At 44.8% G+C, this 88,107-nt stretch carries 68 protein-coding genes and 1 pseudogene; 24 read left to right on the forward strand and 45 right to left on the reverse strand.

The genetic code is table 11. The annotated features are described in order from the left end of the window. Window positions 1–84: 84 nt before the first annotated feature. The 7 genes from QUA90_RS14375 to QUA90_RS14405 form a co-directional block, all read right to left on the reverse strand. The gene (locus QUA90_RS14375; protein ID WP_333446160.1) at window positions 85–315 is read right to left on the reverse strand and encodes a hypothetical protein; all 231 of its coding nucleotides are present in this window, start codon (window positions 313–315) and stop codon (window positions 85–87) included. 85 nt (window positions 316–400) lie between these two features. Then, window positions 401–1,237: a CRISPR-associated endoribonuclease Cas6 gene (gene cas6, locus QUA90_RS14380; protein ID WP_333446161.1), complete on the reverse strand. Its 837-nt coding sequence runs from the start codon at window positions 1,235–1,237 to the stop codon at window positions 401–403. 43 nt (window positions 1,238–1,280) lie between these two features. After that, on the reverse strand, window positions 1,281–4,028 hold the full coding sequence (cas3, locus tag QUA90_RS14385) for a CRISPR-associated helicase Cas3' (protein ID WP_333446164.1): 2,748 nt from the start codon (window positions 4,026–4,028) through the stop codon (window positions 1,281–1,283). 4 nt (window positions 4,029–4,032) lie between these two features. Then, window positions 4,033–4,845, reverse strand: a complete 813-nt coding sequence (locus QUA90_RS14390) for a hypothetical protein (RefSeq protein WP_333388887.1) — start codon at window positions 4,843–4,845, stop codon at window positions 4,033–4,035. 3 nt (window positions 4,846–4,848) lie between these two features. Then, the gene (locus tag QUA90_RS14395) at window positions 4,849–5,835 is read right to left on the reverse strand and encodes a hypothetical protein (RefSeq protein ID WP_333388886.1); all 987 of its coding nucleotides are present in this window, start codon (window positions 5,833–5,835) and stop codon (window positions 4,849–4,851) included. A 2-nt stretch (window positions 5,836–5,837) separates the two neighbouring features. Beyond that, window positions 5,838–8,384 (reverse strand): hypothetical protein, encoded by a 2,547-nt coding sequence (locus QUA90_RS14400; RefSeq protein WP_333388885.1) that lies wholly within the window; start codon window positions 8,382–8,384, stop codon window positions 5,838–5,840. Between the two features lie 63 nt (window positions 8,385–8,447). Beyond that, window positions 8,448–8,657, reverse strand: a complete 210-nt coding sequence (locus tag QUA90_RS14405) for a hypothetical protein (protein WP_333228775.1) — start codon at window positions 8,655–8,657, stop codon at window positions 8,448–8,450. 88 nt (window positions 8,658–8,745) lie between these two features. Between QUA90_RS14405 and QUA90_RS14410 the strand changes: the two genes are divergently transcribed. Next, a complete protein-coding gene (locus QUA90_RS14410; RefSeq protein ID WP_333388884.1) occupies window positions 8,746–9,612 on the forward strand; it encodes a WYL domain-containing protein in 867 nt (288 codons plus the stop codon). A gap of 175 nt (window positions 9,613–9,787) precedes the next feature. On the opposite strand, the gene QUA90_RS14415 is transcribed toward QUA90_RS14410, so the two are convergent. After that, window positions 9,788–10,003, reverse strand: a complete 216-nt coding sequence (locus QUA90_RS14415) for a hypothetical protein (protein ID WP_190731630.1) — start codon at window positions 10,001–10,003, stop codon at window positions 9,788–9,790. Window positions 10,004–10,267: 264 nt separating this feature from the next. Between QUA90_RS14415 and grxC the strand changes: the two genes are divergently transcribed. Then, on the forward strand, window positions 10,268–10,582 hold the full coding sequence (grxC, locus tag QUA90_RS14420) for a glutaredoxin 3 (RefSeq protein WP_333075604.1): 315 nt from the start codon (window positions 10,268–10,270) through the stop codon (window positions 10,580–10,582). Window positions 10,583–10,626: 44 nt separating this feature from the next. Here grxC and menD read toward each other — a convergent pair whose 3' ends face one another. Further along, window positions 10,627–12,540, reverse strand: a complete 1,914-nt coding sequence (menD, locus tag QUA90_RS14425) for a 2-succinyl-5-enolpyruvyl-6-hydroxy-3-cyclohexene-1-carboxylic-acid synthase (RefSeq protein WP_333446166.1) — start codon at window positions 12,538–12,540, stop codon at window positions 10,627–10,629. Between the two features lie 37 nt (window positions 12,541–12,577). Then, a complete protein-coding gene (locus QUA90_RS14430; protein ID WP_333446168.1) occupies window positions 12,578–14,011 on the reverse strand; it encodes an isochorismate synthase in 1,434 nt (477 codons plus the stop codon). A 383-nt stretch (window positions 14,012–14,394) separates the two neighbouring features. Between QUA90_RS14430 and menA the strand changes: the two genes are divergently transcribed. The 4 genes from menA to QUA90_RS14450 all read left to right on the forward strand — a co-directional run bounded on the left by menA (window position 14,395) and on the right by QUA90_RS14450 (window position 18,805). Further along, a complete protein-coding gene (gene menA, locus QUA90_RS14435) occupies window positions 14,395–15,291 on the forward strand; it encodes a 2-carboxy-1,4-naphthoquinone phytyltransferase (protein WP_333446170.1) in 897 nt (298 codons plus the stop codon). A gap of 142 nt (window positions 15,292–15,433) precedes the next feature. After that, window positions 15,434–16,234: a 2-succinyl-6-hydroxy-2,4-cyclohexadiene-1-carboxylate synthase gene (menH, locus tag QUA90_RS14440; RefSeq protein WP_333446172.1), complete on the forward strand. Its 801-nt coding sequence runs from the start codon at window positions 15,434–15,436 to the stop codon at window positions 16,232–16,234. A gap of 11 nt (window positions 16,235–16,245) precedes the next feature. After that, the gene (locus tag QUA90_RS14445; RefSeq protein ID WP_333446175.1) at window positions 16,246–17,283 is read left to right on the forward strand and encodes an o-succinylbenzoate synthase; all 1,038 of its coding nucleotides are present in this window, start codon (window positions 16,246–16,248) and stop codon (window positions 17,281–17,283) included. Between the two features lie 103 nt (window positions 17,284–17,386). After that, window positions 17,387–18,805, forward strand: coding sequence for a 2-succinylbenzoate--CoA ligase (locus QUA90_RS14450; protein WP_333446177.1), 1,419 nt, complete (start codon window positions 17,387–17,389; stop codon window positions 18,803–18,805). A gap of 97 nt (window positions 18,806–18,902) precedes the next feature. Here the strand turns inward: QUA90_RS14450 and QUA90_RS14455 are convergent, their stop codons facing one another. From QUA90_RS14455 to QUA90_RS14470, 4 genes are all read right to left on the reverse strand, one after another. Beyond that, window positions 18,903–19,874, reverse strand: coding sequence for a putative 2-dehydropantoate 2-reductase (locus QUA90_RS14455; protein WP_333324692.1), 972 nt, complete (start codon window positions 19,872–19,874; stop codon window positions 18,903–18,905). 77 nt (window positions 19,875–19,951) lie between these two features. After that, window positions 19,952–20,377 (reverse strand): thioesterase family protein, encoded by a 426-nt coding sequence (locus tag QUA90_RS14460; protein ID WP_333446179.1) that lies wholly within the window; start codon window positions 20,375–20,377, stop codon window positions 19,952–19,954. A 153-nt stretch (window positions 20,378–20,530) separates the two neighbouring features. Continuing rightward, window positions 20,531–20,977, reverse strand: a complete 447-nt coding sequence (locus tag QUA90_RS14465; RefSeq protein WP_333388880.1) for a tellurite resistance TerB family protein — start codon at window positions 20,975–20,977, stop codon at window positions 20,531–20,533. Between the two features lie 385 nt (window positions 20,978–21,362). Then, window positions 21,363–22,667 carry an ATP-binding protein gene (locus QUA90_RS14470; RefSeq protein WP_333446181.1) on the reverse strand — a complete coding sequence of 435 codons (1,305 nt, stop codon included), beginning with the start codon at window positions 22,665–22,667 and terminating at the stop codon, window positions 21,363–21,365. A 126-nt stretch (window positions 22,668–22,793) separates the two neighbouring features. Here QUA90_RS14470 and QUA90_RS14475 point away from each other — a divergent pair, with 126 nt between their 5' ends. After that, on the forward strand, window positions 22,794–23,117 hold the full coding sequence (locus QUA90_RS14475; RefSeq protein ID WP_333080715.1) for a TMEM14 family protein: 324 nt from the start codon (window positions 22,794–22,796) through the stop codon (window positions 23,115–23,117). Window positions 23,118–23,305: 188 nt separating this feature from the next. Here QUA90_RS14475 and QUA90_RS14480 read toward each other — a convergent pair whose 3' ends face one another. Next, window positions 23,306–24,331 (reverse strand): hypothetical protein, encoded by a 1,026-nt coding sequence (locus QUA90_RS14480; protein WP_333388878.1) that lies wholly within the window; start codon window positions 24,329–24,331, stop codon window positions 23,306–23,308. Window positions 24,332–24,408: 77 nt separating this feature from the next. On the opposite strand from QUA90_RS14480, the gene QUA90_RS14485 reads away from it, so the two are divergent. Then, window positions 24,409–25,821, forward strand: a complete 1,413-nt coding sequence (locus QUA90_RS14485) for a hypothetical protein (RefSeq protein ID WP_333388877.1) — start codon at window positions 24,409–24,411, stop codon at window positions 25,819–25,821. A 241-nt stretch (window positions 25,822–26,062) separates the two neighbouring features. On the opposite strand, the gene QUA90_RS14490 is transcribed toward QUA90_RS14485, so the two are convergent. Together QUA90_RS14490 and QUA90_RS14495 are read right to left on the reverse strand one after the other, a co-directional pair. Beyond that, entirely contained in the window at window positions 26,063–28,606 is a 2,544-nt protein-coding gene (locus QUA90_RS14490) for a protein kinase domain-containing protein (protein ID WP_333446183.1), read from the reverse strand. After that, window positions 28,600–29,007, reverse strand: coding sequence for a hypothetical protein (locus QUA90_RS14495; RefSeq protein ID WP_333388875.1), 408 nt, complete (start codon window positions 29,005–29,007; stop codon window positions 28,600–28,602). The genes QUA90_RS14490 and QUA90_RS14495 overlap by 7 nt, the downstream gene beginning before the upstream one ends. A 422-nt stretch (window positions 29,008–29,429) precedes the next feature. Between QUA90_RS14495 and QUA90_RS14500 the strand changes: the two genes are divergently transcribed. Then, window positions 29,430–30,662 carry a glycosyltransferase family 2 protein gene (locus tag QUA90_RS14500; RefSeq protein WP_333446185.1) on the forward strand — a complete coding sequence of 411 codons (1,233 nt, stop codon included), beginning with the start codon at window positions 29,430–29,432 and terminating at the stop codon, window positions 30,660–30,662. A 158-nt stretch (window positions 30,663–30,820) separates the two neighbouring features. Here QUA90_RS14500 and QUA90_RS14505 read toward each other — a convergent pair whose 3' ends face one another. After that, the gene (locus QUA90_RS14505; protein ID WP_333388873.1) at window positions 30,821–33,097 is read right to left on the reverse strand and encodes an FdhF/YdeP family oxidoreductase; all 2,277 of its coding nucleotides are present in this window, start codon (window positions 33,095–33,097) and stop codon (window positions 30,821–30,823) included. Window positions 33,098–33,308: 211 nt separating this feature from the next. Further along, the gene (locus QUA90_RS14510; RefSeq protein ID WP_333446187.1) at window positions 33,309–38,495 is read right to left on the reverse strand and encodes an nSTAND1 domain-containing NTPase; all 5,187 of its coding nucleotides are present in this window, start codon (window positions 38,493–38,495) and stop codon (window positions 33,309–33,311) included. Window positions 38,496–38,526: 31 nt separating this feature from the next. Between QUA90_RS14510 and QUA90_RS14515 the strand changes: the two genes are divergently transcribed. Beyond that, a complete protein-coding gene (locus tag QUA90_RS14515) occupies window positions 38,527–38,805 on the forward strand; it encodes a hypothetical protein (RefSeq protein WP_333324674.1) in 279 nt (92 codons plus the stop codon). Between the two features lie 261 nt (window positions 38,806–39,066). On the opposite strand, the gene QUA90_RS14520 is transcribed toward QUA90_RS14515, so the two are convergent. The 9 genes from QUA90_RS14520 to QUA90_RS14560 all read right to left on the reverse strand — a co-directional run bounded on the left by QUA90_RS14520 (window position 39,067) and on the right by QUA90_RS14560 (window position 53,897). Beyond that, window positions 39,067–39,426: a hypothetical protein gene (locus tag QUA90_RS14520; RefSeq protein ID WP_333324672.1), complete on the reverse strand. Its 360-nt coding sequence runs from the start codon at window positions 39,424–39,426 to the stop codon at window positions 39,067–39,069. 637 nt (window positions 39,427–40,063) lie between these two features. Further along, window positions 40,064–40,756: a response regulator transcription factor gene (locus tag QUA90_RS14525; protein WP_333080704.1), complete on the reverse strand. Its 693-nt coding sequence runs from the start codon at window positions 40,754–40,756 to the stop codon at window positions 40,064–40,066. A 159-nt stretch (window positions 40,757–40,915) separates the two neighbouring features. Continuing rightward, complete coding sequence (map, locus tag QUA90_RS14530; RefSeq protein ID WP_333080703.1) at window positions 40,916–41,743, reverse strand: type I methionyl aminopeptidase; 828 nt, start codon at window positions 41,741–41,743, stop codon at window positions 40,916–40,918. Between the two features lie 138 nt (window positions 41,744–41,881). After that, window positions 41,882–43,951, reverse strand: a complete 2,070-nt coding sequence (locus QUA90_RS14535) for a response regulator (protein ID WP_333388871.1) — start codon at window positions 43,949–43,951, stop codon at window positions 41,882–41,884. 7 nt (window positions 43,952–43,958) lie between these two features. Then, window positions 43,959–44,684, reverse strand: coding sequence for a chemotaxis protein CheB (locus QUA90_RS14540; RefSeq protein WP_333324666.1), 726 nt, complete (start codon window positions 44,682–44,684; stop codon window positions 43,959–43,961). Beyond that, window positions 44,638–45,465, reverse strand: coding sequence for a protein-glutamate O-methyltransferase CheR (locus tag QUA90_RS14545; protein ID WP_333324664.1), 828 nt, complete (start codon window positions 45,463–45,465; stop codon window positions 44,638–44,640). The genes QUA90_RS14540 and QUA90_RS14545 overlap by 47 nt, the downstream gene beginning before the upstream one ends. Before the next feature lie 9 nt (window positions 45,466–45,474). Next, entirely contained in the window at window positions 45,475–45,621 is a 147-nt protein-coding gene (locus QUA90_RS14550; RefSeq protein ID WP_333446189.1) for a hypothetical protein, read from the reverse strand. A 31-nt stretch (window positions 45,622–45,652) separates the two neighbouring features. Then, the gene (locus QUA90_RS14555) at window positions 45,653–51,469 is read right to left on the reverse strand and encodes a HAMP domain-containing protein (RefSeq protein WP_333446191.1); all 5,817 of its coding nucleotides are present in this window, start codon (window positions 51,467–51,469) and stop codon (window positions 45,653–45,655) included. Between the two features lie 292 nt (window positions 51,470–51,761). Beyond that, window positions 51,762–53,897: an FAD-dependent oxidoreductase gene (locus tag QUA90_RS14560; protein WP_445300111.1), complete on the reverse strand. Its 2,136-nt coding sequence runs from the start codon at window positions 53,895–53,897 to the stop codon at window positions 51,762–51,764. A gap of 134 nt (window positions 53,898–54,031) precedes the next feature. Between QUA90_RS14560 and QUA90_RS14565 the strand changes: the two genes are divergently transcribed. The 3 genes from QUA90_RS14565 (at window position 54,032) to QUA90_RS14575 (ending at window position 56,257) form a co-directional block, all read left to right on the forward strand. Further along, window positions 54,032–54,544, forward strand: a complete 513-nt coding sequence (locus QUA90_RS14565; RefSeq protein ID WP_333324655.1) for a hypothetical protein — start codon at window positions 54,032–54,034, stop codon at window positions 54,542–54,544. Window positions 54,545–54,636: 92 nt separating this feature from the next. After that, window positions 54,637–55,401, forward strand: coding sequence for an aldolase/citrate lyase family protein (locus tag QUA90_RS14570; protein ID WP_333446193.1), 765 nt, complete (start codon window positions 54,637–54,639; stop codon window positions 55,399–55,401). A gap of 187 nt (window positions 55,402–55,588) precedes the next feature. Beyond that, entirely contained in the window at window positions 55,589–56,257 is a 669-nt protein-coding gene (locus QUA90_RS14575) for a 2OG-Fe dioxygenase family protein (RefSeq protein ID WP_333446195.1), read from the forward strand. Between the two features lie 123 nt (window positions 56,258–56,380). On the opposite strand, the gene QUA90_RS14580 is transcribed toward QUA90_RS14575, so the two are convergent. The 4 genes and pseudogenes from QUA90_RS14580 to QUA90_RS14595 form a co-directional block, all read right to left on the reverse strand. Continuing rightward, the gene (locus QUA90_RS14580; RefSeq protein WP_333446197.1) at window positions 56,381–56,737 is read right to left on the reverse strand and encodes a hypothetical protein; all 357 of its coding nucleotides are present in this window, start codon (window positions 56,735–56,737) and stop codon (window positions 56,381–56,383) included. A 495-nt stretch (window positions 56,738–57,232) separates the two neighbouring features. Next, a complete protein-coding gene (locus tag QUA90_RS14585; RefSeq protein ID WP_190657739.1) occupies window positions 57,233–57,646 on the reverse strand; it encodes a nuclear transport factor 2 family protein in 414 nt (137 codons plus the stop codon). A gap of 76 nt (window positions 57,647–57,722) precedes the next feature. Further along, window positions 57,723–58,564, reverse strand: a pseudogene (locus tag QUA90_RS14590) (Uma2 family endonuclease). Between the two features lie 74 nt (window positions 58,565–58,638). Continuing rightward, window positions 58,639–59,634: an AEC family transporter gene (locus tag QUA90_RS14595; protein WP_333324649.1), complete on the reverse strand. Its 996-nt coding sequence runs from the start codon at window positions 59,632–59,634 to the stop codon at window positions 58,639–58,641. A gap of 67 nt (window positions 59,635–59,701) precedes the next feature. On the opposite strand from QUA90_RS14595, the gene QUA90_RS14600 reads away from it, so the two are divergent. Next, window positions 59,702–59,857, forward strand: coding sequence for a hypothetical protein (locus tag QUA90_RS14600; RefSeq protein WP_333388868.1), 156 nt, complete (start codon window positions 59,702–59,704; stop codon window positions 59,855–59,857). A gap of 151 nt (window positions 59,858–60,008) precedes the next feature. Here the strand turns inward: QUA90_RS14600 and QUA90_RS14605 are convergent, their stop codons facing one another. From QUA90_RS14605 to patD, 6 genes are all read right to left on the reverse strand, one after another. Continuing rightward, complete coding sequence (locus tag QUA90_RS14605) at window positions 60,009–60,215, reverse strand: glycogen debranching protein (protein ID WP_333038077.1); 207 nt, start codon at window positions 60,213–60,215, stop codon at window positions 60,009–60,011. 219 nt (window positions 60,216–60,434) lie between these two features. After that, window positions 60,435–60,920, reverse strand: coding sequence for a GNAT family N-acetyltransferase (locus QUA90_RS14610; RefSeq protein ID WP_333324645.1), 486 nt, complete (start codon window positions 60,918–60,920; stop codon window positions 60,435–60,437). 175 nt (window positions 60,921–61,095) lie between these two features. Continuing rightward, window positions 61,096–62,169 carry an RNA polymerase sigma factor, RpoD/SigA family gene (locus tag QUA90_RS14615; RefSeq protein ID WP_333324643.1) on the reverse strand — a complete coding sequence of 358 codons (1,074 nt, stop codon included), beginning with the start codon at window positions 62,167–62,169 and terminating at the stop codon, window positions 61,096–61,098. A 126-nt stretch (window positions 62,170–62,295) separates the two neighbouring features. Beyond that, the gene (locus QUA90_RS14620; RefSeq protein ID WP_333324641.1) at window positions 62,296–63,969 is read right to left on the reverse strand and encodes an ABC transporter ATP-binding protein; all 1,674 of its coding nucleotides are present in this window, start codon (window positions 63,967–63,969) and stop codon (window positions 62,296–62,298) included. Between the two features lie 262 nt (window positions 63,970–64,231). Beyond that, a complete protein-coding gene (locus QUA90_RS14625) occupies window positions 64,232–64,816 on the reverse strand; it encodes a zf-TFIIB domain-containing protein (RefSeq protein WP_333052547.1) in 585 nt (194 codons plus the stop codon). Window positions 64,817–64,873: 57 nt separating this feature from the next. Next, window positions 64,874–65,260, reverse strand: coding sequence for a heterocyst frequency control protein PatD (patD, locus tag QUA90_RS14630; RefSeq protein WP_333324639.1), 387 nt, complete (start codon window positions 65,258–65,260; stop codon window positions 64,874–64,876). 462 nt (window positions 65,261–65,722) lie between these two features. Between patD and QUA90_RS14635 the strand changes: the two genes are divergently transcribed. Beyond that, window positions 65,723–67,996 (forward strand): bifunctional (p)ppGpp synthetase/guanosine-3',5'-bis(diphosphate) 3'-pyrophosphohydrolase, encoded by a 2,274-nt coding sequence (locus tag QUA90_RS14635; protein ID WP_333324637.1) that lies wholly within the window; start codon window positions 65,723–65,725, stop codon window positions 67,994–67,996. 230 nt (window positions 67,997–68,226) lie between these two features. On the opposite strand, the gene QUA90_RS14640 is transcribed toward QUA90_RS14635, so the two are convergent. Beyond that, the gene (locus QUA90_RS14640; protein WP_333446199.1) at window positions 68,227–69,132 is read right to left on the reverse strand and encodes a glycine betaine ABC transporter substrate-binding protein; all 906 of its coding nucleotides are present in this window, start codon (window positions 69,130–69,132) and stop codon (window positions 68,227–68,229) included. 163 nt (window positions 69,133–69,295) lie between these two features. Between QUA90_RS14640 and QUA90_RS14645 the strand changes: the two genes are divergently transcribed. Both QUA90_RS14645 and QUA90_RS14650 read left to right on the forward strand, forming a co-directional pair. Then, a complete protein-coding gene (locus tag QUA90_RS14645; protein ID WP_333446201.1) occupies window positions 69,296–70,663 on the forward strand; it encodes an aldehyde dehydrogenase in 1,368 nt (455 codons plus the stop codon). 382 nt (window positions 70,664–71,045) lie between these two features. Beyond that, window positions 71,046–71,396: a 4a-hydroxytetrahydrobiopterin dehydratase gene (locus QUA90_RS14650; protein WP_333446203.1), complete on the forward strand. Its 351-nt coding sequence runs from the start codon at window positions 71,046–71,048 to the stop codon at window positions 71,394–71,396. Window positions 71,397–71,422: 26 nt separating this feature from the next. Here QUA90_RS14650 and QUA90_RS14655 read toward each other — a convergent pair whose 3' ends face one another. Beyond that, on the reverse strand, window positions 71,423–72,157 hold the full coding sequence (locus QUA90_RS14655; RefSeq protein WP_333446205.1) for a response regulator transcription factor: 735 nt from the start codon (window positions 72,155–72,157) through the stop codon (window positions 71,423–71,425). 595 nt (window positions 72,158–72,752) lie between these two features. Here QUA90_RS14655 and QUA90_RS14660 point away from each other — a divergent pair. Continuing rightward, the gene (locus QUA90_RS14660) at window positions 72,753–73,007 is read left to right on the forward strand and encodes a DUF6761 family protein (protein WP_242719887.1); all 255 of its coding nucleotides are present in this window, start codon (window positions 72,753–72,755) and stop codon (window positions 73,005–73,007) included. Window positions 73,008–73,300: 293 nt separating this feature from the next. On the opposite strand, the gene grxD is transcribed toward QUA90_RS14660, so the two are convergent. The 3 genes from grxD to QUA90_RS14675 all read right to left on the reverse strand — a co-directional run bounded on the left by grxD (window position 73,301) and on the right by QUA90_RS14675 (window position 74,768). Further along, window positions 73,301–73,624, reverse strand: coding sequence for a Grx4 family monothiol glutaredoxin (gene grxD, locus QUA90_RS14665; protein ID WP_333042762.1), 324 nt, complete (start codon window positions 73,622–73,624; stop codon window positions 73,301–73,303). Between the two features lie 217 nt (window positions 73,625–73,841). After that, complete coding sequence (locus QUA90_RS14670) at window positions 73,842–74,102, reverse strand: BolA family transcriptional regulator (RefSeq protein WP_333068825.1); 261 nt, start codon at window positions 74,100–74,102, stop codon at window positions 73,842–73,844. A gap of 42 nt (window positions 74,103–74,144) precedes the next feature. Beyond that, window positions 74,145–74,768, reverse strand: coding sequence for a hypothetical protein (locus QUA90_RS14675; protein WP_333446208.1), 624 nt, complete (start codon window positions 74,766–74,768; stop codon window positions 74,145–74,147). Between the two features lie 377 nt (window positions 74,769–75,145). On the opposite strand from QUA90_RS14675, the gene QUA90_RS14680 reads away from it, so the two are divergent. From QUA90_RS14680 to QUA90_RS14690, 3 genes are all read left to right on the forward strand, one after another. Then, complete coding sequence (locus QUA90_RS14680) at window positions 75,146–77,473, forward strand: S8 family serine peptidase (RefSeq protein WP_333446210.1); 2,328 nt, start codon at window positions 75,146–75,148, stop codon at window positions 77,471–77,473. A gap of 506 nt (window positions 77,474–77,979) precedes the next feature. Beyond that, window positions 77,980–78,825: a glycoside hydrolase family protein gene (locus QUA90_RS14685; protein ID WP_333446212.1), complete on the forward strand. Its 846-nt coding sequence runs from the start codon at window positions 77,980–77,982 to the stop codon at window positions 78,823–78,825. 139 nt (window positions 78,826–78,964) lie between these two features. Then, complete coding sequence (locus tag QUA90_RS14690) at window positions 78,965–79,867, forward strand: peptidoglycan-binding protein (protein WP_333446214.1); 903 nt, start codon at window positions 78,965–78,967, stop codon at window positions 79,865–79,867. Window positions 79,868–79,941: 74 nt separating this feature from the next. Here QUA90_RS14690 and QUA90_RS14695 read toward each other — a convergent pair whose 3' ends face one another. Next, complete coding sequence (locus QUA90_RS14695; RefSeq protein ID WP_333446216.1) at window positions 79,942–80,421, reverse strand: hypothetical protein; 480 nt, start codon at window positions 80,419–80,421, stop codon at window positions 79,942–79,944. A 456-nt stretch (window positions 80,422–80,877) separates the two neighbouring features. Here QUA90_RS14695 and QUA90_RS14700 point away from each other — a divergent pair, with 456 nt between their 5' ends. The 3 genes from QUA90_RS14700 (at window position 80,878) to QUA90_RS14710 (ending at window position 87,652) form a co-directional block, all read left to right on the forward strand. Then, complete coding sequence (locus QUA90_RS14700; RefSeq protein ID WP_333446218.1) at window positions 80,878–84,558, forward strand: nSTAND1 domain-containing NTPase; 3,681 nt, start codon at window positions 80,878–80,880, stop codon at window positions 84,556–84,558. 7 nt (window positions 84,559–84,565) lie between these two features. Continuing rightward, the gene (locus QUA90_RS14705) at window positions 84,566–85,549 is read left to right on the forward strand and encodes a WD40 domain-containing protein (protein ID WP_333446220.1); all 984 of its coding nucleotides are present in this window, start codon (window positions 84,566–84,568) and stop codon (window positions 85,547–85,549) included. Window positions 85,550–85,612: 63 nt separating this feature from the next. Next, a complete protein-coding gene (locus QUA90_RS14710) occupies window positions 85,613–87,652 on the forward strand; it encodes a caspase family protein (RefSeq protein WP_333446222.1) in 2,040 nt (679 codons plus the stop codon). Window positions 87,653–87,694: 42 nt separating this feature from the next. Here the strand turns inward: QUA90_RS14710 and QUA90_RS14715 are convergent. Next, window positions 87,695–88,107 (reverse strand): WD40 repeat domain-containing protein (locus QUA90_RS14715; RefSeq protein ID WP_445300112.1); only part of this gene is annotated, 413 nt, incomplete at its 5' end.

Consider the following 88,107-nt stretch of genomic DNA (forward strand, 5'->3'; position numbering starts at 1 on the left):
TAATTCCGGCACTGTCTTCTCCATGTGCCTCACCTTATCAGATTTTTTGGGTTTTTGCTACCCCCGTGAACTTCTACCATAATTTTAAGGGTTGAAACATTTAATTTCCCCGTGGGGCGAAAGAATTTGATGAATTAGCGATCCGCCAGTGTTCTGCCAGCGATCCGCCAGTCCGCCAGGGGTTGAAACCCCTGTCTCATAGCTAAAGTCGGTTGAAACCGACTGAAGAAGTAATTGAATCATTGATGATATTTTGAGCTTATAGGTAACAGTAAGCGCCAAGGTTGAAACCGACTGAAGCAGTAATTTAATCATTCATTCTTGCAGTCCTCTTCAGAGGACTTTAGCTTTGAGGCAGGGGTTTAAACCCCTGGCGGACTATGGGTTTTACCCTCACTTATCAAGAACTCTTATTAACAACAATCCGCCGAGTCATTCCCATCCCCATCGGAGTTTTCCTCCCCACCCCGCAGTAAACAGCAAAATCAGCCAAAGCATTAATTTGCTTAATCACTAAAGGCTCGACATCTCCCAAAATCCGATAACTAACCTCCCCAACCATGCCGACAAAATCGCTTTGATAGTTAGTCAATATTTCACTTTTGATGTTGACAAATGTCGAAAAAAGTGCATCGAATGACTGATCGGGAATTGCGATCGGGCTGTACTTATTCCACCGACTGAGGAGACTGTTAAAAACGCAGTCTCTAGTAGGAATCACGGAATCAAATTTTCCCTGTCGAAAGGTAGTAGGAGTGGCAAAACTGAAGGCAATTAAGCGATTAGTTTCCGAAGCGCGATCGTACAATTGAGAGTAATCGCAAGCATTAGCCCAAGGCTGATCTACTTGCGGCGTTCCGAGAATCTTAGTAATCATCAAATCGGCGGGCCCCAGATGCCACGGCTTCGAGGGATTGAGATTCAGCCAAAGATTAGTTAATTGGCCGAATAAAGTGTCATCAAGCAGAGTAATCCGCCACCAACAGAGGGTATGTTCTGGAATAGATTGTGAGTGTTCCCATTGCAGGGAATGGTGTTTTTTGAAAGGGCATTTTTTAGTTTGTAAAGGGCTGAGAGTGAAGGATTTTTGGGCGGCGGCTTCGTGGAGGCGATCGCCGAGTTTTTTGTCAACGGAGCTCACGAGGGTGAGAAAGAGGGCGTGCAGGTGTCTTCCGGTGAGGTATCCGGGGGGAATTGGGGCCAGGGGGAGGATGTTGAGGACTAGGCTGTGCGGCATATTTGGTTAATGGTTGGTGGTGTTGATTAGGGTGCGATCGCTTTTAAGTCGTCTCCTCTAATGCCTTGGTGTATGTAATAATTACTGATTTTTTCTGACCCGTGTTGCCATACTGATATAATAATTTTTCATCAAACCCCTTTGTTTTCAGCTTGATGAAAACTCCCGGCAGTTCTACAAAACCTAGTTCTGGGTTATAGGAATATTCGGGATTGGCATCTGGCATAAATGCACCATCATTGGTTTGATTTATTTTGATGACAATTTCTTTTTGATAGGCAAAGCCCCAGCGTAAACCGCGCATTTCCCAGGATGTATTTTCTTGGTCATAGTAGCGTTCGCAAACATGAGTATTGGCATACTGATTGATATTGTCTTTTTTGATGGTTAAACGGTCAATTGGCACTGTCACTTGAGGCATATTTTCAATTTTGTCGCCATGAGTTCCATCGTCATAAACTAATGTTGCGGATGGTGTCCAACTCCGAGTAACAACTAGCCCTTTTTCGTGAGCGGGTTGACAAGTTAAGTCAGCACTGTAAACATAGTCATGGAGCATCGAGAAGAGTTCGACTACTCGGTAGTCATCAACTTGTTGCGATCGCGTGATATGTTCGGCAATTTTATGGCTGTCAAAGCTTTCTAATTGCTGAAGAGTTTCTTGATAGTCTTGCCATTCAGCTTCCTCCAAAGTTTGAGCATAAAAAGGGATACGACTGCCCTCAATTTTACCGAGAACAATTACCTTAGCATCAGGAAAATTCCCTTTCCGATTACAGCGCCCTGCTCTTTGAATTAAGTTTTCAGGTGGGCAAATTTCGGAAATAAGAACCTCACTATTCAAGTCACATCCAACTTCAATTGCGCTGGTGGTAATGAGAATATAAGGTTGAGCCTTATCATCTCGTTGTTTGAGTTGGGTATAGACCTCTTGCCTGACTCGATGGTCTAGACGACCGTGGTAAAGGTATAGTTGTTTATATTCTGTATTTTCAGTCAGTTTCAACTTATCTGAAAGTTGCCCATAAATAGCAACGGCATCTCTAACAGTTTGAACCACGGTAATAATTTTGCAATTCGATTTAGATTGCCATTCTTTAGTTACCGTTTCACAAATCCGTTTTTGAAAAGGTTCAGGATTTTCAGAGTTGCGCTCGATGTCGTTAATCCATTCAAAACTTCTTCGATTGAGATAAGGCTGTTGTAAATGTTGTTTCTGGAAATTAATCAACTGTTCAGCTTTGACCGAATCATCGGCAGTACCGATATAATCGATCGTTTCTAAATAATCAAAGCGATAGATGTATTCCTGTGGCATTGTAGCAGTCATTAAAACGAGCGATCGTCCAGCTTCATAAAGTGACTTTACTAAACTTTGAAAATTGGTAAATGCTATCTCATCGTAACTGTGAGCCTCATCAAAACAGATGATAGTTTTTTCATCGCCTGTTTTGTCCCGGTGAATCCTCAAGGGAAATACAAAAGACTTTTGCTTGTCCCCAAAGGCAAAATAGCGGTAGAGAAATTTGTCCAATGTGGTTAAAATGACATCTGCCTTGTACAGATGCCGTCTGGGATTGTAAGTTCTCGGTTTAGGTTCCTCTTTTCCATTGCGATAAACCCAGCGTTGCATTTGAGAACCCGTATCGATGACTAAAGAGATTTCACGGTCGGGATTCAGCTCAGAAAAACGTTTTAAATACTTTTCTATTCGCTGTTTTTGGTCTTCTATTAAACTCCTAGCAGGTAGTGGCAAAATTAAACGACTATTTTTTGATAATGCCGGAAATAAAATCGCTTCAAACTTTCCAGAACCCGTAGGAGATTTGAGCAAAAAAGCTGGGTTGTCTGTCTGTTCAATTACCTCAAAAATCATTTTTTGCATAGGGTTAGGTGCAAATCCAGCTAACTGCTGATACCAAAACTCACAATCTCGATTTTGAAACTGCTTGTTTGACAAGTAAGGTTTGAGCGTAACTTTTCGAGGTTCTGCTTTTTCTGGCTGACCTTGCTGCTTTTGCCACCATTGTTTAGCAATTGCGTCTAACTTTTTCCCTAAGTCAACATCTCGATTTTCTGTGCGACATTTTTTCAAATCAGCCTTGTCATCCTCAGAAAGACAAAACAACCAATAGTCAAAAGTTAATTCAATTTGGTCTGGCGAAAAAATCCAAGGGTCAACTCGATAAACATTTTGCTCGGAATCATCCTTAGCAATGGTATAATCCATGAAAGTGCGCGACTCGGCTTGCTCGTCATCTCCAATTACCCGACAAGCTAACTCAGCTTCAATTTGATCGCACATTTCTAAAATGTAAAGTTCTCGTGCATAAGCTAAGGGATCTTTAGCAAGAATGCTCTGGTGCTCTGGATATTTATTTAACACATAAGCATCACGGCTAATATCTTTTACTGAAAAATCGTGATGTCCTTGAGCAAGTTTTTCCACCCAGAGATTATCCTTGCATTCGGCTAGAAATCGATGCCCTCTAAATGAGTAGATGTATTTTTTAAACTTTTGTTCGGAGTCAGTCTCAACTTGGAGAGCGAATTTCTGGGGTTTACCAATATCGTGAAGGTTGGCTGCTTTTATTACTCGCTTGAATGAGGATTCGTAAGGGTCAGGAAAATCACTAGGTTGCCATTTTTTTACCAGTTTTCCTACATTGCTAACATGATTGCCCAGAGGCTGAAAACGGATTTCATTGGGAATAGCCGGATTGGGATTGGGTTCACTAGGAAAAAAGACACGACCAAAATTATAGGGAGGCTGACGTTCTGACTTAGCCATAAACTTAATCTCTTAGCAGGTTGATAAGGGAAACGGGGATATAAATTTCTCCGTCGGTGTAGCAATCAAGAGTAGGTGGAGAGTTAAAAGCTTGCGGGTAGTAAGCGGCAACAAAAGGAATAAATCCATCTACAAGAGTGCGATTTTGGTCTAAAAATCCATCTGTTTCTGAATCAATTTCAGAACCAGCAGACCAGTTGTAACGGTACAAGTTGTAAATATCGCAACCTCCAACAAACTGAGAACTCTGTAACATTGCTTCCATCGGGACAATTGTTGATGGATAAGCTGTAACTGTTTCGCGCTTTAACTCAATGGGTGTAAAAACTTCTGTGACAACTGCAAAGCCTTCTTTACCCAGTTTGCAGCCGTAGGTTTCTACGTCTTGGAAATGTTCTAAACCTTGTAAAGATTCGCTGACGACATAACCCGTTAGTTCTTCAACAATTAAATATTCCCAAGTGTGGAGTTGAAAGTTAGCTTTGTCTTTTTCCACATACAATCGGGAAAATACATCGTGATTAAATTCTCGCATTCCTTTGCGGTAGGTTTTATGCACACCTCGCCAACTGTTTAAGCTAGGATAAGCTCCTAGCGCTACATAATGACGGGGTAAAGCATAAAACGGCGGGTCATCTTTGTTGATTCGAGTTTCAGGAATTTCTAACCCGACACTGAGCATTCCTAACCTTCGCAAGAAACCTGATAGAGTTGTCGGCGGGACAAAAGGATAGGTGGCAATATTGAGAATTGACCCTGGCAGAATGCGAAATGTCATTGCTGCCGTAGGTGTGATGGTGAGTTTTATGCAGTACATAGATCACGCCTGTAAAACAGTTTCAACGAAGTTCGCGGCGTATTCTTGTAATTTCTCTAATGCTGCATTTCCAATCCAGCGATCGAAGTAAGTTGCTTGGATGCGATCGGTGTTATCTTCTGGAGTTCTGGCTAGTTGAATAAATTTATAGATTGCCTCTCCGGGATGAGTTTCTGAAGGGGAGATAATTGGACGTTTGCCTCTGGGAGAAAGATAGCGATCTAAGACTAATAATGGCATAGAAACATCAAAATTAATTTCTTCACCATTAGCCCGAATAATTTTCTCCCCATTTTCAGCGATCGCAATTCCCTTGGGATTTCCTGAACCAATGCGTGGTAAGGAATCCAGAAAAGCATAGGCAACAGAGGAAAAATCTTTATCAGTAACACTCAACGCATGGTTAGACACTGGATAGAGGATACCGGGCTGATTGTACTGACGCTTAAATGGTATCGGCGTTTCATCTTTTTGATTTACTAGACGTGCCGGGTGCATTGCCCGTTGCTTCTCTACTGGGTAAATATCTTGAACAGCAACACCGCCACCGTGAGTAACGCGACCAATTAAAGTGCTTTTTCCTGGGTCAAGAGCACCATAGGGAGCGCAAATAGGACAGTCAGGTTTAGCACAAGTTTTGGGAATGCCACACTGTTGTTTATCTCCTAGCAGTTCCCCACTTTTCACAGGTGCCCAAAGCAAGCAACGTCGCTCAACACCTCGCCGTTTCGTTGGAGAGATATAACATTTTTCGATGGATTTCCCATCCTTAGTAGTGAGCTTAACTATTTCCACCAAGTTGACATTGACTTGTACTTCATGCCCAAAATAAAGCTCCTGCGAACCTTCAAGAATGGCATAAATATCAAAGTGCATACGAGGGTTCTTTTCATCTGTTCTGGGTAATCCACTGGTTACTTTGGATTCCTTAGCCGTCTCAGAACCATTTTCAGTTTGATCATTAGTTGTTTGAAATTTTTTAGCAGCCATGATTAGTTTTTATCCGTGGTAGATTTTACTTTGCGAACCAATTCAGGAAAACGAGTGTAGAGAGAAAGTTTTAAGTTATAAGTTAACTCATTCCACTCTCGGTCTTGACTGTAGCCATTTTCAGCAAAGTAGGTATAAGCTCTCATCACATCATCAGCGTAGAGCGTTAGCCACATTTGCTGTTTTTCTGCATCTTTTTCTTCTCTGTTGGTAATTTTTAATTCTTCCAACAAATTCTTTGTTTGTTCATAAACAAAGTAGTTTTCAGGGTTGCAATAAAGTCTTGCTTGGACATTTGTTTTTTTCTCATCCCCAAGGGTGGCGTAGTAGCAAAAAGCAACGGCATCATCCACTTTTTCAATGATTTTACTTACTTCTCTTTCTGCATCTTCTGTTTTCATTGCCTTTTTAGCTGTACTTTCTAAAGATTGAGCAAAGGCATAGGTTAATCCAGTCAAAGCAGTGACATCCTTGTATAATTTGGCTCGTTTAGCCATTTGGTTTGATGACCCCATATTTACTCCTTGTAATTTCAAGTCTTCTTGAATGATTTGCCAGTAGAGTTGGCGGACTTTCTCAAGTTGCAAAGAGTTGACTTTAGCAGCAGCCTTCGTCACATCGTATTCAGCAAGAAAGGGTAAATCTCCCTCTATATAGCGAACAGCATCGCCTAGAGTCATATTAATTTCCTTGCCAGTAATTACAATTGATTGGTTGTAGCCGTCGATCAATCCCTTTATGAAAACTAGATATCTGCTGGCTAAGTGTTTTGGCTGACTTCCCTGAATAATTAGCGAGAATTTAAAATCAGCTAAAACCTCAAGGGCAAAAATTGAAGCTACTTTTGCTAGTGCATATTGAACTTGACCGAGTTTCTGGGATGCTAAATCACCCCCACCAGTTCGATCTGAGGCTAGGACTAAATATCGACCTGCACTTAAATGTAACTCTTTATTGGTTAACATTCTAATGTAGTCTTTAACTCTGAGTTTGGCAGGTTCACTTTGATTGAGCGGTTCAAGTTTCAAAATGATGCTTTCATCAGTAATTTTTAAGGGTGAAGCAAATGCTAAAGCTGAACAGGAAGCACAAATATAAGGTCGATCTTCGCTTGATGACGATTGACGACGCTGGGAAGGTCGCTCAAACATAAATCTGGCTACTTTCCATTTAGCATTTTCAAGAGTAACGCCGCAGGAATAGCAAAAATCTTTCCCGTCATCTCCAGCCAATCGGACTTCTTTGATACTTGGCTGTTCGCTCAGCAATGGTTCAGGGAATGGAGCGCTTGGCGGATTTTCCAAAAGGCGATACATCTCTAGAATACACTGAGTAAAAATATCTCCACGAGTTGCATTGATCTGGTCTGTAGCAGTTTTAGTGAAACTTTTAGAAATGTTAACAATGTTTTTGAACCGAGCGGGGTTTTGTTGGCGATCGCACTGAATAAACTTAAATGGTTCACCATCTGACTCTGCGAGCAATCGCATTTTTTGCTGGACCGACTCTTGAGTAAAAATAATTTGAGGAACTAGCTTGTCTTGCTGTTTGTCTAACTTATTCCTCTGTGCTTTCGTTAACCCTGAGTCCGCCAATTCACTTTTAATTTGATTTAGCTCTTGCCCTATAGACTGTTGCTCCTGCAGGACTTTACCAAAGGACTTTTGAAAAGCTTCGTTGTACTTTTTCGCTTCTTTTAACTGCATCTCCTCCTTTTCTAGCAACTTTTTTTCTGAAGATTTGCGGTCTTTATCAGTTGTCTCAGGATTATCTATTTCTGTTTTGAGAGCCTTCATTTGCTTCTGACGCTCTGTTTGACGCTTTTCTACCTCCCTAACAACTGCCAAATACCAAGCGGCTAAAACATTAGATTGCTCTTGTGTCAAAATCGGAATTTCCAAGGTACTGAAACCGCGTCCGGCTAGAGTGACACTATTGAGCATGACAATGAATGTTTGTACTAATCCTGGTAAATTGCGCTTGGTATCGCCATAAGTTGAGAAAGCAATATTTTCGATAAACTCTCGCCAATATTGACTAAAGTCGGCTGCTGCTTTTCGATGGGGAATAAAAACCTGTACGTGATAGTCACTTTCATGGAGTACCGCTATTTGATATTGTTTCTGCAAATACTCTAAAAATCTATCTATGGCGCTTTCAATAGATAATCTTGCCTGTAACTCTCCTGGTAACGGCGATTTGTACAAAATTTGAGTTTTGCCAATATCTTGATTTTGATAGATAACGCGATCGCCTGTGAAAGTTAGTTTTGGTAGCTGAGTTTTTTCTTGACTGCGCCTGAGTCTGAGTTCTCTAACTAGACTAGAGTCGCTGAAAGAATGTGCGATCGCTACCGCCTCTGACTGATTTGCTAATTTAGTAATTACTTCTGACCTTTGACGGTCAGAAATAACTTTAGCAGCTAAGGCACTTAAAAGAATGCTGATGTCAGAGTTAGTAATCTCATCCATAGCGTCTTCATTTGAGACTTTTTGAGGCTGTTCATCCAAATCATCAAACAAAGAGAGTTGCTTCCAATTCACAGTCATTTACCTCCGGTAGCTGAATATTAGGAGTAGTAGATACTACCCCCAATATCTGAGAAAGTTTATTTAAGAAGCGCTCGCTTTCGGACTCGTCACCAACCGATATTCGTGGTGCTGTCCTTCTATCCGCCGCTTATCAAACTTGTAACCCCGCTTCTTCAAAACGTGCTGCGTTGCGGAAAACCGATGACTGATTTTTGCCACCAGTTCCTCTGTTGAGTGCCACTGGCCATCGGACATCAGTTGCAGTAGGCGATCAGTAAGACTTTCTTTCATGGCAGGCTGCCTTAAGCGGTCAGGCTTTCTTAAGTACAATAAGTAGAGTATTGCAGACTATTATGAATAATGCAAGTATATTACACAGATGTCTAGGAAAAAAGAAACACTTACACTGTCAGTTCCGCCGGGAACCAAGGAGCAGCTAGAGGAGCTAGCTCGCCGCTTGAACATTTTCTGGGGCAAAAGTCCCAGTCCTTCGGGGTTGATCGTCGCGATCGCCCAACAAACCCCGGAAGTCCGCAAACTCTTTACCCTGAACCCGACTCAGGTGGAAGCGCTACTGCAAGCCACTAAAATCCTGACAGATTCAGGTCACGCCGGACAAGCTCAAACCCTTTTAAGTCTGGTGTTAGACCAAGGAGAGCTTGAAGCGCCGATGCGCCAATCGCTTTGGCAATTAGCTAATCAGCCTAGCGTGGCATGGCGAACTCAAGTCGATCGACACATCAATAACCAGCAACCTTTCCACCTGCTCTACCTGAACGCTCAAGACGAGGAACTAGAGTTTACAGTGCGCTACGCAGAGATTTCCTTTGAAGAAAAGCGCTTTTACTTGGAAATCTGGTGCGAAGAGACTAACGATCTCAAAAATCCCGACTATCCCGAACTTGTTCACAATCGGTGTTTGCGGTTTGATCGCATCAAGGCTATTGAGCCAATGGACGGACAGTGGCGCGAGGAAGGCTTAGATTTTTTAAAAGTGTACTTACACTTTTATCGTGGCATGGTAAAAGCTTACGAACCCAGGCAAAAAGATATCAGTGAGGAAGATCAAGTCATCGGAGATGTCCGCCAAGTCGTGCGGCGCGTCTCTAATCCCTTTTGGCTGATTCGGGAGGTATTCCGTTACGGCGAAGATTGCGTCATTGTGTCTCCAGACAGTGTGCGCGATCGATTCCAACAAAAACTGATCGCCCTCTGCCGCCAGTACAACCTGGAAATCCGCGATTAAATCAAAAAAAAAGCAGCCGGTAAAGGCTGCTTTGACAAAAAAACCGTTGTTGAGTTAGAGGAGAAAACTTTTAAATCGAATTCAAATTACCGCTGTTTCCACTCCTGCCTGAGTTTCCACTATTTTCATCTACCGCTGACTCACCCTGCCTTCAGAACAAAACTTCAAATCCCGATTAGAATGCTGCTGAAAGTTCGTTGACTACTTTCACCCGGCCTCTGAGCACCGCCCGCAGCAAGCGGTTGACACAGCCTCTGTCTTCGTCATTCAGAGAGTCGTCGAAGGTGGCGGCCATCAAACCGTAGCGATCCGCCAGAGTCAAAACGCCTGTATCGGTTACAGAAGCGAGGATTTCAGAGATAGCGCCGGGGAGGAGTTGTACGGGGTGCATGGCAGTGCGGTTGAATTCGATATATTTATCATCTTCTGGTTTCCTCAAAAGATCGGTGATATTAATGAGGCCGCGAATGTGATTCTCTAGGGTGAAAGCAAGTGATCCGAGTAGGGTAAAGTTGTGACTTGGGTCACAGGGGCACAGGTTGCCGCAGGCAATTCCATCCCGCGCCGATTTTTGGGTAGGACGTGGGGCTGAAGGCATTTCGCTAAAATGATCGTTAATCCCCCAACCAGTTTAATTTTTACCCCAGTACCGAAAATGCTTGATTTTCTCAATCCCATCTTGGGCCGCAAGCCCGATCGCATCAAAGCCAATGTGGAAATCTATACTTGGCAAACCTGTCCCTACTGCATCCGCGCCAAAACTTTGCTGTGGTGGAAAGGCGTAAATTTCACGGAATACAAAATTGATGGCGACGAAGCGGCTAGAAAAGCAATGGCCGATCGCGCTAACGGACGCCGCAGCGTGCCCCAAATTTTCATTAATAAGCAACACGTAGGCGGCTGCGATGACATTCACAAACTCGATGCAGATGGAGAGTTAGATGCGCTGCTAGCTCAACCAGCAGTTTAAATTAGTGTAGGTTGGGTTTCGTTCCACCTGCTCAACCTACAAATTTACAAATCTTTGGCAAATTTACTTAGATTATCTTGCCGCCATTTAGCATCGGCGCGCCTCTCTGTTGGCAATTCTAAGACGCGAATCCCGCTACTTGGCAAAAAACTTAATTTTTGTTTGAACTGTTCCCAATCGTCTATTATCTCGTGTTCCACGCCATAAGTTGCAAACAACTGAGCAAAGTTAATCTGCTGCGGCGTGGCAAAAAACTCTTCAAAGGGCGGGTCAAATTTCGCAACGGGTAACATTTCAAAAATTCCGCCACCGTTATTATTAATTAATATGATTGTCAGATGACCGACAAATTTATTTTTAATTAAAAAACCGTTCGTATCGTGCAAAAGTGTTAAATCGCCTGTTAGCATGATGCTGCTTTGATTGCGGTGAGCAACTCCCAAAGCTGTTGATAATGTGCCGTCTATGCCGTTAGCTCCGCGATTGAAAAACGGCTTTATTTCTAAGTTGTTCGGCTTCCAGAAAAACTCTACATCTCTGACGGGCATACTGTTGGCAATAAATATCGGTGTTGCAGGTGGCAAAATCTGGGAAAGCAGCCAGGAAACTTTGGGCTCGATTATGTTGTTAATTGCTGATATTTTTTTGTCTATTGTTTGTCTGACTTGGATTTCGGTGTTGCGCCAAAGTTGGAGGTATTCGTTTGATGGAGAGGTTTGAACCCCCCCTAGCCCCCCCTTGCTAAGGGGGGGGACAAGAGTTGATTCGTCCTTGTTTAGGGGGGGGATTTGAGGGGAAATAGCAGTGGTAGCAGGGGCTCGCTCCCCCCCTAACCCCCCCTTAATAAGGGGGGGGACAAGAGTTAATATAGTTGCGAGATTAGTTGCGAGATTTTCAGGGGAGGTTCGCAGGTGAATTGTTTTGCCGTGTAAGGGATCGAAATTGTGGTGGCTGGGGTCGATTATGTAGCGTTTGGGTTGGGTTTTATCTAGCCAGTTTCGGAGTTCTTTGCTTGTGGGTAAGTCTCCGATTTGAATGGCGATTTCTGGGGTTAATTTATCTGCTAGTTCGCGGTTTCGCAGGATTAAATCGTAGGTGGAAATTAGATGGGGGTTTAGTTGGGCGTAGTTTCTGACTGGGGATAGTCCTTCTGCTAAAACTGGCCAGTTTAAAGATTTGGAAATTTTGCCGATCGCACTACAGTATTTTTCGGCAAATTGAGGCTGTGCAACGCCTGCAATAATAATCCCTTTGCTGCACTTTTGCCACTGTTGCATGGTACTTTCTTCTCCCCCCCTTAACAAGGGGGGGCTGGGGGGGGTAGAGCTTTCTCTCGCGAAAATGGGTTCTAATCCTGCAAAGAAATCTTCGGGATTAAATTCTGTTTCTAAAGCTTCTACAGCTACGTCTGGAACGGGTACAAGCGGGTCGCGAAACGGGATGTTGAGGTGGACGGGGCCCGGAGTTGGAAATTGCGAGCGCTCCCAAGCATACACGATCGTCTGGCGGAGATAGTCTAGCATTCCTCTGGACGCAGAAGGTATCGCTAATTCGCCTTGCCAGTTGGGATAATTGCCGTAGATTTTCACTTGGTCGATCGCTTGTCCGGCGTGACAGTCCCGCAGTTCTGGAGGGCGATCGGCGGTGAATATTAGCAGCGGAATTCGACTTTCTCTGGCTTCTATGATAGCAGGATAAAAGTTGGCTGCCGCGGTTCCCGATGTGCAAATTAGTGCGGTTGGCAAATAGGATTTTTTGGCAATTCCTAATGCAAAAAAGCTGGCTGAACGTTCGTCGAGTATGGGAATAGTTTCTATTTTTTTGTTTTGAGCAAAGGCTATTGTTAGCGGTGCCGATCGCGAACCGGGACAAATCACGGCGGTAGTTAATCCCAACCGCTGCAAAGTTTCTGCTAATACGGAAGACCAGAGGGTGTTTGTGTTGCGAAAGTCAAGCATTTGGTTGTTTTGGCGATGATATTTTTATGATATATTCCTAAACTAAAGCATTTAAAAGTGGTTGTAATTTGAGCTGAATTTCTGCTAGTTCTTTCTCTGGTTCCGAACCGGCCACAATACCAGCACCAGCATAAAGTATAGCCCGATCGCCATCGATTAAAGCCGATCGAATTCCCACGGCAAATTCGCCGTTACCGGCGCGATCGATCCAGCCGAGGGGTGCTGCGTACAAAGAGCGATCGCAGCTTTCGCAGCGGCGAATTTGTTCGAGGGCAACATCTCTCGGCACGCCCGCTACCGCTGGGGTTGGATGCAGTTGAGCTAAAATCTTTAATAAATGAATATCAGGGGGAATTTGAGCTGTTATCGGTGTCCACAAATGCTGAATGTTTGATAGTTGCAGCAGTCTGGGCACTGGGGAAAATTTGGGAGTAATGCCGAGTTTAGACAGGCGATCGACAATAAAGTCAATCACAACTTGATGTTCGCGAATATCCTTCTCGCTTTCTAGCAATCCTTGGGCTAATTTCGCATCTCCCACCTCAGTTTTTCCCCTCGGTGCAGAACCTGCTAAAGCATCTGTTAATAACTGATTGTTGTGAATGCTAATTAAGCGTTCTGGACTGGCACCGATAAAATTTTGTCCTTTGCCGTTACTGGTTGAAAATACATAGCAATCTGGATAACTGAGACGCAAGTTGTTTAATGAATCTATTAAACTGAAAGGGGTTTGAGAAATCACATTGATTGCTTGGGATAAAACAATTTTACTAAAATATTTAGAGGCGATCAATTCTAAAGCAGACTTGACTGATGTTTTAAATTGAGTGGCATCATTGACGGGGATTTGTTTCAAAGAGATCGAACTGTCGATCGCAGTTGTTAGTTTATGGTATTTGCGAGATTCAATTTTATCAAAGGTTTGCCAAATATTCTCAGCAATGTTTTTAACGTTTCGATCTTTTTCTATGATGGCATTTGCGACGAGAATGCAGCTATCTTTCTGTCTGGTGATCTGCCATTTTGGTAAAAATATGGTGGCGGGCGGAAAGTAAGAATTAGCAGCAATGTTCTCATCAAAAAAAGCAAAGCTACAAAAAAAGTGAGGCCCGCTAAATGGCAAGCGTTCCGCACCAATGGTAATTGTATTGGCAACTGTTGAACGAATAAAGTTTTGAGCTGCCACAAATCGATCGCTTCCTGCTACGGTGAGATGGATTGCCGAATCAAGGGCGGCAATTGCAAAACTTTTGCCGGCAATGGGGTCTCTTTTTTCAAAGTAAAAGTGCCGCTGACAAGGTTCGGAAATCTCTTGCAGTACAGCTAGCGGATCGAGGGGATAAATTTCCTGAGAAATACTAACTATTTTTGTGCGATCTTTTTCGGTTAAAGACTGCTGGCAATTTAACAGAAACTGATGCAGTTGATTGCGGTCTTGCAAGAGATTAGCGCGGTGCGGTATTACTGTCATGAAAGCGAGAATAGCAGATTTGTCAGATAGAGTGTGGGTTTGTCCGGCTAAAACCCCTATTTCGATCTAAGCACGGGAGGGCGATCGCAAAACACGACCTTTTGAGTTTCCCTCCCTGTTTGGGCTCTGTTGGGGAAAAAAACCGACCGTCGGGCGATCGAGCGAAACATTTAGACACAAAACTTTAAGATCGATCGGCTAAATTTCGCAAAAGTCGATCGCCCCCTGCAGAGGTTTACAGACGGGCTACTTGCGCTGTTTGAGTACCGCCACAGCCTCTGTGTGGATGTCCGCCGCGCACTCAACCCGATCGAGAGTAGACTTTGTTCACCAATAAAATTGTAAAATTACTACGCTGCTATCAATTGAATCAAGTTTGTGTAATGACAACAAAGTTAATTGAACGTTCAAATAGTAAATTGTGGCTGGCGGCAATCAAGCCGCCCATGTACAGCGTTGCGGTGATTCCTATTTCAGTAGGAACTGCAATTGCTTTTGCCGAAACTCAAACGATTAATTCGTCAATTTTTTCGACATTTTTAATGTCAGCCATTTTGATTATAGCATGGCTGAATCTCAGCAATGATGTATTTGACTCAGAAACAGGCATCGATAAAAACAAAGCGCATTCCCTAGTTAACTTAACCGGAAATAAAGCTTTAATTTTCTGGCTAGCCAATCTGTTTTTAGCAGTCGGAGTGTCAGGAATCTGCGCCATAAGCTGGTGGCAAAAAGACCCAACAGTAATTTTGCTAGTAGTTTTATGCTGTGCTCTCGGCTACACTTATCAAGGGCCTCCGTTTCGTCTTGGCTATCAGGGTTTGGGAGAAATTATTTGCTTTTTCACCTTCGGGCCACTAGCTTTGGCTGCGGCTTATTACAGTCAAACTCAAACTTGGTCTGCCACTAATTTGGTGGGTTCTGCAATCGTGGGAATTACAACGAGTATCATTTTATTTTGTTCTCACTTTCACCAAGTTGAGGACGATTTGGCGGCGGGTAAAAAATCCCCAATTGTTCGACTCGGTACGAAAAAAGGTGCTCAGTTGTTGCAGTGGTTGTGCGGAAGCGTTTATGCTTTGACTGTGCTATTTGTGGCTTTGGGAATGTTCCCAATTTGGACGTTGTTAATTTTTGGGAGTTTGCCATTTGCGATCGACCTTTGCCACCATGTCACAAACTATCACGACCAACCGGCAAAGGTCAGCAACTCTAAGTTTATCGCAGTTACGCTGCATTTTTCGAGCGGATTGCTGCTGGCGTTGGGGTTTGCTTTGTAGATCGGGCGATCGAGAATTCCGGTAAATTGGAGGTATGGTTTGCTAAGTTGATGGAGTTGGTGGAGTTGGCAGAGTTGGGCGACTTCTCAAAATCTTCTTTTATTCAGCAATCCGTACCTCATATTGAATCGTATAATTGTATATGGACAAATTTAATAATTATAACTTTCACTATTCCTTAACTGGCAACAAGAATCAGCCGACACTTTTATTTTTGCATGGATTCACGGGCAGCAGTCAAGACTTTAGCAGGGTGATTCCCTTACTTTCTAACAGTTATTGCTGCTTAGCAGTTGACCTTCCCGGTCACGGAAAAACTCAAGTCAACGGCGACGAAAGTTGCTACACTATGTCAAATACTGCCCAAGCATTAATCGAGTTATTAGATGATTTACAAATAGACAAATGTTTGTTGTTGGGCTATTCAATGGGCGGGCGATTGGCACTGTACATGACCTTACATTTTCCTGAAAGATTCGAGAAAGTAGTGTTAGAGTCAGCTTCTCCGGGATTGAAGACAGAAAAAGAGCGATCGCACCGCCTGGAAGCCGATTCACAGATAGCACAAAATCTGGAAAATAGCAACATTAAAGATTTTTTATTAAACTGGTACGATCGCCCTTTATTCAAATCTTTAAAAAACTCTTCCAACTTCGACAAACTCATAAAAACCCGCTTAGCAAACAATCCCTTAGAGTTAGCCAAATCACTCCGCAACATGGGAACTGGCAACCAGCCATCTCTCTGGGAAAAACTCGCACAAAATCAAATCCCCATCCTCTTGCTAGCGGGAGAATATGATGATAAATTTACAACTATAAATACCGAAATTGCCAGCTTGTGTCCTGCCGCCCGTCTAGAAATTGTACCAAAAGCTGATCACAATATCCATTTTGAAAATATTGATAAGTTTGTCACAGTTGTGAGACAATTTTATGATTAACTAAAAAACTAATGTTTCATCAATTCGAGTTTCGCACTTATCAGCGAAAATTTAAGCGTCCCTTGCAAACAAGTCACGGCATCTGGGATATTCGATCAGGAATTATCCTGCGACTTGTGGGCGAAAATAATCAAATTGGTTGGGGAGAAATTGCCCCTTTGAGTTGGTTTGGTTCCGAAAGTTTTGAGCAAGCTTTAGATTTTTGTCAGCAGTTGCCAGGTAATATTTCATCAGAGATGATTTTTGCTATTTCCGCTGAATTGCCGGCTTGTCAATTTGGCTTTGAGTCAGCACTATCAAACGAGCAAAATTTACCCCCCCCAGCCCCCCCTTGCCAAGGGGGAGAGAAAAGCAAAAATTTAAGCCACCTTTGCCACGAGGAGGAGAAGAGGCTGAGTCTGTACAGCGGTTTATTGCCAGCAGGTGAAACAGCTTTGCAGGCTTTGCAACTGCTTTGGCTAGAGGGATATCGGACGTTTAAATGGAAAATTGGTGTTGCTGCAATTGAACAAGAATTAAAGATTTTTCAGCAGCTAATCCAAGCAATGCACAATTTGTGCGATCGAGAATCAGCCTTTTTGCGGTTAGATGCCAACGGGGGACTGAGTTACTGGCAGGCTAAAACATGGCTGCAAGCTTGCGACAAGGTAAAAGCAACTCCCGGCTTTTCCGCAGACATTGAATTTTTGGAACAGCCGCTGCCCGTAACCCAGTTTCAGCAAATGGTAGAATTGAATGCTATTTATGCAACTCCGATCGCCCTTGATGAATCTGCAGCCAACCTCGATCGCATCCAAGAGTGCTACAGCCAAGGCTGGCGGGGCATTTTCGTCATTAAACCGGCGATTGCTGGTTCCCCATCCCAACTGCGAAAATTTTGTCAAACTCACAATATAGACGCTGTTTTCTCATCAGTATTTGAAACCGAAATCGGCAGACAAGCAGCATTGAATTTAGCAACACAATTGTCTTTAAATAAGAGAGCACTCGGCTTCGGCACCGATTGCTGGTTCGATGACAATCATTCGATTTTAGATTTTAGATTTTAGATTTTAGATTTTAGATTTTAGATTTTAGATTTTAGATTACTCCCACGACTAAATCAAGCGGTTAGGTAATTGTTTTGAATCGAGAAACTTGGTGAAAGCATCTATGGCAACAAATCTCACAGTAAATATCCTGGATATCGCGTCTGGCTTGCCCGATAATTGGCTTATCGGTTGTGACAGTCGCGAATTTGCCCGAATTGTCGATCGGCTATTTCAAGAAATAACCCAAAATCGCGCACAAAAAACACCCCAAAAAATTTGCCTCGCAGAACCAGATCCCGTGCAATTTCTTGCCAGTTTCACCGCCGCCCGCGCGGCCCAATCCCAGATTTTTCTGTGCAATCCCAACTGGGTAAAACAAGAATGGCAACAAGTCTTTGATTTAGTTCAACCAGACATATTTTTAGGACAATACCCGCTTCCCAACAATCCCCATATCCCAGTCCGTGAAGGCGCACTTCGTTTGTATAGCCGCGAATTCCATTCGCCGACAAAAAGCGGTTTTGATACGATCATGATTCCCACCGGCGGTTCTTCAGGAAAAATTCGTTTTGCCATCCACACTTGGGAAACGCTAACAGCATCCGTACAAGGTTTTCAACAATACTTTCAAGTTGACAAAATCAATTCATTTTGCGTTTTGTCATTATACCACGTCAGCGGTTTAATGCAATTCATGCGTTCCTTTACTACCGGAGGACAACTGGCTATTCAGCCATTTAAAGAATTAGAAAATGGTAAAAAAAGCGATATCGAACCCGAAGAATTTTTCATTTCTTTAGTTCCCACTCAACTGCAAAGGCTGCTGCAAAACCCAGATACAGCTAATTGGCTGGGACGGTTTCGTGCTGTACTTTTGGGCGGTGCTCCCGCTTGGCCGGAACTTTTAGAAACAGCTAGAAACTATCAAATCAAATTAGCGCCTAGTTACGGCATGACCGAAACAGCCTCGCAAATTGCTACACTAAAACCCGAAGATTTTCTCGCGGGTAATAACAGTTCCGGTCAAACTTTACCGCACGCTCAAATAACTATTCGCAGTGCAAAAGGCAAGATTTTGTGCGATAATAAAATTGGAAATATTGTGGTTAATGCTCAATCTTTGGCGTTGGGTTATTATCCTGAAAAATTTGGAGATCGCGAATATTTCCAATTAGACGACGTAGGATTTTTTGATAAAAATAACTACTTAAATATCGTCGGACGCAGCAGCGATAAAATTATCACAGGCGGAGAAAATGTATTTCCGGCGGAAGTTGAAGCGGTTGTGCGATCGACTAATTTAGTTGCGGATGTTGCTGTAATTGGCTTGCCAGACAAAGATTGGGGTCAAGTCGTTACGGCTATCTACGTTCCCGCTAATTCCGAAGTTACTATCAAAAATCTGCAAGCGGCAATAGAAGATAAGTTGAGCAAGTTTAAGCGGCCGAAATATTGGGTAATCGTCGAACAATTGCCCCGCAATTCTCAAGGCAAAGTCAATCGAGAACAATTGCAAGAAATTGCGCTCAAAGATCAATAATTATTAGGCGCAATCTATACAGAAGGCAGAATTTATCATGCTTATTTCCGACTCCTGACAACAGTCAACAGTCAACATTCAACAGTCAACTGACTAATTACGACAAACCTAACAGCCTTCTCGTCCTCTCTGCTTCTTGTCTTTGAAAATCCACAAACTTCAACATTCGGTAAAGTACCTCTATTTGGGGCAACTTAACACCTGCTTGCTGCGCCACCCGTATCGGATTACCAAAAATTGCCTCAACTTCCAGGGGCCGCGATTCATCATAATCGATTTTCATGCTGGTGCGGTAAGGCTTCATTTTCTGAGTGTATTCAAGCATTTGTGGGATAAAATCATCGGGAATAATGCGATCGCAACTTTTGGCTCCCGCTACCACTTCCCCCATGATTTCCTCCACTAAAATCAGAGTATCAGGATTCGCCATCAGTTCGTCAGTTCTCGCATCCAAAACTACAGACAGCCCGTTATAAGGAATATTCCAAACCAGCTTTTTCCACCTTGACAATAGCAAATCATCGCTCATTTTTATGGGAATATGAGCACGTTTAAAGTCCGCAGCAATTTGGTGCAATCTATTAGTAATACCGATTGCTTTGTACTCTTGGGAATATTCTCCCAGCGTGATAGTGCCGTAATCTAGGTGGCAGATATGACCTGGCCCAACTTTATAAGAACAGAGAAAACACAGCCCGCCAACCACTCGTTCTGCACCGACAATTTTAGCTACTTCCGGTTCTGTATTCAATCCGTTTTGCAATACTAAAACCGCGCCGTTATCCTTTAATAAAGGAGGCAAAATTTTGGGCAACAAGTGATTTTGAGTTGTTTTCAGCGCTAGAATTACTACGTCGCACTGAGGCATTTTGTGCGCGTCGTGGTAGGCGCGGACGTGGGGGAGGGTGAAGTCGCCTTCGGGAGACTCGACAATCAAACCGTGTTTTTTGACGTAATCGTAATCGCTGCGTAGCAAAAAATTGACTTCTAAACCTGCTTGTTGCAGTCTAGCACCGTAGAATCCGCCTAAAGCTCCCGTGCCCACAATGGCATAATTGCGATTTGACATAATATCAACAATTCAGAAATAATTATCAACCAAACAGAAATTTTACAGTCATTCCCTGCTATTATTTAAAGATAGAACTAATCGGAAATCTCAATCTCAAATTTCCTCATCCACTGCATCAAGTCTTCAGATACCTGTTTTCTAGTTCGGCTAAGTGCATCGATGCAGACGTGCTTAGTCAGAGCTTTAGCAGCGCTTCTTCCTGCAACTTCCTCAGAAAATACTTGATAGGCAATTTCAAATTCATCGCCAGTAAGTTGTTTGGGCGTCAATTGAATTATCAGCCGATCGCCCGCAAACATTGGGCGATAAAAATCTACACTAGCATGAATTATGGGAAAGGCAACCTCGGAATTGCTGAAAAATGCTTTGAGATTGATTCCCGATGCTGCTAGAGATGCCTCGTAAGCTTCGTGGCACATCGCCAAAACGTTAGCAAAGTAAACGACTCCAGCAGCATCGGTATCTTGAAAGTGAACAGTGCGGGTGTAAGTGAAAGGCATTTGAGGTAGTAGCGGGCGATCGCAATTGGGCTCGCAATTTTACCAACCATCATATCCCTCAACCCGCACTTTTGGAGAATTTGTCAGCTAAGTAAGTAGGCGCTAATTTTTTATATTGTAAAATTCGCCCTCCTCACTCCTCCCCCTGATTTATTAACCTTTGTTCTTAATCAACATCACGTCTATAATCTTGAGGGCAATATCTTCGGAAAGCCCCAATGCACTGTAAAGATCGTTCAAAAGTTGTTCTTCTTCTTCTGAAACCTCGCCATCTGCTAAAGCGATATCAGTTGTCACAGCAAAAACGGTTTCTTTAAGTTCGTCGGGAAGGGTTGCCAAAGCTGCATTAAACAGTACCTCAACTCCTTGCCGTTGCAGAATCATCAGCAGGCGCTCGAGCATTTTTCTCATTACGTCATCGGGATAGCTGCGGAACAGTTGCATCCGAGATAGCGTCATGCTAATCGCTTTACTTTCGCTGTCATTGATGTAACCGTCGGCTGCTACGGCAATTAGCGCGATCGCCGCAAATGCTTCGGCCGGCCCTAACGTTACGTCCGTTTCTTGACGAGTCTGCGCTACTTTATCAAATAAACCCATGATATTTTCCTCATTATTTAGTGGTCGATTTATGGAGTCAGGATGGGTTCTGGCTCTGGAGGTTTCTTGGGAGATTTTGATAATTATATCAAATTTTGTTAGTTAGTTGTTATCAATAAAATTATGAAAAAATTAAGAATTTTTATTTCGCCCTTGGGTGCTGTAAGGGCGGGTTAATTCCTATCCTGAATTGCCTTTCCATATGGAAAGTGAAACCCGCCCTCTCAGCGCAGACTATCTACTTGTGAAAAAGGGCTAAATCTGCTTTCAGGAAATCAACAAACTGCCACGCAGTCCTGCCCGATCGACGCAATGGCGGGTTAATTCCTATCCTGAATTGCCTTTCCATATGGAAAGTGAAACCCGCCCTCCTAACGCAGACCATCTATTTGTCAAAAAGGGCTAACTCTGCTTTCAGGAAATCAACAAACTGCCGCGCAGTCCTGCCCGATCGCCCATTGCGACGAGTTGCCCATTCTTTAGCGCGGTGTTCCAAATCATCGGGAGCGAGTTTGATTCCAGCAAGTTCTGCGAGATGTCGGACAATTGTTAAATAAGTGTTTTGATCGGCCGGTTCAAAAGTTAAAGTCAAGCCAAATCGATCGCTAAATGAAAGTTTTTCCTGCACAGTATCCCAAGCGTGAACTTCGTCTCCATCGCGGGGGCGAGGTCTGTCGTCAAAAAACTCTCGAATTAAATGCCTGCGGTTAGATGTGGCGTAAACTACCACATTTTGAGAGCGAGCAGTGACATTCCCCTCTAAGACAACTTTCAGAGCTTTAAAAGCATCGTCATCTTCCTCAAAGGAAAGGTCGTCCACAAAAATAATAAACTTTTGAGGAACTCCTCGCAACTGCTCGACAATTAGCGGCAAATCTTGCAAATCCGATTTAGATACTTCAATCAAGCGCAGATTGCGAGAGCCAAATTCATTTAATAGCGACTTCACCAAAGAAGACTTGCCCGAACCGCGGCTGCCGTACAGCAAGACGTGCAAAGCCGGATAACCGGCCAACAAAAACTCCGTATTTTTCACCAGAGCATCCCGCTGCCAATCGCAGCAAACCAACTCTTTTAAAGTTATACCATCGGGATGCGAAATACTCGCCAACTGCCCTCCCCGCCACCTAAAAGCGCGATATTCAGCAAACAAACCTGTGCCAAACTGTCGGTAATAAACTGCCAAAGATTCCACCGCGCTCGACCATTTTTCCAGTTTTCCGTGCAGCGGCAAATCTCCCGGTTCTGCTACAGTTTCTGAATGCCAAATCGGAGGAACTGCGTCAAGTTGACCCGCTACGCGCACCCACTTGCTCAACTGTTCGCTGCTGCATTCGTAAATATTTTGCAGCACTTCTAAATCATGTCGGGCGGCTTCCACCAAAGCGGGGGGCAAACTTGCAAAATCTGTTTGCTGAGCTCGGCGAGAAAAGGGGTTTTCGTTTTTGAGAATTTCGGAAATCAGAGAATCTTTCCAGCTTAAATTTTTAGCAGCCTGAAGTTTGAACCAGTTCCCGTAAGCTACCTGACATTCTAAACCGCTGACTTCGCTGTGATGAAGGGCTTGCAGCAAATCGAGAAAAGCTTGACCTGCGGGGCTTTTGAGAACTGATTGATACAGCAGCAGGGATGCTGCTTGGCGCTGGAGGTAACGGATTTGGGCGATCGCACCAGAAGTTAGGGCTGACATAATGGCAATTGTATAACAGTTACATATCCTGACTGGCTTTAATAAATTTTCTAACAATTCGTGACACTAATTGCAGGCTGCGCTGTATAAATTTAGATGCAAACAGTGAAATCGGGAGGATTAAAAATGAATTTAGGTACAACAGCCGCGATCGGCTACGGCATTTTAACACTGGTTGGCGGCATCATGGGTTATATCAAGGCCAAAAGCCAAGCCTCACTCATTTCCGGCCTGATTAGCGGTTCCCTGCTAATTTTTGCCGGCACCGCCCAGCTTATGGGACAAAGTTGGGGTTTAACATTAGCAGCAGCCATCTCCGCTGTTTTAGTAATAGTCTTTATTGTGCGCCTTGTTAAAACTCAAAAATTCATGCCGGCCGGAATGCTAATTTTAGCTAGCTTAGCGTCTTTGGGCGCGATCGTTTACGAAATCAGCGGTCAATATCAATAATCTGTTGACAGTTGACAGTTGACTGTTGACTGTTGACTGTTTTTAGTGGTCAGTGGTTATTTGTTAATTGTTAGTTGTTCGTTCTAATAACCCATAACCAATAACCAATAACTACTAACCAATAACCAATAACCAGTGACCAATAACTAATGACTAATGACTAATGACTAATGACTAATGACTAATGACTAATGACTAATGACTGCATCAATATACTGCTGAACTTCCCTGAGTTGCTGCCGCTGGCATTCGATCCAAATTTTTTCCGCAGATCGCTGTTCCGGCGTCTCTTTCTGATACCGCGCCTGCTTCTCTAAAAAATTATTGTAGAATTTAATCGCTTTTTCAACTGTTTGAATTGCCAGTTTCATGCGCTCCTCAAAAATTGCTATAATCACATTATCCAGGATTAACCCAATCACTTTACAGGACTCTTCAAAATCGACCAAACTGATTCCCATCTTGCTTTTGTGAACCAAATTCTCTACAGGTTCTTTCAGTGTTTCTTTAAAAGTTTTAATATAAGAATCAGGCAAATATTTCAGTGGCTCCGTAAACTTCGATACAATCTCCCCGCCTATTGATTGTAGTCGCTCTCTAAATTTCGACTGACTCTTTAGGTCGAAGCATTCAATACAAATTTCAAATTTTTCTATATCTATAGATTGTAATTCTTGAAAAATTAAAGTTAGTTCATTCTCCATAATTAAAATCACTCGCTCGGCTTGGGCATCAACTTCATTCCGCAACTCTTTGTGCAAATTATCTTTTTCAAAAAAACCAATAGTATCTCTTTGAAAGACTTGAGCGTTTTTATCCCACAAAAACCACTGATTTTTTAACTTAGTCGCCTTGTCGCTCCAAGATTTGCGAACTTTAACAACAGCATCATATTTGCCCTGCTTTCCTAAACTGCGAATTCTCACATCGCATCCGCTTAGTTCGCCAATTTGCTCCCAGACATCAACAGGAGATGATCCAGCAATTCTCGGCTTGCTATTCCAGACATCCTCAGCATGAGATACATCTTTGAAACATACCTGAAGTAACCCCTTGAGTCTGATGGCAGATTGCTTAATTTCGTCAATACAAGGTTCCACATCTAAACTGAGTTGGGTAGCTGACTGTTTAATCTCCACGGATTGATATTCGTCTGCCAACAATCGATCGCTAAACTGGGTAATAGCCTGGAATGCCTTGAGATACTCATTCATTTCCTTTCATGCCTCGTTTCCATAAACAGCATACAATACAGAACATCTGCGTTTTTGAATGGAAACTGAGTCACCACATGGATTATATATTCACTCCTGCAACTCAGGCGCGACTCAATAGTGGCAACCTTGTACAGCCTGCTACCAAAACAGGAAAATTGCTCCCGGCAGCTAGAGATCCGGTGACAGGGGAGTTTGTGGAGCTTGCAAAAATTTTTTATCAATCAAGAAGTGAAACTCTATCCTCGCGCGGAGTTATAGGATTGCTCGCACAGTTAGCCGGAGGTGGCCCCATACAGCCGCTGGTAGCTCCCGTATACGTGACTGTGGCGCCGTTGCAGGTGGCTCAAACTCATCAGGGGTTTCAAAAAATATACAGAATGCTTAACTCTCTGAAAATTAATTTGGCAGTGATCCAAGCAACTGCTGCTGTCATTGGTATTGGCACTGTATCGAGCACAGTTTTGTCAGCAGTAAACCTCAACCAAGTATTAAAAATCCGAGAAGAGGCAAAGCACCAGAAGCTAAAAATTAAAGACGGATTTATCGATCTCAGACACATCCTCAAAGATAGGGGAGTAGAGGTGATCCAGCAGATTTTTAAGGTGGCTCACGACTCTAGTTTTGAAATGCACCGCCAGAAACTGGTTAACGGTTATGAGATTTTTTCTAAAGCTATTAAACGCTGTCAGTCAGCCCTGACAGTGCCAGATATTAAACTTCGGAATTCCGAAATTAATAGCGGGAGGGATATGCTGTTTGAGGCTTTAAAAATTTATGACAATCCCAGTTTGTTGGAGGGGGTGTGTTCTGCCGGACAACTCAGGCACATGGAATGTGTTTGGGCGATCGAGCAGGCGATCGGCGTCACGTTTCACTTGCAGCGGGCCTACGATATGGTGAGCGATCGCCTGCGGGAACTCCAATCAAAAATTTGTCAAAATCTTCTAACTGTTGTTAAAGGATGTCAATCCGAACCAGAACTAGATTTTTTATTTCCTGAAGTTACTAGGATTCTCGGTCATGATTTAAGTGTAATAGAATTTTGGCAAAATGAGGTTGATTGGATGGAAACTTTGTCTCCAAAAGAGCAGCACCAGTTAGCTAGTTTAGATAAACTCACCGCCGATAGTTTAAAAAGCAGCGTGTACACTACATTCGCGGTATTAGCTGCGGAACCTTCCCTTTATGAAACTTTAAAGCAAAAGTCTCACTTTCTATCCTTGCGCGACCAGCTAACCTTCGCTGTGTCCCCGGAAATCCGCCGGGGATACGAATTTTATATCAGCCAGCAGGCGATCGCTACTGGCTATCAAGCTTTAGCTGCCTCGAATTGGCAAGAAATATCCGATTTAACTGTGGCTAACCTCTACCACTTTTTTCAAATTCGAGAGGAATCCCCTGAAAATTATCCAACTGAGGACGAATTAGAAACGCCTTATTGGCACTTTCCCAAAACCTTAAAAAACGAGTTGAATTACAGCAATTAAATGACTAATGACTAATGGATACTGTTGACTGTTGACTGTTGACTGACTTCTTCCCTCGTAGACACAACTTTTCAATTGTTACACTATCTGTAGTAGTAAGGTGTACACTGCCCACCCTACAAGTATAGTCTGTGCGTCAAGGACTATTTTTCCTTCTTCCTTCTTCCTTCTATCCTTTACATCCGTTACATCCGTTACATCCGTTACATAATCCGTTGCCGAACTTCCTTCTTCCTTCTGATTACCTCAACCACAACTTAATAGTATTGTCTTTAGAACCGCTAGCAATAGTTTTGCCATCAGGACTAAAAGTCACCACATAAACCTCATCGGAATGTCCCGTCAAAGTATTCAGCAATTCTCCGGTAGCAAAATCCCAAACTTTAATAGTTTTATCCTTGCTCCCGCTCGCAATAAAATTCCCATCCGGGCTGATAGCAACCGAGACAATATCGTCAGAATGTCCCTTGATAGAGCGAATTAAATCTCCTGTTTCGATATTCCAGATTTTAATACTTTCATCGTAGGAACCGCTAACAATGGTCTTGCCGTCTGGGCTAACAGCAATCGACCTCACGGGGTCGCCGTGTCCCTCAATAGTTTTGAGCAACGCCCCTGTTGCGACATCCACAACTGTAATTTTTTTATCCTTAGAAGCGCTAACCAAACTTTTTCCATCTGGAGTGAAAGCCACAGAATAAACAAAATCTGTATGGTCTGGAAAACTCTGAATCAAACGGCCAGTTGCTGCCTCCGAAATCTTTGTGGTTTTGTCTCCGCTGCCGCTAGCAACAAGCTGTCCGTCGGGGCTGAGAGCGACAGACCAAACAGAAGCAGTGTGGTCGAGACTGCGAATCACTTGCCCTGTTTTTAAATCCCACAGCATGACTCGCCAAAAACCGGTTCCCGTCGCCAGTTTCGTACCGTTTGAGTCAAAAGCAACCGACCAAATGGTGGAGGAATCTCCTGGAAAAGTGCGGATAGACTTGCCTGTAGCTAAATCCCAAATTTGGATGGTTTTGTCTTTAGAACCGCTGGCTAACATTAAACCGTCTGGACTGAAAGCAACAGACCCAACGGCATCTGAATGCTGAGCGAAATTTTTGACTTTGGCGTTCTTCCACCGCAGACCTGCTTGGCACTGTTCCTGTAACTCCTGAGCGGATGAATAGCTGCTGGAAGTGTTGGCAATTGTTGGTATTTGGCTGATGCAGTCTTCATAATTACTGCCTTTATAAAGAGCTTCAATTTGATTGAGCTCTTGGGATTCTTTCTGGGCTCGCTGCTGCCATTCTTGCCACTTGAGATATCCGTAAATTCCCCCGATCGCAGCTAAGATAGCCGCAATTGTTGCCCCGGCGAGATAAGGGTTGAATTTGCGAGTTTCTTTGGGGACAAGTGCTGCTGGGCTGGCGATCCTCTCCGTTGGCGTAGCCCCCGTAGGGGCGGGCTGCGCTAACGAGAAATCGGTTTTTCCGTTCAGATTTACCTGCGAGGATAGCGCCGGGCCTGCCTGCAATTCGAGTTGAGGGGCACTGCTGGCTGGTGGCCCATTGGGGTTGCGGTGTCCCTCCAAAACTGTGGAGATCGCCTTGTACAATTTAGCAAATAAAGATTTAGGAATGACTAATTCTTCGATTTTCGCGGCATCTTCGTCGGTAAGCCCTAAAACTTGCTGCAAGCGTTTTAATTCGTCGCGAGTTTCCAGAGAAAATGGATATTCTTGCTGCATTGCTTCTTGCAGTGATTGTTCGTAGCGTTCGCCTTTTTCCCTGTATTTCCGGTAAGGGTTCAATACCTCATCTTCGATCGCCTCTGCTTCTTCTGGCAGCAATTCCAAACTGACGCGCAGTTCATCTAATATTCTCCGACCGACGACGGTAATATCACCCCGGCTGCTGCTGCGCCGATCGACTTCTTCGCGATATATTGTTAGCTTGGGAATCCGCGCCCGCGATCGATCGCCAATTTTCCTCAAATCGGCTAAAGCTTCCGCCGCCGACTGGTACCTCTCCCGAAAATCGTAGCGCACCATATTATCCAAAACATCAGCCAGCGCTTGGGAACACGTGGCTAAATGCCGCCAAACAATTTCGCCTTTATTAGAATTTTTCAAATCCCGCAATTTCGGCAAATCGTAAGCCGGCAAACCCGTCATTGCTTGGATGCCAATCATTCCCAAAGCGTAGATATCGCTGTTGAGTTGCGGGTTGTATTGAAATTGTTCGATCGGCATATATTCCAGAGTGCCAATCCGCACAGTTACCGGCGCTTGTCTTTGAGCGATGTGAATTTCTTTCACCGAGCCAAAGTCAATCAAAACTAACTTATTATCTGAATAGCGGCGGATTAAATTAGCCGGTTTAATATCTCGGTGAATTACTCCCTGTCCGTGTACAAACACTAAAATTTCTAACAGTTCCTTCAGCAAAGGAATCATTTTTTCTTCAGTTAGAGGCTTGCCCGGTACAATCTCGGTTGATAGCGAGTGACCGGCAACAAAGGATTCAACTAAGAAAAATTCTTCATTTTCTTCAAAATAAGCGAATAGCTGAGGAATTTGGTCGTGTTGACCGAGCTTTTCTAGAACTTCTGCTTCTTTTTGAAAAAGACGGCGCGTAGTATTAATTAATTTCGGTTCGGTAGTACCGGGACGCAGGTGCTTGACAAAGCACTGCGGTTCTCCGGGACGGCGAATATCTTTGGCCAGATAGGTTTGTCCAAATTCTCCTGTTTCTATGACTTCAATGATTTGATAGCGTCCATCTAAAAGTTGGCTCACCATGATAATAACGCAGCCTTTTTTTGGTTGATTTTCGCAAGAAACAGTTGCAATGTTGAGTCAGTTGTATAGCCTTTTTCAGGTGAATTAGGTCTTCCTGGGCAGGGGCAAAACAGGGCATTGGGCATTGGCAAAACAGGGCATTGGGTATTCGGAATAGTTGTTTCTTTCCTTCTTCTTTCTTTCCTTATTCCGAGTTCCATCGGACTTCTTCCCTCTGACTTCTTTCCTTCAGACCTCTTTCCTTCATACTTCTGACTTCTGACTTCTGACTGAGATATTGCACCATTCTCAATTACTTGTTGAGGAACAGGCAAGATGCCTGTTCCACAAGAAAAATCATTCTTTGTGGAACGGGCATCTTGCCCGTTCTTGACAATGGTGTAACATCTCAGTTCTGACATACTTTATTTTTTCAACATCTGCAAAGCTTGATATCCCAAAAAGAAAAAACCCAAAGCGCCGAGTACCGCTATCGTGTTCGCAAACACATCGACTGTAAAAAATTCGCCCATTGCAATATCCTCTGAAAACTGATATCTATCCTCGGCTTTTCGGTCGCTGTCTGGGTGAGGGGTCTTGCCCCTCGCTGCGGGCGAGCCGAAAGATGCTCACAAATTATAGCAAAAGAGTTGGTCAATCGATTTTAGATTTTAGATTTTAGATTTTAGATTGAAGCATTGACCCCACGGATGAATCCGGGGGCTTGTATCCTGGATGCTTTCGGTCAAAATAACTTTTCGGGCGATCGACTAGCTTTTTGTTTTAATATTTTTTAATATTTAGGGAGACACATCCTGTACCGAAATTTTGAGGTCAGTTCGCTTTGATATTGTTAACCCTGCTAATTTTTTCTCTGATTGTAAGTAGAGCTTACACTAAGAATTTGCGCCGATCGGTCGAAAATGCGCCTCGAACCGACAGAAGTTTGGCTAAGCTGTCACCGGAGTCCGCCGCGCAGTTCCCTAAAGTTTCGGTAATCGTACCAGCATACAACGAGGCAGAGAATATTCGGGATTGCGCGATCGCCATTTTGGAGAGTACACCGCTGTCTGTGGACAACCTAGAGGTTTTAATTGTAGACGATCGATCGACAGACAACACGTTAGCGATCGGGCAAACCCTGCAACAGCATCTCAACGACCCCCGGCTTAAAATATTAGCAGGTCAGCCGCGACCAACCAACCAATATTGGGCGGGCAAAAACTGGGCCTGCGCCCAAGCTGTTCAAATAGCAACCGGAGACTTCTTATTATTTATCGATGCCGACGTGCGACTCAAACCAGGTGCGATCGAAACCGCTATCGCCACAGCCGAAACCGAGAAAATAGACTTGTTCACCTGTATGCCAGCGCTGGTTTGTGAGTGTGTGGCCGAGTGGTTAGTACAGCCGATAATGTTCAATCACCTAGCAGTTTGCTACGACTTTACCGCCGTCAACGATCCCTCGAAAACAGACAGTGCTTTTGCCGGCGGCCCATTCATGCTATTTAGGCGATCGGCTTACGAAAAAATTGGCGGTCACGAAGCAGTTGCCGGCGAAATTGTGGAAGATGTGGAATTAGCTAGGCGCATCAAACGTGCGGGTTTAAAGCTCGGACTTTATTCCGGGTCAAATTTGGCATCCGTGCGGATGTATCGGTCTTGGAGCGCATTGTGGGAAGGCTGGACAAAGAATTTGTATCTCGGCGCTAACCGCAGTTGGGGCTTGATGGTTTACATGGCTGCAATTATGTTCTTTATTTATCCTATGCCGTGGATAGGATTATTAATTATTCTGAAACAAATAATTTCCGTCTTCCCTCTTTCTTCTTCCGTCTTCTCTCTTCCTTCTTCCTTCTTCCTTCTTCCTTCTTCCTTCTTAGTAATAATCGTAATTTGGCAGCATTACAATTTGCGCCGCTTGGGTGCCGAGATTTCTGAATGTCCGACGAAATACTGGTGGTTAGGAGGTTTGGGAGGTGCGTTAGTGGCGGCGATGGCGATCGGTTCTGCGATTAAAACCGAAACTGGTTGGGGATGGACTTGGCGCGGTAGAACTTTGCAAATTAAGAGTTAATTAAGACTTGCATAGGGGCAGGCAATATGCCCACCCTACAAAAAATTAACTCCTTGTGGAACAGGCATCTTGCCTGTTCTTAAAAATCATCGAAAATGTGAGTTATAGAAGACCGAAGGCAGAGCTAATCATAACATCCGTTACATCCGTTACATCCGTTACCGAACTTCCGCGTATACAAAAGCAGGTACGCGCTTGTAAGCAGGCGTGCCCGATCGCTTTTCAATCTCCGGGTGAAAAATCACATTAACTTCAGGATAAAACATCAAAGCAGCACCCTCACGAACCGCCCCGTAAATCACCTCGACATTTTCCATTTTCCCCACATTTCCCTGCACCGTCACGCGCTGATGTTCTTGAAAACCAGTGCTTTCTGCATCCGCGCGATTCATCAAAATGCAGTTGCGGTGCGGCATTCCCCGGTACTTGTCATCAATTTTGTAGACGACAGTATTATGCTGAGAATAGCTGCGTCCCGTCATCAATGCCACAACAATACCCTGTGTTGACTCCGATACTCCAAATTCTTTCGCTTCCGGTAATTTCAGCTTAGGTAAAGGCGTGACAAACATCTTCGCTTTCCCAGACTCTGTAGGGAATTTAGGTTCTGTAAAAATGCGACCGCCGATCGTGAATTCCTCTTTTGTTTCATCAATTGTGGCTATTTTTTCATAGCCCGGAATAGTTTTAGCAATCAATTGGCGAACGTATTTTGTGTCTTGAAGTTGGCGCCAATCAACGGGAAAATTACCGTGAATTCGGCTGGCTAATTCTGTTAAAAAATGCACTTCAGGAATCAAATCCGAATTCTGGAGATGAGTTTCTCCCTCATCATTTAAACGCACAAAATTATTCCCCGATTCCACCGTTGTTTTGTGGGGGTTTTCAAAGCGATTCAGCACGGGAATCACAATTGTATTGTGCTTGGCTAATCCGTGAAAATGCCCTAAATTCGGTTTGGTTGCGAGGTAGATAACGGTTTCAACATTGCTTAAAGCGCGTTTTGCCTGCGTTGAATCTGGATTCGCCCCGTACAAGTTGCCGCCCAGACAGATCAGCGTATCGACTTTGCCTGCATCTGCTGCTTCAATGAGCGATCGAGTTTCGTAACCCTTAACAGGACTGAGGGGACGATTTAATAACTTTTCTAAAGCTTGTTGAATTTCTTTTTTCAGCTTGACAGTGACGCCCATAGAGCCGAATCCTTGGACATTTGAGTGTCCTCTGACTGGCATTAATCCCGCCCCTTCTTTGCCGACATTTCCCGTCATCAATGCCGTATTGGCGATGCTGAAAACGTTATCTACAGCGTTACCGTGTTGGGTAATTCCCATCGCCCAACCGAATACAACTCGCTTTGAAGTGCCCAGGATTTTGGCTGCTGCCTCAATTTCTGCTTGGGAAACTCCGCAGGTTTTAGTAATAGTTTCCCAAGAGGTTTCGCGGGCGTGCTGGACTACTGCTTCCCAGCCTTCTGTATGAGCTTGCAAATAGCTTTCTTCCAGCAAACCTTGTTCGATTATAGCCTTTTGAATGCCGACAAATAGCGCCGTATCGCTGCCGGGAATTGGTTGCAAGTATAAGGAGGAAATATCGGAACCGGGGATGAGCGACTTGACAGGAAATGCGGGAGAACCAAACTTGACTAACCCAATTTCCATCACCGGATTGATTACAATTATTTTACCGCCTTTGTCGCGAATTTTAATTAACTCGTTCATCAAGCGGGGATGGTTGTAGGAAGAATTGCTGCCCGCTAGCACGACGCAATCTGCTTCCTTCAAGTTTTCTAGACTCACTACCGAGGTGCGTGTGGCAAACATTTCGCTTAAGCCAGTTGTCGAGGGAGCGTGGCAGAGATCGGAACAATCTGCTAAGTTATTGGAACCCATCGCCCGCATCATCAATTGCAGCAGAAAAGCCGCTTCGTTGGAAGAGCGACCAGAACTGTAAGATGCGACTCTTTCGGGGGTTTTGCGAAAAGCAGCTTCGGCAATTTGATAAACTTCTTCCCAAGAAATGCGATCGTAATGAGATGAACCAGCCCGCAAAATCATCGGAAAACTCAGCCTTCCCAGCCTATCGGCTTCCATTGAAGTTAATTGCTGTAGTTCTGCAATACTCTTCTTTTCAAAAAATTGAGTTGAGATAGCCGGCTTGATTTCAGCGGAGATTGCTTCGACGCTTTTCATGCAGCGCTGAAGTTTTTCACCCTCTTCATTTGTAAAACCTCCTTTCTGCCCGCCAGTGCCCCAAGAACATGACAAACAAGCACTTTTGTGCAGCAAAGTTTTCCAAAGTTTCGGCCCTTCCGGGGACAATGTATGTTCTGCCCAATATTCTATTACGGGCAAACCGCCACCTATGTCTGGTGTTTCCTCGTTTGTCTCGTTGAATGGCGGGATTGGTTGGACATTTTGGGAGTTGACATCCATGTGGTTGACCTTTTGTTTGAATTGCGGATTGATGGGGCGGGCGAACCGCCAAATGAGTTAAATTTATTACTGGAATTTTACCGCAAATTTACAGCCCACAACACCAGTCAACAGATAGATTTTTTAATCTAAATTTAACTCGATGTTCGCCGTCACGAATGCAAGTTTTTATTCATCCGCCGACAGAGGAATGCAGTCCTCACTAAAGGATTTATTTCCTCTTATTTAACGCCTGCTTGCCAAATCCCAGACACAGCAGCCGATCGCCCTCAGCAACATTCGGGTCATTCTGCAAATAATCTCCCAACCACTCGCAACTCCGAGCAATGATTTTATTCAGTTCAAAATTCTCCAAAGGCCACAGAATTATAGTCCTATCGCTGCTAGCAAAAGCCAGAGTTTTGCTGTCAGAACTAAAAGTAACGCTCAACACGCGATCGCTCGATTCCAAAGTCTTCGATAGCAGCGCCTTCTTGCCGTCAAAATCCCACAGCTTAACAGTATTTCCCCCACTCGCCGCCGCAATCAATTTGCCGTCGGGACTAAAACTCACGCTTTCTACAGTATCGCTGTGGTCGAGTTTTTCAGTTAAATTAACAGCCTTTCCATCAAACCCCCACAAGTAAATTTTTTTGTCAGCACAAGCAGCAGCAATAGTCTTGCCATCGGGACTGAAACTAACATTTTTAACACTGTCTTGGTGGTCTAGAGTTTTCATAATTTTTGCCGACGAACCATTAAATTGCCACAGGTAAACTCTCTTTTCTCCGGTAATTTCAAAACCCTTTTTCTTCGCGCTTGCCTTGTCCTCAGCAGCGGTAGCAGTAGCAATAGTTTTGCCGTCGGGACTGAAGCTAACGCTAATTACTGGATTGCTGTGATCGAGTTTTGCAAACAAAGTTGCTTTAGAACCGTTCCAGCGCCAGAGGTACAATTTGCGATCGGCACTTGCGGCGGCAATTATCTTTCCGTCGGGACTAAAACTCACGCTTCTAACAATGCCGCTGTGGCTGAGAGTATCTAACAGTTTGCCGTCTAAACTCCAGACTTTCACTGTTTTGTCATTGCTGGCCGAAGCAACAGTTTTATCATCAGGGGAAATGCTCACCCAGGTAACAGAATCCTTGTGATCTTCTAAGGTTTTGAATAAACTGCCGTCAGTGCGCCAAAGTCTCACTGTTTTGTCCCCGCTAGCAGAAGCAATTGTTCTGCCGTCAGCACTAAAACTGACTTTGTAAACCCAGTCTCCGTGTCCCGATAAAATCTTATTCAGCGGAGTGCTGTCCGGTTTCCAAATTTTCACTATTTTGTCTTTACTTGCGGAAGCAATAGTGCCGTCACCGCTGAAATTCACTGCCCTCACATCGTCTTGATGTCCTCGAAAAGTGTTGAGCAAAGTGCCGCTGCGACTCCAAACTTTCACCGTATCGTCTGCACTGCCGGTGACAATTTTTTTGCCGTCGCGACTGAAACTCGCGCTGACAACTTCATCGTTATGTCCTTTGAGAGTTCTGATTTCCTCACCGTTTCGGTTCCAAATTTTGGCTGTGGTGTCGGCACTTGCTGAGACGAGTTCTCGGCTGTTTGGACTGAACTTAATGCTGTACACAATGTCAGAATGTTTGGTTAATGTTTTGGGATTAATTTTAAATTTCTGGGTTTTAGTTTCTCTGTTCCAAAGTTTGACAGTTTTGTCAACACTTGCTGAGGCTATTGTTTGGCCGTCGGGGCTGAAACTGACACCGAGCACCCAGTCTTTGTGTCCGGTTAAGGTTTGCAGCAATTTTTTGTTCGCAAGGTTCCAGATTTTGACGGTGTTGTCGTGACTGGCGGAAGCTAGGGTTTTGCCGTCGGGACTGAAACTGACGCTGGTGACGATATCGCGGTGGCTGGATAAAATGGCGATCGCACTTTTGTCGTTATTTACTTGCCAAATTCTAATTGTGCGATCTGCACAACCAGTCGCGATCGTTTTCCCATCGGGACTAAAACTAACACTCGTCACGCTATCTGGGTGATTGAAAGTTTTTAATAACTTACCTTCTTTGCTCCACAATTTAACAGTTTTGTCAGCACTTGCCGAAGCAACTGAATTGCCGTCGGGACTGACACTCACATCCAAAACAAACTTGCTGTGCTGCTCGAAACGGTTGCGTTCTTGCACCCCGGAAACTGCTTGTCTGAGTCTTTCTGCAATTTGAGTTTTAGTCTCCACAGGCAGCGCTGTACTTTTCAGAGAATCACGACCAATTTTGATACTATTTCCCAACACTCCTAATTGATTTTTTTCATTAGAAAGCACCAAAGCTTCCGACGCCGAATTTAGGGCATCAGTCCGACTGTTTTCTGCTTCTTGCCGTGCGCTTTCTGCTAATTTTGCTTGCTCGAATGCCATCCCCGAAACACCTGCGAGTACAAGCACTCCTAGAACCGCCGCCCGCAATTGCCATCTCCGAGATTGGTAAAGTTGAGCTTCCGCTTCGTGCTGTTTCTCTCTAGCTTCCGACAGCAAAGCATCTTGCTCTCTGTCTTTGCGAATTTGTTCAATTTCATCTCGGTTAATTTGGTTTTGCTTTCGCAGTTCCTCAACTTCTGCCTTTTTATCTAATTCTTGCTGCTGGCGAATGAAGCTAACTAAATAATCGTGAACGAGCTGATAAAGCTCAGCAGGCAGTTCCATCCATCGAAAAACTAAACCAGAGTTTACTAAAAGTTCTAAGACTAAATCTAGTTTATCAGCTTCAGCAAATGTCGCTAGATTTGAAGCTAATTCGGCGCGGGTTTTTAGGGGCCGTATTTGCTCTTCATCTGTGAGCAAATACAATACTCTGCGTGCAGCTACTTCATTCTCTGGACCGCAATCTTTTATGACTTCTTCGAGAAACCTTTCGACTAATTTTTGTTGCGGATTGTTGCCAAGTTCCTGATATTGAGTTAAAGTTCTAATGTTCTCTTGTTGCAGTTGAGCCCCGACAAGTTGTAGTTCGATCGGGCGGACTTCTCCTAATTCTCCAGCTAAATCTTGGACTAATTCTTCGATCAGCTCCGGTTCTAAGTAAAACTGCGCTCGCTCAGTTAAAGTGCGAATTACCGATCGCGCATCGACCAGCGAAAAGTTTCCCAAATAAAACAGAATGTTTTTGCTGAGAATGTCCTCCAAAATATCATTGTTAACGAATCCTGTCTGGTTTTTTGGTCGGGAAAATTCCAGCAAATAGTGCAGGTAATCTTCCCGCAAACACAGGACGACTTTTAAATATTTTATTTTCAAGCATTCCCGCAAAAAATCAAAAAATATTTGTCTTTCCGCTGGCTCTTTCCACACGAAAAAAAATTCTTCAAATTGGTCAAATATCAGAACAGTCACTAAATGTTCTGAATTTATTTGCAGCTCGTTGAGAATATTTTCGTATTCGATCGCCTGTTGTTGTATGATTAATTCTATTGGCTGTGACTGCTCCCTTTGATCCTCATTATTCCCAGTCGAGCCACCCTGAAATCCCGAAATAAGATTTCCCTTGACTGCACCTGCTTCTACGGTCAAATCTACCGGATCAGTTTCTGGTAAGGCTTCGGAATTTTCCGGATCGAATATTTCAGCTTTCCCAGCAGATAACTGTCTGGTCAATTCCCGCGGCCAGTTGTTGTAAACTTGCAGCACTACGGGCAAAACAGTCCGCATTTCTATTTTTTTTTGTTTGAGAGCTGGTACTAATCCTCCCGTGACTATTGAACTTTTGCCAACTCCAGACTGACCGTAAATTACTGTCAGTTTGTCGGGGGTATTGTTCATCCTATATATCAAGCGGTTGAGGTCTTGCTCTCTGCCGGAAGCTGTAATTTCGTCAGCAATAGTAGCAGCGCCTGCAAGAGTTTCGGCGACGGAATTAACCGCTTCTCTGTGCGGCTGCAATTTTCCGGCTCCAATAAAAGCTCGGAACCGATACGTGTGTTCCACCGCTCGATAATCTTGTTTAATTTGAAATGCTTGGAGATATTCTCCCCGCTGAAAATAGAGCGATCGCAGCATTTCTAAAACCCGCAAATACAGTTGCGGGTTGTAGCAAGGTTCGGTTTCCGAGCGAGCAAGCTCTAAATGCGCGATCGCCTCTTGTACCTCACCTAACTGACTCTGGGCCTCTGCTAAAATCAACAGATACAAGCCTAGATGCTGCGACTTTACATGGGTTCCCTGTCCCGTCGCTTCTAAATTTGAGTTGAGAACGTCTAGAGCGATTAAAGCCCACTCTTTCGCCCCTTGCCAGTTCTTTTGCTCTAAGGCTACTCTAGCCAAAAAGCCGTAATCTTGAGCCAAATTAACTGCTGAATTTTCCATATTTTCATGTAACCTCCGAGCTTTGATAGCTAAATTCCAGAGTGCATCCCAATCTTCTAAATGCTGCAATACTTCGCCAAGTTGATTGATGAATATACCAACGGCATCCGGCCGCCCCGCGCGTTCTAAAACATCAATACATTCCTGAAAATAATTCTTAGCTTCCGTCCAGTAAGGACGGTTGCCGCTGCGATGTTGTTCTGCTTGGAAGCGGTAGCAAAGACCGATGTGGAATAGCAGAATTCCCTCTAACACCGGTGCTGGGTGAACGGTAAATAACAAATCGCTAAATTCGGTTTTTTGTCCCCCAACAAATGCTACTTGATACTTCCAAAAACTGAGACTTTTTTGATACAATTCAATAGCCGCCGGGATGCGGTGACAAGCATATTCGTGCCTACCGCGAATAAATTGCAAACTTGCTTCAATAGCTGGTTCTAACCTGATGTTGCAAGTTTGCAAGTCTTGGCTGGCAGACTCTAGTTCAGTCAAAGAATTGGCTCCGAGAATGGCAGAATTAGTTAAACGCCAATTGCCACTTTCTAAAATGTTGGAAAAAATGCGATCGGCACTTTTGCCCAGGAACTCCACCAAGTCGTCGGGGCCAATCACAAATTCAACACTTGTCGTCCAAGTTTCGATATCTGTTACTAACCGAATCAGTTTTTTTAAGATTTTGTCTGTCACCCACAGCACCACCGGGAAGGAAAAATTATTCCGAAATTCTTCCCTCACGTAGTTGGTAGAAGTCAGGAGTCGATCAATCGCACTTACCGATTCCAATCCCAACACCATTAAAGCTGCCGGATGGCTGCAGGAAATTTTGGTTTCTATCGTCGTGTAAAGAGTTTTAACAGAGGGCGGGAGGACAATTTCTCGAATCTCGATCTCAGACTCCTCCCGCAATTGCCTTACAATTTCCTCTCTCATCGCACTGTAATTGCACCGCACCAAAATCAGGGAAAATTGCCCCTGAGACATTCTCAGAGTCCGGGAGAGAGTTTGCAGCGAACTTTTGTTTTGCTGTGCTGCGGTGTCTTGCTGGCAGTGCGAATTAAGCATAATTAATATTTGAAAAATATTCTCAGGATAGGTGCTGTCAACTGCCGAAAAAAGGAAGTTCGGCAACGGATTATTTAACGGATGTAACGGATGGCAGTTCGGCAACGGATTATTTAACGGATGTAACGGATGTAACGGATGGCAGTTCGGCAACGGATTATTTAACGGATGTAACGGATGTAACGGATGGAAGGAATCGACGGCAGGGGAAAGTGCAATTAAGAACGTCCTAACCATTTTGGCGGTTGCTCTAAGTTTACTTTTACCCGTTTTTACGTTTGCCAATCAGAGCGAAGAATCACATGATTAATTTTATTTCTGCCATTTTGGGCGATTTCCCATCACTGGGAACCATAAAATAGTTAAGTTTATTTCAGCCTGCATACTTATTATGTTAGCCGATCGCAATTAAAGCATACCCAAATAAATACATACTCTGTTATTCGCATATTCCCAGCAAAATCAACCGGAGTTTACTGAAATCTTGATAATTGCTCCAATTCTACCCAGCAAATGAGTCTTTGTTTGCAGGAGTCCCAGCCATCGCCAAAATCGCACCAATCCGATTCAGTTATTCGCATATCCCGGAAATCCGGCATTCCCTGGTTGACTGACCCCTCGCCGCACTGAGATAAACTACCGGGGGCGGCTCATCAATTACAGCTTGAAGATTTTTTGTCATAAATTTATTAATCTCCATATCTAAAGTAGCTGTAAAATCAGGTTCATCCCAATCCTCGCTTTCTTCAATGCTAATTGTTGTTGGTGGCCCAATATCAAAATCTAGCTCATCGCCAAAATCCGAAACTTTCTTAATTGGCTCTATTTTCTGATCGGTATCAGTCGCTAAAGCTTGAGTTGTATTGGCTATTAGTACGAGCGGCAGTGCTACTATGGCACTTATCGTTTGTCGCGCCGTGATTTTCCTCATGGTATCCTCCTGGTATAAACTAACTTTTGGTGCTGCTATACATTCAACATCTGCGCCTACTTTAGAGCGCTTTCAGTCGATTTTAGATTTTAGATTTTAGATTGACTCCACAGAAGAATCTGAGAGCTTTAACTAGGGTCTAAAATTGTGCGCTGCTTAACACTCCGGCACTTCGCAAGTATCCGTTTTTGAGCAGAGTCATTAATTAATAGTGGCTTGTTTTTCCACAGGATATAACCTGATCTGTAACTGTTTGTGGCAAGTTTGTTTAACGGAGCATATCCGGTCAAGTGTTTGCCTTTCTATTTACTACGTGAAAACTCTTAAACAGTCAGGTTTTCCCGTTAAGAAGTAATTCCCCGGTGTTTGCGAGTGTTCATCTCAGACTCGAAGCAAAGTGGGTGAGAAGTCCGCGCGTGCGTAGCTATCCCGTAGGGAATCGCACACCCGTTTTCGCACACCCGTTTTCGCACTCCCGCGCTGCCACCAGCAAGCTGATGTGACGTACCACAGCCACGGAATATCTGTCAATACTTATATCTTAACATTTCTAATTTTTTGCATAATTCTCGTTACCAGGAAGAGCCTGGTAACGCAGCTCGGCGAGGCAGAGCCTCCAGCCAAGTCTAGAGGACTCCTATTTCGTCAAGCCGTGTTCGAGAGCGAAGCGAACCAACTCAGTACGGCTGTTAGTACCCGTCTTGCTAAACAAACGGCTGACGTACTTTTCCACATTACGCACGCTAGTTTCCAAGCGGCGGGCAATTTCCTTATTCATCAAACCTTGAGCAACCAAATCCAAAACACTTTGTTCTCGCGGAGTCAAATCAATTTTAATCGGCGAAGGACTTTGGGCGATCGAACTCCGCCCACTCAGCAAAGACTCAATTCTCGCCATTTGGCTTGTCAAAGCAGCAATATCTGGACTTTCAGCATTTTCGCTTGTCTCCTTAGCAGCCGCGCGGCGGGCCAGCAAATTGGTTACTATTGCTACTAATTCGTCGGGATCGAAGGGCTTAGAAAGATAAGCATCGCAGCCTGCTTGATAGCCTTGAATGCGATCGCTCGTCATCCCCTTAGCCGTCAAAAACACCACCGGCAAAGCTTTATAGCGAGGATCTTCCCGCACTTGCTTGAGAAACTGATAACCGTCCACCTGGGGCATCATAATGTCTGAAATCACCAAATCCGGATTAGTCTGCTGCAAGATTTCCCAGCCGTCGCGAGCATTACTGGCAACCTCAACCGCAAAATCGCTATCTTCCAAATAAGCTTGTACTGCTTCCCGCAAGCCCGGTTCATCATCTACCAATAATAATCGTGCTGACATCTCTGTTACCTTCTTAATAGTGTAAATATTGTAGGTTGGGTTGAGGAACGAAACCCAAATCTTCATTTTAAATAAGGTGTTGGGTTTCGCCATCGCTCAACCCAACCTACAGAATAAAAACTTTAGCTCAAAACTCAAAACTATTGTTTTTTGTTCCCCTTAAACTTTGGAACGATCGGTCAAAATTTCATAGCCAGTTTCTGTCACCAACACAGTATGCTCAAACTGAGCCGACATAGCATTGTCAACTGTTACAGCAGTCCACTTGTCAGAAAGCGTCCGAGTGTACTTAGAACCGGCATTCAGAATCGGTTCGATCGCCAATGTCATGCCCGCTCGCAATTTCACGTTCGGCATTTCCCGCGTGCGGAAATTGAAAACCGACGGTTCCTCGTGCAAATTTCGCCCGACACCGTGGCCGGTAAACTCCTCAACGATACTAAAACCGTTGCTTTTGACATGATCTTCCATCGCACCAGCCAGATCGAGCAAATAAGCTCCCGCCTTGACTTGTTCGATGCCTTTGTAGAGCGTTTCTTCTGCGACTCGGATTAATTTTGCCGATTCGGGAGTCACTTCCACAACTGCGATCGTAATGCAAGAATCGCCGTGAAAACCTTGGTAATATGCCCCCGTATCTACCTTGAGAACATCTCCGGCCCGAATTACTTTTTTGGCGCTGGGGATGCCGTGAACAACTTCGTTATTAATGCTAGAGCAAATCGATCCCGTGAAACCGTGATAGCCTTTAAAACTGGGAGTTGCACCCATTTCGCGGATGCGTCTTTCGGCATAAGCATCCAAATCAGCAGTAGTCATTCCCGGTTTCACCATTTGGGAAATTTCTTTGAGTACCGTTGCAACGATTTTCGCTGCTTGCCGCATAATTTCGATTTCGCGTTCCGACTTAATTTCAATGCCTCGACGCTGTTTTTTGACTTGGGGTGCTTGAGTTGGGCTAGAAAGCAGACTGCTAAAAATATTCATGTATTGATGGGCGGGTAATTTTGTAGTTGGACGGCAGGTTGAAGCAAAAAACGGCAAATATCCAGCTTTTTGTGGAAAAATGGGTGTCTTGTTCCGAACTGTCGATCGCGTGTCCTTTAAGCTAGCTTAATATTTTTCTCAGTAATCAGCACGGGATTGGGGGGTCAACAAAGCGGTTTTAACCGCCGAGTCCGTCGGCTCAGGATTTCCGAGTATTCCTGTGAGGTTAGCAATTGCTGCAATTAACTTAGTTATGTCAACTGGTTTAGATAAGTGCATCTGGAAACCAGCTTCCAGCGCTTGCTGGCGCTCTTCCTCTCTCGCGTAGGCCGTCAGAGCGATCGCAGGCATCTTTCCACCCCTGAGCCTTTCCATTTCTCTCACCCGCGCGATCAACTCATAGCCGTCTGCTTCCGGCATTCCAATGTCGCTCAGCAGCAGAGCCGGCCAATAACTGTCCAGTGCGGCTAGAGCCCCGGCAACCGATGCAGCCGATCGCACCACAGCTCCTTCGTCCTCAAGTAAAGCAATCAAAAACTCCCGCGTGTCATCGTCATCATCCACCACCAGCAATTGCAAATTAGCCAGAGTGGGAAGGGTCTCTGCCTGGTCATTGAGGTGCGACCAATCATCGTCAGTAGCGAGGGCGTTCCTCTGTGCCACAGGGAGAGCCACCGTAAATTTCGCACCCTCGCCCGGATTATTCTCTGCATGCACCTTACCGCCGTGCTGTTCCACCAAGTGACGGACGATCGCCAATCCCAGTCCCAAACCTCCGTAAGACCTAGTTGTGCTGCTATCAGCTTGGCGGAAGCGATCGAAAACATAAGGCAGAAAATCAGGCTCAATACCAATGCCGCTATCAATTATCTGAATGTGAGCCTCATCTCCAACTGACTCTAACCGCACCTCTACTTTACCCTCTTGCGGACTAAACTTAATCGCATTTGACAGCAAATTCCACACAATTTGCTGCAAGCGATCGGGATCGCCGATAACTTCACCTACATTGGGACTGCACGTTAATTCTATGACTATGGATTTTTCCTCAGTCAGCGGCTCCAAAGAATCTATTGCCAGCTTAATCGCAGATTCCAACCGAATCGGATGCTTATTTAAATTTAGTTTACCCCGCAAAATCCGCGAAACATCTAAAATATCTTCGATGAGTTGAGCTTGAGATTTAGCATTGCGCTCAATTGTTTCTAGGGCTTTCTCAATAGTGTCTTGGTCAAATGTTTTGGTACGAAGCAGCCTAGACCAGCCGAGAATTGCATTTAAAGGAGTGCGGAGTTCGTGAGAGAGAATAGCTAGAAATTCATCCTTCATCTGGTTAGCTCTCTCCGCTTCTTGCCGCGCCACTTGTTCGCGGATTAGTCTCCCGCGTTCTTCCTCTGCTTGCTTGCGGTCTGTGACATCTCTAACCGTGCCCACATGACCGATAAGTTTTCCCAAATCCGAAAACATTGGTGACGACTGCACGTGAACCCAACGCACGCTTTCGCTACCAGCTAATCGAAACTCGTTAGAATATTCCTGACTTTCTTTAATCCAAGCTAACCAATCTGTGACTACGCGATCGCGATCTTCTGGATGAACTTCCCGCTGCCAAACCTCTACCAAGCTTTCGTCCAAAGCTAACCCGCAAATCGCTTGACAACGGGGATTAATGTAAGTACAGCGGCCTTCAACGTCAGCTAAGTAAATTCCCAGTGGCGAACAAGCACACAAAGTGCGAAACCGCTCTTCACTTTTACTTAGTTCACTATTAACAGCCGCTAACTGTGTTGCTTGCTGCTTCACCTCGACGGTTTTTTGGAACAATTCCACAAATACCTGCACCTTCGAGGTCAATATTTCCGGTTCCAATGGTTTGAACAGGTAATCCACTGCACCCAGAGAATAACCTTTAAACACGTGGGTGTCATTACTGCTGAATGCTGTGATAAAAATAATCGGAGTCGCTCGCGATCGATCTCTAGAGCGAATCAATGTTGCTGTCTCAAATCCATCCATTCCCGGCATCTGCACATCAAGCAAAATTACTGCAAAATCTTCATTAAGCAGACATCTCAGAGCCTCCGCGCCCGAACTAGCTTGTACTAGATTATAAGAGGGGCTGTTGAGAATAGCTTCTAGAGCTATCAAATTTTCTGGGCGATCGTCAACTAAAAGGACATTTACTCGATGGGGGGACTGCTGATTCATAATTTTTTTAATCTTTAATTCTTAGCAAATTGACTAAACAGGGAGCAATTTTAGAGAGGGGTAAAATCCAGTCTACTTCAACATTTGCGATCGCTGACGCTGGCATGGTCGGGCACAGAGCTGAAGCCGGTTCCTCCACAAATGTCAATCCTCCTTCAGCTTTAATTTTTGCCAGCCCTTTACTACCATCCGAATTCGCTCCCGTTAAAATTATGCCGATAACTTTCTCCCCAAAGGCATCCGCAGCAGACTCAAACAGCACATCGATTGAGGGCCGCGCGTAGCAGACAGGAGCCTCAGTTGATAGTGCAAATGTAGGAGTTCCGCGATTGGGGATTGGGGATTTTGAATTATGGATTGACTCCACTGCCACGCTCCCCCATTCTGTAAAGTTGTTTTGATACAGGCTAAACTCCTCCTCACAGGGAGATTCTATTAGCAAGTGATAGTCAGCGGGAGCCAAGTAAACCCGTCCAGGTGCGATCGGCTCTTTGTCTTTTGCCTCTGTGATTTGGAGAGAGCTTTGCTTTTGTAAAAAATAAGTAAGCCTATTCTCAGAACTCTTATGGCGGTGTTGGACAATAACTACAGGCAAAGGAAAGCTTTGGGGCAAATCTGCCAGCAGCACAGTCAGAGCCTCTAGCCCTCCCAAAGACGTACCCACAACCACTATTTGAAAATTTTTCTTATTTAATTCTCCGGTAGAGTTTCTCACTACTTTCAATTGGTTCATAGTATTTTTCATAAGGTGTAAAAGTCAGAGACTCCTGATGTCCTAGTCCTAAAACTCCAAACATTCCCAGGCTCTCATAAAAAAGCTTGTGTACCCGCTCTTGGAGGTGTGAATTGAAATAAATCAGCACATTACGGCACAAAATAACATTAAATTCATTAAAAGAATTATCCGTTGCTAGGTTGTGGTGAGCAAAGACAATATTATCTTTAAGTGAAGAGCGAAAAATCGCATTTTCATAGGCAGCAGTGTAATACTCAGAAAACGCTTTCTTGCCCCCCGCTTGGTGGTAGAGTTGCGTATATTCTTGCATTTGTTTCAGCGGGAATATCCCTGTTTTGGCTGTTTTCAACACTAATTCATTCATGTCCGTAGCGTAAATCCGACAACGGTCATAAAGTCCTTCTTCTTGCAGCAAGATTGCCATAGAATAGACTTCTTCGCCCGTTGAACATCCAGCGTGCCAAATCCGAATAAAAGGATAAGTACGCAGCAGCGGCACCACTTTATTTCTGAAACTAATGTAAAAGCTGGGATCGCGAAACATCGCCGTTACATTGACAGAAATATCCAGCAGTAAACGATCTAGGTAAGCAGGATTGTGAAGTACCTTTTCCTGAAGTGCAGAGACAGTGGTGAGCTGTTCCGAGCGAATAGTGTTCCTAATACGGCGCTTGAGAGAGGCAAGAGCATAATTACGAAAATCAAATCCGTAATAGCGAAACATTCCCTCTAGTAGGAGTTGAATTTCGATTGTTTCAAGTTCATGGCTTTCGGACATTTTTAATGACTAATTGGTTATTGGGCATTTTTGACTGTTGACTGTTAACTGTTGACTGTTGACTGTTGACTGTTGACTGCTGACTGCTAACTGCTGACTGCTGACTGCTGACTGCTGACTGCTGACTGCTGACTGCTGACTGCTGACAACTGCCAACAGTCAACTGCCAACTGACAACGGACTTCCATTATCGATAAAGCCAGACACGCAGCAGCGAGAGCAACTGTTCCGTATCAACAGGTTTGGTAATGTAGTCAGACGCACCAGCTTCGATACATTTTTCCCGATCGCCCTTCATAGCTTTCGCAGTAAGAGCAATCATTGGCAACGAAGCAAATTGAGGCATACTACGAATAGCTTGCATTGTTTCGTAACCGTCCATCTCTGGCATCATCACGTCCATCAACACAATATTTATGCCAGGGGTATTTTGCAATTTAGCAATGCCCTCTCTGCCATTCTCAGCATACACAACTTCCATTTTATGGCGCTCCAGCATACTTGTGAGGGCGAAAATATTCCGCATATCGTCGTCAACAATCAAGACTGTTTTGCCCGCGAGCGTCGAATCTGTTTGATACAATTGCTCTAGCATTTGGCGCTTGGGTTCCGGCAAATTTGCTTGAACTCGGTGCAAAAACAAAGCGGTTTCATCTAACAAACGTTCCGGCGAGCGCACATCTTTAACAATGATTGTTTCCGCCATGCGCTTGAGTTGAGTTTCTTCGGATCGTGTCAACTCTTTGCCCGTATAAATAATAAGCGGCAGACTTTTCAAATTAGCCTCTTGCTTGATCTGCTCGATCAGTTCAAAACCAGTCATATCTGGTAGTCCCAAATCGAGTACAACGCAGTCAAAATGCCCGGATTTCAAAGTTGCTAGTGCCTCTGCACCACTCCCCACAGCCGTTGTAGAAACATCGTGATTGCCGATTAAATCCACAATGCTCAGACGCTGTGTTTCGTCGTCTTCCACGACTAGCAAATTCTTCACTGGCCGCTCCACAAAACCCTTAATATCAGTCAAAGCTTTGCTCAAGGCTTCGCGACTGACAGGCTTTTGTAAGTAGGCGATCGCCCCTAACTGCAAACTGCGCTGCCGCCCTTCTTCCACTGATACAATGTGAACCGGAATGTGGCGCGTACTTGGATCGTGCTTCAAGCGATCGAGCACTGTCCAGCCATCCATCACAGGCAAATTTAGATCCAGCATAATCGCAGTTGGCTTGAACTCTCGCGCCATCGCCAAACCGATATCGCTCCGCAAAGCCACCAAACCTTTAAAACCCTGTTCCTGCGCCATATCCAACAGAATTCGAGCGAAGTTTACATCATCTTCAATAATCAAAAGCACGCGATCGTCACTCTCAATATTTTCTCGATCATCAGAGATTAAAGGTGAGGGGTAAGGCGCGATCGGCAAGTGGAAATTCGGCAAAGGAAGTGCGGGAGAATTAGCAGAGGGTAATTGAGGCGTTTGCTTGCCCGTTCCCGAGCCCGTATCAGTGATTATTATTCGCGATTCTTGGTAAGTTTGTGGCAGATAAAGCGTGAACCTACTACCCTCACCAGGGCGACTTGTCAATTTAATTTCTCCGCCTAGCAAATTAGCGATTTCTCTACTAATTGACAAACCCAAACCCGTGCCCCCGTATTTGCGGCTAGTGCTACCATCTGCTTGTTGGAAAGCCTCAAAAATAACCCTGTGTTTTTCAGCAGAAATCCCAATCCCGGTATCGCTAACTGAGAAAGCCAAAACAGTAGGGGAACTCCTTAAACTTTCTATCTCTAAACTCCACCCTTCCCGCGCTACTTCCGCACGCAATTTCACCTCACCTCGCTCTGTAAACTTAAACGCATTAGAGAGGAGATTCTTCAAAACTTGTTGCAGCCGTTTAGCATCAGTATAGAGACCTTTTGGCAACCCAGCCTCAAGCTCTATTTTAAAACTCAACTTCTTATCCTGGGCGATTTGGCGGAAAGTCCGATCCAAATGATCTCGCAAGTCCGTAAACAACACTTGCTCAATTTCCACCGACATCGTGCCCGATTCAATCTTAGCCAGATCCAAGATGTCATTAATCAGCCCCAGCAAATCATTTCCTGCCGAGTAAATTGTGCGCGTGTATTCAACTTGCTTGAGAGTCAAATTGCCTTCAGTATTGTCAGAAAGCAATCGAGCCAGAATCAACAGCGAATTTAGCGGAGTTCGCAACTCGTGAGACATATTTGCCAGAAACTCCGACTTATACTTAGAAGTTAGAGCCAACTGTTCGGCTCTTTCTTCCAACAACCCCCTCGCCTGTTCGATATCTCGGTTTTTCCGCTCAACTTCCTTATTTTGCAGCGCTAGCAATTCCGCTTGTTCTTCTAGTTCTTCATTCGTTTGTTGCAACTCTTCCTGCTGACTCTTCAACAGTTCCTCAGATGCGCGGAGTGACTGCGCTTGTTGTTCGAGACGCTTGTTAGTTTCCGTTAGTTCTTTTTGCTGAGTTTGTAACTCTTCTGCCAAAGACTGTGACTGTTTCAGCAACTCTTCCGTCCGCATACTCGCCGCAATTGTATTTAAGACAATGGCGATACTTTCTGTAAGTTGGTCGAGGAATGTCAAGTGTATTTCGCTGAATCGGCGGAACGAAGCTAACTCGATTACTGCCGTCACTTGTCCCTCAAATAATACGGGTAAAACTACCACATTCAGCGGCGTAGATTCTCCCAGTCCCGAACCAATTTTAACGTAGTTTTCCGGCACTTCTGTCAACAGTATCCGTTCCTTTTCCAGGGCGCACTGCCCTACCAAACCTTCGCCTAAATGGAATCTATTTCCTAACTGTTTGCGTTCGCGGTAGGCGTAGGTACTTAACAGTTTGAGAAACGGATCATGTTCGACAGATTCCATCATAAAGAAGACGCCATGCTGAGCAGACACCAGCGGCGTCAATTCTGAGAGAATTAGTTTAGAAACAGTTTCTAAATCCCGCTGACCTTGTAGCATTCGAGTGAACTTAGCAAGGTTTGTTTTCAGCCAATCTTGCTCAGTATTTTTCTGCGTAGTCTCCCGCAGATTGGCGATCATCTGGTTAATGTTGTCCTTAACGATCGCAACTTCTCCTTCCGTGGCGACGGAAATTGACCTCGTTAAATCGCCTCTGGTAACAGCAATTGCCACTTCTGCGATCGCCCGCAACTGAGTAGTCAAATTCGCCGCCAACTCATTCACATTATCCGTCAAATCTCGCCACGTCCCCGCCGCGCCCGGAACCTTCGCCTGGCCACCCAATTTCCCTTCAATTCCCACTTCCCGCGCCACTGTAGTAACTTGATCTGCAAACGTCGCGAGCGTATCAATCATCTCATTAATCGTATCTGCCAGAGTCGCAATTTCTCCCTTAGCTTCCAGCATTAATTTGCGCTTCAAATCGCCATTCGCCACCGCCGTCACAACCTTAGCAATACCCCGCACTTGCGCTGTCAAATTCCCCGCCATCGAGTTTACGTTGTCGGTTAAATCTTTCCAAGTTCCCGCAACTCCTTTCACCTCAGCTTGACCGCCCAATTTACCCTCAGTTCCCACCTCCCGCGCCACCCGCGTTACCTCAGAAGCAAAGGAATTAAGCTGATCCACCATCACGTTAATAGTGTCTTTCAACTCCAGAATTTCGCCTTTAACATCCACGGTGATTTTCTTAGACAAATCGCCATTTGCCACCGCTTTCGTCACTTCCGCAATATTCCGCACCTGCGCCGTCAAATTCCCCGCCATCAAGTTTACGTTGTCGGTTAAATCTTTCCAAGTTCCCCCTACACCCCGCACGTAAGCTTGCACACCTAATTTACCTTCCGTTCCTACTTCTCTCGCCACCCGCGTTACTTCAGATGCGAAGGAACTCAACTGATCCACCATGATGTTAATCGTGTTTTTCAGTTCGAGAATTTCGCCTTTAACATCTACTGTAATTTTTTTGGATAAATCGCCATTTGCCACCGCCGTTGTCACTTCGGCAATGTTACGCACTTGTGCTGTTAAATTCCCCGCCATCGAGTTAACTGAATCCGTTAAATCTTTCCAAGTTCCGGCAACTCCTTTAACTTCAGCTTGCACACCTAATTTCCCTTCCGTCCCCACTTCCCTAGCAACCCTGGTTACTTCCGAAGCGAAGGAATTTAACTGATCCACCATCGTGTTGACGGTGTTTTTTAACTCCAGAATTTCACCCTTAACATCTACAGTAATTTTCTTCGACAAGTCGCCATTTGCCACCGCAGTAGTAACAGCCGCAATATTCCGTACTTGCTCTGTCAAACTACCCGCCATGAAGTTAACGCTATCCGTTAAATCCTTCCAAGTTCCTGCTACGCCTCGCACATCCGCTTGACCGCCGAGTTTACCTTCGGAACCCACTTCCCTAGCAACCCTGGTTACTTCAGATGCAAAGGAATTAAGCTGATCGACCATCACGTTAATGGTGTTTTTCAGTTCTAAAATTTCGCCTTTAACCTGTACCGTAATTTTTTTAGATAAGTCACCGTTAGCAACAGCCGTCGTCACCTCAGCAATGTTGCGGACTTGTGCTGTTAAATTCCCGGCCATTGAGTTAACTGAATCCGTTAAATCTTTCCAGGTTCCTGCTACTTCTTGCACTTCAGCTTGCACGCCTAATTTCCCTTCCGTTCCCACTTCCCTAGCAACCCTGGTTACTTCAGATGCGAAGGAATTTAACTGGTCAACCATGGTGTTGACGGTATTTTTGAGTTCAAGAATTTCCCCTTTAACATCTACGGTAATTTTCTTAGATAAATCGCCCTTTGCCACAGCGGTTGTCACTTCAGCGATGTTCCGCACTTGTGCTGTCAAACTGCCTGCCATGAAGTTAACGCTATCTGTTAAATCCTTCCAAGTTCCGGCAACTCCTTTCACCTCAGCTTGACCGCCGAGTTTGCCTTCGGAACCTACTTCTCTCGCCACCCGCGTTACTTCAGATGCGAAGGAATTTAACTGATCCACCATGATGTTAATAGTGTTTTTTAACTCCAGAATTTCACCTTTAACATCAACTGTAATTTTTTTAGATAAGTCACCATTTGCCACAGCAGTCGTCACGTCGGCAATGTTCCGTACTTGTGCGGTAAGATTGCCGGCCATTGAGTTAACTGAATCCGTTAAATCTTTCCAGGTTCCTGCAACTCCCCGCACTTCAGCTTGCACCCCTAATTTGCCTTCCGTTCCTACTTCTCTCGCCACCCGCGTTACTTCAGATGCGAAGGAACTCAACTGATCCACCATGATGTTAATCGTGTTTTTCAGTTCGAGAATTTCACCTTTTACATCTACTGTAATTTTTTTGGATAAATCGCCATTGGCCACAGCAGTCGTCACTTCGGCAATGTTACGCACTTGTGCTGTTAAATTCCCCGCCATCGAGTTAACTGAATCCGTTAAATCTTTCCAGGTTCCAGCAACTCCTTTAACTTCTGCTTGCACGCCTAATTTCCCTTCGGTTCCCACTTCCCTAGCCACCCGCGTTACTTCCGACGCAAAGGAGCTCAACTGGTCTACCATTGTGTTAACAATTTGCGCTGTTTGGAGGAATTCTCCTTTGAGGGGTCTGTCTTCTATTTCTAAGGCGATGGTTTGCGATAAATCTCCTTTTGCTACGGCCCGAATTACTCTGGCGGTTTCAGAGGTTGGTTGCACTAAATCTGTAATTAGGGTATTGACAGAGTTGACGCTAGCTGCCCATGACCCCTCGGCGCTGCCGATGGTGGCACGCTGGGCGATTTTGCCTTCTTTACCGACAACTGTGCCGATGCGATCGAGTTCGGCCGCCATTCTCTCATTGAGCTCGATAATGTCGTTAAGTTCGTCAGCAATTTTCCCCGCTAGACCGGTCTGGTCTATGGGCATCCGAACTGAAAAGTCCCCTTTTTTGACTGCCACTAAGGTTCTAAGTAACTGTTTGGCATAATTATTGGAATTGGGGCTGGTTATCTGTGCAGTTGACATGAGCGTTACCTTTGACGAGTTTGAAGGGGAAGGGGGGAATATTTTTGAGATTATTGATATTATCCAACTAAAGCAGTGTCTGATTGCTTCTGTCGAAAGATGGATGACAAATTGCTGTTTATCAGCTATTTTGTTATTGGTTATTTTATACTGGTTAGCAAACTCTTCTTGCTAACGAGTTAATTGTGGGGTGTCAGGAACAAGCCCGAAAGCCTGTTCCACCCTGTTCCACACAGAGTGAATTTTATTGTAAGGCGGGCAGGATGCCGGCCCTACAGATTATCAACTGCGATTATTTCCAATTTTGCCACGAACTATTGAAAATAGAAGTACCCGGAAAGGCGATCGGATTGGCATTTTGTTGCAACCGCAACTGCAATACTTCCAAGTTCGGCTCGCGGGACGGCAATTCGTCCACTAATTCATAAGGTAGAATCCCTTTTTCCAAGGAAAAAGCAGCCGTAACTCCCGCCGCCGCACCGGCAGACCATTCAAAAGAATGCACTCGATAAGCAGCGGCCGCTGTGTGGCTAACAGCAATACTTTTACCCGCCACTAACATATTGTCAATTTTCTGGGGAATCATTGCCCGCAGGGGAATTTGGAAGGGATAAGCTTGCCCTTGACCTTTGCGAGTGCCTTCGCGTTCGGTATTTCCCGGTGCTTCCGGCGGACTGTTGGTCATGCAGGGATGAAAGTCGATCGCATAATGACCGATACCCACAGAATCAGGATAAATCGTAGCGCGCGATCGCGATTTTGTATCCTCAACAGATTGACTTCCCACAGCCAAAGCCGGCGCATTCAAACCACCCACAGCTAACCACAAATTCCGATACTCTTCCTCCGACAAATTCTGGCGATAAAAATCAGCCGTAAAGTCAGTGCGAGACATATCAACTTCCCACACGGTAAAACCTTGAGGCTGATTAAAACTCGGCCGCCCAATAATACGTCGGCCCTCCCGCATATAAGGATATTTAGAAAGTCCGTGCACCGTCCCCATCGGCGAATCCAACCCGCTCAAAAAACGATTGTTTGGATTAGGCTTTTTGACTCCCTCTCCTAGCTGCGAGTCAGTAGTTCCTGTTACCAGCCAGTAGAAAAATCCTTTGGCATTTTCCTCTCCCTTTCGCAAAGTTTCGGTTCGCAAACCGCCCATCCATCCCCCCGGTTGCAGTTGACCGGACTCTTCCAACTGCTTGCGAGAATAAATTAAATTATCCTCAGCAGAACCGGGACGATAGTCATTGCCCCAAGTCCAGTTTTGCATCGAAATATCCCCCGGATAAATCGGGAATTGCTTCGGGTCTAAAGGTCGCTTTTCATCCGGTCTCCTGGTCCTGATTTGGCGGTAGCTGAAAACTAAGGGAAAGCTCGCCAATCTCTGCAATTCGTAGCTGTAGTAAGGAGCGTATTGTTGATAAAAAGACGGCACTTGATGCTGCTGCGGTTCCTTCGTTGCCTCCATCGCAAAGGTGTAGGTAAAACCTTGAGTGCAGTAAGGGTCGCCGGTTGGGCTAGCGGAGGAAGGTTCCAGAGGGGAACGCGGGTCAATTCCGAGGCGGTAGGGAACATCGGCAAGTCCGATCAATTCACCTGTTTCAGTGGCATCTACAACGTACCAACCAGCACCCCCTTGTAAGGGGGGGGAACTTGTGGCATTCCCCACCATTCTGGGGTTAGGGGGGGTTCCAGATGATTTAGAAATAAACCGAATAATAGTTTTATTAAATCGCGGAGAATTTTCGTAGCGATAGGCATCTTCGATAGTTTGAGAAAGAGTTTCGGTGTTGAGTGGTGGGGTGTTGGTGGCCGGTTTGTGTTGAATGGCGATCGCACTTTTAATTTGTTGGCCCCCAACCGCATTGCCGGCCACAGCAGGAGTAATTGCTAGTTCTTTAATAACCGTATTGGGAAACCATTTCAGCGTGCCTTTGCCTTTTCTAGCGGCATCCTGCAAGATGTTAAAGAGAATTTTGTGACCGTCGTAGGGCATGAAACACGAATAGCTAACCCAACAGCCCCCGGGATTTAGCCGGCCGTAATGTTCCTTGATCCGCTCCCGCAATTCTAGGTAGCCACGGGGGTAAAATAAGAGCGATCGCTGAGTATCTCTTTCATCGAGTGCGGAAGTTCCCTGGGAGGAAATTTGACCGCCTACCCAATCAGTAATTTCAGTGAGGCAAACTGTGCGCCCCGCCAGCAAACCTTCGTAAGCGGTAGCAGCCCCTGCGAGACCGCCGCCTGCTACTAGAATGTCGCAAGTTTCAGCAGTGTCGGGATTGCGGGGAGGTGCAGCAAATACTGGCGAAATGCTCCCCATCGCGGAAATTATGCCGAGGGTGAGGCTAAGGATCGATCGACCTTTGAGCAAAAATAGATACTGTCGAAGTTTCATCGGAGATTGTGGAATTAATTTTGACATAGCGCGAAAAACACTCATCCCATCTAAATGTTTATTTTGCAGTATACTGGTATTTCGCGCTGTTGTCAGGGAAAACTTTTTTAGAGAAGAGGCATTAATACCAGCAACAACTATTGAACAGCCGGATGAACCTTATGCTCAAGATAGTCAAATTTTTTAGGTTATTTATTCCTTTTGAGACTTTAACAATTACCACCAGTTTAACTTATTCGGAAGTTTTACGCAGGTTGGACGAAGTTGTTACTCCTCCCAAAGTTTTTAGAATAATTTTACCCTTTGGTCAGCCCCCTGCGAAACCCTATGAAGGAACGATTTATGGCAAAAACTTCAAAATTAATCGCATCATCATCGGTAGACATTTATTGTTCCCAATTATACAAGGAGATATACATAATCAACAGTTCGGTTGTTCCATCAGAATTAGGATGAGTTTACATACAACAGTTATAGGATTTCTGATTCTGTGGCTGTGGACAACTGGCAGTATTGGAATGTTTTCTTTATTTGCTTGGTTAGTTGAACCATCCGTGGGAGCCATATTTTTACCAATTTTAGGAATGTTTATTTTTGGCTGGATTTTGTGCTTGATTCCATTTAAGATAGAGGCAAAAGCAGCTATAAAATTTTTGTCTATTCTCTTAACATAAAGTAATTTATTACGACCATATTTGAGCTGTATTATTAAAAACAATCTGGCTTCATCTGCGGTAAAAAACAACTAAACTTTCCGGGATTACCCATGCGTCAAAACAAACTCAAACAAAAAATTAAACAAGGCGAAACAGTCCTCGGTTTATTTATGAACTGCGCTTATCCCGCATTCATGGAAATCTGCGGTCACGCTGGATTTGATTTCGCCGTTATCGATATGGAACACGGCCCCCTGAACCCGCTTGCTGCTGAAGATTTGTGTCGCGCCGCCGACTGCACCGGAATTGCACCGATTGTTCGTGTCCGCAAAAACGACGGGCCGCAAATTCAACGAGCTCTCGACATCGGCAGTGCAGGAGTTCAAGTACCTCAAATTGAAAGCAAAATCGATGCCGAAACCGCTGTCAAAAGTGCTAAATACAGTCCTCTGGGCACGCGAGGCCTTTCCTTTGCTACGCGGGCAGGACTTTACACCGCTGCAGGTACAAATATCACCGATCGACTCAACGAAGAATCCTTAGTTGTGATTCATGTCGAAGGCAAATGCGGCATCGACAACCTGGCAGAAATTGTTACTGTGCCAGAGGTGGACGTGATTTTTCTGGGGCCTTACGATTTGTCACAGTCGATCGGCATTCCCGGCCAAGTCCGCGATCTCCGAGTCATCGACATGATGCAAGAGGCAGTCCAAACCATCCGCAAAGCAGGCAAAGCCGCCGGTACTTTTGCCGAAAACCCCGAAATCGCCCAGCAGTGGATTGATGCTGGCGTTCAGTACGTCGCACTTGGGGTCGATGTTGCCGTTTTCCTGCGGGCCTGTCAGTCGCTGGTGAAAGCAGTCAATCGATTTTAGATTTTAGATTGGGGATTTTGGATTAAAAGAAGAACCAGCCCCCAATTCATCTTGTCGTCTTTACGATATCTTTGCAATTTTTGTAGTGTTTTTTACGACACATACAAAAATCCTGCGCTAGAGTAGAAGCATACACCTCCTCCAGGCAAATTTAGGGAGGGGAGCAAGGCTTCAGGGAGTAAAATCTATGAAAACCGTATTAGAATCCATTCATTTGGATTATGCCTTCATGTTTACTTTCAAAAAAGTAAACTCGATTAAGCTAGAAGGCTTCAAGGAATTTTTTGACGATATGCCTGTCGATCCGTATGTGAAAGGTAAGTATCGTTCGAGAAGATTGTCGCGGTTTGCAGTCAACGGAAATGAGTTAGTTAAGTTACCTCACGGCTATTTGTATCAAAGCAAAACATACAATCCGCTAGTGGGTGATATCAGGCGGGAATTTGCCGAATTGGACGATCGGCTAATCGCCCTCGATAATTTCAAACAGATGATTTTTGCTTTTTTCGATTCCTGCAAAATTCACCCGGAAGCTGAAATCGGCATCCATCAAATCAGGACGACTTGTTCGCCAAACAATTTTGGCAACCCCGCACCGGAAGGCATTCACCAAGACGGTACTGATTTTATCGGGATTTTCTCAGTTGACAGAACTAATATTGTAGGCGGGGAAACGCATTTGTACTTGGCTAAAAAAGAGAAGCCTGTTTTTAATAAAGTTCTGCAGCCAGGGGAATTGCTGTTAGTTAACGACCACGAGTTTTTCCACTTTACTACACCGATTAAACCGGAATCTGAAGGGGTGGGAACCAGGGATGTCTTTGTGCTGACTTCTCCGAGTTTGCTTACCGATTGAGGATACAGTCTGGCACGAATAACCTAATGATGTAGGGTGCGCGCCGCGCACCTTACTTCGATTACCCATTACTGCATCCCACAGAGCACCTTTTGGTTGCGCCCTTACCCATCTCGATCGTGGTTAATGCTTGGGAAAATCGATTCCTGAAATGGATATTCCTTCCATCTTCTGCACATATCGTCCTTGAGCAGCTACACATTCTGCCATTTTTTCAGCTTGTATGGGTTGACTCCTGCGATCGGGGGAGATACCTCTATACTCCCATGTACCGCGAATGTCGCCAGAGAATGCTTTTCCATTGTTTTTTAATACTAGCTCCGTGCCAGTTGCATCAATATAGTATTTCCCATTTTCCAAAGACACGCTGCTAATTGTGATAGATTCGACTCCTTTGTAGGGATTTGCAGGGCCATCGACGATCTTGATGCAGATTCTATTGTTTTGATGTGCAATCTCTCTACGGGAGTTATTGAACATTGTTCCTTGAGCGTAGTAAGCTCCTGTGGGTAGAATTGTAGATCCCTGTTGATTACTTTGAGCAGAGGACAATGATGAGATTGACAGAAGGATAGAACTAAAAATTAGTGTTTCGAGCGCCAAAAATTTCATTTGCAACAAAACTCCATTAAAATTGTTTTTTCAGATTCTACACGATCGCAGATGCTCTATAAACTTCTCTAGAGTTCTTGCAAAAGTCAAATTCGCCCCCCGCAAGTCCCCCCTTATTCAGGAGAGAAACAAGAATAATCTTGCCCCCCTCCCCTGATTCAAGGGCAGGGTTGGGGTGGGGTGCTTTGTATTTTTGCAATAAATCTAATCATGATTCAAGTCCTTACTACAAACCTTTCGTTAGTAGTGACGACTTTATTCGTCTTTCTGGCCTTGAGTCAATCATGACTACAGTCCTGACTACAAACCTGCGTATTTTCCTAAAAAACCAGGTTTATGCGTCTAACAACTCACAGATCAATCTTATCGAAACTTCCGTTCAGACTCTTGAATGGGAACATCATTAATGCTAGCTTCACGTCTTCGCATTAACCCATTTTCTGCAAATTCCCACTGTTCATTACCATAGGCGCGATACCAGTAGCCAGAATCATCGTGCCACTCATACTCGAAGCGAACAGAAATCCGATTGTCTGTAAAACTCCACAGTTCTTTCTTTAAACGGTAATCTAGTTCCTTTGCCCATTTTCGTCTTAAAAAAGCCTTGATTTCTTCCCGTCCGCTGAAGAATTCGGCACGGTTTCGCCACTGAGAATCTTCCGTATAAGCTAAGGCTACTCGTTCTGGATCGCGGGTATTCCAGGCATCTTCAGCAGCTTGAACTTTGGCTTTAGCCGTTTCCAACGTAAAGGGCGGTAGAGGCGGTTTAGTTTCCATCAGCTTTGTTTTTTGTTATTCAAAAATATCAGGTGCGGGATGCTCGCGCTACAGAGAGAGTTTTGGGAATTTGATATCACTCCTCAGCATCGGGATCGATTCCCATTGCTCGCAGTCGATCGGCTAACTGGGTAACTTTTCGCTCTGCTTGTTCGGCTCTTTCCCGTTCTTGCTCGGTTCTAGCCCGCTCAATTTCAACTTGTTCGGAGCCAGTTAACAGCAAATTCCCCTGGGAATCCCACCACCGCAGCCAAAGCAGTTCTTGATTTTGATAGCTTCCCTGCCACAGTCCCAATTCTACATCTAGTACAGGAATGGGATAGTGACCGCGTTCGTTTGGCTCCATCCTTCGATACACAAAATCTATCAGGTGATAGACCTCTAAATTGCCCGTTCTCATTTCATAAATGCCGTAGTAAGGAATGCGGATAATTCTCTCGTACACCCAAAACTTACCCGGTTTAGTGGTGGTACCGTCAGCGGCCACACTCAAGGGAGTACGTGAAGCGAAGCTATCCCGTTCCCCGTAGGGGTTCCCGAAGGGTAGGGAATCGCGCTCTTCATCTCCATTACCGCTAGCAAATTCTAAAGCAATGAACGGAGCCATGTGTTCCCGCCAAAGTACATAAGAACGGCGAAAACCGTCAAGTGTTGCGGGTACATTCGGCACGTAAAACCAATCCGGTGCTTCTGCGCCTCGCTCTGGCGGGTCAGTTTCTCGCCAGTAAATGCCGCAATCTTGCCCGCATATTGTCCGTCTGGATGCAGCCGCTCTACAACCGGCCCGATCGAATCTGTCAGAATGATGCTCTGGGGATGCTCCTGAAAATTTTTTACAAATGTACCGTCTTCGTCTGGCAATTGGGTATGATCGGGGAATGCAGGAGGCAGACCTGTAGCAGTTATTGTCTCGTTCATAGTCTTTTCCGTGCAGCTATTGTTGATTGTACTGCGAAATTTTAGAGCCATCTGATTTGAAATTTTAGCTAATATTAACTAAACCCAGCTAACCACAGCGGAAGCATCAACAGCAACCCGACAGAAGTGATGGCGATGCTGCTAGCTAACAAATCGCGATCAAGCTCGTAGACTTCTGCTAAAATCAGCACGGAAAGAGCTGTGGGCGTTCCCGACATCAACACCAACACGAACCTCGGATCGCCGCTCAATCCGAAATAACTAGCACCCAATCCGATCAGCACCGGCACAATTACCACTTTTAACAGCGACGGGATTAACGCCAGTTCAAAACTTTCCCATTTCTTAATAGACCTCAGCCGGATGCCAACCAGCAGCAAAGCACTGGCAATTACCACCCAAACAGCAGTCTGCAATCCCGATTCCACTATCTCGGGCAGGGGGATGTTTCTAGTATAAAAACCAATTAAAAATGCCCACAGAGCGGGAACTGTCAGCACGTCCCGGATCTGAGTCCACCAGTGATTTTTTTGCTCGGAGTTCCCGAAATAGCTAGCAATAAATACACCGAAACAATAAGTTCCAATAACATTGTTAGTGACGCTGTACAAGACAGCCCAGTTGGTGTTATCGGTGCTGATGATAGACGGGGTGATTGCTAATCCAACAAAGCCCGTATTCCCTAACATCGAAGCTAGGATAAAACTCCCTTCGCTCGATCGCTTCAGGGAATTAAAATTTAATAAAAATAAATTTACCAGAGAATTTTTGCCCTGAAAATAGGGCTTTTTGATGTGGGCCGCACTCAGCCTACGCAATAATACCCAAGTCAGCCAAGCAAAACTCGTACTCAGAAATAACACGAATATGGCGATCGCAGGTGTGAATCCCACAGCACCCGAAAATTCGCTGTGACGGGCTAAAACTAGAATTTGCAGCGGTATCCCAATCCAGAAAAGAAAGTAGCTCAGCAGCTTGGGAAAGTCAACTGGGATGTACCGAAACAGCAGCAGTCCTAAGCCAGTCCAGATAACTAGAGGCGTATAAGCGTGAAATAAGGTTTCAATCATAAAAATTTAACTAGACAATTGGAAATGCCTCTATCTATTAATAGTAATGCTAAAATCCGTTTAAGAAATGCGAATTGTCGTTAGCGGAGCCCTCGAAGAGGAGCGCACTTGCACGCTTTTTCGTCCTAGCGTGTTCGCAGCAGTGCAAGCCGGAAAATTTCCGCCCCAATTCCCCCACCTTGCAGGGCAAAATGCTCAGACTGGCAGCCCCAAACGCTTGTAGCTTTTTGCCTTCTGATTCACACAACCTTTTTTAATTTGACAAATGCGCGATCGAGCTATCTTGCCTTTTCCAAACAGATGTCCCCCGTTTTCCTACCGTTTCGAGCGAACGGAAACAGGGCGACACTAAAGCTGCTGATGACTTGCACTCATTAATTCAATTTCAAAGCATTAACAGGCACCTCATCCCAAGAACTAACAGTCCGCAAAGTAGCAACCCAGCCCTGCTGTTTTTGCTCTGCCGTCAAATTCTTCTCAAAAGATTCGTGGCAATCCTTCGCTTGAGTCTCATCGCAACAAGCAATGCAAGAATAAAGAATACCAGACGGATCGATTTGCTCGTTTACCCAAATAATCACGATCTACTCTCTCAATCAAAATCTACTGTTACTTAAATTTTCCTATATTTTTGCCACTTAAGTAGGTCGGTATTAATTAACCGGAGTGCGGCCTTTTAGCTTAACAGGCAAGATGCCTGTTCCGCACACAGGCAAGATGCCTGTTCCACACACAGGCAAGATGCCTGTGTGTGGAACAGATGAATTTTTTGTGGGGCGTTGCTCCTAGCCCACCCTGAATTACTTCGATGCCAAAGTTGCCAAAGACTCGCCCGCAACCCGGCAAATCCGCCAGTCGGGCATCACATCAGCACCGATACCCTTGTAAAATCCGATCGCCAATTCATTCCAATCCAAAACACTCCATTCCAAACGCCCGCAGCCCCTTTCCACCGTCAACTGCGCTAAATAAACTATCAAAGACTTGCCAATTCCCCGCCCTCGAAACTCAGGGATCACAAACAAATCTTCCAAATAAATTCCCGGCTGAGTCAAAAAAGTAGAATAATTGTAAAAAAACAGCGCCCAGCCCACAACTCGATTTTCGCACTCGGCTAAAATCGCTTCAGCAAAAGGTCGATCGCCAAACAAATGATGCTCCAAATCAACGGCATTGCCAGTAACGGCATGAGATAATTTTTCGTAGTCAGCTAAAGCTTTAATCAAATCAAACAGCACCGGCACGTCAGCGCGGGTAGCTGGGCGCAAAATTACCTCAGAAGACATAAATAAGTAAGTAGGACGCGACAATCAACAATTAAAAATACCACATCAAGACATTTTTGATTTGTAATTTTTAATTAAGTTTGTCAACCTTGAATTAGCATATTTAGGGCAGCCTTGGAGTGCCCACCCACAATAATTTTAATATTTTTCACAATGCCAACTCAATTTTTTTTGCTTATTTCAACCAGCCCTTCAATCGTTCCGTCACTTGAGGGCGGCGCAGCTTTCGCATTGCCTTATTTTGAATTTGACGGACTCGTTCGCGGGACAAATTGAACAAACTGCTGACCTCTTCTAAAGTGTAAGGTTCGCCCGTCAGCAAACCGTAACGCATAGCAACAATCTCTTTTTCCCGCTCAGTCAAAATACTGTCCAACACCTCCAAAATATCTTGGCGCATCATCATCTCATTCATCTGAGCTTCGGGAGATTGCGTCGCGTTATCTTCCAGAACATCCAAAAGTTCCGAACTTTCTTCTGAGCCGATGCGGTGGTTGAGAGACAAAGATTGCCGACGTACTTGCTGGAGGTAGCGAAGCTGTTCGCAAGAAACTTGCATTTCTCTAGCAAGTTCAGTTTCAGTTGGATTGCGTTGAAGAGAACGCCTCAAATCGCGATAAACTTTTTTGAGTTTATTTAACTGTTCGACAATGTGAACCGGCAAGCGAATCGTCCGCCCTTGATTGGCAATTGTCCGGGTAATTCCTTGGCGAATCCACCAATAGGCATAAGTAGAAAACTTGTAACCCTTCTCCGGATCGAACTTTTCGGCGGCCCGGTTTAAACCCAAAGCTCCTTCCTGAATTAAATCGAGAAAAGGCACGCCCCGATTAAGATAGCGTTTGGCAATCGAAACCACCAAGCGCAAATTCGAGCTGATCATTTTCCGTTTCGCCGACTGACACTGGTGGCGAAGCTGTTGCAGTTGAGTTTCGCTTATCCCCAAAGCCGTTGCGAGTTCAGCTTTTGTCGGCACTCTGTCGAATTCCTGCTGCAAACGCTGTTCTAGTTCATCCAGGGCTACCAATTCTTGAACGCGGCGCGCTAACTCTACTTCTTCGGCTGCTGTCAGTAGAGGATACCGAGCCATTTCCTTGAACAAAGCTCCCACTGGATCGTCGGCAGACCAGTTGTTGTATGCTGACGATCGAGTTACCGTCGGACGATCGATCTCAGTGTCTTCATCTTGTGCGATCGCGAATGAGGCTTCGGGTGCCACCGCAAAACTGCCTAGGTCAGATTCTGCCATATCGTGCTTGGTGTCGGTGGAAGGATTTGAAAAGTATCCCTTAACTTTAACCAATTTAACCGGAAATTTCCGAAATCCATCTAGAAGCCCGTGACAGAAATTAGATGGCCCCAATTTTATACCTTTCTATTGAGTTCGAGCCAGTAAAGGAGCTGCCTGCAATAATTGCTGAGTATAAGGGTGCTGCGGGTTAGTAAAAATATCCCTAGTCTTACCGATTTCAACAATTTTTCCGGCATTCATTACCGCAATGCGATCGCAAAAAAATCTCGCCACCCACAAATCGTGCGTAATGAACAGATAAGTCAAATTAAATTCCTGCTTCAACTCCAACATCAGCTCTAAAACTTGAGTCTGCACGCTGGCATCCAGCATACTCACAGGTTCGTCGCAAATTATCAGTTGCGGCCGAGTAATTAAAGCGCGGGCGATCGAAACTCGTTGCTGTTGTCCTCCTGACAATTCCCCCGGATAGCGACGAAAGAAATCCTCCCCTGGACTTAAACCCACCCTCTCTAACATTTGGATTACTTGTTTTTTAGCTTCGCTACCATTAGCTAATTTGTGAATAAATAAAGGGTCAGCAATACTTTGCCCAACAGTCATCATCGGATTCAGGCAAGCGTGGGGGTCTTGAAAGATCATTTGCATTTCGCGGCGGTGCTTCCTCACAGCATCGCGGTTCAGGGCAGTTATATCTATTCCTTGAAATTCCACTTTGCCACCAGTCGCGGTAATTAGCTGCAAAATCGTGCGTGACAAGGTACTTTTGCCGCAGCCGGACTCCCCCACCAGCCCTAGGATTTCTCCCCGTTGTAGCTCTAAACTAACGCCGTCTACTGCTTTAATTACCTGGCGATTCCTGGAAAACAACTGATCTAATAAATTGCTTTCTAAACTGTAGTGTTGCTGCAAATTCGTTACGGTCAAAAGAGGCGAATTTGTTGAGTTTGCAGTAACGGCTTCAGTCCTGATTTCCTCGAAGGCTAATCCTTTGTCAGAATCGGCTTGAATGTGCAAAGCTGCTTTGAGGAGCGATCGAGTATATTCGTGCTGCGGCTTTTCAAACACGTTTAGCACCGGCCCTGTTTCTACGACTTTACCGCCGTACATCACCGCAATGCGATCGCAATACTCAGCCACCATCGCCAAATCGTGAGAAATCAACAAAATAGCCGTTCCCCGTTCCTCGCAAAGTCTGGTTAATTCCTGCAAAATCTGAGCAGCTACAGTTACGTCCAAACTTGTAGTCGGTTCGTCCGCCACAATTAATTTGGGATCGAGCAAAAGAGCCAAAGCAATTGCTACTCTTTGCCGCATTCCGCCGCTAAATTCGTGGGGAAATTGCGACCAGCGAGACGCGGGAATTTTCACAGCTTCCAGAGTTTCTATCGCCCGTTTCTTAGCTTGCTTGCGATCCAAATTCGGTCTGTGAGCTTGCAAAGTCTCGATGCAATGTTCTCCTACAGTCATCAAAGGATCGAGACGAGTCATCGGATCTTGAAAAATCAATGCTACAGCTTCGCCCCGAAATTGTCTCAGCCGCGAAGCATTCATATCGAACACCGACTCTCCAGCAAAACTAACTCGCCCCTCAATCAGCGTTGAATCCGGCAGCAACCGCATCGCCGCTCTTCCCAAAGTTGACTTACCGCACCCAGACTCCCCAACTAATCCGAGCTTTTCCCCCGGTTTCAGCGTCAGGGAAACCCCGTCAACGGCCCAACCGGATTGGCCCCGCCGCTGAGGATAAGCTACTCGCAGATTGTCAACGGAAAATAGAGAAGAGTCATTAGTCATTAGTCATTAGTCCTTAGTCAGTAGTCAGTGGTCAGTTGTTATTTGTTATTTGTTATTTAATGGTCAATATACTGGCTGTTAGTTGTTACTTCTTAGTGTTCCAGAGTTATTAGTTATTGGCAAGAGACTGCTCTGCTGTTTGTAAATACAAATAAAAATAGCTACAAACAAAGCTTTTATTAGTACATCATTCACCGAGCAACTGATAACTGACAACTGACAACTGACAACTAACAACTGACAACTGACAACCATCAACTGACTAAATTTCCCTTCGCTTCAACTCAGCTCTCCGCAGTATGTAAGTAGCGGCACAATCTGCGTGAGGATGGTCTGCTAAAACTTCCGCGAGTTCCAATACATATCCGGCGATATCCGGCCCCAGCTTCTCAGTCAGCACTTGACGTTCCCTAGAGGCGAGTTCTTGCACGCGGGCCTTAGCTTGCCAATTCGGAGAAAACATCTTGTCAATCTCGGTGTGGAATCCCAGACTTTCGAGAATGTCCCACTCGCCGTTATCGCACCAAATGCCCCCGCACAACATACAGCGCTCTATGTAAAAGGGCACTCTGCTGAAAGGAACTTTCGCCCGCGACAGATAGTGACCGTCTTCGGGACACAGCGCTGCTTTGCTGTCGTAGGGAGACGGCGTGAATTCTATGCCGAGAGTCGCTGTCGCATCAGGCTTCTCGGATTTGTTGTACCACTGGCTTTGCTCTTTTTGCCAAGCTTCGTATTCTCGGCCTGGAATCCAGATACCGTAACAGTTGGGACACCACTGCACCGACATACGGCCGGCTAAGGTACCGCCTTCTAAATTGGGATGTTTACATTTTGGACATTCCACCGCTTTATTTCTCCTTGCCTTATTAATTCCCTGTTAATTCAATTATTAATTCTGTATCTAGGCGGGCCCTGAAGAACCAGAATTTTTTTGCAGCAGCGCGCCACAGTAGCCAATTAGCGTGTTAAGCCGCGCGATCGCCGCAGTTTGCCTCGCCTTTGCTGTCGCTGGCTGGCGCGACGCTTGCAAAAAGGTGACATCTGTCCCCAATAACCGCAGTTGCTTGTGAATTTCCGTCAAATAGGACTGCTCTGGGGGTGTTTCTGAGGCGTCTAACTCATCGCTTTCGGCTCTCATAATTTGGTTTCCGAAAAATTGTTGCACTTTTGTGTATTCGATCGCCAGCGCGACCCGATCCACATTATCCTGTGCAGCAGTTCTTTGTAGTTGTTCTAGTGCTTGCTGTAATTCTTGGTAGCACTGGCGGCGGTCTTCGGACAATATCATGATTTTGTAAACAAATTTGTATTTATAATCAAAGTAGATACTTACTTAAGTTTGCTCATATGGAGGGAAGCGGTGCGTTTTTGGAGCAATTCCCTGTTTTGTGAGAACTTTTTTCGATTTTCTGCCCTAACTCTACCCTTCTGGCTGCTGCTTTTAGTTTAGCGTTGCCGGTAAATGCCGATCCCCCGCAACCTCCACGGCTACCGCCCAAATCTGCTGATTTTACCCGATTTTCCTCGTTCGACAGACTGCGGCGGCGGCAGTGGTGTCACTATATTTTCCTACCTCCGAGGGGGGGCGACTCCGGATTACATAGGTATAGTTTGAGAAAAATCGACTATTTTTTTGAATTGCAAATTGTGGCATTCAATTAGTTTAGTATAGCTAAACACATAATTTCGGCAATTCAACCGGAAACCGGCTTTTAACCATTTGTATTTCTAAGTTTTAAAGGTGTACCCCATGAACGCGAACACTCTGACTCCCTCTCCTTCGATCGATCCTGCCGTAGTTCCCGATTGGCTGCAAGAATGCCTGAATAATCGATCGCAGCCGGATGGGGGCTCTAACCCGAATTGTTCGACTGACGACAGCTTAATTTGTCGGGCCTTTGAATTTGCCCGCGACTTGCACGAAGGACAATACCGCAAATCGGGAGAACCTTACATTTGCCATCCGGTAGCTGTGGCTGGAATACTCCGGTATATGGGCGGCAACAACGTCATGATTGCCGCCGGCTTCCTCCACGACATTGTTGAAGATACAGATATTACTCTCGAAGAAATAGAACAACGGTTCGGCGCCGAAGTGCGACAGTTGGTTGAAGGTGTCACCAAGCTTTCTAAATTTAATTTTTCCAGCAAAACAGAGCGCCTTGCGGAAAATTTCCGCCGAATGTTTCTAGCAATGGCTAAAGATATTCGCGTCATTGTCGTCAAACTGGCAGATCGGCTGCATAACATGAGGACTTTGGAGCATTTGTCCGAAGAAAAGCAGCGCAGTATTGCCCTAGAAACCCGAGATATTTTTGCTCCCCTAGCAAACCGTTTGGGTATCGGCCGCTTTAAGTGGGAATTGGAAGATTTAGCCTTTAAATACCTGGAACCAGAAGCTTACCGCGAAATTCAGGAATTGGTGGCCGAGAAGCGGGCCGATCGAGAAACTCAACTAGCAGAAGTCACAGATAGTTTGCGAGAAAGGCTTGACAATTTAGGCATTAAATGCTATGAAGTTAGCGGCCGTCCCAAACATTTGTACGGGATTTACGCGAAGATGCAGCGCCGCCAAAAAGGGTTTAAGCAAGTGTACGATATTGCGGCGGTGCGGATCATAGTAGAAACTAATGATGACTGTTATCGGGCTTTGGCGATCGTCCACGATTCTTTCCGCCCGATTCCCGGCCGCTTTAAAGATTATATCGGTTTACCAAAAGCCAACCGTTATCAATCTTTGCACACCGGAGTAATCGGAACCAGCGGCCGCCCCATCGAAGTGCAAATTCGCACCGTAGCAATGCACCACATTGCAGAATACGGCATTGCCGCCCACTGGAAATACAAAGAAACTGGCGGTTCTAACACAACAGTCACCGGCGACGACGAAAAATTTACTTGGCTGCGACAACTCCTAGAATGGCAAAGCGACCTCAAAGACGATCGCGAATATTTACAAAGCATTAAGGACAACTTATTCGACGAAGATATTTACGTTTTTACTCCTAACGGAGACGTAATTGCTCTCAATAGCGGGTCAACTCCCGTAGATTTTGCTTTCCGCATTCACACCGAAATTGGTAATCACTGCACCGGTGCCAGAGTCAACGGGCGAATGGTAACACTAGACAAGGTTTTAAAGAATGGCGATATTGTAGAAATCTTGACCCAAAAAAATGGTCATCCCAGTTCCGACTGGCTTAATTTTGTCAAGACAAACGGAGCAAAAAACCGAATTCGCCAGTGGTTAAAGCGATCCCATCGAGATGAAAATCTTGCTCGCGGGCGGGAATTGCTGGAAAAAGAATTAGGTAAAAACGGCTTAGAATCTTTGCTGAAATCTGAACCCATGCAGTCGGTGGCTCAGCGCTGCAACTACCACAGCGTCGAAGATTTAATCGCCGGTTTGGGCTACGGCGAAGTCACCCTAAATCTCGTAGTAAATCGACTGCGAGATTTAGTAAAAGTGCAGCAAAAAATTGAAGCTGCTCCCGCAGGAACCCACGAAGTGCCCATGCTCATACCTGCATCGACGACACCGAAACCAGTACCGAGTTCGTCTCCGAGCAAATCGCCGATCGCAGGGGTAGAGGGATTGCTTTACCATTTATCCGGCTGTTGCTGTCCGATTCCTGGGGAATCAATTATTGGAGTTGTGACTCGCACTCGCGGAATTTCGATTCACCGGCAAGGATGTTCAAATGTTGAAAGCGTACCTGGGGATCGGTTGGTTCCTGTGAGTTGGAATTCCAGCAACCGCAATGAATCTCGACCCAACACTTATCCGGTTAACATTCAAATTGAAGCCCTCGATCGAGTGGGAGTTCTCAATGATGTTTTATCGCATTTAAAGGACAACCAAGTAAACGTCCGCAGCGCTCAAGTCAAAACCTACCCCGGATTGCCGGCATTAATTGACTTGTGCATGGATATCCAGGATAAACAACAGTTTGAGCGGACTTGTATGCAAATTAAAAAGATGAGCGATATTTTGAATTTGCGGAGGCTGAGTGAAGTGAATTAAGAGCAAAGACGGCGGTTGAAACCGCGCCTACAAAAACGAAGTCCACTCCAAGCGGACTGAAAAAAATAAGGTAATTTTAACCGCCTGTTCTTCAACCCGCACCAGGCGGGTTTTCTTTTTATAGACGCGGTTTCCAGCGCCCGGTCTTCTTAACATTATCTGCGTTTATCTGTGTTTATCTGCCTAACATCTGCGGTTGACCTATCAATCAAAGATTTATGCAACAGGTCTTATGGCTTTGACACGCCCAACTTTTGCTGCAAAAACTCCCGCGCCACTTGTCCGGCTTCCTGCTGTTTCTTATCAACTTGATAATTGAGTCGTCGCATATCTTCCTCGGAGATTTTGCCGCCCAATTCTGCGAGGACTGGACGCAATTCCGGGTATTTTTCCAAAACTTGCGATCGCACAACCGGAACTGCTTCGTAGGGCGGGAAATAGTTCTTGTCATCTTTGAGAACTACTAAACCCAAACTTTGAATCAAACCGTCCGTCGTATTACCAGCAATCACATCTACTTCTTTTTGTTGCAGCGCTTGATAAAGCAATCCTAACAGCAATTCCTTCGGTTGTTCTCGAAATTTAATCCCGTAAGTTTTAGCCAATCCGGGAAAGCCATCTTCTCTCTCGTTAAATTCTGGGCCGAAACCAGCCCGGAGGTTAGGTGAAGCTTTCCCAAGTTGCGAGAGAGTTTGTAAATTGAGTTTTTTGGCATCGTCTCCCCGCACAATAATCGCAAAACTGTTGTTAAATCCTAGCGGTTCCGTCCATTCTGCTTTAAACTGTTTGGGATATTCTTGTTTGAGGTAATCGAGGACTTTTTTGGGGTCAGAAATCGGTTTCTGTTTGAGCAGGTTGGCGTAAGCAGTACCCGTATATTCGACGTACAAATCGATTTTACCTGCTGTTAGGGATTGATGGCAAAGCGAACCTCCGAGATTCAGTTCTCGTTCTACTTTGATATCTGTTTTAGCTTCGATGTGCTGTGCTAAAATTTCTGCGAGAATGGCTTGTTCGGTAAAGTCTTTTGAGCAGATGACAACTTGCTTTGCGGGCTTAGAGGTACATCCTGCTACTGCAAGCAAGCAAAGCAGCCAGCAGGAATAGAAAAAAAAATCGTTCTTAGATATTTTCATGACTTAACTCACATTAAAAATCTACAATTAATACCTTATAAGTTATAGCATAAAGCCCAGATCGCAGACTTATTCCAGAAGTCTACGCTTTAACACCGATCGCACTTTACCCGACTTTCCTTTTACTGTTGTAACATTTATTTATAGACATGGAGGACAAAAGATGGTAATCAGCGTCAGCGATATTATCCAGCAGCAGCGGCAATTTTTTGCAACTGGGAAAACTAAGGATGTCGATTTTCGGATCGAACAACTCAAGAATCTTAAAAGTGCGATCGAACTTAATCAATCACGAATAGTCGATGCTGTCAAGACAGACCTCGGTCGGCCCGAATTCGAGGCTTATCTTGAAATCGCATCGATTGCCGAAGTTAATTATGCCCTCAAAAACCTCAAATCATGGGTAAAGCCGAGAAAAGTGCCTGCTTCGATAGATCAATTCCCAGCATCGGCCCGCATTTACCCTGAACCTTTGGGCGTAGTGTTAATCATCGGGCCTTGGAATTACCCGTTTCAGTTAATGATATCACCTTTAGTCGGGGCGATCGCCGCCGGCAACTGTGCACTTCTCAAACCTTCGGAAATCGCCTCACACACCTCCGAAGTTGTCGCCGACATGATATCCAAAACCTTCGATCCCGCCTATGTAGCCGCGGTCGAAGGAGGAGTCGAAATCAGCCAACAATTGCTAGCCGAAAAATTTGACCACATCTTCTTTACCGGAGGCACTAAAATCGGTCGAATTGTCATGGAAGCTGCCGCTAAACACCTGACACCTGTAACCTTGGAATTAGGTGGCAAAAGTCCTTGCATTGTAGACTCAGACATTCAGGTTGAATACACCGCCAAACGCATTGCGTGGGGCAAATTTCTTAATGCCGGACAAACTTGCATCGCTCCAGATTACCTGTTAGTTGATAAAAAAGTTAAACCTGCTTTGATGACAGCAATTAAAACAGCAATTCACGAATTTTACGGCGACGATCCGCAAACAAGTCCCGACTATTCGCGGATTATCAACCAGCGGCAATTAGACCGTTTGAGTGGGTTTATCAAAGATGGAGAAATTGTCGTAGGTGGGGAAGTGAAGCCGGAAGATAGATATATTGCACCGACGGTTTTAGATCGTGTTTCCTGGGATTCGCCGGTGATGCAGGAGGAGGTTTTTGGGCCGATTTTGCCAGTTTTGGAGTATGATGATTTCGGAGAGGCGATCGCCCAAATAAACGCCCGTCCCAAACCTTTAGCTTTGTATTTGTTCTCCAAAAATAAAGAGAAACAAGAGCGAGTTTTGAGGGAAACTTCTTCGGGGGGAGTTTGTCTCAACGACACGGTTATGCAAGTGGGGGTAAAAGATTTACCTTTTGGCGGAGTTGGCGACAGCGGCATCGGTAGCTATCACGCCAAAGCAAGTTTTGACACCTTTTCGCATCAAAAAAGCGTGCTGCAAAAGTCATTTTTACTTGACTTAAAATGGCGGTACGCTCCCTATAAAGGTAAGTTGGATTTGATTAAGAAAATTATCGGTTGATCGCACTTGGAGGGGCGGGTTCGCCAACGTTTACAATATAAGCGAGATAGCCCAATCAACCCGCCCTCTTCCTGATATTATCGGTCAACCGATTCCACGGTGAACGAGAATTTCCATCAATTTTAAATGATTGCTCATCTGTTTTTGGAACGATTTCGATCGCAATGTCTGCCTTGCACCATTCTCAAGAACAGGCAAGATGCCTGTTCCACAAAGAGTGAATTTCTTGTGGGGAGTAGGGGTTGGGCATCCTACCCGCCGATAAAAAGCTTATTGAAAATGGTGCAAGATGTCACTCCTAAATGACTGTTGCCCCATCCAAAATAATTCCCATTAGAAATGTCTATAATGTCTTTTAGAACCGATCGCTAAACAGCAATTTATGGAACCTTTAGCAACAGAACGCTGTGCCGCCTGCCGCCCCAACTCTCCCCGCGTCACAGCTTACGAAATTGTCCAACTCAAACCTCAAATTCCCGACTGGAATTTGATCGAAAAAAATGGCATTCCCCAAATAGAACGTACCTACGAGTTCCCGGATTTCAAAAGTGCGATCGCCTTTACAAACAGCGTCGGCGAAGCAGCCGAAACTGAAGGACATCACCCCGCACTGTTAACCGAGTGGGGGAAAGTTACCGTTACTTGGTGGACTCACGCGATTTCTGGACTGCATCGCAATGATTTTATTATGGCTGCGAAAACAGATGCGATCGCCAATCAATTCCCTAAATAAAATCAGAGTTATAGACCGATCGTAGTCTAAGAAAGCACCGCCCTGGACACTGGGGAATGCGGTTGATTGGCACTATTCAACAACTCCAGATTCAGTCGGTAGCCGACATTCCGTACAGTTTGAATCAGGCTCGGCTGTCGCGGGTCGATTTCGATTTTTTTACGCAGAGAGAGTACGTGAGTGTCGATCGTCCGGGGGTTATCAATAGCATCAGGCCAGGCCCGACGCAGCAAATCCGAGCGCGACAGCGGCACTCCTCCAGCTTGAGCTAGCACGTACAGCAGGCTAAATTCCTGGGGAGTCAGCTCAATATGTTCGTCGTACAACCTCACTCGGCGCTGCACCAAATCAATTTTTAGCAGCCCGCACTCCAGCGTCGCCGGCGGTAGCATCGTGCGGTTACGGCGCATCAGAGCTTCCACCCTGGCCATAAACTCTTGCATCCCAAAGGGTTTAGTCAGGTAATCGTCTGCCCCCGCCTTCAAACCTTCAACAATATCCGATTCCGAATTCCGCGCCGACAGCATCAAAATCAGTGACTGCTGCTGCTGTTGCAGCCAGTTGCAAAATTCCAAACCGTCCCCATCCGGCAATTGGGCATCCAGAATGACTAGGGTTGGCTGGCGGCTGAAAAATATTTCCCTAGCGTGACTGATATCCGCTGACTGGTGCACCCAGTGACCGACTTGCTGTAGATGCCAGCCCAAGAGCGATCGCAGGTGCGGATTCCCTTCAACAATTGAAATACTTGCAGATTCCACAGAGGCGAGCTTCCCATATCACTAATTGCTACAAGGTTAACAGAGCTTTTGTCAAGCTTTTGTAACCATCGCTACTCAAGCATGAGCTGCGTTTAAAGCAGCGGACATACCTAGGGTACGAATTTTAAAGATTGGGTTAATTTGGCAGGGTCAGCCTGCAGAAAGGTGAAATCATTCTGGCGGTAAGCTTACAATGAAAATAAGACAGTGTAAAGCCGATCGATCCCATGCCCCACCCCCCTGCCAAAAGCGATCCCCCCGACCCAGCCCCCATTCCCAGGAGGTTGACAAATCGCGCAAGTGAAACTAGAATTCCTCCAACCGTTCGCTCGGTAGCCGGAACACTCAGCCACTTAGACCGTCAAACTCAGCCACATCCCGACTCCATTAAACGCACAGCGAATAATCTAGGTGCGCGCAAAAAGTCGAGCAACTGCATTGCAACGAGTGAAATTTTTTATGGAGGGTAGCCTGTTGAGCAGGGTAAAAACTTTTATTTAGAAATAGCCTCAAGCTGAGCCACTCAGCATCAATCGAGGCCATTCCTAAATCCCGCCGTCATTATACAAACCACAAAGGATTTCAAGCTCATACCATGCTACAAGACACCCAAACAATCCGGCACTACCAAAAACTCACCGACGCCCTCGTCGAAATGTGGAATAGAGGTTATCGCTTCGATGACCTGCGGCTTTACTTAGACGGCTATTTAGCAGCCCTGCGGCATTCCAACAGTTTGGAACCCTATCTGATTCACAGACTAGAGGAAGAAGCAGCGCGTTACATTCACGACCCCTCCAATTTTGTAATGCCACAGACACAGACACAGGCTGAATCAGACTACTATTAAATAGCAAATTCGGTTTGATAAACCCTTGATGATTTGGGAATTGGGAATTGGGAATTGGGAATTGGGAATTGGCAATTTTAACGGGTTCCCTGGCTATGCCTCGGAACCGATGTCCACAGGCTCGGCCTCGCTTTGGGAGCCTAAAAATTCGATGCCTAGCCCACTGCATTGCGTTCCTAGGCTTTGCCTGGTAACGAATAATTAAGTAAATCAACCTAATTCAACGTAAAACGCGATTGCTGTTATTTCCCCGACTTCTTTAAGAAGTCGGGGAAATGTTTTTTAGGTCTAATTTAAGAAGCCAAAGCCACTTCTACAACTTCTTGCAATTCGCCCTTTTGATACATCTCGATCATAATATCCGAGCCACCAATAAACTCGCCGTTGATATAAACTTGGGGAATTGTCGGCCAGTTGGAATACTCTTTAACGCCTTGACGAATTTCCTGGTCGGCCAAAACATCAACAGTTTCGTAAGGCACTCCCAAAGTATTGAGAATTTGCACCACAGTATTAGAAAAACCACACTGGGGCATTAACTTATTGCCCTTCATAAACACCATGATTTTGTTTTGCTTAACCAACTCGTCAATTCTTTCATGTGCTGCTGTAGTCATGGTAGCTCCTAATATTGTTTGAAAATTTTTAAACGTTGACTGACGCAGAAACCGCGTTTTTTACGAAAATCTTTCGTTACAGCCATAGATTCCGGTAAAAAAAACCGGGTTTTTGTGGTTTTTGTGCGTAAGTGCAGCAGTTGTATTTCAAGCAACTATATTTCAAGCAACTATTGACACAAGCACAAACTTGTGATATCCAATTGCTACTCAACAATTAAGCAACTTGACTTTTCGCTTCCCATTCTGCGGGAGTTAAGGTTTCCAAGCCCAAAGCGTGGATGGCTTCACTAGCCATTGCCTGTTTGAGAGCGCCGTAAACCAGTTGGTGCTGCTGTACTCGGCTTTTTCCTTCAAAGGCTGCAGAGACGACTCTCGCCTGGTAGTGGTCACCGCCACCGGTCAAATCCTCAACTTGTATTTTAGCGTCGGGCAACCCTGCCTTAATCATTTCTGCTACTTGAGACGGTGTAACCATTGGTTTCTCTGATAAACGGCTGTAATTTAGATTTTAGTGGAACTATTTTGTCGATGAACTCGGTTGAGCGCTGGCGGGCCGGGGAAAGGGCGAATCCACAAAACCCAATTCCAGTAACTGCTGGTAAGCTTTCTTGCCCAAGTCGCGAGTTGGCTGCTGCGATCGAATAATCTGAATTAGCAGGGGTACAGCCAGTTCGGGCTTATTTTGCGCCCGGTGTACCAACGCCAGCCGGTAGGTAGCTTCGTCGCGCATTTGGGCTGTTTCTACAGCTTTGGTGCGGTGGCTTTCGGCCAAGCGGATGTCAATTCCGGCAAAACTGCTACCCAGTTGTTGGTAGAAGTTGGACAGTTGATTGAAAATTTGGCGGGATTCTTGGAGTTTTTGACTGGCGAGTGCGTAATTCTGATTAGAAATAGCACTGCTGGCTTCTGTCATCAAACGCTGGCCTCCTTGGACGCTCAGCAGGCTGCTGTCTTGCGTCAGAGGGCGAAGATTGTTGGGGTCTGTGGGGTCGTCGGCGGGTTCGACTTGCGGTTGGTTCTCTGGCCCAGAAGGTTGTTGTGCTTGGACTTGGAGCGGTTGCAATAGGGTAAAAGCTGCGATCGCCCCGATCGTAATCCGGGCAGTGGAGCGAAGCCAGCAAACAGTTCCAGAGTATACCATGAAATTACTTTGCGCCTGTGCGCTTTAAAAAAATATTTAGCTTGAACCGATCTTACCATTGGCGATCGCAACCGGCTAAGTGTAAACCAAATTTGTTGAAATGTCAAAGGGTGCGATCGGGAGAAAAGCTCAAAACGAGTTTTCTGTGAGGTGGTTTATCTAAAAAACACTCAGCCGTCGAATAAAAATCGCCGATTGAAACCGATCCTACACAAACTTTGGTCTCTCTCGCTTGAGACGAAAGGAGTTAGTAAGGCGCTTATGGCGCACCCTACCGCTGTTAGTTACAGTTTCAAACCCCTCATGGTAAAAACCTGCCTGACAGCTTATAAATATGTTTGATAAATAGACATCAAAATTAAACAGGAACATTTCTGATGGTACAACCAAGCAAACCCACCTCCGACACTCTCCAAAATTATCAAGGAATTGGAGTCCCCGATGAAAGTCTGGCAGTGATTTTGCAGCGCGGCGGCGATGAATTGCTGCTGTCAAAAGCGGACGATCGCTTTACAGTCCGCCCCTCATCAACAGCATCAGCCTCAAACGATTGGGCTGCAACAACTGGGGCAAAATTCAACCGCCGCATCGGCCAAAGCAATCTCGATGAATATCTCGTTGCGCCCTCTAGCCTAGAAGCAGCAATGCAAACAGCCCGCGCCAGCGATGCCGTAGCTTTTGCCAGCCACGTCTATTGCCCCGCCAACAATCCGAGTACATTCTTTTATCTGACAGACCAAATTACTATTCAATTTGGCGAACAAGTAGACGAACAATCGCGAAACGCGATCGCCAATGCAGCAGCTTTAAAAATAGTCCGACCAGTAGAAGGAATTCCCAACACTTTCGTCTGCGAAGTCACCAAACAAGCAACAGAAAACCCGGTCAAAATTGCCAACCGCCTGACAAGATATCCAGAAGTTCTCGTAGCGGAACCAAACATTTTAGTAGAGACACAGCAGCATTACACGCCCCGCGATCCGCTTTATCCCAAACAGTGGTATCTCAACAACAAAGGCGGCAAGGAACTTGTCGGCGGTGCTCAAATTTATGCCGAACCAGCTTGGGACATGACTCGCGGAGTTCGATCGATCGTAATTGCAATCGCCGACGATTCAGTTGACATCACCCACCCAGATTTTCAAGGCCAAGGCAAAATTGTCTCACCCATCGATTTCAAAGATGGCGACACTTCCCCGATGCCAGTCGCCGACTCAGACAACCACGGCACAAGTTGTGCCGGCGTCGCGGTTGCTGAAGAAAACGGCAAAGGCATTGTCGGCGTCGCCCCCGGCTGCGCCCTGATGCCCATCCGTACCAGTGGTTTTCTCGATGACAATTCTGTCGAAAAAATATTTAATTGGGCGATCGAAAAAGGTGCCGCCGTCATTTCTTGCAGTTGGGGGCCTTCAGCCGTTTACTATCCCCTTTCCCTGCGGCAGAGTGCCGTTATCACCAAAGCAGCAACCCAAGGGCGGGGCGGCAGAGGCTGCGTTATTCTGTTCGCCGCGGGGAATGCCAACCGCCCAGTCAACGGCACAATTAACGAGAAAGGCTGGCCCAACAACGTCGTGGAGGGTCAAACTAGATGGCTAAACGGATTTGCCGTTCACCCTGACGTAATTGCCGTCAGCGCTTCCACTTCCCTCAACAAAAAAGCAGCTTACAGCAATTGGGGCACCAGCATCTCGGTTTGCGCCCCCAGCAACAACGCGCCGCCGGGAACTTGGTTGGCAGAAACCGGATATATCGGCACGCCGCCGGAGGTGACGCAGTATTTGCCCGGTTTGGGGGTGTTTACTGCCGATCGAGTGGGCGATCGGGGCTACGACTGGGGGGACTATACTGATACTTTTGGCGGTACTTCCAGCGCCACTCCCGTAGTCGCTGGGGTTGCAGGGTTGATACTTTCGGCTAACCCCCGTTTGACGGCGCGGGAAGTGCGGGGAATTCTCGAACAAACTGCTGAGAAAATTGTCGATCTCGATCCCGATCCCCAGTTGGGCAATCGCCTGGGAAATTACGATCCTAGCAACGGCCGCAGCGATTGGTTTGGTTACGGGAAAGTGAATGCTTTGAAAGCTGTGCAAGCTGCGGTGAGAAAAGGCGGTGGCAATCCGAATATCGGGGGTGCGGTGTTCAGCGATATTTCTGGACATTGGGCACAGAAGTTTATTGAAGCTTTGGCGGCGGCGAATATAATTAGCGGTTTTCCTGACGGTTCTTTTCGGCCTGATGACAGTTTAAATCGTGCTCAATATGCGGCGCTGTTGGTGAGTGCGTTTAGTCCGATTCCCAGGGTGCCGGCTACAAATTTTATTGATGTTTCTGCTACTTTTTGGGCGAGAAGTGCGATCGAACGGGCAAATCGGGGGGGGTTTTTGGCGGGGTTTCCGGGGTTGAAGTTCGGCCCGAATCAGAATTTGACCAAGAGTGAGGCGATCGTGTCTTTGGTTAACGGTTTGGAACTCAAGGGCGGCAATCCTGATTCTTTGAAAGTTTACATCGATCGTTCTCAAATTCCTAATTTTGCTTTGAGTGCGATCGCCACAGCAACTGCTTTGAAGATTGTGGTTAATTATCCTTCCCGCGATTGGCTTTCGCCGCAGCGGGATATTACCCGCGCTGAGATTTCGGCTTTGATTTACCAGACTTTGGTGGCGATTAATCGGGCAAAGGCGATCGATTCTCCTTACATTGTCTAGCTAAGAACAGAAAACTGGTTCGATCGTTCGGACTTCAGTCCTCATAAAATCCGAGGACTGAAGCCGCTATAATTCGCGGCGAGTCAAACCAGTTTTTGCGTAAGTCCTGACGAAAAGATCGCTTTTTTGATGGTAGCTTTACATATCGAGTTACTTTCCCGGAAATCCCGGGTTTCAGACTGCGAATTAAAAACTGTCCCGACTATTGCAATAAGATGAGTTACATCTGCGGAATATCAGCCAAAACTGCGCGTAGTGAATCAGAGATATTCGGTAAGCCGATTGTCAAGGTGAATTAATTTTTGTAAAGGTTTGCGCCAATCGCGAACATTACTGTGGAACAGACCTATATAATAACCAAATTACCCGTCAAGCTAAGACTTTTGATCGAAACCATTAATTAATAGAGTGTTTAAACTCATTTTCAAAATAGCCAAAAGTTTGGCGTTCGGATCTTCAAGGTGCCTCTTTTGACTGAACCTACCTTGTAAAAAGGAAAAACTCAAATGCCAAAAAGATCGTTGGAACTCTTCGGCGATGGTCGCGTATACGAAATCAAAGACGACCTAGCTATTAAAGTCACGGAGACTAATGGGCAAGTAAAAGCATTAATTGATGCTTTAAGCTTCAGTGTGGCTAAAAATTATCATATTCATCCTCCAGACGAACAACCTCCTGATGTGGTAGAACGCAGAGGTTCAAAGCATATCAATCAAGAAGGTTTCAAGCTTCTCACTACCTTTGAAGGATGTGAACTCACTGCTTATGATGATGGCGGTGGAGTTTGGACAATTGGTTACGGACACACTGGCGATGATGTTTATCCAGGACTTACTATTAGCCAAACGCAAGCAGAAGAATTGCTGAGGGAAGATTTAGAAAAGTTTGAATCCTATGTTGAGGATGCCGTTGAAGTTGAGATCGATGACAACCAGTTTTCTGCACTGGTTTGCTTCTGTTTCAACGTGGGCCCAGGAACAGAAGGTTTTGGAGGTTCAACTCTTCTGAAGTTGCTGAACGACGGGGATTATCAAGGAGCAGCCAATCAGTTTACTGTGTGGAATAAAGTCAATGGTGAACCCTGGCCAGGGCTGACACGCAGGCGCTTGGCCGAACAAGCTCTGTTTTTAGGAAGGCCTGAAGTTCGGGTTCTCACACTTACGGAGCCAATAATGCAAGGTGAGGATGTGCGTCAAGTGCAAGAAGCGCTGATCGCGGCAGGAATAAATGTTTCAGCAGATGGCGTTTTTGGTAAAGACACCGATCGTGCTGTGGGACAGTTTCAACAGCAAAAAGGGCTAACGGCGGATGGTGTTGTCGGTGTCCAAACACGCAAAGAATTGGGACTATAAAATCGATTGTGTAACCAATTACACTGACACAATCAAGTAATTTTCACAAGCTCTGTGGAGGTAAGGTGCGGTGTGCATCGCCTACGGATAGAGTTTATGAATCCAGGACTGACCAAATTCAAATTGATTGGATAAAACCATGACTAACTCAAGCGACATTCTATTAAATCAACCTGTAATTATCGAAGCCTGTGAAGAATTTGTCCAACGGGATATGTTGGAACTTAGAGGCAGTTTCCCGGGATTGCTCCAAGATGCCCCCATGTCTTCGACTGCGGTGGTCAATGGCTTATCTCAACAGTTGATTTATCAACTACAACTGATGATGCCAGATGCCTTTGTCAGTTTTGATGACCTTAATGTAGACTTGCTGGAGGCAGCTTTTCCCTACGTACAAACCCCGGCAAAAGAGGCACTTCAGAGAGCCATTCAAGATCGAGGTCAAACGATGCAGGTGAACTCTGCTTACCGCACGATCGCCCAGCAAATGTTATTGTATAACGATCGCTTCAACAACTCTAATCCTGTAGCGCCACCAGGCACCAGCAATCACCAAACAGGGCTAGCGATCGATATTGAAGATGCCAGAGGGTGGGAATCTTATTTGATGCAATATGGCTGGCATCCATTACCGGGCGATCCGCCTCACTTCGACTACATAGGCGACGGGACGATCGATCTTCGCAGTAACTCAATACTCGCATTTCAGCAGCTTTGGAATCAGAACAACCCGGATGCAAAGATTAGCGAGGATGGCGGCTTTGGCCCCCAAACCGAGGATGCACTTAATCGATCGCCTGCTCAAGGGTTTGCTAAAGCGCCGTGGGATGACAAGCCCAGAACGTTGCGCTTGGCGATGCCCAGAATGGAAGGCTCAGATGTAATCAAGCTTCAGGAAGGCTTGAAAAAGGCTGGCGTTGTAGTTGGGGTTGATGGTGAATTTGGGCCGGCAACAGATACAGCCGTCAAGGAATTTCAGCAGAAAAAAGGTTTGAAGCCCGACGGAATTGTCGCTCTCAAAACTCGCGAACAAATGGGTTGAGGTGTTAGCGCGATCGAGTTCACCAAAGCTGGAACAGAACTTCCTCCGCCTTCGGTGGAAGTTCCCTTTATAGCTCAGCTTGTGGGTTTGGGCAGGTTTTGCTTCCAATTGTCACAAATTGCAGTAGCGCTATAATTGGCAATCTTTTTGATAATCAACGTAGCGAGGAGAGTAGCAATAGCAGGAGCAAGTCCCAGTCCAGAGATTAGAACAGGAGTTAACATCCCAGCAGCTTTAGTATAATTCTGACCGATCGCTTCATCCAGGATTTTCTGAGTCTGTGGATCGTTTCCGAGGGGTTGGCACATCAGCTCGTAAACTAAGGGGTTTACGCGATCGAACAACCGCTGGCCAGCTTCTAGGAGCCTGGGATCGATCGATGCTCTAGCGGCAACATTCACATCAATAGAATCCAGGGAAGCTGAGTCTATCCCTCTGGTTCCAAGTCCAGCCGCATCATCCCCTATGGCTTGAGCGCGATCGCCAATTTGTGCTGCTAGCTGATCCTCATCAAGTTCCCACAAACTTTCTACAATAACTTCAATTTCTGCCATGATTACTTATCTCCCGACTATTGTTAACTAGAATATTACTGATTATCCTTTGCCTGCGAAGCTGATGAGTGAAAACCCGTCAATATAGCTTAACCAAGGCAGAGCTACACATCGGAAATCTTAACCATTCTTTAGACAAGTGCGATCGTCCCCTCAAACTGCTGCTAAGTATGTAACATTTCAATCGCTAGAAAGTTACTATCGAACCGGAAATAAAGCAAACACAGTTAAATTTGTTGAAAAACTCAAGCAAATCAATCCCACTGGTTAAGTAAGTTTACATTCTGTCACACTGTAAACTTACTTAACGTACATCAAAGATTTTATTGCCAGTTTGGTGGTATACTAAGACTGAACCGTATAGAAATACAAAGACCTTTATCAGTTTAAGTAAAAGAAATCTCCTCAAGCAAACAGAAATAAAAGCTCCAGAAAACCAGAGCAATTCCCGAAGCCATGACGAACAACACCCCAGTCAAAACAATTCTGATTCTGGCAGCCAATCCCACCAATACCGCACCCTTGCGATTGGATGAAGAGATCCGGGAAATTGACGAAGGATTGCGACGGGCCAATAAACGGGAGCAGTATAAATTAGAACAAAAGTGGGCAGTACGTTCCCGTGACTTTTACCGAGCGATTTTAGATTATCAACCTCACATTGTCCACTTTTGCGGGCATGGTGCTGGAGAAGATGGAATTGTCCTAGAAGATGATACGGGAAAAATGGCGCTGGTGCAGACAAACGCCCTCGCCAGTATGTTTAAATTGTTTGCCCAGAAAGGTGTAGATTGCGTAATTCTCAATGCTTGTTATTCCGAAGTACAGGCAGAGGCAATTAGCCAATACGTTAATTATGTTATTGGCATGAATCGAGCCGTGGGAGATCGAGCAGCCCTTGCCTTTGCTGTAGGGTTTTATGATGCGATCGCTGCTGGATATGAAGTGGAAGGAGCCTACGAGTTAGGTTGTTCACAGATGATAAGTTTCTTGGAGAAGGAAACTCCTGTTCTGAAGAAAAAAAAGTTAACTGCCTCTGCCACTGATGAGATTTCAATTAATTTTGAAGATGAGATTCCTCCTAACCCCTACCAGGGACTATCTGCCTTTGGCGAAGAAGATGCAGACTTCTTTTTTGGTCAAGAAAAATTTGTCAATAATTTAGTGGAAGTCACACATAAACAACCGTTAGTTAGCGTGATTGGCCCTAGTGGCAGTGGTAAATCATCTGTAGTATTTGCAGGAGTAACTCCCAAGTTGCTAAAAGAGAGAAACTGGTTAATTGAAACTTTCCGACCGGGGAAAGAACCCTTTTCTGCCTTAGCATTTGCCTTGGTACGGCAATTAGAACCAGAAGCAGGTGAAACTCAAAAACTGCGGGAATCAGTCGCATTAGGTAGTGATATGCAGCAAGGTAGAATCACTTTACAACAGGTAGCGTCTCGTATTTTGACAAAGAATCCAGGCAAAAAGTTATTATTAGTTGCAGACCAATTTGAAGAACTTTACACCCTTTGTTTAGAGAAGCAAGAACAAAAACAGTTTATCGACGAGCTACTCACTGCTATTTCTGAAAAAAGCATCACATTAGTTTTAACGTTACGGGCTGATTTTTTGGGTTATGTACTTTCCTATCCTCGATTTAAGGATATCTTACAGGAATTCACACCGCAATTCTTGAGTTCTATGAAACGAGGGGAATTACAACAAGCGATTGAATTACCTGCTCACAAGTTAGAAGTGCAATTAGAAACACAATTAACTCAACGTATTCTTGATGATGTAGGTCAAGAACCCGGAAATTTACCCTTATTAGAATTTGCCCTGACTCGGTTGTGGGAAAAGCAAGTCAATCGAGAATTAACTCATCAAGCTTATGAAGAAATTGGTGGTGTCAAAAAAGCCATTGCTAATCATGCAGAACAAGTTTATCAACAACTCAGTGAAACAGAGAAAAAGCAGACACAGCGAATTTTTGTACAGTTAGTTCGTCCAGGGGAAGGAACAGAAGACACTCGGCGCGTTGCTACCCGTGCGGAAGTGGGGGAAGAGAACTGGAATTTGGTCAGTTATTTAGCAGGATATCCAGCACGGTTGGTGGTCACGGGACAACAAGAACAGGAAGACACTGTCGAAGTCGTACATGAAGCGCTGATTCGAGAATGGGGAACTTTCCGTGATTGGATCAATGCTAGTCGTCAATTTCGGACTTGGCAAGAACGCTTAAAAGTCCTGTTACAAGATTGGAAAAATAACAACTATGATACTGAGGGATTATTGAGAGGTGTCCCATTAAGCGTAGCGGAAGACTGGTTAAACAAACATCCAGAACAACTTAGAATAGAGGAGCAAAAGTTTATCCAGAAAAGTATTAATCGAGAAAAACGAAAAGAGATTTTTAAGAAATTTACATTCGGATTGCTGACAATTTCTCTAGTTTTTGTGACAGGATTAGTTTTCAAAAATAGATATAACTTTGAGATTACAAATTTAAGTATATCTTCCCAATCGCTACTCGAATCTGATAAACAATTTCAGGGTTTAATAGAAATTTTAAAAGCTTCAAATAAGTTAAAAACCCCACTTCTATCAACAACCACTAACCGAAATAGTGTAATCATTAATTTGAGAAAAGCTGTTTATGAGACTCGTGAGTTAAATCGTTTAGAGAAACATCAAGGTGGTGTAACGAGTATCAGCTTTAGCAAAGATGGTCAAATTCTTACATCAGCTTATGATAAACATTTAATCCTATGGAGTCAAGAAGGTCGCTTACTACAAGATTTTGGCGAGGTGCATAAAGACACTATTTGGAAAGCAACTTTTAGTCCAAATGGTAAAATAATAGCTTCGGCAAGTAAAGATAAAACAGTTAAACTTTGGTCACAACAAAATGGTACTTGGGTTCTTAAATCTACCTTAAGGCATAGTCATCCAGTTCGAGTTGTAAAGTTTAGTCCTAACGGAGGAATAATTGCTTCATCAGATGATGATAGTAATATTAAGTTGTGGAGTTCAGATGGTCAACCCTTAAACTCGATAAAGGCTAATCAAGGCTGGCTTTTGAGCATGAGTTTTAAAGATAATCAAACCCTAGCTACTGGTGGTGGTGATGGCAGTGTAAAATTTTGGAGAAGTCAAAATGGTACATTTAAGGATGTAGAACTATTAGGTACTCTTAGGGGACATAGTAAAAGAGGAGTCTGGAGTTTAGATTTTAGCCATGACGGAAAGATGTTAGTAACAGGGGGTGGTGATGGTACAATTAAACTCTGGCGTAAACAAGCAGAAAGCAAAAGTAATGACTGGATTAGAGATCTAAAATTTTCTCTCGATCAAAAAACTTTGGGAGAAATTTGTGACAACCAACTTAAAAAAAGTCAAAATGGGATTGAATATAGTTGCCTCAAAGCTTCCAAAGATTTTGTAAGAGGGGTTAGTTTTAGTCCTGATAATCAAATAATTGCAGGCGGGACTTGGGACAAACATATTCTGCTTTGGTATTGGGATCGACCAGGTATGACCTCTGAAACTTTGAACGGGCATGGAAATGGAGTATGGGATGTAAAGTTTAGCTCCGATGGCAAAATTCTTGCCTCTGCCAGTGACGACAATACAGTCAAATTATGGAATACAAAAGAAACTCCAAAGGCTTTTGGAGAAGCAGAGAGTCCTATTTTAGATGTTAGCTTTAGCCCTGACGGTCAGAGAATTGCTTCAGCCAGTAAGTGCAAAATTGTTAAACAGTTGGATGTAAATGGTAACAGCATCAACAAAGATTTAGTAGATGTTACGTTGAGTCAATCACCAGACCCACATTGTTATAATCGTACTGTTCGTAGCCATAGTGAAAAGGTTTATGAAGTAGCTTTCAGTCCTCTTGACGGTAAAGTAATGATCACTGCTAGTGCAGATTGTACCATAAAATTATGGGATGCCGATGGTCACTTAATTAAACCTTTAATAGATGCTTCTATAGAAACTAAAAATAAAAAATGTAGTAGTAAATCTAGTCATAGCAAAGCTGTTCAAGGTGTAGCTTTTAGTCCTGATGGTAAAAACATTGCTTCAGCAAGTTTGGATAATACTATCAAACTTTGGAATACTCAAGATGGTAGTCTAATTAAGAACCTTTAAAAATCAATTGGGAGTAAATAAAGTTAGATTTAGTCCTGATGGAAAAACTTTAGTTTTCGCAAGTGCCGATAATTCGGTTAGACTGTGGAGTACGAATGATGCATCAAATGTAAAAATTCTGCCTGGTCATACTAAAAGAGTTACAGACGTAAGTTTCAGTCCCGATGGCAAAATCATTGCTTCTGTTAGTTGGGATCAGACAATCAAGCTTTGGAATAAAGACGGCACACTCCGAAAAACAATTTACGGGCATTCAGCCGGAGTTGAGAGTGTAAGTTTTAGCTCAGATGGTCAAATGATTGCTTCGGCTAGCAGAGATCGTAAGATCAAGATTTGGAATCTTGATGGTATATTAATAAATAGTATTGATATCTATAAAGGAGAAATTTATTCTGTTAGTTTCAGTCCTAAAGATAAATTTCTTGTTGCTGGTGTTGATGATGGTCAAGTAAGATTATGGGATATAGAACTCAATAACTTACAAGCAAAAGCTTGCAATCACCTCAAAAATTATTTACAGAATAACCCTAATAGCATTGAATCAGAGAACCAGGATCTCTGCGATCGAGTGGAACCTTCTGCAACAGCTTTCTTTTTGCATGGTGAACAGTTAGCGTTACAGGGCCGTATTGATGATGCAATTGCTAATTTTGAAAAAGCTGTTAAACTGGACTCAAATTTAATTTATTTAGCAAGTGATTGGAATAAGCTCTGTTGGATGGGTAGCCTTAATCAGCAACCACAAAAATTTATAGTTGCTTGTGACAAAGCTGTTCAACTCGAACCTAATAACCGATGGATTCGTAAGAGTCGGGGTGTGGCCAGAGCATTAATAGGTAATTTTAATGGCGCTGTCCTAGATTTTGAAGAATCTATTAAATTAATCAGTGATGAAAATGAAAAAACAAAGCAAAAAGATTGGATAGAATCTCTAAAAAAGGCTAAAAATCCGTTTACTAATGAGGTATTAAAAAACTTTCGCTCAGAATAATCTTGCTAAAAAGTTGATTCAAATCTCAAATATATTTTCCAAACCCCTTACCCAGCAACAACCATGACTAACCAAACTCCCAACTTCTACGCCCTCCTCATCGGCATCAATTTCTACTTCCCCCATCGCTTACCAGAAGGTAACTCCTACAAAAACTTGCGAGGATGCGTTCAAGATATCAACCACGTCGAAACCTATTTAAAAGAAACCTTCAACCTCACACCCGACCAAATTATTAAACTCACCGCTACTGCTTCCGACAATCCCAACCAACCCCAAGAACCCCCAGAACTCTTACCAACTTATGAAAATATCGTCGCCAAATTCAAAGAACTAACCGCCCAAGCCCAACCTCAAGACCGAGTATATATTCACTACTCCGGTCACGGCGGACGGGCGAAAACAATTTTTGAAAGCCTCAAGGGTTCTATGGGTTTAGATGAAGCCTTAGTTCCCTGCGATATCGGTCAACCAAACTCACGCTATTTGCGCGACTTGGAATTTGCCAAACTCCTGGAAGAAATGGTGGCAAAAGAGTTAGTTGTAACCCTGGTACTCGATAGCTGTCATTCCGGTGGCGCAACGAGAGAGATGAGCGGAGATGACCGGATTCGCGGTGAAGGTTTTATTGATATGACTCTTCGACCTACAGATAGTTTAGTCGCACCGCTTCAGGAATTAGCACAAAATTGGCAAACTTCAACAGAAAATAGCCGCAATATTACCGTTGTCAATGGTTTGTTACCAGAACCGAAAGGTTATACCTTAATAGCAGCTTGTCGGGATCAGGAATTCGCTTATGAAAAGGTTTTTGAAGGGACGGAACGCAACGGCGCTTTAACTTATTATTTACTAAAAGCTTTGCGACAATACGGGACAGAGATTGCTGTAGAACATTTGTTCAATCAAATTTCTAATCTCGTTCACAATGACTTTGACCGACAAACACCGATGTTGATTGGCGAGACAAATCGCACTTTTTTGGGCGGTCAATCTGTCGTTGCTAGCCGTAACGCTCCCGTGATGAAAGTAGATATTACCAAAAACCGAGTCCAATTGCAAATGGGTGAAGCTAGCGGCATTAAAAAAGGGGCAGAATTCGATATTTTTCGATTCGGGACGAGGGCTTTTGAGGATAGTGAAAATCGCATTGCTACAGTTAAAGTTGTAGAGTTGGGGGCATCCGAATGTTGGGCAGAAGTAACGATGCTACACAACGAATTTAGAACCCGAGAACTCCATCATAAATTAACAGAAGGAATAATTGAAATAGGTTCACCTGCTGTCTATGTAGGGCCACCGTTGGAACAAATTCGCAAAGTTCGCGTTCTTCTGCCTGACCCGTTACCGCAAATTCCTGGTGTAGATGTGTCATCACTTCCTGGTATACTCGAAACTCAAAAAGAGGAAGTTGAAAATCATAGCTGGATAGAATTCTGTCCCGAAACCGAAAAAGATGAGAATGTGAATTATTTTGTTTCCGTGAACTCTCAAGGAGAATATGTGATTTTAGATGCTAATAAAGCACCTATCAAAAATGTTCTTTTTCCGATCAAAGTTGATGCACCTGAAGCAGCTAAAAAGCTAATTAATCGCTTAATCCATATTACCATATATCAAAATCGTTTGGAGTTGGACAATGAAGACGCTTTTTCTCGCTTAAATGGCAAACTTAAGGTTGAATTGGTTAAATCTGTCAAACGGCAACGTGTAGTTTTGAATGTTGATGGTAAAGTTCCTGTATTAGAAAAAGGTGCAGAAGATATCACTTTAGTAATTCACAATGAATCTACTAGAAGTTTAAATATAACTGCCTTGATATTTGATATGGATTTTCGGATTTTACAAATCTATCCCAAAGGTGTGAATAATGAAGTTGTAGAACCCAAAGGAGAGACAACAGAACCACTCAAACTATCATTGCCAAAAAATTATGAGGAAGGGGTAAATGTAATAAAAGTATTTGCAACTTTGGATGCAACGAATTATCACTTGTGGGAATTGCCAGCGTTAGACCAAGATTTACAGGGGCGAATGGCGGAGGTTGTAACTAAAGCGAGTAATGAATGGACGACGGAAAAGGTGGAATATGTGCTGAGGTGAAAAAAATGTAGTGCGCCCATTTTGCTCGCGGGCTGTTTTTGCCTAGTCCTTTTTGATTGACTTATGGTTGAGGTAATCAGAACACATCTGTTTATCCTCGGCTGTCACTTTCGGGTTTGTTCTGAGATAATCGCTGATCCAGTTGCAGCCGAATGCCATTAGTTGCTCTAAATCCCAAGTCCACAGTTTTATCGTCTTGTCATCGCTTGCGGTCGCCAAGGTTTTGCCATCTGGGCTAAAGGCGACACTCCAGACCGAACTGCTATGGCCGGTGAGGGTGGCAATCGGTTTTTGGGTTTGCAGGTTCCACAGTTTTATCGTCTTGTCATCGCTTGCAGAAGCCAAGGTGTTGCCATCTGGGCTAAAGGCGACACTCATGACCGAACTGCTATGGCCGGTGAGGGTGGCAATCGGTTTTTGGGTTTGCAGGTTCCACAGTTTTATCGTCTTGTCAC

The sequence above is a fragment of the Microcoleus sp. D3_18_C4 genome (assembly GCF_036702355.1).
Lineage (GTDB): Bacteria > Cyanobacteriota > Cyanobacteriia > Cyanobacteriales > Microcoleaceae > Microcoleus.

Excerpts from the sequence above, each read along its gene's own strand:
- QUA90_RS14375 (WP_333446160.1), bottom strand. The coding sequence starts at position 315 with ATGATTAAATTACTGCTTCAGTCGGTTTCAACCTTGGCGCTTACTGTT.
- cas6 (WP_333446161.1), bottom strand. The coding sequence starts at position 1,237 with ATGCCGCACAGCCTAGTCCTCAACATCCTCCCCCTGGCCCCAATTCCC.
- cas3 (WP_333446164.1), bottom strand. The coding sequence starts at position 4,028 with ATGGCTAAGTCAGAACGTCAGCCTCCCTATAATTTTGGTCGTGTCTTT.
- QUA90_RS14390 (WP_333388887.1), bottom strand. The coding sequence starts at position 4,845 with ATGTACTGCATAAAACTCACCATCACACCTACGGCAGCAATGACATTT.
- QUA90_RS14395 (WP_333388886.1), bottom strand. The coding sequence starts at position 5,835 with ATGGCTGCTAAAAAATTTCAAACAACTAATGATCAAACTGAAAATGGT.
- QUA90_RS14400 (WP_333388885.1), bottom strand. The coding sequence starts at position 8,384 with ATGACTGTGAATTGGAAGCAACTCTCTTTGTTTGATGATTTGGATGAA.
- QUA90_RS14405 (WP_333228775.1), bottom strand. The coding sequence starts at position 8,657 with ATGAAAGAAAGTCTTACTGATCGCCTACTGCAACTGATGTCCGATGGC.
- QUA90_RS14410 (WP_333388884.1), top strand. The coding sequence starts at position 8,746 with ATGTCTAGGAAAAAAGAAACACTTACACTGTCAGTTCCGCCGGGAACC.
- QUA90_RS14415 (WP_190731630.1), bottom strand. The coding sequence starts at position 10,003 with ATGCACCCCGTACAACTCCTCCCCGGCGCTATCTCTGAAATCCTCGCT.
- grxC (WP_333075604.1), top strand. The coding sequence starts at position 10,268 with ATGCTTGATTTTCTCAATCCCATCTTGGGCCGCAAGCCCGATCGCATC.
- menD (WP_333446166.1), bottom strand. The coding sequence starts at position 12,540 with ATGCTTGACTTTCGCAACACAAACACCCTCTGGTCTTCCGTATTAGCA.
- QUA90_RS14430 (WP_333446168.1), bottom strand. The coding sequence starts at position 14,011 with ATGACAGTAATACCGCACCGCGCTAATCTCTTGCAAGACCGCAATCAA.
- menA (WP_333446170.1), top strand. The coding sequence starts at position 14,395 with ATGACAACAAAGTTAATTGAACGTTCAAATAGTAAATTGTGGCTGGCG.
- menH (WP_333446172.1), top strand. The coding sequence starts at position 15,434 with ATGGACAAATTTAATAATTATAACTTTCACTATTCCTTAACTGGCAAC.
- QUA90_RS14445 (WP_333446175.1), top strand. The coding sequence starts at position 16,246 with ATGTTTCATCAATTCGAGTTTCGCACTTATCAGCGAAAATTTAAGCGT.
- QUA90_RS14450 (WP_333446177.1), top strand. The coding sequence starts at position 17,387 with ATGGCAACAAATCTCACAGTAAATATCCTGGATATCGCGTCTGGCTTG.
- QUA90_RS14455 (WP_333324692.1), bottom strand. The coding sequence starts at position 19,874 with ATGTCAAATCGCAATTATGCCATTGTGGGCACGGGAGCTTTAGGCGGA.
- QUA90_RS14460 (WP_333446179.1), bottom strand. The coding sequence starts at position 20,377 with ATGCCTTTCACTTACACCCGCACTGTTCACTTTCAAGATACCGATGCT.
- QUA90_RS14465 (WP_333388880.1), bottom strand. The coding sequence starts at position 20,977 with ATGGGTTTATTTGATAAAGTAGCGCAGACTCGTCAAGAAACGGACGTA.
- QUA90_RS14470 (WP_333446181.1), bottom strand. The coding sequence starts at position 22,667 with ATGTCAGCCCTAACTTCTGGTGCGATCGCCCAAATCCGTTACCTCCAG.
- QUA90_RS14475 (WP_333080715.1), top strand. The coding sequence starts at position 22,794 with ATGAATTTAGGTACAACAGCCGCGATCGGCTACGGCATTTTAACACTG.
- QUA90_RS14480 (WP_333388878.1), bottom strand. The coding sequence starts at position 24,331 with ATGAATGAGTATCTCAAGGCATTCCAGGCTATTACCCAGTTTAGCGAT.
- QUA90_RS14485 (WP_333388877.1), top strand. The coding sequence starts at position 24,409 with ATGGATTATATATTCACTCCTGCAACTCAGGCGCGACTCAATAGTGGC.
- QUA90_RS14490 (WP_333446183.1), bottom strand. The coding sequence starts at position 28,606 with ATGGTGAGCCAACTTTTAGATGGACGCTATCAAATCATTGAAGTCATA.
- QUA90_RS14495 (WP_333388875.1), bottom strand. The coding sequence starts at position 29,007 with ATGTCAGAACTGAGATGTTACACCATTGTCAAGAACGGGCAAGATGCC.
- QUA90_RS14505 (WP_333388873.1), bottom strand. The coding sequence starts at position 33,097 with ATGGATGTCAACTCCCAAAATGTCCAACCAATCCCGCCATTCAACGAG.
- QUA90_RS14510 (WP_333446187.1), bottom strand. The coding sequence starts at position 38,495 with ATGCTTAATTCGCACTGCCAGCAAGACACCGCAGCACAGCAAAACAAA.
- QUA90_RS14520 (WP_333324672.1), bottom strand. The coding sequence starts at position 39,426 with ATGAGGAAAATCACGGCGCGACAAACGATAAGTGCCATAGTAGCACTG.
- QUA90_RS14525 (WP_333080704.1), bottom strand. The coding sequence starts at position 40,756 with ATGTCAGCACGATTATTATTGGTAGATGATGAACCGGGCTTGCGGGAA.
- map (WP_333080703.1), bottom strand. The coding sequence starts at position 41,743 with ATGAATATTTTTAGCAGTCTGCTTTCTAGCCCAACTCAAGCACCCCAA.
- QUA90_RS14535 (WP_333388871.1), bottom strand. The coding sequence starts at position 43,951 with ATGAATCAGCAGTCCCCCCATCGAGTAAATGTCCTTTTAGTTGACGAT.
- QUA90_RS14540 (WP_333324666.1), bottom strand. The coding sequence starts at position 44,684 with ATGAACCAATTGAAAGTAGTGAGAAACTCTACCGGAGAATTAAATAAG.
- QUA90_RS14545 (WP_333324664.1), bottom strand. The coding sequence starts at position 45,465 with ATGTCCGAAAGCCATGAACTTGAAACAATCGAAATTCAACTCCTACTA.
- QUA90_RS14555 (WP_333446191.1), bottom strand. The coding sequence starts at position 51,469 with ATGTCAACTGCACAGATAACCAGCCCCAATTCCAATAATTATGCCAAA.
- QUA90_RS14560 (WP_445300111.1), bottom strand. The coding sequence starts at position 53,897 with ATGTCAAAATTAATTCCACAATCTCCGATGAAACTTCGACAGTATCTA.
- QUA90_RS14565 (WP_333324655.1), top strand. The coding sequence starts at position 54,032 with ATGCTCAAGATAGTCAAATTTTTTAGGTTATTTATTCCTTTTGAGACT.
- QUA90_RS14570 (WP_333446193.1), top strand. The coding sequence starts at position 54,637 with ATGCGTCAAAACAAACTCAAACAAAAAATTAAACAAGGCGAAACAGTC.
- QUA90_RS14575 (WP_333446195.1), top strand. The coding sequence starts at position 55,589 with ATGAAAACCGTATTAGAATCCATTCATTTGGATTATGCCTTCATGTTT.
- QUA90_RS14580 (WP_333446197.1), bottom strand. The coding sequence starts at position 56,737 with ATGTTCAATAACTCCCGTAGAGAGATTGCACATCAAAACAATAGAATC.
- QUA90_RS14585 (WP_190657739.1), bottom strand. The coding sequence starts at position 57,646 with ATGGAAACTAAACCGCCTCTACCGCCCTTTACGTTGGAAACGGCTAAA.
- QUA90_RS14595 (WP_333324649.1), bottom strand. The coding sequence starts at position 59,634 with ATGATTGAAACCTTATTTCACGCTTATACGCCTCTAGTTATCTGGACT.
- QUA90_RS14600 (WP_333388868.1), top strand. The coding sequence starts at position 59,702 with ATGCGAATTGTCGTTAGCGGAGCCCTCGAAGAGGAGCGCACTTGCACG.
- QUA90_RS14610 (WP_333324645.1), bottom strand. The coding sequence starts at position 60,920 with ATGTCTTCTGAGGTAATTTTGCGCCCAGCTACCCGCGCTGACGTGCCG.
- QUA90_RS14615 (WP_333324643.1), bottom strand. The coding sequence starts at position 62,169 with ATGGCAGAATCTGACCTAGGCAGTTTTGCGGTGGCACCCGAAGCCTCA.
- QUA90_RS14620 (WP_333324641.1), bottom strand. The coding sequence starts at position 63,969 with ATGACTAATGACTCTTCTCTATTTTCCGTTGACAATCTGCGAGTAGCT.
- patD (WP_333324639.1), bottom strand. The coding sequence starts at position 65,260 with ATGATATTGTCCGAAGACCGCCGCCAGTGCTACCAAGAATTACAGCAA.
- QUA90_RS14635 (WP_333324637.1), top strand. The coding sequence starts at position 65,723 with ATGAACGCGAACACTCTGACTCCCTCTCCTTCGATCGATCCTGCCGTA.
- QUA90_RS14640 (WP_333446199.1), bottom strand. The coding sequence starts at position 69,132 with ATGAAAATATCTAAGAACGATTTTTTTTTCTATTCCTGCTGGCTGCTT.
- QUA90_RS14645 (WP_333446201.1), top strand. The coding sequence starts at position 69,296 with ATGGTAATCAGCGTCAGCGATATTATCCAGCAGCAGCGGCAATTTTTT.
- QUA90_RS14650 (WP_333446203.1), top strand. The coding sequence starts at position 71,046 with ATGGAACCTTTAGCAACAGAACGCTGTGCCGCCTGCCGCCCCAACTCT.
- QUA90_RS14660 (WP_242719887.1), top strand. The coding sequence starts at position 72,753 with ATGCTACAAGACACCCAAACAATCCGGCACTACCAAAAACTCACCGAC.
- grxD (WP_333042762.1), bottom strand. The coding sequence starts at position 73,624 with ATGACTACAGCAGCACATGAAAGAATTGACGAGTTGGTTAAGCAAAAC.
- QUA90_RS14670 (WP_333068825.1), bottom strand. The coding sequence starts at position 74,102 with ATGGTTACACCGTCTCAAGTAGCAGAAATGATTAAGGCAGGGTTGCCC.
- QUA90_RS14675 (WP_333446208.1), bottom strand. The coding sequence starts at position 74,768 with ATGGTATACTCTGGAACTGTTTGCTGGCTTCGCTCCACTGCCCGGATT.
- QUA90_RS14680 (WP_333446210.1), top strand. The coding sequence starts at position 75,146 with ATGGTACAACCAAGCAAACCCACCTCCGACACTCTCCAAAATTATCAA.
- QUA90_RS14685 (WP_333446212.1), top strand. The coding sequence starts at position 77,980 with ATGCCAAAAAGATCGTTGGAACTCTTCGGCGATGGTCGCGTATACGAA.
- QUA90_RS14690 (WP_333446214.1), top strand. The coding sequence starts at position 78,965 with ATGACTAACTCAAGCGACATTCTATTAAATCAACCTGTAATTATCGAA.
- QUA90_RS14695 (WP_333446216.1), bottom strand. The coding sequence starts at position 80,421 with ATGGCAGAAATTGAAGTTATTGTAGAAAGTTTGTGGGAACTTGATGAG.
- QUA90_RS14700 (WP_333446218.1), top strand. The coding sequence starts at position 80,878 with ATGACGAACAACACCCCAGTCAAAACAATTCTGATTCTGGCAGCCAAT.
- QUA90_RS14710 (WP_333446222.1), top strand. The coding sequence starts at position 85,613 with ATGACTAACCAAACTCCCAACTTCTACGCCCTCCTCATCGGCATCAAT.